Source organism: Paenarthrobacter sp. NPDC090522 (assembly GCF_044769225.1).
In the GTDB taxonomy this organism is placed as follows: Bacteria; Actinomycetota; Actinomycetes; order Actinomycetales; family Micrococcaceae; genus Arthrobacter.
The window spans coordinates 1-115343 of the sequence record NZ_JBIVXL010000014.1; the positions used below are offsets into that span (position 1 = coordinate 1).

Consider the following 115343-nt stretch of genomic DNA (forward strand, 5'->3'; position numbering starts at 1 on the left):
GGGTTGGCTGAGGTGATGGGTGGTTCTCCGGGGCAGGTGGAGAACGCGGCGGAGATCGCGATGGAACATAACCTGGGGCTCACGTGTGATCCGATCGGGGGGTTGGTGCAGATTCCGTGTATTGAGCGGAACGCGATCGCGGCGGCGAAGGCGATCAACGCGGCGAAGATGGCCTTGTGGGGGGATGGGACGCACCGGGTGTCGTTGGATGAAGTGATCGTCACGATGCGTGAGACGGGCAAGGACATGTCCCATAAGTACAAGGAAACCGCGATGGGCGGCCTGGCCGTCAACGTCGTCGAATGCTGAGTCTGTTCGCTGTCAGTCCCTAGTGCCATGCTGTATCCATGAGCGGGGGATATGACCGGGATTTCTTGCGGGCACGCCTGGAGCTGCCCAGTCCGTCGGCGACGACGATTCTGTTGGACTACACGCATTTCTCTGTGCGATTCCGGACGGCCCGGAAACTCGCGGCGATCGTGGGAGTCAACATCAGCGGCAGTGAACTGAACCCGTTGGCACGCGAAGGCACCTGGCATTTCGATGAGCGGGTTCCGAAGGAACAGCAAGCAGGCCCGGACGTCTACAAGAACAACGCCTTTGACAGAGGCCATTTGGTCCGGCGCCTGGATCCCGTGTGGGGTGACCAAGCGACAGCCAAGAAAGCCAACCAGGACACGTTTTCCTTCACCAATGCCGCGCCGCAAGTGGACGACTTCAACCAGGGCAAGGAGCTTTGGGTGGGGCTGGAAGACCACGTATTGGAGCACGCGGATACGTTTGACGCCAAGCTCAGCGTGTTCACCGGACCCGTCCTGCTCGACGACGATCCTCCGTACCGGGGCGTGCATGTGCCCAGGAAATTCTGGAAGATTGCCGCTTGGACCAATGACGCCAAGCTGGGCGCAGCGGGGTTCATCCTGGACCAGTCACCGTTGCTGGGAAAGGTGGAGTTGAAGAAGGCCATCACCGAGCGGCTCCTCGAGGGCGAACCTCCGCCCCTCGGACCCTTCAGGACGTTCCAGGTTCCTATCGGGGAAATCGCAGACCTCACCGGGCTCAGCCTTAGCCGCCTGACGAACGCCGACCGTCTGGCCAGGGGCCAACGCGAGCTGGGCAAAGCGCCGAAAGCAATACAACTGGAGAGTATGGACCAGATCAAGTTGTGAGGAAGCCCCCGTGCCCTGTTGAATTGTTTGCGCGCTGCCTTTCGTTCTACTTCACCATGCCCGTGGGCTGTCCTGTTGAGAATTCGAAGATGCCGATTTCGGTGGCTCCGTCGATATCGTAGACAGGTACCGTCACCGGAAGGCTGTCCCTGTTTTCCTGCCATTTCAATGCTTCCTCGGGCGACTTGAAGATCGAGGGGTCACCCGTCGCGACTTTCCGTTCGCTGTTCTTCATGTAGCCCTGCGTCCCGTTGGTGGCATAAGCACGGATCAGATCCGGTTCGGCGATCTGTTCGTTGACTTCGCCTGGAATTCCGTATGTTTGACCAGTTTCGTTCCTTTCAAGACTGGCGTCGCCGTCGAAATGAGCGCGCTCTTGGATTTCCGTCGTTGGTGTCACTGGACGTTGTGCCGTAGCGTGGGCCACGCCCATGCCCATAGCACTGAGCATTGCCGCGGCCAAGAACGCTTGAAGAACCCTGGGCTTGGATGTCTTGTAGTTCTTTTTCAGTCCTAATGCTCGACTTACGGATTCTGGGCCTTGCCGGGAATGGGCGTAGCGTCGGCATTGAGGGTACGTCGCTTTCGCTGACGGGTACCGACCAGACGATTAGAGTAGACAACCCCCTAAGTAAGTGGACGGAGCGATCTGATCGTGACGCGGCAATAGGAATGTTTCTTCTGGATCGTCCATATTTCACCAAAATGTACTGATCTGTGGTTCCTGTGTTGATTCACCCACCATCCGACCGCTATTTTCGAGCCTACTGGGGGCAGCGACCAACGTCTCTTCTATTTGACGTTGGAGGTATGTCATCACCAGACTCCACTCGATAGAGGAACGGTGAAATGAAAAGAATGCTAAGCATTGCGGCGGCCACCGTAGTCGCAATACCCATCATGGTTGGTGCCAATGCTGGCGCCGCCAATGCTTGGGCGGACCAAACATGTGGAAACGGCCAAGTCTGCTTGTTCCAAAGCTCCGTGTGGAACGGGACCAAGTACTCAAACAACTATGCAACGTCTTGGGTCGGTAGTGGCGCTAATGATCCAACGTCGAACATTGTTGGATACACCACCAACCCGTCCTACAGATACGTGACATTCTTTGAACATCTGAACTTTGGGGGAAACTCCTTCTACATGAAGGAGGGGCAGGCGATCAGCTACCTTGCGGACATCGCTTATCCCGGGGGCGGAAATTGGGATAACCGAATTTCCAGCCACGATGAATCCTACTGATTCCCCAGGTCCCTGAAAAGTGTCGAAAGGTGACGATGACCCGGCGTCTGCTTCTACCAGTAATGCTGCTCTTCGTGTTGCCAGGATGCGCTACGAGCCAAACTGGACCACAGGCGGACGCCAGGCCCCTGCCCTCCATCAATCGTTCAGCTTATTCGGGGGTCCACGCACAACTGGACCAGGCTAATGTCGAAGTCCGCATGCCAATGGATAGATACGAGGCAAGCGCCGATGAATCCATGGTCATCACTGCAGCGAACATGTACATAATCGAGGGTTGCATGAAGAAGGCCGGAGTTCGCATGCCGGAAAAACACGGCGATCTTGAGGTGAAGGCGGATCAGTCTTACGGCGTTTGGGTACCGGCGTTCGCGGCAAAGTTTGGGTATGAAAGACCAATAGTCAGGACTATACCTGGAATCTACGATTCGGGAACACGGGAATCGCCACAACCTGCCGTCAAGAAGTACTTCGAGTGCGACAACTCGACCGTCGGTGAACAAATTCCTCCGTTTCGAAGCAGGATTGCAGGCCAGGATTCGCTGCTGACCAGCATCGTCAATGATTCCAATGCTCTGGCTGAGCGTGATCCGGATTGGAAGAACTTGCGAGGGGCATGGGTCAAGTGCCTTGGGGATTCAGGCATCAACATGCGTCAGGACTCGCCCGATGCGTGGGTGCCAGCCTACCCGGCAGACAAACAGGGCGAAATACGTACAGCACTTCAAGATGCAGAATGCAAAAGCAAAACAAACATGATGCAGGGTTTGATGGATATACGTGCCCAATACCAGGCTGCTCTCATAGAGGCTCATCAAGCGGCATTGAACACCCTGGCCGATGAGAAAGCCGCCGCATTGGCCAGAGCGAAGGATATTCTGAGGCAACACGGACATAGTGGGCTGTAGTGATCGTGGACGAAACACCCGTCGTGAAGCTTCCGCGGGTTCCACGAATCAGGCGGGTTGTTGCTTTCTTGTGCGTTGTTCTGGCTTGCACAGCCGGTTCGTTCTTGCTTGGAAGTCAAATGCGAACGCCCGAATCTTCTGCCATCGATTCCAGTGACACCAAAGTTGAAGTGAACGCTGCTGTGGAAAGGAGATCACTGGCTGCCTCCGTGATCATTTCAGCAGCCATGTCCGCCGGACCCTCAGTGCCGTTGCGGGCATCCGTTCCAAAGGGAGCCGACCGGGCGGTGGTGACGGCCGTGTATGCCCACGCTGGCGACACCGTCGCTCCGGGGTCGCTGATCGCTGCGGTTTCAGGGCGTCCAGTTCTGGTCATGTCTTCGGACGTGCCTCTGTACCGGGACCTTGTTGAGGGTGACCGAGGCCCGGATGTGTTGGCGTTGCAAAAGTGGCTTCAAGGCCTGGGATATTGGGCTGGTGCCACCGGAGTCTTCGACTCGGGGACGGAGAATGCCCTCAAAAACCTCTACCGCGATCTTCAACTTACGGCCCCGGCATCTGAAGATAAGAAGGTTGTCTTTAATTGGCGGGAGTTCGTACAGATTCCCGGGGATACGGGAAAGATCACGAGCCTGTTGAGGCCCGGGGACGTGTTGGAAGGGGACTTGAACCTGGGGACCGTCCAGACGGCTCCGGACGTGGTAGTTGGCCGTGCCACTATAGACCAGGCCGAGGCGCTCGTTGTTGGCCAGGAGGTCGACCTCGAAGCTGGGGGGTATTCGGCGAAAGGAACAATCCAAAGCATTGGTCCTTTCAGTGAAGGCGACCCGGAGAAGGGCATAGTTCCGGGCATGGACGTCGTGTCTTCTGTTCCGGTGGAGGGAACGCAACCAAAGCCCGGTCAGTCGGTTTCGATCAAGGTCCACCAAGCGGCAGTGGAAACTCTGGCCGTACCTCTGACCGCTGTAAAGCAGGATGACCGCGGTACCTATGTGACCTTGCCGGGTTCCGAAGGTCATAGAGATGGTGGCTCAGCCCCTAAACGGGTGGACATCACGGTAATGGAGCAGCGTGATGGGTGGGCAGCCATCGAGGAGACTTCACTGCTGCAGCCCGGAACATTGGTCATCGTCTCGTGACAGGGGACCTTACCGCCAGGGATGCCATACCTCTCTTGACGCTGAAGGGTGTGGGACGAACCTACAACGTAGGAGATTCTGAGACCCGGGTCCTGCGGGACGTAGATCTGGAAATACACGAAGGCGATTTTCTCGCCATCCTCGGGCCGTCAGGATCAGGAAAGTCCACGCTGTTGAATCTCCTTGCTCTCTTGGACCGACCGACGGTCGGCATGTATCACGTCAATGGAGACGATGTGACAGGGTTGGGGGAGAGGCAGCGGGATGCCTTGAGGTCCGATATGTTCGGTTTTGTCTTTCAAGCATCGCATGTGATGACTGAAGAGTCGTCTGCCAGGAATGTTGCCCTCGGACTTCGGATTCAAGGGCTGGGGCATCGGGAACGGGAAAAGCGCGTCCGCCCTGCCCTCGAGCGAGTTGGACTCATTCACCGAACGGACGCGCCGGGTAAGAATCTGTCCGGAGGGGAACGCCAGAGATTGGCATTGGCGCGCGCCCTCGCAACCAATCCCAAAGTTCTATTTGCCGACGAACCGACCGGAAACCTGGACGTGGCCAACACGAAACGAGTCATCGACGAACTCAGGAGTCTCAATGCCCAGGGAATGACGGTTGTCGTCATTACGCACGATCCGGCTGTTGCTGCTGCAGCTCGATCCCAGGTGACGATCGTCGACGGCGTCCTGGTTCAGTCAACCGAAAAACGGGCGTCAAGTTCATGGAACTCGCACGCTATTAAGCCGGACGTGGCTGATCCTACGGCTTCGGTGCCTTCTGGAAGGAAGCCGGGACATTGGCAGGGTGTGGTCGACGACGTATACGACGCCCTGACGGCGCTGACGTCACGGACAGGACGGACAATACTCCTCATCATCGCATTCATGCTGGGGTCGGGAGGGCTTGTTTTGTCGGTGGGACTCAGCCAAACTGCTTCCGCCCAGGTTTCGGAACGTCTTGCCCGGGCAGCGCTTGATGAACTTCAAGTGTCATTGAGTGCCTCGGGCTCACAGGCATATGACTCCTCTGGGACGACGCCGTCGGACCAGAGGAACAGGATTGAGGGATTGGATGGTGTTGTTGACGTTGGTTTGCGTTACGACATGGCTTCGAAAGATCTGAAGCCTTCCCGTTTTCAGCCCGGCCTTGCAGTGCATGAGCCCACGTTTGCAGGTTCCTTATTAGCTGTGGACTCGCACTACCTTGAACTGAACGATGTCGTCGTCGAGCCCGCTTCGGCGCTGTCGCTCCTGGATGAGTCCTTCGGGAAACCTGTAGCGCTTGTTGGACGCGAAACCGCCGTCCGCTGGGGTATTTCAGCCGCCGGGCCGGATCAAAAGATTTGGGTCGCAGGGCAGCCTGTGCCTGTCGTGGGCGTCATCGAAAGCCCTGGTCGGAACCAGTTGCTCTCCGACAGCATAGTTATGGGTATAGGAGACTTCCGTCAACCTGTGTTGACGGATCCAATGTTCATTGTGCGTACTGTTCCCGGATTCCCCGCCCCGCTGAGCGAGGCAGTTCCTCTTGCCCTGGACGCAGCTCATCCCGAGTACTTCAAAGTGAGCACTGTGGCGGATCTCCGGTCACTCAGACGAGGCGTAAACACGGATTTGAGTGTGTTCATCGGGGTTCTGTCCTGGGTCTTGCTGGCGCTGGCGTGTCTTAGTTCTGCGACCTCCATGTACCTGACGGTCCAGACGCGAAGGTCGGAGATCGCGCTTCGCCGGGCGATCGGAACCAGCCGCGCGAGCATCCGCCGGATGTTTGTCTTTGAGGGCCTGCTGGTCGGAACCGGCGGTGGGCTGGCCGGAGGGGCAGCCGGCATGGCCGCACTCCTGGTGTTTTGCCTCCAGCAAGGGTGGACGCCGGTATTGGGTTTGGAAGCTGTTGCGATGGGAGTCTTGGCGGGGGCGGTAACTGGAGTCCTGGCCGCAATGTATCCTGCAATATCGGCTTCGCGAGCTGACCCAGCACAGGCCATACGGGGCTGATCGCAGACCGCTCCGTCGTTGTCTGAGAGCCAGGCTGCTGCGCTCGCCCTCGCCGGGTCTGGGATTTAAGTGGTCACTGATGAGTTCCGGAGCGCCGCTTCGGGCCGGTCCTGGAATCGCCAATCATGCTCTCACCGATAGACTGGAGCCTGCATGTCCGCATGCGCCCCGCATTTTGAACACCGCTTTGAACACTGCACTGAACCCTGAGATTGGACACGGCCACCTTGCGAGAATTTACCGCCCGCTTTGCCACCGCCGAGGAAATCGATAACTGGGACAAGCACGTCACGGCCAACCCGAACGGCGGCAACATGCTGCAGTCGGAAGCCTACGCCGCGGTCAAGGACGGCAACGGTTGGCTGGTCCGGAGGCTCGTCATCGAGACTGCCGAGTACTCCAGCTACAACCTGCTGCTGGAGAAGAGATTCCCGGTGCTGGGCCGGCTTTGGTACCTCATCAAGGGACCGGACGCTGCCGCCGTCGAAGACATCAAGCCAATGCTCACCGCCGTCGCCAGGCTGGCCCGCGAACAGAAGATGAACGTCTTCACCATCAAGATCGAACCGGACATTATCGAGTCCGAGGAAACCAAGCGGCAACTCAAAGCAGCAGGCCTCGTCAAGGCCCCCAACATCCAGTCGAACGACTCCACAGCGATCCTGGACACCAGCAAGCCCAGCAACGAGGTCCTCCGCAGCATCTCCTCCCGGGCTCGAAATGCGGTACGGCGGGCTGAGCGCGAAGGCTGTGAAGTCCGCCAGGAGGAAGCCGGCGAACAAAACTACAGGAAGCTCTACGCCCTCATGCAGAACACGGTGAACGCCAAGGGCGCGATGCCGTTGCGGAGCTACGACTACTACGCAAAGTTCTGGAACGAATTCAGCAGCCGGGGCCAAGGCCACTTCTTCTTCGTCTACGAGGACGGCCAGCCCAGCGTGGGCGCGTTCGTGATCAACTACGGAGCCAAGGCGACGTACAAGGACGGCGGCTCCACTCAGAACCGGAAACAATACGGCGATTCGCACTTGACCCAGTGGGCTGCCATTCAGCGCATGCAGGAACTTGGCTGCGTTGAGTACGATTTCTGCGGCACTCCAAGTGCGGCAAGAATCAAGGACAAGACCCACCCCTTGTACGGCATGGGTCTGTTCAAAACGAGCTTCACCAAGACAGTTACGGATTTCGTCGGCTGCTACGACCTCGTCCTCAGCCCGCTACGGTACAAGCTCTGGCTCAAGGGTGGAGAGAAGGTCTTCCGTCGGCTGGAAACCATGCGTACCGGCGGCCAGTTCTACTAAGAACACGCCAGACAAAAAGGCCCGCCCCGGCCACCAACGGGTGCACATCCAACAAGATGAGGTAATTTTCTTTGACTCCGATCGAGGCTGGAACAGACATGGAATTTGTGATTCTCAGTGACGCTGACTTCGAGACCTTCGCCAAGGGACACCCGCAGGGGAGTTTCATCCAGTCCATGGAACTTACCCGTTTCCAGCGGGCCCGCGGGCAGGAAGTGGAACTTTTCGGCATCAACCGCGGTGGCAGCCTGATCGCCGCCGGTAAGATCGTCTACACCTCCAACCGCGTTGGCTACAAGGTGGCGGACTGCGCCAAGGGGCCACTGATGGACTACAGCGACGCCGCAGCGGTGAGGCCCGTCGTCGAGCTCTTGAAGAAGCACGCCGCTTCGAAGAAGGCAGCGGAGCTGCGCATTTCCCCGAACGTGAAGTACATCGCCCGCGACGAAGACGGCGCCGAGCACCCGGAGATCGAAGACAACCGGCCGCTTCTCAAGGAACTGGAGGGCCTCGGATTCAAGCACCAGGGCTTCGACATGAACTTCGCCAACATCAACTGGATGTTCATCAAGACCCTTGACGGAGTCGCCGACTCCGAAGAGCTCATCATGGGCATGAACTACCGCACTCGTAAGGCCATCCGGAAGGCCGAGAAGAACGGCGTGTACCTGGAACAGGCCACGTTGGAGACGCTGGACGATTTCTACGACGCCCTCAAGACCGCGGGCGACGAGAAGGGCTTCACATACCGGGAACGCGAGTACTACGAGCAATTGCTCCGCAACACCTCGGATGAGTTCACCAAGCTCATGATGGCCAAGATCAACATCCCCGAGTACCGTGCTTCCATCACGGAGCGACTCGAAGCCGAATCCAGGACGCTGGCGGACCTGAAGCGCGAAGTCGAGGAGACCGGCAGCAAGAAGAAAGCCAACCGGGTCAAGGTTGTCCAGGATTTGGTGGACAGCTACGAACGAAGCCTCAAGGACATCGAACGCTTCCCGGACTCCGTGGGTGTGGCCACGGTGGCCGCGATCCACTTCGCCTGCTCGGGTGACGAACTGACCTGCGTCATCGGCGGAACCGTCCAGGATTACATCTACTTCAACGGCGCAACGTCCCTCTACTGGGGCATGATGCTGCACGCCCTTAACAACGGCTACTCCAAGTACAACTTCTACGGCACGTTCGGCATCCAGGGCCAGGATGAGACCGGCCACGGCGGGTACGAGTTCAAGAAGGGATTCGGCGGCGAGGTAGTCCAGTTGTTGGGAGACTTCGTGGCACCTGTCAGCCCCGTCAAGTACGCCGCCTACCGCGCGGTCAGGAAGCTCGCAGGAGCCGCCCAGACGGTTTTGGGAAACTTGCGAAACCCCGGACAATTGCCGGTCATAGGAAAACTCCTCAAGAGAAACTAAGCCAAAGGAGGATTGCTGCATGACTGAACGCCCGGAGGGCACCGGCGGCAGGCCTCACACGGACGGCTTGCCGAAGACCCAGCCGCTGCGGCCGTCGCAGGTGCGACAGAACGCCAACGCCAAACGCATGCTGATGCGGTTGGTCCAAGGCGACAGTCCACCTACGGCGCCCATGAGCATCGTGGACCGCCTGGCTGGTAGCCCCTACGCCAACCCCACCATCCAGGTGGCCGGTGTAGACGCTTCAGCCCGCAAAACCATCGACTTCGCCCTGCACCTTGCCGAGGCCATGTTCCGTTACGGCGCAGGCGCGTTGGAGGTGGAGACCAGCATGATTGCGGTCACCGCTGCGCTTGGGTTGAAGAACGTCGAGGTTGATATCACCAACCAGTCGGTGGCCATCAACTATGCGCCGAAGGACCAAACGCCCATCACGCTCCTCCGCGTGGTGCGATCGTGGACCAATAACTACGCCGGGCTCGCGCAGGTGCACCAGCTGGTTTCGGACATCGTGGCCGGGGGAGTGGGACGCGACGAGGCCGTTCGGCGGTTGACTGAGATTACCCGGAGCGCCAAGCCCTTCCCACGCTGGATGGTCACTGTTGCTTTCGGCGTGTTCGCCGCGGTCTTCGTGGGGGTACTCGGCGGGGGTCCTGGGGCTTCCGCCCTCGCCTTCGCGTCCAACATGCTGATCAGCTTGCTGGCGCGCCAGTTGATCCGTTGGCGGACTCCGGACTTCTTTGTCACCATGGCGAGTTCCTTCGTGGTCACCTTCGTTGCCCTGATGCTGCGCTGGGCAGGCGCGGACATCGCTCCGTCCATTGTGGTGGCCGGCGGTATCCTGCTGCTCCTGCCCACGGGTCGGCTGGTTTCTTCCGTGCAGGATGCGATCAACGGCTTCCCGGTCACTGCGGCCGGCCGGTTCCTCTCCACCTTGCTCACTTTCGGGGCCATCGTGGCAGGTATAGGCGTCGCCGTGGTGGTGGGCACCCTCATGGGCAGCCAGGTCCTCGACGTCACCAATACGTTCCCGCCCGCCTACCCCTTGTGGGGGCAAGCAATCCTGATCGCGATCGCCGTGGTGGCCATCGGCGTCACCGAACAGACAAGAATGCGTCTGTTACTCCCGACGGCGGCGGTCGGCTTGGTGGGCTTCTTCGTTTTGTGGGGGGTTGGCGAACTCGGTCTTGGCGACCGCTTGTCGCCCGCCATTTCGGCAGTGGTCATCGGTCTGTTGGGTCGTGTGGTTGCCCTGAAGCTTGGCGCTCCGCAGTTGGTGGTCGCTGTTCCTGCAGCCTTGATCCTGCTGCCCGGCCTGACGATCTTCCGGTCGATGTATGCACTGACTGTGGAAGGGGGCGACATCCTGGCGGGTGCGGGCGGGATGCTCAACGCCGGAGCGATCGTCCTCGGTGTGGCCGCAGGAGTCGTGCTCGGCGACAACCTTGCCAGGCCGCTGACGAAGGGCCTGTCCAGCAACGAGCGGCGGAGGGTTCGGCGCCGCTAGATCTTCCTGGATCTTGCTAGATCTTCCCGACGGGGAGCTTTTTCTCGGCCTGGAACACTTCCTCCACTCGGCCCTGTGCCCAGTATCCGGACAGGGACACCTGGGAGCGTTCCAGGCCGTGCTGCACGAAGAAGATCTCACGGAGGCCCTTCATATAGCCGCGCTCTCCGTGTGCGAAGACATCCACTCGTCCGGGCAGCCATTCGAGGTTGCGGAGGGCGTCGAGAAGGATCTCGCTGGATCCCGCCGGCACTCCGTTGCGCTGCAGCCAGTGCACTTCCACCCCGGAAGGAGCAGCGATGGGCAGGATGTCCTCGGCGCTGTCCACTTCCAGGAACGCGAAGCCGCGGGCGTCCGGCCCCAGGGCCTCGATGCTTGCCGCAATTGCCGGGATAGCGGCGTCGTCACCGGCGAAGAGGTACCAGTCGGCGTCGGGCGACGGGTTATAGGCGCCACCGGGGCCGGTGAAGACCAGGCTGTCGCCGGGTTCCGCTGCGGCTGCCCACGGACCCGCGAGCCCTTCGTCGCCGTGGACCACAAAGTCAATGGCCAGTTCTCTGGCTTCCAGGTCCACCCAGCGGATGGTGTAGGTCCGGGTGTGCGGCCACTGCTCCCGGGGCATGGTCTCCCGGATGGCCCAGAGATCCAGTGGAAGCTCGTAGTGCACGCCAGGCTGTGGGAAGACGATCTTCACGTAGCGGTCCACGAATTCGTTGTTCGCATAGTCGCTGAAGCCGGGGCCGCCCGCCACGATCCGCACCATGTGCGGCGACAGGCGTTCCTTGCGCAGCACCACCAGGTTGATCTGGGGGCGTGTTTGGCGGGTTGCGGACGACGTCACAGGAAGAGCAGCAGGCATGAAGGTAAGCCTAAGCTAATTGGCTGCGCGTGGCCTGTGTATGAGTCGAACGTTACACCCCAACCCTCTCTCACCTAATGCCCGTTTCTGGCGGACCCTCTCTCACGTAATGCCCGTTTCTGGCGGACCCTCTCTCACCGAACGCCCGTTTCTGACGGACCCTCTCTCACCGACTCCCGCCGGGCACTAGCCGGTGAGAGAGGGACGGTGTTTGGGGGGTGGTTTGGTGAGAGAGGGGCGGTGTTTGGGGGGGGGTGGTTTGGTGAGAGAGGGGCGGTGTTTGGGGGGGTGGTTTGGTGAGAGAGGGGCGGTGTTTGGGGGGGTGGTTTGGTGAGTGAGGGCTCGTGGAAAGGGGTGGTTTGGTGAGAGAGGGTCCGGGGTGGGTGGGGGCTAGAGAACGGGGAGTTCCCAATCGACCGGCCCGGCACCCTGCCCCGCGAGCAGCTCGTTGGTTCGGCTGAATGGCTTGGAACCGAAGAACCCCCGGGACGCGGACAGTGGACTCGGATGGACAGACACGATCGACGGCGCGCCGTTCAACAGCGGCCCCACGGATTCCGCGTCCTTCCCCCACAGGATCGCGACGAGTGGCTTCTACTTTCCATCGGCGTCGGTGCGGTTCGCGACGGCGGTGACAGCCGCCGTCGTGATGGCCTCCCACCCCTTGCCGCGGTGTGAGCCGGCATTCCCTGCCGCGACGCTCAGCACGCGGTTGAGCAGCAGGACACCCTGGTCCGACCACGCCGTGAGGTCGCCGTGTATGCGCGGCGGCAGCCCCAGATCATCGTGGAGTTCGCGGTAGATGTTGGCCAGGCTTCGGGGGATGGGCCGGGTTTCGCGGGACACCGAGAAGGAAAGCCCGACGGCGTGTCCCGGCGTTGGGTACGGGTCCTGGCCGAGCAAGAGCACCTTGACGTCGGCAAGTGGCCGTTGGAAGGCCCGCAGGAGGTTGGAGGCAGCCGGAAGGACCTGTGTCCCCTGCCCGGCCTGCTTGGCCACGAAGGCCAACGCCTCGTGGAGTTCCCTTTCAACAGGCCGAAGGGCGCTTGCCCAGTCGGGAGCCATGAGTTCCTCGAGGGGTCTGTCGAGCAGCGCGCCGAAGTCCTGGTCGGTGGTGTTGTTGGGTTCAAGGTCAAAGAGTGCATCCTCGCCAGTCACCCGGCCATTGTCCCTTGCCGGGGCTGCGCGTGCGAATGACAGGCTTGTTATTCGCCCGTAACATAGGGGTAGGACATTTTCCCCAACAAGCGTCGAAGGAGTGTGCCGTGGCCGAACCAGCACCGGAACCGATGGCGCCGCAGGCAACGGGTTTTGCCCTTGAAGACCTTGCGGCCGGCGTCCGCAGCGACTCGCCGTTGAGCGAGCGGGACCAACAGATGCTGGCCTTGGAACGGCAGTGGTGGAAGTACGCGGGGGCCAAAGAACAGGCTATCCGGGAACTCTTCGATCTCTCAGCCACCCACTACTACCAGATCCTCAACGCCCTCATCGACACCGAGGACGCAATGGCCCACGATCCCATGCTGGTCAAGAGACTGCGTAGACTACGTACGTCCCGCCAACGCGCGCGGACAGCGCGGCGCTTGGGGTCGGACGCGTAAATCGGCAGGCTGATCTGTCAGCAGCAACCAGCAAGGAAAACGCTTCACCATGACCAAATTTGCCAAGGATGAATTCGACCGGGTCCCGCAGAACGCGTCCCGGCAGGGCGTGCACCGCGACGCCACGGAGACAGCCCGCCCCACCTTGTGGCCTGTCCTGACCGTTGGAGTCGTCGCCTTGGTGCTCGGCCTGATTGCTTTCCTGATCCTGCCGCGTCTTGGATTCGTGGCTCCTGTTGCCTCGTCCAGCACTTCCGCGCCGGCCTCGCAGCACAGCGAGGCGGCGCCGTCCGCAACCCCGTCCGAGACGGGCAGCGCCCCCATCGCCTCGGGTGAACCCACGCCTTCCGAGTCAGCGTCGGCTACCCCGTCCGCGGCCCCGGTGGACAAGACCACTGCGGTGGCCGTCTACAACGGCACCGCGACGGCGGGCCTCGCCAGCCGCGTGGCCGGACTCGTTCAGGGCGATGGCTGGGCACTCGGCACGGTGGGGAACTGGGGCGGGCTGCCGCAGCAGACTTCGGTGGTGTTCTACAACGCCCCGGCCCAAAAGGCGAACGCCGAGGCAGTTGCCGCCCTCTTGCGCATCACCTCGGTAGTGGAGTCACCGGAAGTCCAGCAGCCGCTGGTAGTTGTTGTGGGACCCGGCTACCAGTAAACAGCGCGCTCCAGCCATCCCGGTTAAGCCTCAATAACAAAAACGCTGCCCTGCCTTCGGGCGGCAGCGCGGGCGCCGTGACTGTGGTTACAGTGGATTGATTCCGGTACGGAGATCCCGTCAACCGGTCTTGGCAACTGTGAAAGTGTGGGCATCATGGCTTTGGGAACCGTCAAATGGTTCAACGCCGAAAAAGGGTACGGCTTCATTACTGTGGACGATTCCGGCGATGACGTCTTTGTGCATTGGTCGGCCATCCAGATGGACGGTTTCCGCGCGCTCGAAGAGGGCCAGCGCGTTGAGTTCGAACTCGGCGAAGGCCTGAAGGGCCCTCAGGCCGAGAGTGTCCGCGTCGCCTGACCCGGAGTCCGGTTCTCCGCTGTCGGCTGAAACTGCCCGGATGTATGGCGCAAGGTGGCGCCCCTGCTTGCACTCTCAACGGTCGAGTGCTAATTATTGATTTAGCACTCCCACGCATCGACTGCTAATTCCGGCCCGTTCGCGGCGCCTCGGGGATGGTGATCGGTGCCGGGAGGATCAAGAAACACCCTGGTGGGGTGAGGTCCGGAGCGCGCGGCATACAGAGGTCGCAGGCAAAGGATCGTCCGTCGCGGGCATCCCACCTGACAGGTACCTTCTTAACGACTGTCCCGAAAGGACTACCGCCGTTATGGCCAAGATCATTGCATTTGATGAAGAGGCACGCCGCGGCCTCGAGCGGGGCCTGAACACCCTTGCTGACGCCGTCAAGGTCACCCTCGGCCCGCGTGGACGCAACGTCGTCCTCGAAAAGAAGTGGGGCGCCCCCACGATCACCAACGATGGTGTTTCCATCGCCAAGGAGATCGAGCTGGACGATCCTTACGAGAAGATCGGCGCCGAGCTGGTCAAGGAAGTTGCCAAGAAGACGGACGACGTCGCCGGTGACGGTACCACCACCGCTACGGTCCTCGCCCAGGCACTGGTCAAGGAAGGCCTGCGCAACGTTGCCGCCGGCGCCGACCCGCTGTCCCTCAAGCGCGGCATCGAGAAGGCCGTTGACGCCGTCATCAGCGAACTGCTGGCCTCCGCCAAGGAAATCGAAACCAAGGAAGAGATTGCCGCTACGGCTTCCATCTCCGCCGGCGACCAGGAAATCGGCGCACTGATCGCTGAAGCCCTGGACAAGGTGGGCAAGGAAGGCGTCATCACGGTCGAGGAATCCAACACCTTCGGCCTGGAGCTCGAGCTCACCGAAGGCATGCGCTTCGACAAGGGCTACATCTCCGCTTACTTCGTCACCGACGCTGAGCGCCAGGAAACGGTCCTCGAAGACCCGTACATCCTGATCGTCAACTCCAAGATCTCCAACGTGAAGGAACTCGTTGCGGTCCTGGAGAAGGTCATGCAGTCCAACAAGCCGCTGCTGATCATCGCTGAAGACATCGAGGGTGAAGCCCTTGCCACGCTGATCGTCAACAAGATCCGTGGCACCTTCAAGTCCGTTGCCGTCAAGGCTCCGGGCTTCGGTGACCGTCGCAAGGCACAGCTCGCCGACATCGCCATCCTCACCGGCGGCCAGGTCATCTCGGAAGAGGTTGGCCTCAAGCTGGAGAACGCTGGACTGGAACTCCTCGGCACCGCCCGCAAGGTTGTTGTCACCAAGGACGAGACCACCATCGTCGAAGGTGCAGGCGACGCCGAGCAGATCGCAGGCCGTGTTGCCCAGATCCGTTCCGAGATCGAGAACTCCGACTCCGACTACGACCGCGAGAAGCTGCAGGAGCGCCTGGCCAAGCTGGCCGGCGGTGTTGCAGTCATCAAGGCCGGTGCCGCAACCGAAGTTGAGCTCAAGGAACGCAAGCACCGCATTGAGGACGCTGTCCGCAACGCAAAGGCTGCCGTTGAAGAAGGCATCGTCGCCGGTGGTGGCGTTGCCCTCATCCAGGCCGGTGCCAAGGCCTTCGCCAACTTGAACCTCGAGAACGACGAAGCAACGGGCGCCAACATCGTCAAGGTTGCCATCGACGCTCCGCTGAAGCAGATTGCTTTCAACGCCGGCCTCGAGCCGGGCGTTGTCGCCGACAAGGTCCGCGGCCTGCCTTCCGGCCACGGCCTGAACGCCGCCACGGGTGTTTACGAAGACCTGCTGGCTGCAGGCGTCAACGACCCCGTCAAGGTCACCCGTTCGGCCCTCCAGAACGCTGCTTCCATCGCTGGTCTGTTCCTGACCACCGAGGCTGTAGTAGCCGACAAGCCTGAGAAGAACGCTCCGGCTCCGGGCGGCGACGAGATGGGCGGCATGGGCGGCTTCTAAGCCTCCTGTACTGCAGCGTCACGCTCAGAACGTACGACGGCGGTCCTCACCTTTGGTGGGGGCCGCCGTCGGCGTTTCACCGCTGGGGGATGGGCCGCCGATTGCGTGGGAACCCGGCCACTTCGCAGGGAGAGTTGCGGCGTTATGGCACGCTTCCCGCATCCTCGCGGGTTCCCGGGGGCCGCAAAAAGTGTCGGTGCAGTCTGGCAGGATTAAAGGCATGACGATTATTGCTGCCGCCGATGGCTCTGCCCTCGGCAATCCTGGGCCGGCCGGTTGGGCCTGGTTTGTTGACGATTCCTGTTGGCGCGCAGGAGGTTGGCCGCACGGCACCAACAACATGGGCGAGCTCATGGCTGTCCTTGACCTGTTCCGTTCAACGGCCCACATCCCCCAGGAAGAGCTGCGTATCCTCTGCGACAGCCAGTACGTCATCAACTGCGTCACCAAGTGGATGCCCGGATGGAAGCGGAAGGGTTGGCGCAAGGCCGACGGCAAACCCGTGCTCAACGTGGACCTCCTCAAAGATATCGACCAGGCGATTGTTGGTCGCAAGTACACGTTCGAGTGGGTCAAAGGCCATGCGGGCCACGATCTCAACGAAGCTGCCGATGAGCGAGCGCGTGCTGCGGCAACGGCCTACCAGCAAGGTGTGGCAGCCCCGGGTGGACCCGGCTTCTCGGGCGCCGCTGGAACTGCCGCAGAGCCCGTTCCGGCCCGTGCACGGGCTACAGCGGCCTCCGGCGGTACTCCGGCCCAGGCCGTAGCCGCAGCCCCGACAGCAGCACCAGCATCACTCGCCGTTCCATCATCAGTCTCCGGTTCGGCGCCAGCCGCGCCTGCATCCAGCCCCCTCCCGGCTTCGCGGCTGGAGCGCACACCCCGTTTGCACTCCGAGCCCACGCTCTTTGGCGAGTCGGGGATCTTTGGCCAAGCCGACCTTTTCAGTGAGCTGGAAGACGCCGCTGCAACCCCGGAGCTGTCGGCCGAGGAAGTGGTGGTGGCCCTCGAACGCGAACTGCTCCGTCCGGACGTTCGCGCGGATATCGGGAGGATCGGCGTGTTGCTGCACCCCGAGTTTGCCGAGATCGGCCAGTCCGGAAGGTTCTGGACCCGGGACGCCATGATGGTTGCCCTGGAGGAGGACCCGGGGGAGCACGTGGAACTGGAACTCCTGAACGCAGACCGCCTCAGCGAGAACACCATCCTGCTGAACTACCGGAGCTTGTCCCACGCCGGTTCGGCTCTCCGCAGCTCGGTATGGCTTCTTGACCGGGGCCAGTGGAGGCTGCGGTTCCACCAAGGAACTGCCGAAAACTAGGCTGACCTGCGGGGCGGCCGCACAGGGGGGAAGACGGCCGCCCCGCAGGAGTTTCGGAAGCCGGCCCCTAGTAGGCGAAGCGCTGCGTGTTGCCCTGCTCAACCTCGGCGTAGTTCGAAGCAGCGGTCGCCAAGGCGACGTTGATGGACGCGAGGGAGGACTCCACCTTGTTCTGGGTCAGGGTCCATTCGAGGACCAGTGACTGGAAATTGGTGGCCGCCGAGCCGCGCCACGTGGCTTGGAGTTCATCAAGTCCCTGCTTCATGGCCTGGACGTCCGTGCTGATGCGGTCAACCGTCGCTTTGACGTTGGCGGCCTTGAGTTGAAGGAGTTCGGTATCGACGGAGATAACGCTCATGGGTGATGCCTTTCGACGAGGATGTTCCGCGGTGTCGCGGTGGAAGCGTGGCCACAACATCGAGCCTAGGCACCAGCCGCAATCCGCGGAAAGGTCGATCACCGCTATGTGGATAACACCTCGGCGGGTTCCTCGTGGAAGGGCAGGCTGACCACCAACGTGGCCCCGCCGCCGTCGGTCTCTGTGACCCGGACGGTACCGCCGTGGCTTCCCACGATCGCGGCGACAATGGCCAGTCCCAAGCCGCTTCCGCCGGTTTCGCGCGTCCGCGAGGTATCTGCGCGGTAGAAGCGTTCGAAGATCTTGTTGGTTTCTTCCTGCGGAATGCCGGGGCCATGGTCCCGGATCTCGATGGCGGAGAAGGAGCCCTCCGGGGCGGTCCGGACGCCAACAGCCAGTTCGATCGGGCTGCCGTCCGGTGTGTACCGCAGGGCGTTTCCCACCAGGTTTCCGATCACCTGCCGCAGCTTGGCTTCGTCGCCTTGGACGGGTGCGGGTGCAGGAGAGGTGCCGTCCAGGCCCACAAGCCTGATGGTGCGGTCACCGGAGGCGGCACGGGTATCCACCACGGCGTCGTTCGCCAGCAACTGCAGATCCACTGGCTTCAGGTGCAGCGGGCGCTGCTCGTCCAGCCGGGCCAGCATCAGCAGGTCCTCAACCATGGACCCCATGCGCTTCGCTTCGCTCTCAATCCGGCCCATCGCCGTCGAGACGTCATCGGGGGAGGTCAGCGCGCCGTGGCGATACAGCTCGGAGAAGCCCCGGATGGTGACCAGGGGAGTGCGGAGTTCGTGGGAGGCGTCCGCGGCAAACCGCCGCATGCGGGCTTCGGACGCGGCGCGGGCGGCAAAAGAGGATTCAATGTGCGCCAGCATGGCATTGAGTGAGCCGCCCAGGCGTCCCACCTCGGTGTGCGGATTGTCGATCTCGACGCGGCGGGAGAGATCCCCTGCGGCGATGGCGGCGGCGGTCTTCTCCACACGGGCCAACGGCCGGAAGGACCGCGCCACGGTCCAGGTGGCTATGAAGAACGCCAGGACCAGCGTCAGGAGTCCCACCCCGACAACCACCAGGACGGCGTGCTCCATGACCTTGTCCACGGGCGTCAGCGGCAGGCCGATGATCACTACGCCGTTTTGGCCGTTGGCCACTACTCCCACGGCCACTACGCGCCAGTTGGTTCCCGCGGTTCCGCTGACCTGGAAGGGAGCACTGCCGCGTGCCTTGGCTTCGGCCGGGGTGATGTTGGCGATCGCCGGGCGGTCGTTTGCGTTCCCGCCGAACGGGTACGGCGAAAGGCCGGAGACATAGAGTGTCAGCGAGTAATCCGTAGGCACGGCCGGGTTGTACTCGGACAATTTGTCGAATGACTGCTGGTCCTGTGCAAGGGCAACTGCGGCCTTGAGCTTGTCGTCCACCTGGCCCTGGAGGTAGCTCTTGACGAGGGTCAGCGTACCGGCCCCGGTCGCAGCCAGGGCCAAGAGGAGCAGCCCCATGATGATTGCAACGAGTTGCGACCTCAGGGACGCCGATTTCCAGCGTTGCAGCAAGGTCAGCGCTTCTCTGCCGTCCGCAAGACGTAGCCCACGCCCCGCTTTGTCTGGATCAGGGCGGCAGCATCGGGGTCGATGTCCACCTTCCTGCGCAGGTAGGAGATGTACGACTCAACGATGGAGGCGTCGCCGTTGAAGTCGTATTCCCACACGTGGTCCAGGATCTGGGCCTTGGACAGCACGCGGTTGGGGTTCAGCATGAGGTAGCGAAGCAGCTTGAATTCGGTGGGGGACAGTTCGATCACGGTCCCGCCACGGCGAACCTCGTGGGCGTCGTCATCGAGTTCCAGATCGTCCACACGGATCACGGCGTCGTCGTCTTCCAGCGGCTGGGTGCGGCGCAGGACGGCACGGATGCGGGCAACGACTTCGTCCAGGCTGAAGGGCTTGGTGACGTAGTCATCGCCACCAACGGTCAGGCCGGTGACCTTGTCCTCGGTATCGTCCTTGGCCGTCAGGAACAATACGGGGAAGTGCTTGCCGGCAGCACGGAGGCGCCGTGTCACCGTGAAGCCGTCCATGTCCGGAAGCATGACGTCCAGGACGGCAAGATCGGGGGCGTGGGTGTCTGCGGCTGCGAGGGCTTCGCGGCCATTCGATGCGGCTACGACCTCGAAACCTGCAAAGCGCAGTGACGTGGAGAGAAGCTCGCGGATGTTGGGTTCGTCGTCGACGACAAGGAGCTTGGCTTCGGGGCCGTTCTTTTTCATGACACCCATGATGCTCCCAGATTCTGGGAGTTATCTGGACGCTCTATGGGAGGGCGCTGCGTGCCGCGACGGTACCAGGTCCTTACGCGACGCCCAGTGCCAGCCCTATCCCCAGGGCGGTCATGGTCACGGCGATGCCACCATCCAGGAACCGCCATGCCAAGGGCTTGGCGAAGAATCCGCGGAGGAACCTCGCCCCGAAGCCGAGCGCCGAAAACCATAGGACGCTGCCAACCATTGCACCTATGCCGAACCACCACTGCAACTGTGTTCCCTGGGCGCTGGCGATCGATCCGAGCAAGGCAATATCCAGGTAAACGTGCGGGTTCAGCCACGTCAGGGCCAGCATGGTGGTGACGGCGGCGGCAAGCCCCCGCTTGCCTGGGTAGCTGGATCCATCGCCCGCCAGGAGCGCCTGGGGCCGCAGTGCACGGCGGGCCGCCATTGCGCCGTAGGTCACCAGGAACGCTGCGCCCACAAAGCGGAGAATCACGACGGCGGCAGGCGCCGCCGCGATCAGCGCACCGATGCCCAGGACTCCTGCTGCGATGAGGACAGCGTCTGACAGGGCGCAGACTGCGACGATGGGGCCAATGTGTTCACCGCGGATTCCTTGCCGGAGCACGAAGGCGTTCTGTGCCCCGATGGCGACGATGAGGGCGAGTCCGGTGGCCAGGCCAAGCCCGGCAGTATTGAAGATGTCAGCAGTGTTCACCCTTCAAAACTATGAATCGGATGTTTTTTAGACCAGCTAAAGATTCTGAAGCTGCCTAAGATATTCTTATGACCCAATTTCCCTCCGAGCAATTGCTGACGTTCGCCGCGGTCCTCTCCGAAGGGACGTTGGACGCAGCAGCACGGCAGCTTCACATCACGCCCTCAGCCGTGTCACAGCGACTCAAGGCCCTGGAGCAATCGGCGGGCAGGGTCCTGCTGCAGCGCAGCAATCCGGCCCAGGCCACGGAAGCCGGCGAGGTAGTGCTGCGCCTGGCACGGCAAGTGGCGCAACTCGAAGCTGACGCAGGGACGGAACTCGGGTTGGGCTCCGACGGGCCGCGGCTGGCCATCCCCATAGTGGTCAACGCCGATTCCTTGTCCATGTGGTTCCTCCAAGCCCTGGCCCGTCTTCCCAAGGAATTGAACGTCACTTTCGACCTCCACCGGGACGACGAGCAGCATTCTGCGTCCTTCCTTCGCTCCGGCAAGGTGATGGCCGCCGTGACCGCGACTCCGGATCCCGTACAGGGTTGCCGGGTGGAGCCGCTGGGCGTCATGAGGTACCGGGCGGTGGCGGAACCTGCCTTCGCCCGGCGTTGGTTTGCCGACGGCGTGGACCAGGCGAAGCTTAATTCTGCGCCTACCGTCGATTTCGACCGGAAGGACACGTATCAGTGGGCCTTCGTCAGGACGTGGCCGGGGAAACCGCCGGCAACTCCTGAACGGAAAGGACCACGCCACTATGTTCCTGCGTCCCATGACTTCGGAGACGCGATCAGGCTGGGATTGGGGTGGGGCCTGATTCCCGAGGTCCAGTGTGGGCCGGACATCGCAGATGGCCGGCTGATCGAGCTCGCGCCGGACCGGCCCTTCGACGTCCCCTTGTACTGGCAGCGTTGGAAGACGGCATCCACGGTGTTGGATGTGGTGAGCGATACGGTCAGGGAGGCTGCGGCGGAGTTCCTGCGCAAGCCATAGCTGAAACGGATGTGGAACACGCCCGCCGATGCTTCCAAATATGTCAGTGCCCCATCCCACACTGGAAACATGGCAAAGAAAACAGCACCAACCAGCAGCACGTCCCCATCGGCCGACGTCGAATACGAGTACCACGTGAGCTACTCCGTCTCCCAGACTGGCCCGGTTCAGATTGAAGAATTCGATGACCTTGCTGCCGCTGAGCGCTTTGTGGCATTGCAGCTCCGCACGGAAGATTCCTGGGCGATAGTGGAACGCGTGGAGATCCACGCCCACCTCCGCCTGGTGGCCTAGACGCACATCGCGCCGGAGGTTACTCCGGCTTGTTGTGCGCGTGGCCTCCGTGCACGAACGGCGACGAGACGCCCTGGTACTGCAGCAACATCATCATGCCCTCGGCGGCGTGGTCCAGGTTGTGGCAGTGGTCCATCCAGATTCCTGGATTGTCGGCGGTCAGCTGCACTTGCCAGACTTCCCCTGGTTGGATGTCCACGGTGTCCAGCAGCAGCGGAGAACCTGTAGGCGCCGTTCCGTTGCGGCTCAGGACCAGGACGTGGTGGCCGTGGGGATGCATCGGATGGGGTTCGGCGGTCCTGTTCACGATCGTCACGTTCAGGACATCCCCTTCGGCTACCTCCATGGATGGCACCAAGGGGTACGCAGCGCCGTTGACGGTGAAGGCGTAGCGCGGGATTCCGTCCACGAAGCGGAATTGCCGGTCCAGCACTACCACTTCTTCGCGAGTCGCCGCCGGAACGGACGGTTGCCCGGATACGGGCTTGCCATAGCCCAGAAGATCCAGGACCGGAGTGCTCGCATAAACGCCTGCCGCGGGTTTCGCGGGAGTCCCGGAGGTCCAGCCCGGCGGCGAGATGACCACCACCGCCTCCGCTGCCGCATCGGAGTGGACGGTCACTGGTGCAGCCGGCATGGTGAACGTGAGGTCGTTCCGGCCGCCCGCCCCTATCCGGAGCAGCTTTCCTTCGACCTCTCCGGGTTCGTTCACGGCGGTCCCGTCAACGGCAGCTACCTTGAAGGCCGTCCCGGACACCAGGTAGCGCTGGGGCAGCGAATCGGTATTGACGAGACGCACGCGGACGGTGGATCCCGGCGTGGCCGTGTAGGCGCTGCTACGGTCTGAGGAGCCCAGCAACCCCAGACCGCTGAGGTCGTGTCCGGCTACCGCGATGTCCGGATCAGGACTGACATCGGTGGTGCCGTGCACGACGAATACGCCGTAGAGTCCCTTCCGGACTCCCTCGGCAGAATCCTGGTGCGTGTGGTACCAATACGTACCCACTTGTGCGGCTGTGAAACGGTAGGTCATGGATTGCCCGGGCATCACGGCATCCTGCGTTGCGCCGGCAACCCCGTCCATGGCGTTGGGGACGTCGTAACCATGCCAATGGAGCGTGACCCCGGCCGCGACATCCCGGTTGTTCAGCACCACCTCCATTACCTCGCCCTGCTGTGCCTCCAAGGTGGGTCCCGGCAAGCTCCCGAACGTCCAAGCCTGGACAGATTGCCCGGAAGGCAGCGTCACCTGTTCCACGCGGGCGGTGAGTTCATAGTGGCGAACCACGGCATGTGCGGGGGAGCTGCCCAACAGCGTGGTCACTGGAACCGGCGTTGCCACCGGAACCGTTGCACCGCCGTCGTGGTGTCCCACCGCGGTGGCAATTCCGGTGCCGTCGGCCGCGCGGCTGCCGAGCCAGGCGAAGACTCCCGAACCCAAAGCGGTACAGGCCAGGAGCCCGGCGACCGCAGTGACCGCCGTCGTGCGCCTTCCCAGTGTCACGGACCCTCCGCGGACCGGTGGAAACAGGGCGAGTTTGGCCGCCAGGACGGTGCCGCCCACGAGGAACAGCAGGATCACCAGGGACCACACGGCCGGGAACGGCCCCAGGATGAATGCCAGCCCGAGCGATCCCACAGCCGCAGCCCCGGCGGCCACGAGTGACAGCACGGCCCACTGACGTCCGCGCCCCGCAGGGACGGGGGCAGATTGTGAGCCGGTGTTCCGCTTCCTCAGCAAATACGGAACACCGGCCATCGCGGCCCCAACCGCGGGAATGGCGGTCAACGGCAGGCTGATGGTTATGCGCTCATGGGCAAACCACCAGCTGCTTGCCGCCAAGGCAGGAAGCAGTGCGTAGCGGCCGGCCGTTGCCAGGACGGCAACGCCCAGGGACAGCAAGGCCGCGTCTACCCCATGACGCCGTACCTTTCGGGATGATGTCAGCCAGGCTGCCGCGATCCAGGCGCCGGCGGCAAGGACCGCCAGCACCAGGTCCACGGCCATCAGCTGTGAGGAGTTCACAGCTGATGGGGGTCAGGCCGTGGCGGAAGCTGAAGCATCCGTGGACGAGGCTTTGGGTGGCAGCGGCTGTGGATTCAGTGCCACGGCCCGTGCCCGGTTGAACAACCAGTAGGACATGAAGATGATCATCAAGCCGGTGATGGGATGGATTGACGCCACCCAGGACCCGGAGGGAGTGATGAAGTCCTCCGAAGAACCGGTCAGCATACCTCCGATGATGAAGATGAACAGTTGGACCCAGGTCATCAGGAAAATGCCGGCAGCGAGCCAGATGGTCCGGGAACCCGCCCGGGCGATCGCGGCCACGATGACGGCAAGCAGGGCAGCGTACCGCAGCACGAACTGGCCGTTCATGACGTGGTACACGCCTGCCTCGCGCTGGGCTTCGATGGTGTTTTGGAAGTGGAAGTATCCGGCGAAAAACAGTTGGGCGAGTGATGAGAGCAGGATGATGGCCGCAAGGACCAGGAGGGTCTTACGCATGGGGAATCCTCGGACAAGACTTCACGGATTCGTTTAGGCCTTCTAATCGCCGGCTCCCTGGCTGCGGGCTGCCCCCACTGCCGACGACTGGCCGCCAGGTTGCCTGGACCAGGGGCAACCCATCAGGGCGGAGAGCTTCACTTGGAATCGTAAAATTGCTGGAGATAAATAGCAAGGGGACTGCGGTTAATCACCGCCCAAGCATGCTCAGGCCTGTTCGGTGCCCACGTCTTTTCCGATGTCCTTGGCATCCATGATGCGGTAGGCGTAACCCTGTTCGGCAAGGAATCTCTGGCGTTTCGCCGCGAAGTCCTGGTCCAGGGTGTCCCGGGCAACCAGCGAGTAGAACCGCGCTGCCCGTCCGTCCTGCTTGGGCCGCAGCAGGCGTCCCAGCCGCTGCGCTTCCTCCTGGCGGGAGCCGAACGAGCCCGAGACCTGGATGGCAACGGACGCTTCAGGGAGGTCGATGGAGAAGTTGGCCACCTTGGAAACCACCAAAGTGTGGATCTCACCCTTGCGGAAGGCATCGAAGAGTTTCTGCCGTGCCTTGACGCTCGTCTCGCCCTTGATCACCGGCGCGTCCAGGCGTTCCGCGATCTCGTCGAGTTGGTCGATGTATTGTCCGATCACCAGCAGCTGTTCGCCCCTGTGGGCCTCCACCAGCTGTTCCACCAGGGCAGTCTTGGTCTCCGAGGTGGCGCACAGACGATACTTGTCCGCGTCGTCGGCCATGGCGTAGGCCACCCGTTCGTCGCGGGGGAGGTCCACCCGGACCTCCACGCAGTCAGCGGGGGCAATATAGCCTTGGGCTTCGATGTCCTTCCACGGGGCGTCGTACCGCTTGGGTCCGATCAGGCTGAAGACTTCGCCTTCGCGGCCGTCCTCGCGGACCAACGTGGCGGTCAGGCCCAGCCGCCGCCTGGCCTGCAGGTCCGCCGTCATCCGGAAGATCGGTGCGGGCAGCAGATGGACTTCGTCGTAGATGATGAGGCCCCAGTCGTGGCCGTCCACGAGTTCCAGGTGGGGATACAGTCCGCCGCGCTTGGTGGTGAGCACTTGGTAGGTGGCGATGGTGACGGGCCGGACTTCCTTGACCGCACCCGAGTACTCGCCGATCTCGTCCTCGGTGAGCGAGGTCCGCTTGAGCAGTTCGTCCCGCCACTGCCGGGCCGAGACCGTGTTGGTCACCAGGATCAGCGTGGTGGTGGAGGAGGTGGCCATCGCGGCGGCACCCACCAGGGTTTTCCCGGCACCGCACGGAAGGACGACGACGCCGCTGCCGCCGGCCCAGAAGTTCTCCGTGGCCACCTTTTGGTATGGGCGCAGCTCCCAACCGGTTTCGTCGAGCATGATCAGGTGCGGCTGGCCATCAACGTAACCGGCCAGGTCTTCCGCGGGCCACCCGAGTTTGAGCAGCAACTGCTTCAACTGCCCGCGCTGGGATGAATGGACCACCACGGTTTCCCCATCGATCCGTGGCCCCAGCAGCGGGGCGATCTTCTTGGCGCGGATGACCTCCTCCAGGACGGGGTAGTCGTCCGTCCGCATCACCAGGCCATGCTGTGGATCCTTCTCCAAGCGGAGCCGGCCGTACCGGGACATGGTTTCTTCGATGTCGATCAGCAGGGCGTGCGGCACGGGGAAACGCGAGTACTTCAACAGCGTGTCCAGCACCTGTTCCGCGTCCAGCCCGGCGGCCCGCGCATTCCACAGTCCCAGGGGAGTGAGGCGGTAGCTGTGCATGTGCTCCGGAGCGCGCTCCAGCTCCGCGAACGCCGCGATGGCATGCCGGGCCTCCGTGGCAAGCTCATGGTCGACTTCCAGCAGGATGGTTTTATCGCTTTGAACGATCAGGGGACCGTCGGACACTCTTGAATCCTCACGTCTGCATCACTCACTTGTGCCGGTCTCCGGCGGGTTCAACGTCAATGATCCGGTGGATGGACAACACCCGTTCGGTGTCCTTGCCGGGATCGAACACCCTCACCCGGCCGCCGGAGACAGAAACCGGGACCACCGTTTCGGTGTTCGAGTTGCCCAGGCTGTCCACCACGTTCATGGTCACGGCTTGTTTCAGCCGGATGGCCTTCTGCAGGGTTTCCAGGCCCAGCTGCGCCGAAGCCTCCCCCGTACCGTCGGCCGGGACACTGCGATGCTGGCGCAGGATGGAAAGCTGCGCCTCGACGTCGTCGTCCGGCGGAGCCGTCCGAGGCGCCGTGTAGACGGGACGCGCACTGCCGGCCACGGCCGTGGTCCGCTTGAAACGCACGACGGCGGGCTCCACCTCCTGCACTGCGGGCGAGAGTCCCAGCTCGCGCAGGACCCGCGCGGTTTCGCGGGGGCTGGCGGCCGATGTCAGGACCGTCGGGGCGATGCGGACCAGGCTCAGTACGGACGTCCGGGCTTCCTGCAGGAGCTCGGCGATGGCTGACTCGTCATCGCTCTGGATAAAGCTGGCACTGGTGCTGACACGCAAGCGGCCGTGCCGTGATGCGGTGTCCTGCACCAGATAGGCAAGGGGCTGGGGCACATCCGTTGCCGAATGTTCGCGCAAGAATGCCAACAGCGATTCCGCATCCTGTCCGGCGTCGAGCGCCCTGCGGATGGTCGCGGCGGAAAAACGGTAGATCGACGCCGGTCCCTGCCCCTCGGCGTCGGCCATGAGCAACAGCGTTTCGCTGAGTTCCGGGGCAAGGTAGCCCGGTGCCACCGCCGTCAGGTCAGCCTGGAGGAGGATGTGGTTGACCGCCGCAGGCAAGTGCTCGCCAAGAATGGCCATGGCTTCATCCGGCTGGCCAACGGCGAGGGCGGACCCCAGCTGCGTGAAAGCCCCGGAACCCATGAGTCCCAAGAGCGTGGCCTCCTCAAGGATGCCCTTGACCAGCGAACTGAAGCGCCGCGACATCCGGGGCTGGGTCCATTCCGCACGCTGCAGCACCGCACGGGCATCCAGGACGGGAGCCTTGCCATCGGGGGCCGCCGCCTCCACGGTGAGTTCGTTGAGGATCTCCAGGATCCTCCGGCGGACCACCGGGGCGTCAGGCCGTTGCGCTTCCGCGGACAAGGCATTGATGGTGGTTCCGGCAGTTCCTGGATGCGCCGCCGGGGTGCTGCCGGCAAGGGGCTGGCCCACCAACGACGGCGCGCGCTCGCTGGCCAGCCAGGCTTTGACCAGCCACAGCCATTGTTCCTGCCGCGGCAAGGTCAGCCACTCCAACGACGGCGGCTGGACCCAGGTGGAGCTGTCAACGTCCAGCCGCAGCAATCCGGCCAGGGCACAGGTTTCCAGCAGGATCGCCGTTTGATGGACGCCGCAGCGGATGGACTCGGCGAGCCGCCGCAATTCGCGGACCCCCACGCCGCCGCTCCGCAGGGTTGCCAAGGGTTGCTCCCGGACGGCGAACAGCAGCTCGTTGGCGAGCCGGAGGGTTTCTGCAATGGCACCCAGGGCCGCATTGCGACGCAGGGCTGCGCTGGTGTGCCCGAGCTCCGGAACCGGGGGCGCCAGGGTGAAGTCGTCAACCACGGCCCCGCCTCGCAACGCAATGCCGACGCTGTGCGGCAATTCCACGTGGCCGGCGTCCAGGGGGACCAGCAGTCCGCGGGCCAGGAGCCAGTCGATAGGCCCGACGTCGGCACTTTCGTGGGTGACCGAGGCGCGCCTTTGCGCTTGGGGCACGGCACCCATGGCCCAGCTTCCGAACTTGTCCAGGAGGCCGATGGTCCGTTCCGGTGCGTTGGCCAGGATGTCGCGGACGCCCTCGGGGGTCGACGTCCAGCGCTGGAGCGAGAGGGCTGCGTCCATGGGGGTGCTGGCCGGGTGGATACCGAGTCCGCTGTGGTGGAGTTCGCCCACCAACTGGACTACCCGCTGGGCGAAGGCGGGTTGGAGCCGGACCAACTCGGTGTAGCTGCGCCCCAGCCCGGCGGGGTAGATCCCGATGACGTCCTTCAGGCTGCCCACGGGAAGGTAGAACTTCTGCCGCGAACTTGCCGGAGGGTGGGTGGCCGGTGGCGCCTCGGCCCGGTGGATCAAAGCCAGTTCCTGCAGCTTGGCGAGGATGGGTTCCAGGGCTGAGAGGGTGGACCCGGCAATGGCCTTTTTCAGTCCTGCCGCCGAAACACTGTGGCCCGTATCCGCGTTGGTACAGAGATGCAGTGTTTCCAGGACCTGCATCTCGGGTTTGGTGAGGCGTTCCAAGGCCCGCTGCACACTGACCCGTGCGCTGGCCCGCGCCGCCAGGGCCGCGAAATCGGGGGCCATGGGCGAGATCAGGTCCGGTCGCGCGGCAAAAAGAGCCCGCAGCGAGGCGTCGCTGCGCGTTTCAAGTTCCTTGCTGAGCGCGCGAATGAGGGACATCACTTCAAATTTACCGTTGCTGGGCCTGCTCTGCGCGCTTGGCTCGTTTTTTGCCACGCAAAGCGGGACCCGCAACTGCAGGTCAGCTAGTGGCGGCGACGCTGGCGGACGGCGTCCACCACGGGAACAACGGCCAGGATGAAGGCCAAGGGCAGCCCATAGAGCGCCGTCGACGTGATCCACACGGGTGCAATTCCGCCGTTGAAGGCGATGGCCATGACAGCCGCGACGGCGGCCAGGGAAATGATGGCAACGATCGCGGCGGCAATCGTCAGGGGGCGGCGGTAACCCGTGGAAGTCATGCCTCAACGCTAGCTGTTTGCTCGCGGTCGCCGCTACGCGGGACGGTGCGAAGCATGATTAGGGTGCCCGGCAGGATAACCTTGAAGGAACAGACCCACACGGAGCGGGCTGTCACCCTCGATCCCGCAGGACTCTGTGGATGCGGTGGCGGCCCGACGTGTTTCCACGCAAGAACGAAGAAGGTTGATTACGTGCCCACCGGCAAGGTCAAGTGGTATGACAAGGAAAAGGGCTTCGGATTCCTCGCGGCCGAAGACGGCCAGGAAGTTTTCCTGCCCAAGACGTCCCTGCCTGCAGGGGTCACCGAGCTGAAGGCCGGTACGCGCGTGGAGTTCGGCGTTGCCGACGGCCGCCGCGGTGCCCAGGCACTGGGCCTGCGCGTCCTGGACAAGACCCCCTCCATCGCAAAGGCCAAGCGCATGAACGCCCGCGACCTGGCACCGCTGGTCCAGGACCTGGTCACCGTCCTGGACAATCTGTCCGGTACGTTGTCCTCGGGAAAGTATCCGGAAGGCAACAAGGCCAAGGCGATCGGAATGGCGCTGCGCAAGGTTGCCGACGAGCTGGAAGCCTAGGAACGCCATGACATCGGAATCCGCACGGGATATAGAGGCAGGGGAAGGCGCGCAGGAAACCCCTGCCCTCCCCGTTGCCGAGGCTCCTGCAAACGGGGACGCCCCTGCCACCAGGGAAGTTCCCGGGCGGAAGCCCGCTGAAGCCAAGGCCGCAGCCCCGAAGCCGCGCGCCGGCGTTCCTGTATGGCGCACCGGCAAGCCGGACTCCTACCTGGCTGCCGCCGTCGACGTCGCCCGCCAGGCCGTGGAAGGCATTGCCAACCGTGGGGAAGTAGGTGCGCACCTCGGAGCCAAATCGGAAGGCGACCGGGTGGTGACCCACCTGTTCGAATCGAAGCTGGCAGGTTACGGCGGCTGGCAGTGGTACGCCGTGGTGACCCGTAACTCGCGGTCCAAAATCGTCACCGTCAGCGAGCTGGGGCTCCTGCCGTCCGAGGACTCCATCCTTGCGCCGGAATGGGTGCCGTGGGCCAAACGGGTCCGCCCGGAGGACGAGAAGCCGTTGGTTGAAGAGACCGAGGAAGACGTCGCCGAGGAAACGGTCAAGGCGGGCGAAGACGATGCCCAGGTTGATGACGACGCGGATGACGATTCGGACGAGACCGGGGACGCCGTCGAAGACGCGGACCACTCCGGCCAGCAATAACTGAAGACACAAAAAAGGCGCCTGCCGGGAAGAATCCTTCCCGGCAGGCGCCCTTTAACGTTCCGGCCGTGCGGCCGCTGATGGTGTTTACTTCTTCAGTTCGCCAACCACGTAGTCGATGCTGGCGAGCAGTGCCGAAACGTCATCCGGTTCGATGGCCACGAACGTGGCGATCCGGAGCTGGTTGCGCCCAAGCTTCCGGTAGGGCTCGGTGTCCACCACTCCGTTGGCGCGCAGCACCTTGGCGATGGCCGCTGCGTCGATCGAATCATCGAAGTCGATGGTGGCGATGACGTTGGAGCGTTCCTCGGCGTTGGCCACGAAGGGCGTGGCGTACTCGGAGGCCTCGGCCCAGGAGTACACGCGGCTGGCGGAGTCCGCCGTGCGCTTGCTGGCGAAATCCAGGCCACCGTTGCTGTTGAGCCACTGCACCTGGGCGTCCAGCGTGACCAGCGTGGACAACGACGGCGTGTTGTAGGTCTGGTTCAGCTTGGAGTTGTCGATCGCTGTCTGGAGGTCCAGGAAGTCGGGGATCCAGCGGCCGCTGGCCTTCACCCGGGCAGCGCGCTCCAGCGCGGCGGGGGAGAAGAGGCCCAGCCACAGGCCGCCGTCGGAAGCGAAATTCTTTTGCGGCGCGAAGTAGTACACGTCGGACTCCGCGACGTCCACGTCCAGGCCACCGGCGGCAGAGGTTGCGTCCACCACGATCAGCGAGCCTTCGTCTGCGCCGTCAACGCGCTTGACCGGAGCTGAGACGCCCGTGGACGTCTCGTTCTGTGGCCAGGCGTAGACATCCACCCCGGCCTCGGCCTGCGGCGACGGACGGGTGCCCGGCTCGGACTTGATGATGGAGGAAGCGTCCAGGAAGGGAGCCTTGTTGGTGGCCGCCGCGAACTTGGAACCGAACTCGCCGAAGGAGAGGTGCTGGGCCTTCTTCTCCACCAGGCCGAACGCTGCGACATCCCAGAACGCCGTGGAACCGCCGACGCCGAGGACAACCTCGTAGCCCTCCGGGGCGCGGAAGAAAGTGCTGAGGCCTTCGCGGACGGACCCCACGAGGTTCTTCACCGGTGCCTGGCGGTGGGACGTGCCAAGGATGGTGGTGGCTGCGGCGGACAGGGCTTCGACCTGCTCCGGGCGGACCTTGGACGGTCCTGCGCCGAAGCGTCCGTCCTTGGGCAGCAGGTCGGCGGGAATGGTGATGCTGTTGTCGCTCACGGGTGGCTCCAATGGGTATCGGTCAAAGATGGGTCGTGGCAGGTGGCATCAACTGCTCCTTCGACACCCCAATTCTGCCTGACACGGCGCGCGGGCAGGAACCTGCGGTTGTCATAGTCCGCCACGTGGAACGGTGCAGTCCGGGAGCGCGGGAACGCGAAGGAGGATTATTCAGAGTAATTCCAAATAAGCTAAGCTGGAGGAGGCGTCATGGGGCGGCGCCGCGGGACCGACCGCCTCGTCTGGACGCGGTACGGTGGACACTACGCGAGAACTGCGTTCGAGGAGAGCTGAGCTGGATGACGGATCTGATCGATACCACTGAGATGTATCTTCGGACCATTTTGGAGCTTGAGGAAGAGAACATCGTTGCTCTTCGGGCCCGCATTGCCGAGCGCCTGCGCCATTCCGGTCCCACTGTTTCCCAGACCATCGGCCGCATGGAGCGCGACGGCCTGGTGGTCGTGTCCAATGACCGCCACCTGGAGTTGACCGAGGTTGGCCGGAAGCGGGCCACCGAAGTGATGCGCAAGCACCGCCTGGCCGAGCGCCTCCTGGCCGATGTCATCGGCCTGGACTGGGCCTATGTGCATGACGAGGCTTGCCGCTGGGAGCACGTGATGAGTGAGCGGGTTGAACGCCGGCTGTACGAGTTGCTTGAGCACCCCACCGAGTCGCCGTACGGAAACCCGATCCCGGGCTTGGAAGCACTCGGTGGACGGGCCAGCCAGATCTCCCTCAAGGGCGACGTCAACCTCATCCAGGCAATGGACGGCTACGCCACGGACTCACGGGTTGTGGTGAGCAGGTTGGCCGAACCCATCCAGGTCGAGCCTGAACTCCTGACCCAACTCGATGAAGGCGGGATCCGCCCGGGCGCGGCAGTTTCGTTGGCGCAGGTAGGGGAGTACATCTCCGTCCGCGTCCCCGGCATCGAGGGCGCCCTGGAACTGCCCCCCGAAGTTGCAGCCCACGTCTTCGTGGCGGTTGGCTGAACGTAGGACTTCCGAGGCACCTCTCCCGAAAAGGATGGGTGCCTCACTTGTGTCCCGGCCGGAGTGTCTGATCTCACTACCAGAGTCGGGTAGAACGGCGTGACCTGCAGTTTCCGCCGAAAGGTGCTAAAGGCCCACCCCGGAAAGCGGCGCCGCGGAAGATAACGAATTTATTACCGAAGGCTTTAATCCCCTATAGTTATCTACTAGCGCCGATACCAAAGCGTTACCTGATCTGGAGCCGAGCTCTGCCAGCAGATCAGGGGTGTTATCCACTACTGGCAGAGGCGGGGGAACCACCATTGGCTGCCTGAAGAAGCAGCCTTGGGGTGAAGTCCGCAGCAGCAGTGCCTACTTACGCAATTTCCTCCGGGATACCTGTGTGCCGTATGCGCTGCGTGCGGGCCGGGTCTTTGCACTCTCTGATCCGAATCCGACAGCTAACTTCGCAGGCTTTCTAGAGAGGAACAGAGTTTGACATCGCAGAACGTCAGGGGCCGCCGACGCGCGTCCGGCCCCGCTGCTGAGCTGCGGCCAGCCCGCGTCGTAACGGAGATCCGGCCGCGCGACACCCAGCGTCAGGTGCGCCGCCGTAAGAGCCCGTTGCGCCAGGTTGCCGATTTCGCCGCAGCCAGTGGCGTAGGGCAGAAAGCCGGGGTGGCCCTGGCCGCCACAGGCCTCGCCCTCACTGTCGGTCTGCCGGCCACAAGCCCCGTCATGGCCACCTCCGAGTCGGGCCAAACAGAAGCTGCCCTTGCCGTATCCGGCGGCAGCCAGCCTGAGGTTTCCGCGGAAGCATCGGCAAAAATCGACTTCAGCCGTGCGGCGGTGGCCACCAAGGCCGATCCCGACGGCAAGCTAAAGCAGCTGCTCAGCGCCCAGTCCGTTGGCAGCATCCAGGCCAGTTCCTCCAAGGGCACCCTTGGAAGTCCGCTGGACACGCTGACAACCGCTTCTCCGTTCGGATACCGCGTCAGCCCGCTGACCGGTGGCACCGGCGACTTCCACCGCGGCCAGGACTTCGTTGCCCAGTGTGGCACCCAGGTCCACGCTGCCGCCGCCGGGAAGGTCACGTTTGCCGGGTGGCACGAGTACGGCGGAGGCAACCGCGTTGTGGTGGATCACGGCAATGGCCTTGAGACCACGTACAACCACCTGTCGTCCTTCAACGTCAAGGTTGGCCAGACTGTCAGCCGCGGTGACGTTGTAGCCCTGAGCGGCACCACGGGCGCCTCCACGGGCTGCCACCTGCACTTCGAGGTCCAGGTCAACGGCGAAGTTGTTGACCCCATGGGCTGGCTCTAAGCAAAGTCGATGGTCGTCTCTCGCATTCGCGACACACCCCGTGACCTGAATGTGACATTCGCTTTCAACTGTTGTACCGTCTAAAGCGCATCGGCTTTTTAGGGGGCCGATGCACTTGAGTGGATTGCCTAGCTCTGCCACCACTCAGGATCCGTTCGCAAAATTCGTCTGGCAGGGGCGGGGGAACCACTTTTGGTCTTCGAGAGAAGGCCTTGGGGTTAAGTCACAAAGCTTCTCGAAGCGCGTGGCCGGATGACTCCCATCCGAATCCGACAGCTCACCTCGCAGGCATTGGGAGAGGCTACCTACGTGTCATCACGCACTACCCCTGCGCGCCACCGCGCCGAGACGGTTCACCCGTTGAACACTCTTTCGAAGGCTGTTTCAGCGAATGCCGGAACCGTTGGCCGCCAGGCCGCAGTTCTCGCCGCAGCCTCCGGCCTCGTCCTCAGCGTCGGCCTCCCGGCCCAGGCAGCGGACACCGATGTTTCCAAGGCCGAGACGAGCACGCAGCAGCTCCTCACCACCGAGGTTGTCACTGCAGAGCCCACGGCCACTGTTTCCTTCGAGAGCCCCGTCGTGGCCACCAAGGAAGCCCCGAAGGTCCAGCGCGCGTCGCAGACCACCCAGCGCTCCCAGACAGCTGGTAACCAGACCACTGGCAGCCAGGCTGCAGGCTCGCTCACCGCACAGTCTTCCGACGCCAAGGAAACGGCCTCCAGCGCCGCAGCCTCCGGCCTCGCCGCGATCGCCTACACGGGCATCGGCCACCCCTACGTTTGGGGCGGCACCACTCCCAACGGCTGGGACTGCTCCGGCTTCACCCAGTGGGTCTACGCCCAGGCCGGCATCAGCATTCCCCGCGTCAACGCCTGGACTGCCATGAAGGCCACCAGCACGCCGCAGCCGGGTGACCTGGTCATGCAGAACGGCGGCGCACACGTAGGCATCTACGTCGGCAACGGCATGATGATCAGCGCTCTCAACCCGAGCCAGGGAACCTTGCTCCACTCGGTGGCTTCCACCGGCACGTCTTCATTCTTCACCCTCCGCTAAAACCCCGTTCGGGGTACGCCAGCATGCCCCCCAAGTGCTGGCTTGCCCGCAAACCGCGCGTGCCCCAACCGCGTGCGGAAACGAAAAGAGATTAAAAAATGACCAGTGCACACAAGGTTGCACGGCACCGAGCTGAGGCCCCCAAGACCAGCTCCCTTGCCGTGATCGCGAAGGCTGTCAGCAACAACGCCGGTGGCGTCGGCCGCCAGGCAGTCGTTATCGCTGCCGCTTCAGGACTGGTCTTGACCAGTGGCGTTGCTGCGAACGCCGCCGATACCAACGTCCAGCGTGAATCCACGGCCACCACAGCCCTTGATGTCCAGGCAGTCACGCAGTCCACCATCGCTGCCGACTCCACCGTGGCCATCTCCTACGAGAGCCCGGTTGTGACCACGGTGGAAGCTCCGGCTCCCGTCGTCGAGAAGCCCGCAGCGAAAGCCGCATCCGGCTCCACGGCTACCGGCGCGACCGCCACATTGGCAGTGGACAACTCAGCAACGGCGGCCGCCAAGGCTCCTGCAGCTTCCAGTGGCCTCGGGGCAGCCATCGCCGCTGCAGCCTACGCCCAGCTGGGAGTGACCCAGGACTGCACCATGTTGGTCACCAATTCGCTGGCGGCCGTGGGTATCAACTTCCACGATTGGCCGGCGGGCTACCTCTCCTTGGGCCGCACCGTCAGCGCCGCCGAAGCCCAGCCGGGCGACCTCGCGTACTACGCCAACGGTGGTTACGGCGGAATGGCACACATCGCCGTCTACGTCGGTAACGGCATGGCAGTACACGGTGGATGGAACGGGTCCACCACTGCACTCTTCAGTGTGAACGTCGGCTCCGGCCCGGTCTTCATCCGTGTGAACGGCTGATACAGATTCTTTGAACACCCCGCAGGAATACCTGCGGGGTGTTCCGCTTTAAGCCCCGCGCGGAGGGCCGTGCAAGGTGTCCCGCACATGAACATTCGCCGACACTGCACGGGAACAGGCCCGAAAATTCGTTGATACGGCATATAAGTGCTTACCCTTATGGTGTCGATCCACAGCCCGTACATGCAGAGGGCAGCCGGCCCTCGTGCCCCTGACGGGTGCGGCCGTGAAGAGGTACGTGCATGCGCACACTCGTTCTGAATGCTGGATATGAACCGCTGGCGGTAGTCACCTTCCGCCGGGCGCTGGTCCTTGTGCTGACTGGAAAAGCTAGCGTAGTGGCCGAAGGCGGCGAACCTGTCGTCGGGCCACAGGAGATTCTGGGACGTCCGTCCGTGATTCTCCTCAACCGCTACATCCGTCCCCGGTACAACAGGATCACCGCTGTGAGCCGCCGCGGGGTGCTCCGCCGCGACGGCCACCGCTGCGCCTATTGCGGCAAGACAGCGCACACCATAGACCATGTCCACCCCAAATCCAGGGGCGGCGCGGATTCCTGGGAAAACCTGGTTGCGGCGTGCTTGAAATGCAATAACGCCAAGAGCAACCAGACGCTCGCCGAGATGGGCTGGAAGCTTCGCTTCACACCCGGCGTGCCCACGGGAACCATGTGGCAGATCAAAGAACTCGAGAAACCTGCGCCGGACTGGGACCCGTTCCTCTTGCCGGAATCCGCCGCCTGATCGATTTCTGTTGTGCTCCGGCCGTACGGGTAATCTGGGCGGATGGAGTTCAACGCCGTGATCCTGGCGGGTGGCAGGGCCACCCGCCTCGGTGGCGTGCCCAAGCCGGGTTTAAGGTACGACGGCGCGAGCCTCCTTTCGCATGCCCTGGACTCCGTCCGGGGTGCTTCGCGGATTGTGGTGGTGGGGCCGCGCCAGGACGGCCTTCCGGACGGGGTACTGTCCGCGCGCGAGGAGCCCGCCTACGCAGGACCGGCGGCGGCCATTGCCGCGGGACTTGCCGTTCTTGGGGCCACTGATCCGGCACCGTGGACCTTGGTGCTGGCCTGCGATATGCCGCATGCCTCACGGGGAGTGGCTGCCATCCTTGAGGAAGTTGCGGGGCACCATGGCACCGAGGGAGCCATGGCTGTGTCTTCCGATGGCAGGCAACAGCCCCTCCTTGGCATCTACAGCACACAGGCCCTGGAACGCGAAGTCGCTGCAGCCCGGTCGTTAACGAACGCATCTGTCTTCAAGCTGCTTGCTAGGCTGAACGTGCTGGCTGTTGCCGTTCCCGATGGCTCCACGGACGACGTGGATACGTGGGAGGACGCAGCGGCCCTGGGCATTGACAACGACTTGGAGGCGGACGTGAAAAGCCAGGACGAGACACTCGAGGAATGGTGCCGCACACTGCTGCAGGCGTTTGAGCTTGAGGGCGTAGACGTGGACGTCAACGAAATCCTTGCAGTCGCCGGCGTGGCCGCGCACTCCGTGGTGCGTCCCGCGGCGCCTTTGACCACATTCATCGCGGGGTACGCGGCTGGAATGGCACGCGGCATCGGCCAGGCCAACGACGACGCCGCCATGGCCGCCGCCCTCGACCTTGCCCGCCAAGTAGCCAAGCAGTATGCGGAGCCCGGGGCCGAAACCGAATGACGGAGGCCCCCGAACAGGGCCACCATGCGGCGCATACCTGGCACGAAGCCAGGCAGCGTGCGTTCGACGTCGCCACTCCCATCCCCGCAAGCCCGGTTCCGCTGCGCGCGGCGTTGGGGCGGACCCTCGCCCAGGACGTACTTGCCCTGCAGGACATGCCGCACTACGCGTCGTCGGCCATGGATGGGTGGGCCGTCAACGGCAGTGGTCCGTGGATCCTCAGCGAACCCGGCCAGCGGCTGGCACCACACCAGGCCAGCCCGATCGTCACCGGCGGGCTGATTCCACCCGGTGCCAAAGCGGTTCTTCGCAGCGAAAGCGGCATCATCGCCATGGACGACGACGGCCTGCCGGTTTTGGCGCTCGGCGGCTCCGCGAAGCCGGGGGAGCCGCGCAACGGTCAACACATCCGCAAGGCGGCAGAGGAAGCCGCTGAGGGCGAGGTCCTCCTGACGAAGGCTACGGTGCTGAACCCTGCGCACCTGGCCGTCGCGGCCCTGGCCGGCCTGGACGAACTCCCTGTCCTGGGCAAACCCTTGGTGAGGTTCCTCCTGACCGGGTCCGAGGTGGTTGAACAGGGCGTCCCTGCTCCTGGACAGGTCAGGGATACCTTCGGGCCGCAGCTGGGGTCGGTGGTGGAGCTCCTTGGCGGGATCGACGGCGGCTTGGTCCGTGTGGGCGATAACTACGGGGAGTGGCTTGCGGCGCTGCAGGACGCGGAGCCGGGCACCCTGGAAGCGGACACGACGGAACTGGACGCTGGCGCAGAGCCGCCGGCCGACGTCGTTATTACTACTGGCGGGACCGGACGCTCGGGAACCGACCATTTCCGTAAGGCCGTAGCGGAGCTGGGCGGAACCTTGCTGATTGACGGGATCGCCATGCGTCCCGGACACCCGGCGGTACTTGCTGAGCTGCCTGACGGACGCTTCGTGCTGGGGCTGCCGGGGAACCCCCTCGCGGCCATGATGGCCCTTTTTACCGTGGGCGGACCGCTGCTGGCAGCCCTGGGCCACGGACGCCTCGGCGACGTGGGCGAAGTACCGTGCGGTTCCATGATCGATGCCGATCCGGGCCGCACCCGATTGATGCCGTTCAAGCTGGTTTACGGGCTGGCTTCGCCGTCCCGGCATGCCGGACCCGGAATGATGCGCGGGTTGGCAGGAGCGGACGGTGTCATGGTGGTGCCTCCCCACGGGGTCCAGATGGGCGAACCGGTACCGGCTTTCCCGTTGCCGTGGGGAAAGCCTCTGCCCGCTCCCCAAGCTGCCGAGCACAAACCGCGCAAGGCCCCCGTTCGCACCGCAAAGAAGCCACCGGCGGGACCGGTGGACTGGAGCGCGCTGGACGCCTGACGCTGTCCGTGGACGCAGGTGGCGGCTTTGCCGCCGGACTTGTAATGATGGACACATGAACAGGCATGCCCCAGAACAGGACATCAACGAAGATGACCTGCAGATCCACCCGCCCAAACGAGCCGCTGCCGGCCTGAAGGCCGTGAGCGTCGCCCTCGAACGGGGCTATTCCCAGGCTGGTGTGGCCCGTACGGTCCGATCCATGCTCCGGGTCAACCAGCACGATGGTTTCGACTGCCCGGGCTGCGCCTGGCCGGAGTCCATCACGGGCCGCCGAAGCCCTGCGGAGTTCTGCGAGAACGGCGCCAAGGCCATCGCCGAGGAAAGCACCACCCGCACGGTGGGCGGTGGATTCTGGGCCAAGCACTCCATTGCCGACCTCGAAGACAAGACCGAGTACTGGCTGGGCAGCCAGGGCCGCATTGCTGAACCAGTGGTGATCAGGCCGGGTGACACCCACTATTCGCCCATCAGCTGGACCGACGCGTTTGCCTTGATCGGCGAGCACATCAACGCCTCCACTCCGGATCGTTGCGTGTTCTACACCTCGGGCCGCACGGCCAACGAAACAGCGTTCATGTACCAGCTGTTCGCGAGGAGCCTGGGCACCAACAACCTGCCGGACTGTTCCAACATGTGCCATGAATCTTCAGGCAGCGCGCTCAATCCGACCATCGGCATCGGCAAGGGCACGGTGTCCTTGGAGGACCTCCACCAGGCCGAGCTGGTCCTGGTGGTGGGACAGAACCCGGGCACCAACCATCCCCGCATGTTGTCCGCCTTGAGTGACTGCAAGCGCAACGGAGGCAAGGTTGTTGCCGTCAACCCGCTTCCCGAAGCGGGCCTGCTGAACTTCAAGGATCCCCAGTCCTTGAACGGCGTCATTGGCGGCGGCACCACCATCGCGGACGAGTTCCTGCAGATCAAGGTGGGCGGCGACCTCGCCCTGTTCCAGGCCTTGGGCCACTTGCTCCTGGAAGAGGAGAAACGCAATCCCGGCACGGTGGTGGACAAGTCCTTCATCGGTAAGCAGACGGAGGGCTTCGAGAACTACGCCAGGGCCCGCTCCGTGCTGGACTGGGAAGAGACGGAGCGGGCCACCGGCCTGTCCCGCGAGGAGATCATCAAGGTTGCGGGCATGATGGCTGCCTCCAAGGGCACCATTATTTGCTGGGCACTGGGACTGACCCAGCAGCCGCACTCGGTGGACACCCTCAAGGAGATCATCAACCTGCTCCTGCTGCAGGGGAACTTCGGCAAGCCCGGCGCCGGTGCCTGCCCCGTGCGCGGCCACTCCAACGTGCAGGGCGACCGGACCATGGGCATTTGGGAAAAGCCCAAGGAACCGTTCCTGGAGGCTTTGGACAAGGAATTCGGTTTCCGGATGCCCCGGGACCACGGCTACGACTCGGTGGAAACCCAGCACGCACTGGAAAAGGGCGAAGTTGACGTGTTCGTCTCCATGGGCGGGAACTTCGCGGCTGCCGGTTCCGATACCAACGCACTCGAGGCCGGGCTCAAGACTGCGGGCCTCACGGTCCACATTTCCACCAAACCCAACCGTGCCCACGTGGTGCACGGCCGGACGTCACTGATCCTGCCCACGCTGGGCCGCACGGACACCGATGACAAACACCCCAAAGGCCGGCAGTTCCTCTCCGTGGAGGACTCCATGTCCGTCATCCACAAGACCCAGGGACGGCTGGAACCTGATTCCGAACACTTGCTGAGTGAGCCGGTCATTGTTGCCCGGATGGCCCAGGCCACCTTCGGTGACGACCACGAGGTGGACTGGCGCGCAATGGCCGAGGATTACGACGTGATCCGGGACCACATCTCGCGCGTCATCCCCGGCTTCGAGGACTTCAACGCCCGGGTCCGCACCAAGAACGGTTTTGTCCTGCCCAACCCGCCACGCGATACCAGGACCTTCGCCACGGACATCGGCAAGGCGCGGTTCTCGGTGAGTCCGCTGGAGTACCTCGAAGCCCCTGCCGGGCACCTGATCCTGCAGACCGTCCGTAGCCATGACCAGTACAACACCACGTTCTACGGCTTGGATGACCGCTACCGCGGGGTATCCGAGGCCCGCCGGGTGATCCTGGTCCATGAGGACGACATCAAGGAACTCGGCTTCCAGGACCGGGACCTGGTGGATGTCATCTCCACGTTCGCCGGGACGGAACGCCGGGCCAACAAGTTCCGCCTCATCGCGTATCCGACTGCCAAGGGCTGCGCGGCCGCCTACTTCCCGGAGGCCAACGCTCTGGTCCACCGGGAGTTGGTGGCGCGGGAGTCCAATACGCCGGGCTACAAGGCCATGACCGTGCGGTTCGTCCGGCATGCAGAGGAAGAAGCCTGACATGGGACGCGTCACCCAGCGCCGCAAACTGCACAAGTTCGTCCTGGACGGATCGCCCCAGGCCATGGAGCATCCCGTCCGGTACAAGGAGGACGTCCTTGCCGTGGAAGAGCCGCTGGAAATCCGGCTGGGGGAGATGTCCTTCTCGGTGACCATGCGCACGCCGGGCGACGACTTCGATCTAGTTGCCGGTTTCCTGGTCTCCGAGGGCGTTATCTGGGAGCCTGGGCAGTTGGTCTCGGAACGCTTCTGCGCGGGGGAGGACGAGGACGGGGTCCAGACCTTCAACGTCGTCGACGCCCAGCTGCGTCCCGACGTCGTGCGTCCGGAAACGGGCCGCAACGTCTACACCTCAAGTTCGTGCGGCATCTGCGGCACCGATTCGATTGAAGCCGTGCGTAAGTCTTCGCACCACAGCCCCAAGGAAGATCCCGTCACGGTGCCGGTGCGGGCTCTGGCGGCCCTCCCTGACAGGCTCCGGGAAGCGCAGGCGGTTTTCGCCAAGACCGGCGGCGTGCATGCTGCCGGACTCTTCCGGGTGGACGACGACGGCACCTCCGAGCTGCTCTGCCTGCGGGAGGATGTGGGTCGCCACAACGCGGTGGACAAGGTGATCGGCTGGGCGTTGCGGGCCGGTCACCTGCCGCTCAAGGGAACGGTGCTCCAAGTGTCCGGGCGTGCGTCCTTCGAGCTCGTGCAGAAGGCAGCCATGGCCGGCATCCCCGTGCTGTCCGCTGTCAGCGCCCCCTCCAGCCTCGCCGTGGAACTGGCCGCCGAAACGGGTGTGACGTTGGCCGGGTTCAGCCGCGGCCACAGCATCAACGTGTATGCCGGCGTCGAGCGGATCCTGCAGGAGATCCCGGTCTCCGCGGACCTGGCGGGCCAGGGATAGTTCCCCATCACTTGGCTATTGTGCTGGAACAACGTAGATTTTATCCATCGAATGGAATCGCCGGAGTGCCCGGAACGCCACCTCTTTGAGGAGCACCGTCCACCCGCCTGCCAGTCCCGCCGCCCAGCTCACGCCAAAGGGGATTTAATTGCACGACGACCGTCGGATCACAGAACAGCGTCTCGATCGATTCGTTCGGGAACGCCTTCTTCCGGCCATATACGGCAGGTCCGTTCCCCTTGAACTGAGCAGTTGGGAGGCGCCGGGTGAGCCGGTCCCCGCTGCCGAAGCAATGCGGCAGCTGTTCACTCCGCAGGAGGCCGGTGCCGCCTGGGGCAAGGCGTGGAGCACCAAGTGGCTCCGGCTCCAAGGCGAGGTCCCCGAAGGCTGGGGTGCCTCGGAAGACACCACGGTGGAAATCATCGTTGACCTCGGCTTCAACAGCGATGTCCCCGGATTCCAGTGCGAGGGTACGGCCTGGCGTGCCGAAGGCAGCATCATCAAGGCGATCTCGCCGCGGAACTACCACGTACCGCTGAAACTGCTGGGTGGCGGTCTTTCCGTGGATTTCTACGTCGAAGCGGCCGCCAACCCGGACGTAGCCCAGGGCTGGTCCTTTGCGCCCACACCGCTGGGGGACAAAGCCACGTCCGGTGACGAACCCCGCTACCGGTTGGGGCGCATCGCCATCGCCGAACTCAACGAGACCGTGTGGGAGCTCAACCAGGACGTGTGGACCTTGACCGGGCTGATGCACGAGCTCCCCATGGAGTTGCCCCGCCGGCACGAGATCCTGCGGGCGCTGGAACGCATGCTGGACATCATGGATCCGGACGACGTTGCCGGGACTGCGGCGGCCGGCCGCGCCGCGCTGGCAGGGGTGCTGAGCCGGCCCGCCTACGCCTCGGCCCACGAACTGCTTGCCACCGGCCACGCCCACATTGATTCGGCATGGCTCTGGCCCGTCCGGGAAACCATCCGCAAGTGCGCCCGGACCTTCTCCAACGTCGTTGCGCTCATGGATGACGACCCCGATTTTGTGTTCTCCTGCTCCTCCGCCCAGCAACTGGCCTGGATCAAGGAGTACTTCCCGGAGCTCTTTGTCCGCATCCGCGAGAAGGTCAAGGCCGGCCAATTCGTCCCTGTCGGCGGCATGTGGGTGGAATCGGACACCAACATGCCCGGCGGCGAAGCCATGGCCCGCCAGTTCGTGGAGGGCAAGAGCTTCTTCCAACGCGAGTTCGACGTTGAGTGCCAGGAAGCCTGGCTGCCCGATTCCTTTGGCTACTCCGGTGCCCTCCCGCAGATCGTCAAGTCCGCCGGGTCCCGGTGGTTCCTGACCCAGAAGATTTCCTGGAACAAGGTCAACCGCATGCCGCATCATACCTTCACCTGGGAAGGCATTGACGGGACGCGCCTGTTCACCCACTTCCCGCCAGTGGACACCTACAACGCCGAGTTGCACGGACGCGAACTGGCCCACGCCCAGCGGAACTACCGCGACCACGGCCGGGGAACCATGTCCTTGGTCCCGTTTGGCTATGGCGACGGCGGTGGCGGACCCACGCGCGAGATGGTGGCCGCGGCGCACCGCACGGCAGACCTGGAGGGCTCACCCAAGGTCCGCATGGGGACGGCCAGGGACTTCTTCCTCAAGGCCGAGGCGGAGTACGCCACCCCGCCGGTCTGGGTGGGCGAAATGTACCTGGAGATGCACCGTGGCACCTACACCAGCCAGGCCAAGACCAAACGGGGCAACCGCCGCAGCGAGCACTTGCTCCGCGAGGCGGAGCTCTGGTGCTCCACGGCCGCCGTCCGTGTGGGCTTCCCGTATCCGGCGGCGGAGCTCAAGCGGCTCTGGCAACTGGTGTTGCTCCAGCAGTTCCATGACATCCTGCCCGGCAGCTCCATCGCCTGGGTCCATCAGGACGCCGAACGAAATTATGCGGCGATCGCCCGCGACCTTGAGGCCATCATCGCGGAGGCCGCGCAGGCTCTGGTCGGCCAGGGGGACACGCGGTTCCTCCTCAATGCCGCGCCGCACAAGCGGAATGGCGTGCAGGCACTGGGCGTCGCCGAAGCCGCCACGACCGACGCTTCCGTGGAGGTGTTGGAAGAGGCCGGCGGCTATGTGGTGGACAACGGCATCATCCGGGCAGTCCTGGACAGCAATGGCCTCCTGACTTCGCTCGTCGACCATGCGAGCGGCCGCGACGCCATCGCTCTCGGCCAGGCCGGGAACCTGCTGGAGCTCTTCCGCGACACCCCGAACGAATGGGACGCCTGGGACATCGAGGAGTTCTACCGCCACAACGTCACCCCGCTGACCGGCGTCGAAGGTACCGCCCTGGAGCGGACCGCGACGGGCGCCGTCGTCGTCGTTAAGCGTTCGGTGGGCGGGTCCACCATCACGCAACGGATCACGCTCGACGCCGGCGCGGAGTCTCTGGCGATAGCCACCACAGTGGACTGGCAGGAACGCGAGAAGATGCTGAAGATCGCCTTCCCGCTGGATGTGCGGGCCGACCAATCGGCCTCGGAAACACAGTTCGGCCACGTGTTCCGGCCAACCCACACCAATACGTCCTGGGATGCCGCCAAGTTCGAGATCTGCGCGCACCGCTGGATCCATGTAGGGGAACCGGGATATGGCGTGGCGGTCAGCAACTCGTCCAGTTACGGGCACGACGTTACCCGGGCGGTCCGCCAGGATGGTGGAACCACGACGACGGTGCGCACCTCGCTGCTGCGGTCGGCGAAGTTCCCGGACCCCGAGGCAGACCGTGGCGAGCACACGCTGGAGGTGTCCATCAGGCCCGGAGCGGGCATCGCCGACGCCGTGGAAGAGGGCTACCGGACCAACCTCAAGCCCCGCTACGTCACGGGAACCAACCCGGTGGAGCCACTGGTTTCGGTGTCCAACCCCGCTATAGTGGTGGAAGCGGTAAAGCTCGCGGAGGACGGCAGCGGGGACGTCATTGTGCGGCTCTACGAATCCCTTGGACAGCGGTCGAAGGGCACGGTGATGGCCAACTTTGAATCTTCCGGTGTGGTGGCGACGGACTTGCTTGAACGGACCGTTGAGGCCGCGGGTGTGGTCTGCGCAGGTTCGGCAGCGGAGCTGGTTCTCCGGCCGTTCCAGTTGGTCACGCTGCGCTTTTCCAGGTAGTCGGTGCGGGCCTGCATCCTTGGATGCAGGCCCGCATCCGGCTACTCGGTCAGTTCGACGTCCACGACGCCTTTCAGGACCTGTTCGCGCAGGGGGATGACAGTGCTGAAGTGTTTGATGTCGTCCGCCACCCCTTTGGTGAACACTTCCTCAACCAGGGAAGGCATTTCCTTGACCCCGGCCAGGTAGCGCTCCGCGGCGAAGTCGAAGTCCGACCTGTTGTACCGGATCTTGGCGTTGAGCGCTTTGGCGTCGTCGGCGATCTTCTGGACTTCTTCGGCCGGGGCGTTGCGCGCCTCGGCATCGTCTGCTTTCTTGACGAAGTCGTCCTTGAGCCGGACGAACTCCGCGTAGGACTCTTCACCCTTGGCTGTCACCTCGGCGTTGGCCTCAAGGGCAGCTACCCGGCTGTCGAAAGTGCGGGCAAATTCCACATAGGCAGTGTTGTTGGACTGCTTCAGTTCCTCCGCAGCTTTCCGGCACGGAGTGGCAGCCTTGGCCAGCAGGGTTTGGCGTTCCCGCAGGTTGGCTGCTTTGGAACCCACGAACAGGCCGTTGCACCCGGCTGCGTCGTCCTTGCGGAAGAGGCCTTCGAACTGCGGGTAGGAGTTCACGAGTCCCTCCATGTAGCCGAAGTACCCTTCATGGGACTCCACCAACTGCTGCAGCGCGACTCCCACGGCGTCGTCGCTGGAACCATGCGTGGCCTTCAGGCTGTCCAAAGCGGCCCGGGCAGACTCCGTGGCCTGCTGGAAGTCATCCTTCTCTTTCTGGCTGTTCCGTGCTGCCTCGTCCCGGGAAGCGGGGGCGTTCCGTGCTTTCTTGTAGGCAGCCAAATAGGCGTTGACTGCCGGCTGGATCTTGCCCCTGGCATCGCTGAGGGCACTCATCCGGTCTTCCTTCAGTAAGGACAGGCCTTCTTTTCGCTGTTGTGCAGCCAAGTTGTTCATGGCCACCAGCGTTCCGGCGGCAATGACCAGCACAACGAGGAGAATACCAATCACCAGGAGTACTGGGCGGCGATTGCGGCGGACGGGGACGGCAGTGGTTTCCGGAATGTCGTTGCTCATGGCCTACTTCCCCTCTTGGCCGGCGGCATCAAAGCGTTCCAACCGCTCTTTCAGGATCCGCTCGAGGTTGGCGTTTGATTCGTTCGCTTCGTTGACCACCGTGGTGGACGCTTTTTTCACTGCGTTCTCATATTCCGTGCGGGGCTTGTCCAGGGAATCATTGATGTCGAGCAGCGCGATGGCCGCCAAGGTACGCTTTGCAGCCCGCTCAAAGTCATCCTTGGCGTCCAGGACTTCCTGCTGCTTGTCCCGCTGCCCGCGAATGACGCCCTCGAAGGCACCCAGGAGCGTGCTTGTCTCTGCATCGGACCCGTTCTTGGCATCCGACAGGGCGGCCAAGCACGCATCGGCGGTGGAAACGTAGTCCTTGGCGTACGTTTCGCTGCCGATGTTCAGGTCGCGGTGCAAAGGTGCACAGGCTCCGCCAACTGACTGGGTGATGTTTGCCGTGTTGGTCAAGCGCTGGTCGTTGTAGGCCACCACTGCGCCGTACTTGTCCTTGAACTGCCCCACGGCATCCTTGACCTCGGACTCCTGCAGCGCCGGCGAGCCAGCCATGGCTTCCAAGCGGTTCTTGTTCGTGGCGGATTCCCGTCCCAGGACATCTCGCTGCTGTTGCAGTACCTGGCCCACCTCATCTTCATCCGCATCAGTGGAGACCGCGCTGGTGTACCGGGCCGTGAATTCCTGCACCAAGGGGTCGTAGATATTCATGGAGTTGTCCACGATGGCCCGTTGCTTGTCCAGGCGAAGCACGTCCGCACGCTGGACACCCGCGGGGCGTGACAGCGCGTACCACGTGCCAAGCCCTCCGGCCACCAAAGCCAGCGCCACTACTGCCACGATGATGGGTGTTCGCCGACTCTTCTTCTGCGCCGGCTGTTCTGTCTCTTCCACAGTCCGTCTTACCCCCCGATTTTTTGACGCGCGCCCGGCTACGGGCACTCGAAGCCTCATAAGGTTCCTTTTGAGCAGGAACCTTATGAGGATACGCCAGCCGGGCTAGACGTCGTGCTGGAGGCGCTTGACGAAGAGCTTGGTGCGTTCCTGCTTGGGAGCACGGAGGACCTCGGTGGCGGGGCCGCGCTCAACCACCACTCCGCCGTCCATGAAGATGACCTCGTCCGCTACGTGCTGGGCGAAGGCGAGCTCGTGGGTCACGATCACCATGGTCCAGCCTTCTTCGGCAAGCTCCTTGATGACGCCGAGGACGTCACCAACCAGTTCCGGATCCAGGGCCGACGTGGGCTCGTCGAAGAGCAGCAGCTGCGGTTTGAGCGCCAGGGCACGGACAATGCCCACACGCTGCTGCTGGCCCCCGGAGAGTTCAAAGGGGTACGCATCGCGCTTGTCGGCCAAACCAACCCGTTCCAGGAGCCGCTCGGCGTCTGCTATGGCATCGGCCCTGGGCCTTTTCTGGACCTGGACGGGGCCCTCGATGATGTTCTTCAGCACAGTCATGTGCGGAAACAGGTTGTAGTGCTGGAATACCATCGCGCTGCGATCCCGCAAGGCGGCGATGTCCTTTTTGCCCACCTTGGTGCCGAAATCGATGGAGAGACCAGTTTCGGTTCCGTCGTCCCCGAAGGCGACCGTGCCGGCGTCGGGAATTTCCAGCCCGTTGAGCGAGCGCAGGACGGTGGTCTTGCCCGAACCGGACGGGCCGATCAGTGCGACCACCTGGCCCCGGCGGATGTCGATATCGATGTCGCGCAGCACGACGTTGCTGCCAAAGGCCTTGGCGAGGTTGCGGGCCTTCAGGACCGGTGCCGGGCGGGGCTGCGGTGAGTCAGTGGGCGACATAGCGGTCCAATCTCCGTTCCACGGCTGACTGCGCCGTGGACAGGACAAGGCAGATCACCCAGTAGACCAAGGCTGCCTGCAGGTACAGGACCATGAATTCCTGGCTGAACGCGGCGATCTGCTGGGCATTGCGGAACAGTTCGGTGACCAGGATCAGCGAAGCGAGCGAGGTGTCCTTCACCAGGGAAATGAAGGTGTTGGACAGCGGTGGGACCGACACCCGGGCCGCCTGGGGGAGGATGATCCGGACCAGGGTTTGCCGGGTGGACATGCCGATGGTGTGCCCGGCCTCCCACTGGCCTTTGGGTACGGACAGGATGGCAGCGCGGATGATCTCGGCCGCGTAGCCACCCACGTTCAGCGAGAACGCGATGATGGCGCTGGGCCACGGATCCAGCTTCACGCCCAGGTTGGGCAGGCCGTAGAAGATCACGAACAACTGGACCAGGAGGGGAGTTCCGCGGATCACCGACACATAGAAGCGCCCGATGCCCGAGAGCAGCCAGTTGGGACTGAGCCGCATCAAGGCCACCAGGAGCGCCAGGACCAGCCCGAACGCGAAAGACAGCAGCGTGAGCGGAATGGTCCCCGTCACGGCACCTGTGGCGAGCGGCCCGAAGGAACTCCAGACGAGGTCCCAGTTCATTTACTTGGAGACGTCCGCGCCGAAGTACTTGTCCGAGATCTTTGCCAGGGTGCCGTCAGCCTGCAGGTCGGCGAGGGCCTTGTTCACGGCGTTGGCCAGTTCCGTGGAGCCCTTGCGGAACACCATGGCGCTTTCGGTCTTGTCCGGGGCTTCTGCCGCCACCTTGAGGCCGGAATCCGGGGTGGTCTTGGCGTAATCCAGGTACGTGAGCTTGTCGTTGACAGTGGCGTCCACCCGGCCCTGCTGAACCAGCGTTGCCGCCTGGGCCCAGCCTTCCACGGCCTGGACGTTGGCTCCTGCGTCCACGGCCATCTTGTAGAAGTTGCTGGTGAGGGACTGCGCCGTGGTCTTGCCCTTGAGGTCGGCGAAGCTGTTGATGCCGGAATTGTCGGACTTGGTCACCACCACGCCCGTGGAGACCGTGTAGGGCGTGGAGAAGTCGTATTTGGCCTTGCGGTCTTCGTTGATGGAGATCTGATTGGCGATCGTATCGAAGCGTTTGGCGTCGAGTCCCGCGAAGATGCCATCGAACTGGGTCTCCTGGAACGTTGCCTTCACGCCCAGTTTGTCCGCCACTGCCTTGGCGATCTCCACGTCGTAGCCTGTCAGCTCGCCGGCACCGTTGGCGTGGAAGCTGAAGGGGCGGTAGGTTCCCTCGGTGGCGATGACCAGTTCACCCTTGGACTTCACATCGGAAAGGGACGTATCGCCACCGGACTGCGACTGGGTGGACCCACCACCGCCGCATGCCGAGAGGGCAAGGGCCACAGAGGCCAAGGTAGCTGCCAGGACAGAGCGGCGGGTACGAAGACTGGTCATGGAAGCCATCTTAGCCACGGCCCCCGTCAGGCCCGCTGCGCCGACGCGGCCAGCCCCCGCGAAATGGCCGTTAAAAAGGCTGAGTGGGGGCGGTCCCCAACAGCCCGCCACCACTCATCCCCCCAATTGTGATCATGAGGGCGCCACATCCACCGGAAACCCGTTCTCTGATTCCGCTGTCAGGCTGCAAGCCTCATTCACACATTCATGATTGTGCCACGATCTAATGCTTTTGTGAAAGTCTTACGCTGTGCGTCGTCTTTTCCGCCTCGCGTAGGCCTTGGAAAACCAGATTCCGGCCAGGCCAATGGCGGTCGCCAGCACGGCCGAGTAATTGATCAGTGAGCGCAGCCACAGATGTACCAGGGGAATCAGGGGGAAGAGCTGGGACACCAGCAGCAGCGTCAGGCCGACGAACAACAAGGCCGATGCGCCGCGCAACAGAGCCGGGAAACGACCGGTCACCGTGCGCCAGATCGCCGGGAGCAGGCATGCCGAAACGAAGCCCGGGTAGAACCGGCCAAGGGCAGCGTAGGCCTCCATGGATGGGCCCCACGTCAGGCCCGTCATGCCCACGGTGGAGCCCCGGGTATCGGTGATGAGAAAGAAGTAGGCCGTTAACGCCGCAGTGATGGCCAGGACGGTCAGGCCCCACGGGCCCCGGATGGCCCGGACCGCTGATTTGGAGTCGAAGCCCGTGGCGATCTTGATGCCCATCAGCAGGAAGGTTCCATACAGCAGGAACCGCAGGATGAGGTTGGTCAGGTTCATGCCCCCGAGGACGGCGTCGATGGCCAGGTAGGGTCCTTCGATACTGAGCAGGATGTCCATGGTCATCAAGGCAAAGATGTAGAAGACCACGCGGTTCTCTCCGCGCAGCGCACTGGGGATGCGCGCCACGGTAATGGCCAGGCAAATAACAAGCGTTGCCCAGGGCAGGACAGCCGTCATCCGAGGTTCTCCCAAATTCGTTCAGTTCGTTCGTGGTCTTGTTCTTGGCGGCGAAGGTTCTTGCCCAGGGCCTGGAGGCGTTCGCCGGACAGTGTCACCAGTTCGCCCAATGTCATCCTGTCCAAGGCGTCCCGGCGCCCGTGGGGTGTCCAGCCGGCCTCGCTTTCGGTGATCAACCCGCCGGCGACCAGCCCACCTGCCGGTCCAACCCCGGCGGCCCGTGAGGTGGCAATGGCCAGTTCGGGAGGGAGCCGGTTGGCCGTCAGGTGGGCGGAAAAGTTTTGGGGCGCGATCCCGGTGGCCTCGCTGACCCGGTGCCGCAACTCGCCGTCGTCGATCGCGTCCACCCAGTTCCGCACGGCGGTGGGGTGCGGTGTTGCGGTCAGTCCGGTGGCGGGGACGCTGCCCGGTTCGGTACGTTCCACCACGGCCCGCAGCAGGTCGATCGTGGCGATCTGGCTGACCAACTCGGCGGGAGTGGGCGGAACGGGCTCGCCCCGAAGCTGTGCGTAGAGGTCGAACGTGGCCAATTCCTGGACCGGGTTGAGGTCGTAGGCGCGGCTGATGCTCACCAGCGTGGATTCGGCTACCTTGCCGCGAACCAACTGCTGGGCCAGCGTGGTCCGTTTGATTCCGGAGACCCTGCAGACATCGGCGATGCTGGCGTCCGGCGCAACGCCGTGGAGCCAGCGCTGGAACGCCTTGGACTGTAAGGGCATGGAGGACTCTCTGGAAAGTTTGCTGTAAGTGGTAGTACGAATCGATTTTACGCGGACGCCACATTGAATTATGCTTGATTCTTGAACCCGCTGGTCCGTACACCCCCCAAGTCCGGACCCGCGGGTTTTTCCATGCCTGCAGAAAATGGGCAGGCAGCGAGAGGATTGAACTCATGACTGCAACCTTGGTAGCCAAGGACCTTGCCGGTGGCCATGGCCATCGCACGCTCTTTTCGAAGCTGTCCCTGACGGTGGCTCCCGGCGATGTGGTGGGTGTGGTGGGCGCTAATGGTGCGGGCAAATCGACGCTGCTGCGCATCCTCGCCGGCGTTGACCAGCCGCAGGAAGGCACGGTGAGCCTGGCGCCGTCCGATGCGTTCGTTGGCTGGTTGCCGCAGGAACACGAACGGACTCCGGGCGAAACCATCGCCGCCTACATTGCGCGCCGTACGGGTTGTGCCCAGGCGACGGCAGAAATGGAAGCCACGGCCGAGGCGCTCGGCTCAGGTGCACCCGGCGCTGACGATGCCTACTCCGTGGCCTTCGACCGCTGGATGGCCTCCGGTGCCGCGGACCTCGAAGAGCGAATCCCGGCCGTGCTGGCGGACCTTGGCCTGGAGCTCGGAGCCGAAGCCCTCATGACCGGCCTCTCCGGCGGGCAAGCTGCGCGCGTGGCGCTCGCCGCCTTGTTGCTGAGCCGGTTCGACGTCGTCCTCCTCGACGAACCCACCAACGACCTGGACCTGGATGGACTCGCCCGGTTGGAAGCGTTCGTGCAGGGTCTGCGCGGCGGCGTGGTGCTGGTGTCCCACGACCGCGAGTTCCTGGCCCGCTGCGTCACCACGGTGGTGGAGCTGGACCTCGCCCAGAACTCCGTGGCCGTGTACGACGGCGGTTACGAGTCCTTCCTCGATGAACGGGCCGTCGCCAAGCGCCACGCCCGGGAACGCTACGAAGAGTACGCCTCCACCAAAGCCGACCTCGTGGCGCGTGCACGGACGCAGCGGGAATGGAGTTCGCAGGGCGTCCGGAATGCGATGAAGAAGAACCCGGACAATGACAAGATCCGCCGGGCCGCCAGCACGGAGTCCTCCGAGAAGCAGGCGCAGAAGGTCCGCCAAATGGAGTCGCGCATCGCCCGGCTCACCGAGGTGGAGGAACCCCGGAAGGAATGGCAGCTGCAGTTCAGCATTGGCCAGGCGCCGCGGTCCAGCGCCGTCGTCGCTACCTTGCGGGACGCCGTCGTACGCCAGGGCGACTTCACGCTGGGACCGGTCAACCTGCAGCTCAACGGCGGTGAGCGCATCGGCATCACCGGCCCGAACGGGGCCGGCAAGTCCACCCTCCTGAGGCTGCTGCTCGGCACCCGGACACCGGACGACGGCGACGCGTCCATGGGTGCCTCCGTGGCGGTTGGCGAAATAGACCAGGCCCGCGGGATGCTCGACGGCGGCAAACCGCTCGGTGCCGCCGTGGAGGCCGTGCTGGTTGACTGGAACAGCGCCGATGTCCGCACACTCCTGGCCAAGTTTGGACTCAAGGCCGACCACACATCCCGCACGGTGGATTCCTTGTCCCCAGGAGAACGGACCCGTGCCGCCCTGGCGCTCCTGCAGGCGCGCGGTGTCAACCTGCTCGTGTTGGACGAACCCACCAACCACCTTGACCTTCCCGCGATCGAACAGCTTGAAGAAGCCCTGGAAAGCTATGAGGGTGCCCTGCTGTTGGTCACTCACGACCGCAGGCTGCTGGAGAACGTCCGGCTCGATTCACGATGGCACCTGGAAAATGGCCGTGTCCAGGAGTTGCACCACATACCGGGCCAGGAGAAGTAACCATGAGCATGGATGGCGTGGCCTGGAGCTCGCTCTACAAGATCACCCGGGCGCAGAGCGGTTCGCAGCCGTTCTCCAAGGAGACCCTGAAACGCGTCCTTGGCTTCGCTGCCCCGCACAAGGGCAAGCTCATCGCGTTCGTGATCGCCTCGATCGCCGGTGCCGTGCTGGCCGTGGCCACGCCGGTGCTGGCCGGCCAGGTTGTTGATGCCATCATCGGCAAATCCGGTGCCGGAACCATCATCTGGCTTGCCGTGCTGATCGCGCTGGTGGCGGTGGGCGAGGCCGGCGTGGGGCTCCTGACCCGGTGGTTGTCGTCGACCATCGGCGAGGGGGTCATCGTGGACCTTCGCACGCGGGTGTTCGACCACGTGCAGCGCATGCCGATCGCCTTCTTCACCCGCACGCGGACCGGTGCGTTGGTGAGCCGCCTGAACAATGATGTGATCGGGGCCCAGTCCGCCTTTGCCGGGACGTTGTCCGGTGTGGTCAGCAACGTCGTGGCCTTGGCCCTGACCTTGGCCGTCATGCTCAACACCTCGTGGCTGGTGACCGTGCTGGCCATGGTGCTGCTCCCGATCTTCCTGATCCCTGCACGGCGGATGGGGTCAAAGCTGGCGGACCTGCGCCGCGAAGCCGCAGCGCACAACGCCGCCATGGGCACCCAAATGACCGAACGGTTCTCCGCGCCCGGCGCCACGCTGGTGAAGCTCTTCGGACGGCCGGATGAGGAGTCCCTCGAGTTCGCTGCCCGTGCAGGCCGGGTCCGCGACATCGGCATCCGGACCGCCATGCTGCAGTTCACCTTCGTGACCGCCTTGACCCTGGTCTCCGCGCTGGCCCTGGCGCTGGTGTACGGGCTCGGCGGCTGGCTGGCCATCGGGGGACAGTTGGCACCGGGTGACGTTGTGGTGCTGGCCCTCCTGCTCACCCGCCTCTACGCCCCGCTGACTGCACTGTCCAACGCCCGCGTGGAAGTCATGAGCGCACTTGTCAGCTTCGAGCGCGTCTTCGAAATCCTGGACCTCAAGCCGCTCATCACCGAGAAGCCGGACGCTGTGGCGGTTCCGGCGGGACCTGTGGCGGTCGAATTCGACGACGTCCGCTTCTCCTACCCCTCGGCTGACAAGGTCTCCCTGGCCTCCCTCGAAGACGTGGCCACGCTGGACACGCGTGGCGGCGAGGAAGTCCTGCATGGGGTCAGTTTCCGGGTGGAGCCTGGCCAGACTGTGGCGTTGGTGGGGTCATCCGGTGCCGGCAAGTCCACTGTGGCCCAGTTGCTGTCCAGACTGTACGACGTCGACTCCGGAGCGGTGCGCCTGGGCGGCCACGGGGTTGGAACCGGAACGGATGTGCGCGACCTCCGCTTCGATGCCCTCCGCGAAACACTGGGCATGGTGACCCAGGATGGCCACCTGTTCCACGAGACCATCGCGTCCAACCTGCGCCTGGCCCGGCCTGATGCCACCGAGGAGCAGATGTGGGACGTGCTGCGGCGCGCCCGCCTGGAAGCGATGATCCGCTCTTTGCCTGACGGACTCGAAACGGTGGTGGGGGAGCGCGGCTACCGGCTCTCCGGTGGCGAACGCCAGCGCCTCACCATCGCCCGGCTCCTCATCAAGCAGCCCAGGGTCGTCATCCTGGACGAGGCCACCGCCGCGCTGGATTCCACCAACGAAGCCGCCGTCCAGGCAGCCCTGGGCGAAGCGCTCGAGGGTCGTACCGCCGTCGTGATTGCCCACCGGCTGTCCACCATCCGAGCTGCCGACGCGATCCTGGTGGTGGAAGACGGCCGGATCGTGGAGCGGGGAACGCACAGCGAGCTGCTCGCGGCGGATGGCCGTTACGCGGAGCTGTACCGGACGCAGTTCGCGGAAGCCGCAGCGGTGGCCCAGGAAGCGGTCCCGGAGCTTTGATGCCGGTGTACCCAACTGGGTCGCATTTGTGCGCGTTTTGATCGCGGAAAACGCGCACAAATGCGACCTACTTGGGGGCGGCGAGGGCCGGGAGGACGTGGTCCGTGAGCAGCGGGGCGAGGTCGTCCGGCAGCGGCGCGTGCAGGTCCAGCCAGCGGATCTCCGCGATCTCGGCCGAGGGGTGCGCGTCCCACGTACCCGGTGCCGTGAACACCGTGGCTTCGATGGTGGTCGCTTCCTCATTGGCGGCAACGGCATGCCACACGCCCATGGGCTCAAGCTGGTCCGGAGCCACGCTGATGCCGACTTCCTCGGCCAGTTCCCGGGACGCCGCCTGGGCAGCGGTTTCGCCGGGCTCCGGCTTGCCGCCGGGGTGCATGAACTTGTCCGTCCCGCGCTTGCGGACGGTGAGGAGCTGGCCCGCCCCGTTGTAGACGCATACGGCGCTGACCACAATCACGTTCATGTGTTCCTCCTCAGATGCGACTCCAGCAGCAGGTCCTTCGCCGGCCCGTGGACGTCCCACGTAAAACTGAAAGCGTCAGGACCCTCCAAGGTGTAGTTGACGTAGTAGTCGTCGGGATCGCACCAGTGCTTGTCCTGGTTGGCGTCCGCGGCAAAGCTCATCACGTGGAAGGGCCGGCCATCGGGGAAGAACACGTCCATACTGTGCTCGGTAGCACCTGGTTTGAGGACGTATTCGCGGAAGGCCGGGCCTGAGTGGGTGGGCCAGTGCATGGTTCCGTCTTCGCGGTAGTCCAGGCCGCCGTCGCGGTTCTGGACGTAACGTACGACGCCGGAAAAGGTTCCGCGGGTGCCGGTGGCGCGGTCAAGGAGGGTCCGCTCCACGTTCCATTCGCCGGCCAGGTAGGCCCGCAAGTCCATCCGTGGCTGCTGGTCATTCAAGTGCCCTCGATTGGAATCGAACCAACGACACCGGCTTTAGGAGAGCCGTGCTCTATCCACTGAGCTACGAGGGCGCATGTCCATGGGCTGTGAAGGTCCCTTGGCGGGAGCCTTCCGGCCCGAACACGACTATAAGCATACAAGCTGCAAGGGCGCTGCCCGAACACGGTTAGGCTGGCGGACATGAGTGGCCACGCGACAGTACCGGCATCGGCTGGCACGTTCCTTCCCAACGTCCGCAGCATCCGTGCGGCCATCGGCGGCTGGGCCCAGCTGAGCGTGGTGCAGTATTTCGTGGCCGAGGCTGCCGTGATCGACGCGTGGGCGGGACCCGAACCGTACAGCCGCGCCACCGGCTACATCAGCGACCTTGGCGCAATATCCTGCGGAATCTACGAGGACCGCTCTGTGTGCTCTCCGCTGCACGTGCTGATGAATGCCTCGTTTGTTGTCCAAGGGCTCGCTTTGATCCTTGGTGCCGTGTTCCTGACGGCCGGTTTGTTGTGTGTCGCAGCGAGGCCGGGGGTACCGGCCCGGCGGTTCCACGGCCAGGCGCCGCGGGTGATTGCCCAGCACTGGATCCTTGCGGTGGCCATTCGCATCCTGACCGGGGTTGCCGGCGTGGGCACGGTCCTTGTGGGCCTGGTGCCGGAGGACCTTGGCTCGCCGTGGCATTTTGCGGGCGCCCTGATGTTCTTCATTGGTGGCGGCTTCGCCCTGATCCTGTTGGGAATCCTTTGGCTGCGGCAGACCCCTGTGAGCTGGTTCCTCGCAGCGAGCGGGGCGCTGTGCATCGGCGCGCTCGTGGTCGGCGGCCTCACCCGCATGGACGTGCCCGAGCCGGGGATCCTTGAACGGCTCATGGGGTACCCCGTGACGATCGGCCTGGCGGCCGCAGGCCTGGTGATTGCACAGCGCGTGCACCGCGAACGGCGTTTCCGGACCCGGTAGTGGCCCCGGGGTAGCGGCGGCGGCCAAGAGTGGTGTGTGCTGGCCTGGTCGCACCCGTTTGCGCCGTGGGCTCCCGTAAGAACGGGTGCGCTGGGCGGGAAGGGTAGCAGGGCGGGTTCGGAACGGGTGCGCTGGGCGGGAAGGGTAGCGGGGCGGGCCAACGAAGGGTGCGTCCGGCGTGAACGGTAGCGTCGCCGGCCAAGAGTGGTGTGTGCTGGCCTGGTCGCACCCGTTTGCGCCGTGGGCTCCCGTAAGAACGGGTGCGTCCGGCGGGAAGGGTAGCGGCGGCGGCCAACGAAGGGCGCGCTGGGCGGGATCGGTAGCGGGGCGGGTTCGCAAGGGGTGCGCTGGGCGGGATCGGTAGCGGCGCCGGCCAAGAGTGGTGTGTGCTGGCCTGGTCGCGCCCGTTTGCGCCGTGGGCTCCCGTAAGAACGGGTGCGTCCGGCGGGAAGGGTAGCGGCGGCGGCCAACGAATGGCGCGTCCGGCGTGAACGGTAGCGGCGCGGGTTCAAACAAGGGCTGCGCTGCCTGCTGCGGCGGGTCTATTCTGGCGCTATGACGACGGCGGCTGGTCCGCGTGGCGGGGACCGCGGGCTTCTGCCTGACCTCGCAGGGCGACGCGAACTTGTTGGGGGTTGGGCTGCGATCACGCTGATCCACTACTTCGTGGTGGAAGCCATTGCCATGGCGGCGTGGCGCGGCGATCCGCCCTATGACCGCCGGGAGCACGTGATCAGCGATCTCGGTGCCGCGCACTGTGGACCTTTCAATGGCTACGACGTGTGTTCGCCGTTGAATTGGCTGATGAACGCCTCGTTCGTTCTCCAGGGCGTGGCCATGGTCATGGGTGCAGTGCTGGTCAGCTCCGCCGTGCTGTCCGTGGCGGCAGAGCCGGGCCAACGCGGAATCCGGCCGAGCATGGCATCGAGATCCGCGGAGGCTTTTCCGTGGATCGCAGCGGGTGCGGTTCGGGCGCTCATCCTGGTTGCGGGGATCGGGCAGGCCATGGTGGGGCTGGTACCTGAAGACACGGAGCTGGCACTGCATCTGACGGGCGCCGGAATGTACTTCATCGCCGGACCCATCGCCCTGGTGGTCCTGGGCCTGGTGTGGCGCGGACACACGCAAATGTCGTGGATGGTGCTGCTGTTTGGGGTGGTCTCGTTGGGGACCACCATCTACGTCCTCGCGGTGCAACTGCGCGTGGAAGAAGCCGGTGCGATTGAACGGACCATGGCGTATCCCATCATCCTGGGCCTGTCCCTGGTGGGCCTCATCGTGGCCCACCGGGTCACCAGGGAACGGAAAGCGGTCAGGACGTTGGGTCAGCGTCCTTCCGTGCAGTAGCGTCCTTCCGCCCAAGGAACACAGCCACCAGTCCGCACAACAAACTGAGCAGGAACAGCACCCACGACGCGACCGTCACGGCCGAGGCCAACGCAACCGAACCGGCGTCGGGCGTTTCAGAAGCCAGCACCGAATCAATGGCGACGTTCGACCACAAGTGGGCTACGGCAAACAGCAACGGCGCCGCCCACATGGCCCAGCGCCACGATTTGCGGGCCACGTTGGTCCCAATGAGAAGCAGCCAGCTGAAGCCAAAGATCAAGGGAAACAGGGTGCCGGCGGTCTTGTGGACGTAATTTAGCTGACCTCGGGCGGCGTCGTCCATGGCGTTACGGAGCTGGGCGATGTAGTCCGTGGAGAAACCGCCAATGAGGGAGTCCGGCATGGCCAGGCCGCCGGACAACTGGGTCATCTGGTTGAGGGTCAGCAGGTGCAGGTACCAGAACAGGAAGACGCTGGCCACCACGCCGGCAATCACAATGAGCCTGGAGTTGCTCTGTGCCTTCTGCGGGGTGCGCTGGGTGGTGGGATTGATCACGGGCGGCAGCGAGTGTTCAGGGACTGCCGCCTTGGCTCCGTGCTTCTTGATGCGCTGCGCTGGGGTCTTGGCCATGTGATTCATTATCCCGCCACATAAGCTGGACCCATGACCATCGGCAGGCACACAGCAACTGAACTGGACCCATCACTCGACGATTACCAACTGGCCAGCGCCCTGGTCCGTGAGGCGGGTCAGTTGGCCCTGCTTATGCGGATGGGGGGCCTGCAGGGGGAGCGGAAGACCTCGGTGTCGGACGTGGTGACGGCCGCCGACCGTGCCGCCGAGGCCTACGTCCTTGAACAGTTGCGCCGCTGCCGCCCCGAGGATGGCATCCTGGGCGAAGAAGGTGCCTCCGTTGCCGGAACGAGCGGCCGGACCTGGGTGATCGACCCCGTGGATGGCACCTACAACTTCCTGCATGGCTCCACCTACTGGTGCTCGGCCATCGCCCTGAAACGCGACGACTCGGACCGCGGCGGCAACCCGGTAGCGGATCCCTCCGTGGTGCTTGGTGCCATCTACCAGCCGGAAACGGACAAGCTGTGGCTCGGCGGCGAAGGACGTCCCGCAACGCTCAACGGGGAACGGATCTCCGGTTCGGGGGATGTGGCAGTGGGCCAACTGAGTGCCGCGACCTACATCCACCCGACCTGGCTGGCGGATCCGCGCGCGGCCATGCCGTGGCACGCCGCGGCAATCACCGCGGCATCCTTGCGGATGTTCGGTTCCGGCTCGTGCGACCTCGGCCGGGTGGCTGACGGCGAACTGGGGTGCTGGTTCCAGCACAGTTGCCCCGAATGGGATTGGCTCCCCGGCAAGGCGATCGTCCGCGCTGCCGGTGGGGACACCGCCGTCGTACAGGTCAACGGACTCAACTGGTTCGTCGCAGGAGGCACGACGGCGGTCCGCGAGTTGAGTGCTGCCCTCACCTCCGTGCCCCAGTTCGCTTAGTCCTGGGCCGGCTTCAGCGGGCACGTGGTCCGCATCCCGGGCACTGGTCGAAGGAGTGTCAGACCCACCGCCTAGACTGGTAGGCACCATGGATATGTTGTTTGACCCCTATGCAGACGGACCCTTCAAGGCAGGCTCACGGGCCGCAGTCAAGGCTGCGCCGGAGCTTTCACACAGCGGCGGTGGTGCTGCTCCTGCCCGGACAGGCGAGGATGATGGGGCTCCCGGTTCGGGCGGCTGGGGTCACCAGGGGTCGCATGGCTTGCCGTCCGCTGATGCCTTGCTGCAGGGCCTCAACCCGCAACAGGAAGAGGCCGTCAAGCACTCCGGCAGCCCGCTGCTCATTGTCGCCGGCGCCGGCTCGGGCAAGACCCGTGTACTCAGTAACCGGATCGCGTACTTGATCGCCACCAAGCGGGCGCATCACGGTGAGATCCTGGCCATCACGTTCACCAACAAAGCTGCGGCGGAAATGCGGGAACGCATCGAAGCGCTGGTTGGTGGACGTGCCAAGGCCATGTGGATCTCCACCTTCCACTCGTCCTGCGTGCGCATCCTTCGCCGCGAGGCGTCCAACGTGGGACTGAACTCCAACTTCTCCATCTATGACTCCGCGGACTCGCTGCGCCTCATCACGCTCGTGGCGAAGAACCTGGACCTGGACCCCAAAAAGTTCCCGCCCAAGGCCATCCAGCACAAGATTTCCGCGCTGAAGAACGAGCTCATCGACGACGATTCCTTTGCGTCTTCGGCCAATTACAACGAGCCTTTCGAAACCGCTGTGGCTGAGGTCTTCAAGGGCTACACGCAGCGTCTGCGCCAGGCCAACGCCATGGACTTCGACGACCTCATTGCGCAGACCGTCTACATGTTCCGGGCTTTCCCGGCGCTCGCAGAATCGTACCGACGCCGTTTCCGGCACGTCCTGGTGGACGAATACCAGGACACCAACCATGCCCAGTACGCCCTGGTCAGGGAAATCGTAGGCCTGGGTAATGACACCGAGGTCCAGCCGAGCGAACTGACAGTGGTTGGCGACTCGGACCAGTCAATCTACGCCTTCCGCGGCGCGGACATCCGCAACATCGTGGAGTTCGAGCACGACTACCCGAACGCGCGGACCATCAAGCTGGAGCAGAACTACCGCTCCACGCAGAACATCCTCAGCGCTGCCAACTCCGTGATTTCCCGGAACCCCAACCGGCAGGAAAAGCGCCTGTGGACCGCCGAGGGCGATGGCGAGAAGATCGTGGGCTACGTCGGCGAAAATGAGCACGACGAAGCCCAGTTCATCGCCAAGGAAATCGACCGGCTACAGGACGAGGAGGGGCTGCGTCCCGGCGACGTTGCCATCTTCTACCGGACCAACGCCCAGTCGCGGTCCATTGAAGACGTACTGGTCCGCGTTGGCCTGCCGTACAAGGTGGTTGGCGGTACCCGGTTCTACGAACGCAAGGAAATCAAGGACGCACTGGCTTACCTGCGCGTCCTGGTGAACCCGGACGACGACGTCAACCTCCGCCGTGTGTTGAATGAGCCCAAGCGGGGCATTGGAGACCGCGCTGAGGGTGCTGTTGCTGCCTTGGCCGAGCGGGACCGGACCTCCTTCATGGACGCAGCCCGCCGCGCCGATCAAGCCCCTGCCATGGCAACGCGTTCGGTCAACGCCGTCTTGGGCTTCGTGAAATTGCTGGATGACCTCGCCGAAGTAGCTTCCGGATCCGGGGCGTCCGCGGCCTTGGAAGCCGTCTTGGAGCAGACCGGCTATCTTGCCGGACTCCGCGCGAGCAATGACCCCCAGGACGAATCCCGCGTGGAAAACCTGGCGGAACTCGTGGCTGTGGTCCGTGAATATGAGCGTGACAACCCCGACGGTTCGTTGGGCGAGTTCCTGGAGCAGGTCTCCCTGGTAGCCGACGCCGACCAGATCCCGGACGCGCCGGGCGCCGACATCGACGCCGCAGTTGCCGAAGCAAAGCGCTTGGGCGTGGTCACGCTGATGACGCTGCACACGGCGAAGGGCCTGGAGTTCCCCGTGGTGTTCCTGACCGGCATGGAGCACGGGATCTTCCCGCACCAACGCTCCGCCACGGATCCCAAGGAGCTCGCCGAGGAACGCCGACTGGCCTACGTGGGCCTCACGCGTGCCCGCAAGCGGCTCTATGTGACCCGCTCCGAGGTCCGCAGCATGTGGGGCCAGAGCCAGTACAACCCGGCCAGCCAGTTCCTGCAGGAAATCCCCTCGGAACTGGTGGACTGGAAACGCGAGGGTACATCCCGCCAGGCCGCAGGCGGCTGGGGCGGTGCACCCATCGGCTCCAACCGCTATGGCGGATCCTTCTGGGGAGCCGGCACCTCCCGCGGAGTTGCCGCGAGCCCAACCGCCGGGTTCGACGCCGATGTCCCTGCAGCCGTGGCCAGGACCCGGGTTCAGCCGCAGAAGGAAGTCATCGCCGTGTCGGTGGGGGACAAGGTCAACCACACCAGCTTCGGCAACGGGGTGGTGCTGGGCGTCGAAGGAGCCGGCGACAAGACAGTGGCCAAGGTGAAGTTCGACGTCGGCGAGAAGCGCCTGCTGTTGCGATACGCACCGCTGACCAAACTGGATGCCTGAGGCGCTTTGATTCGATAGTTTTCTGTCGGTATACACTCTTGCTTGGATTAATCATTTCGATTGATTAATAAGAATCCTTACTGAATCATTGGGGACAAGCAATGACGTTTGACATCGATGTGGCCAAGTCTCTGGGTGTGGTCGCTGCAGCGAAGGCGCATTGCAGCGAACTTGAGCCGATACGCGCAGCCGTGCGGCATACCGTTGATGACGTGGGCGGGTCCTTGCGTGCGGGGCCGGTCTTCGGTGCCCTCCAGTTCTACGGCGACGACGTGCTGCTGCTGGACCTCCTCGCGCTGTCACAGCGGATAGCCAACGTGTTTGGCGGGACCCAAGCTGCGGTTGCTGCTTATGTGGCCGGTGACGAGCAGTTGGCCGCAGATGTGCTCAGGAACGCTCGAAGCATTGTGGATGCCCCCACGTTCAGCTTCCGCCTGGACAAGTTCCGCGCTAGGCCGATGGGGTAGGGCCGCGTGAACGAGTACCAGATTGATACGTCAGGCTTGTTCGCTCTCCCTGATCCGGATGCCCTGGAAACCGCTGTGTCTCCGCTGGTGCGGCATGCGCAGGGGATGATCAATGCAGTGCAGGCTGCGTCATCGGAATGGTCCGCTTTGGCTGATGCCTACGTAGCTCCTGAGGCGCCGGTGGTCTTGGCGTTGTTCAAGCCCGTGACCCAGACGAGTGACAATATTCGGTCCGGCATGGTCACAGTGTTCTCCGCGTTGATGCGTTACGCCGAAACCGTCCGGGAGTTGCGACGGAAGCGTCAGCTCCTCTTGGACGACATCGCCGATTTCCACCGGAGGATGGAGATCCATCTGGGGCAAACCCCTAGTTGGGATCCCCACTCCAGCCAAGAAAGTTTCGGCAGTCAGCACACTGGACAGGCTCCGCTTATGGAACATTCCGACCTACTGCGCAGGGTTTCGGTGTTGGTGTCGGAACACGAGGAAGCTCAGCGTTTGTGCGAGTTCGCTGTCCGTGGGGTGCACCGCTGGGAGTCAACGGTTCCTCCGTATTACCCGGGTGGGACCGCCACGGATCCGGCGCTGGACCATGCTCGTGCGGAATTGCGCCGCATGGAGTCCGGGGGAGGGGATCCCCTGGCAATGTTGGCGTTGTGGAAGACCCTGACGCCGGGGCAACTGCTCGATTACGGGATGGCCGAGTCTGACTACCTTCGATCGGGATTCCGTTCGCCGCCACCGGTCGCGCAGGTGAAGGCGTGGTGGGCTGGTCTAACCACCGACCAACAGGCGGCCCTCGTGGTGGCGGCACCAGGAGTCATCGGAAACCTGAACGGGATTCCGTACGCCGCGCGTGCCAAGGCCAACAAAGCAAACGTGGATGCCGTGTACAAGGATCCGCGGACCACTGCTGAGCACAAGGCTGTGTTGTAGGAAATATACGACGCGCTGGAGCCCCGAAAAGACAACGATGAAGACCCTGCCGCTCCCCGGAGCATCGTCTCATTCACCCCGGACGAGAATGGAAAACCTCTCGTGGCTGTTGCGATTGGTGACTTAGACACGGCTTCGAATGTGACATGGAACGTCCCGGGCATGAAAACCACCGTGGCCGACGGGCTGGAGTCATGGACGAAGTCGGCGCAGGATTTGTATAAGGTCCAAGAATTTGCCGGGCTTAAAAGCGGCGACATCCGCACTCTTGCCGTGGTTTCCTGGGTGGGTTACGACAGCCCTGAGGCTCCGCCCAGCAGTGAGGTGTTATCGACTGAACAGGCCAAGGCTGGCGGGGCCAAGCTAGCCATGGCCTTGGATGGGTTTTCGGAGTTGCGTACGAGCGGATCCGACGGAATTGACCAACCTCATCTGAACGTAGTTGCCCACTCCTACGGCACCACCACCGCATCGTATGCGCTGATTTCCACCACCCACTCCGTCGATACAGTCACGTTCTTCGGCTCTGCCGGAATTGCCTGGCGGGACGTGGGCTCGGCAATGGACCTGCACGTGGCAAAGGACGCGGACGGCAGGCCCGACGTCTTTGTGACGGCGTCCAGCGAGGACCATGTTGCTCCATTCGGAATTATTGGCAGCGGACTGCGTGGTCGTGAGGGTCGGCTAGATCCCCTGAATTCTTGGTTTGGCGGGAAGAACTTCTCTTCCGAGGGTGGCTACGATCCGGACACTGGTGAGGTCTATTGGAGGACCACGGGCCACGACGCCAACGGTTGGGCAGTAAAGGGTAGCGGCAATACCCTGTTTGCTGCGACGCGTGATCATGGCTACCTCGACCCCAGCACCGAGTCCGCCCATAACATCGCACTGGCGTCCACGGGCAAGGGAGACCAGATTAAGAAGCTGATTCCGCTCCGACGCGAGTTGGTGGAAATTCGCGGTGAGATGGCTCCGCTGGGACGCTCCGTAGAGCGCAACCTTACACCGCTAGAACTAAGAGAAGAACTTGGCAAATGATGATGCTAAAGCCTGCATACAGGGTGTGGTTGGTCTCGATGATGATGGGAAGTTTACTGATGACCGGATGCGGTGTAGATCCAACAAAGGATAGGCAGCTTGACGAGCCAGGACCTGGCGAGCGGAGTGCATCGGAGGTGTTCACAGACTTCTTGGATGCCGTGGAAGACACCGTCCAACATTCCGGCACCACATGGCCAGGATGGGACCGCCAGGATACGGCGGACTACGTCTCAGAGCCATGTGGTGTGAACGCACGCGCTGACGGTCGCTCATACGAGCGACAGATCAAGGGAGGTCCTATAGACGATCCGCAGGCCGCAATAGAGAACATGAAAGCGCACTGGGTGGAGAAGGGTTACAAGATCGGAAACACCTTCGATAACGGAGACCCCGCGACGGGTGGCCAGATAAACGCTTACACAAGCCGAGGAATGCTACTTCAATTCTCGCCAACGCCCCGGGGAAGCTTGATCAACGTAATTGGAGAGTGCACCCTCGATCCCGCTGCCAGGCAGAAAACCACATAGACATGACCAAAGAGTCGCACCACGCAAGGACATCCCGTGGCGGAAAGCTTGGTATCCGGTGGCTGTGTTTGCCAATCACCATCGCGTTTTCTGTCGTGATTGCCGGTTGTGGTGTGACTTCAGCGGGTGGATCGAGCACTGAGCCGGGGCCAGGCCAACGCAGCGCCTCCGAAGTGTTCACCGACTTCTTGGATGCCATGGAGGACACGGTTCAACATTCCGGCACCACCTGGCCAGGTTGGGACCGTCAGGACACCGTGGACTACGTCTCCGAACCCTGTGGCATACATGCACGCGCCGACGGCAGGCTGTACCAACGCCAAATCACGGGCGGCCCGGTGGTCGACCCCCACGCGGCCGTCGAATGGATGAAGTCTCACCTTGAGTCGAAGGGTTACACAATTGGGAATATCTTCGACGACATGGGTGGCAATACGACTGCGATACAGCTCAATGCCGAAAGTCCAAGAGGGCTGCTTGTGCAGTTCACACCTTCCCAGGAAACGAGCTTCATCATGGTGGAAGGCGAATGCACTTTGGACCCTGCCGCGCGGAAGAAGACCACGTAGCCTTGGCCGGTCCTGATGGTAGCGCGTAATGCGCTCGAACCAGACCCGGCGCATCGATGGTGCCCAGAGACGACCGGTCTGCCCGTTGTCAGGAGCCTTAGCGCGTCTTAGACTGGCCGGGCGTGCGCGCTTGGGGTCCGCATGATTCGGTAGGGCGCTGCGCTTCGGGGGTTTCGCATTCTTGTGGGGGAGGACGCGCATGGGCGCCATGCAGAGGGAACGCGGTTTTGCCGTTAAAGCTTGGGGGACGATTCTGGCCGCTGCCTTGGCTGGTGGACTGTCGTTGCAGCTGGCACCTCCCGGTCTCGCTGCAGGCGAGCCCGTGCCGAGCGCTGCGGCTACAGCACCAACCCAGCCTCCCGCCGTCGAGCCGGCGCCGGAACCGGTGTCCACCGCGCCGGCCACCGCGCCGCTCCCTTCGTCCACAGCAACACCCACAGCCACTGCCACGGCGACTCCAGCGCCACAACCAACAGGCACCGTGTCGGTCCCGGCCACTGAACCTGCGGTTCCGGAAGCGGTGGTGCCCACAGGGTCGACGAGTGGGCCTGACCAAACTCTCGCCGCGGACCCTGAGCCCTTGGCTGTGCAGGGGTACGTGGAGAACGGCTTCGTGGGAAAGCCCTTCGACGAGCCGTTCGTGGTCTCGGGAGGTACTGCCCCGTATTCCGTGACTGTGACCGACCTGCCGCCAGGGCTGGCGTTCAATGAGGCTGGCCTGAAGGTCACGGGGACGCCCAGCCAAGCTGGTTACTACCAGATGACCGTGGTCGTAACGGACTCCTCGGAACCTGCCCAGACCGTGTCACGAAAAGTCTCGGCGAGCATCAGCGAATACCACCCGCCAAAAATTGAGTTGCATACCTACACCGGTCAGTACCCGGACGCCGTTGTTGGCCTTCCGTATGAGCAAAGCATCGACGTGTTTACCGCCGGAGTCATACCGTTCACCACATCGATCGTTGAAGGGCAACTCCCGCCCGGAATGTCCTGGAGCAATAAGTCAGCCAGCGGAACCCCCACGACTGTCGGCACGTACGCCTTCACCGTCCGGGCGACGGACCAGTTCGGTTCCAGCGAAGCCTCGTTCAGGATCACTGTGCGGGCAAGTGCACCGTACGCTGTGGGCTATGTAGTGCCGCCCGCCGTCCTGGGGGAGCCCTACTCGGCCAAGATCGCTTCGGTGACCGGCGGCGTCGGCCCCTACTCCATGTGGTGGGGAACGCCGCAGCACATGGCCGGCAGCCTGCATTGGCACGATCCCGGTCCGGACGGGCTCGTTATTGATGGCAACGGATTCCTCAATGGCACGCCCACCAGGGCGGGATCGTTCCGGATTTACGTGAAATTCCGTGACGCGGGCCTCGTTGAGCGGGAGATCTTCTGGACCACCGTCACCGTCCTCGAAACCCGGCCACCCGCCGTCGAACCGCCGCCTGCAGCACAACCACCAGCCGCGGCTGAAGTACCTCCAACAACGGTGCTGCCGGCAGGCGCGGTAGAGCCGGCGTCGTCCGCTGAACTGGCGGCTACGGGGCTGCAGTCCGGAACCCTCAACGCAATGCTGTGGGCCGCCGGAGGTCTTTTGACGTTCGGCACACTGATGGCAGTCGCAGCGCATCAAAGCCGGAGGCGTGGCGGGACCGGCTGAGCAGCCACGGCATAATTGGAGCCATGCGACGGACTGTATTGGGGATTCTTGCCGCCTTGCTCTTGCTGGCCAGCACGGCGTGTTCCTTCTCCACCAAGGACCCCAACTACGTTCCTCCGGAGCCGCTGCCTCCCCTGGAACAGCTCAAGCAGGTGCCGGTGACGCAACAGACAACGCTCGCCGCGGGCGACGACGTCATTGCGTTCGTCACCCCGGACCACAACATCGTTTGCGCCATGACGTCCTCGCGGGGCGGCCATCTTAACCTGCCCTATGAGCCCAACACGTACTCGGACGCTGCCAACAACAAATTCGCCGTGGTGCCCGTGGTGCAGTGCGAATTGGCGGCCTACGCCAAACCTGAAGCGGAAGACATTTCCGACGATTGCGGCGCTACCGGCTTGGGCTACTTGGGTGGGACCGTGCTGCTCTCGCCGGACAAGGCCATGTACGGCTCGTGTCGCTCCGGCGTAACACAAATGGAGTCGGAGTACGGTCCCAAGGGAACGCGGAACGGCACCATTTCCAAGCTCCGTGAGTTGGCTGACGGGCAGAACATCGAACGTAACGGCCTGCGGTGCTCCGCGTACAACGACGGCGTTGCCTGCGGAAACGTCTCGGGTGGCGTAGCGTTCTTCGTCAGCCGCGAGGGTTACCAGCTGATTTCCGACGGCGGCAAGACGGTCCGCGGGAACCTGAAGGAAGATTCCTGACCACTGCGGAGCGTACGTGTGAGCCCAAAAACCGCGCCATCACGCGGATTTTCTACGCTCGATAGAAGTGTAAGCTTACTCACTTAACCGGTACTGTGGGAGTGGCGGGACGCCTCAAAGGGCTAAAGTTCCGAGAGGACCTTACGCAATGTGACCGGGCATGATTCCTGGTTATGACCGCGTACTTTCCGCAGCTGGCTAATCGCGGTCATCGCGGTTCCGGCTGGACAGAAACTACTTCGACGTAGAAGGACACTAAACCGTGGACCTGTTTGAATATCAGGCGCGCGATATGTTCGAAGCGCACGGTGTACCCGTGCTCGCCGGCATCGTGGCGCACACTCCTGAAGAAGCGAAGGCAGCTGCTGAGAAGATCGGCGGCGTTACTGTCGTAAAGGCACAGGTTAAGGTTGGTGGCCGCGGCAAGGCTGGCGGCGTCAAGGTTGCCAAGTCTGCCGACGAGGCGCTTGAGCACTCCACCAACATCCTGGGCATGGACATCAAGGGCCACACCGTCAACAAGGTGATGATTGCCCAGGGCGCTGACATCGCCGAAGAATTCTACTTCTCGGTCCTCCTGGACCGTGCCAACCGCAACTACCTGGCCATGTGCTCGGTTGAAGGCGGCATGGAGATCGAGCAGCTTGCTGTAGAGCGCCCCGAGGCACTCGCCAAGATCGCCATCGATCCTGCTGTTGGAATCGACCAGGCCAAGGCTGACGAGATCGTCGCAGCTGCCGGCTTCGCTGAAGAACTGCGCGGCAAAGTCGCCGACGTCATTCTGAAGCTGTGGGATGTCTTCAAGAAGGAAGACGCAACCCTGGTTGAGGTCAACCCGCTGGTCCGCACCGGCGCAGGCGACATCGTTGCCCTCGATGGCAAGGTTTCCCTGGACGAGAACGCCGACTTCCGCCACGTGCACCACGGTGAGCTGGAAGACAAGGACGCGGCCGACCCGCTCGAGGCCAAGGCCAAGGCCCAGGACCTCAACTACGTCAAGCTGGACGGCGAAGTTGGCATCATCGGCAATGGCGCCGGTCTTGTGATGTCCACCCTCGACGTCGTCGCTTACGCCGGCGAGAACCACGGCAACGTGAAGCCCGCCAACTTCCTTGACATCGGTGGTGGAGCGTCCGCCGAGGTCATGGCCAACGGCCTGGACGTCATCCTGGGCGACTCCCAGGTCAAGAGCGTCTTCGTGAACGTCTTCGGTGGCATCACCGCTTGTGACGCCGTCGCCAAGGGCATCGTCGGTGCACTGGCAGAGCTCGGTTCCTCGGCGAACAAGCCGCTGGTTGTTCGCCTCGACGGCAACAACGTCGAAGAGGGCCGCCGCATCCTGACCGAGGCCAACCACCCGCTGGTTACCCTGGCCGCCACCATGGACGAGGGCGCCGACAAGGCCGCCGAGCTCGCCAACGCAGCTAAGTAAAGGGACGCGACAATGTCTATCTACCTCAACAAGGACTCCAAGGTCATCGTCCAGGGCATCACCGGCGGCGAGGGCACCAAGCACACCGCCCTGATGCTCAAGGCCGGCACCAACATTGTTGGTGGCGTCAACGCCCGCAAGGCCGGCACCACGGTCCTGCACGGCGACAAGGAAATCAACGTCTTCGGCACCGTCAAGGAAGCCATCGCCGAAACCGGCGCGGACGTTTCGATCGTCTTCGTTCCGCCGGCATTCACCAAGGACGCAGTGGTTGAAGCCATCGAAGCCGGGATCGGCCTCGTTGTAGTCATCACCGAAGGTGTGCCGGTTCAGGACTCCGCCGAGTTCGGGGCACTCGCCCAGTCCAAGGTGGACGCTGACGGCAAGCAGATCACCCGCATCATCGGACCGAACTGCCCCGGCATCATCACCCCGGGTGAGGCCCTGGTTGGCATCACCCCGGCAAACATCACGGGCAAGGGCCCCATCGGACTGGTTTCCAAGTCCGGTACCTTGACCTACCAGATGATGTACGAACTCCGCGACCTCGGTTTCTCCACCGCGATCGGAATTGGTGGCGACCCCATCATCGGCACCACCCACATCGACGCCCTGGCTGCGTTCGAAGCCGACCCGGAGACCAAGGCGATCGTCATGATCGGTGAAATCGGTGGCGACGCTGAAGAGCGCGCAGCCGACTTCATCAAGGCCAACGTCACCAAGCCGGTTGTCGGCTATGTGGCAGGCTTCACGGCTCCCGAGGGCAAGACCATGGGCCACGCCGGCGCCATCGTGTCCGGCTCCGCTGGTACCGCACGGGCAAAGAAGGAAGCCCTCGAGGCAGCAGGCGTGAAGGTCGGCAAGACGCCGTCCGAGACCGCTACCCTGCTCCGCGAGGTCTTCGCAGCACTCTAGGCTTACAACAGCCTTACGACGGCGGCCCGTCACCTTTCGAACGGAAAGGTGACGGGCCGCCGTCGTGCTTTAGGCGCCCGTTGTGAGGCCTGCTCAGCGCGCTATTCCTCAGCAGGGCCCGCACCACCCGGGTTCCCTGGCCGAGCTTGCGAGGTTGGGGGGGTAGGGATGTAGAGCGGCCTCGCAAGGCTGGGTATTTGGTCCGTCCAGGTATTGGGCGGGCCATTGCTGTATCCGGAATCGGGATAGTTTGTTAGTATGTTAGGACAAACTTTTCGAAGGGATCTGCAATGCCTCTTGTTCGTATCGACGTCAACCAGGGCCGCTCGCCCGAGGATCTGGCCGCCATCAGCCGGGCCATTCACGATGCCATCCTGACTGAGTATGGAATTCCCGAGCGGGACTACTTCCACATCCTCACAGAGCATCCACAAGGCCAGATCGTCGCCCAGGACGCCGGGCTCGGTTTCGAGCGCAGTTTCGGCGTTGTCATGATCCAAATCTTCACCCAGTGTGGTCGCAGCCAGATGGCGAAGAGTTCGCTCTTCGAGGCCATTGCCTCCGGGCTCGCGGGGGTGGGGATAGCCGGCGAGGACGTGTTTGTGGGCTATGTGGAGAACACTGCCGGGGACTGGTCGTTCGGCTTTGGGCGCAGTCAGTATGTCACCGGAGAATTGGCGGTTCCCCGCAAGTAGGCGCGCTGCGTGTCATGTTGTAAATATGTCAGTACAAACCTTTGACAGGACATTAAATCTGGTGCAAAGTAGTCATGTGGCCCCGCTCACTGAGGGGTAGCAAGGCATTGGGGCCCAGCGCTCAAAGGTTCAGAGTTCACAAGAGAAAGGTCCACGAGTACCGTGACCCACGAACTGCTCACGATCGGGCGCATCAGCGTTGATATCTACCCGAACGATATTGGAGTTGGGCTGGAGGACGTGTCGTCTTTCGGCAAGTACTTGGGAGGCTCGCCCTCCAACGTGGCTGTTGCCGCTGCCCGCCATGGCCGCCGCACGGGTGTGATTACCCGGACCGGTGATGATCCTTTTGGCAGCTTCCTGCACCGCGAGCTGCGTAAGTTCAACGTGGATGATTCCTTCGTCACCCCTGCAGCCGGACAGACGCCGGCCACGTTCTGTGCGATCAAGCCGGCCACGGATGAGTTCCCGCTGTACTTCTACGGCCGGTTCCCCACGGCGCCGGATCTGCAGATCAAGGCTGAAGAGCTGGATCTGGACGCGATCCGGGACGCCATGATTTTCTGGTCCACGGTGACGGGCCTGTGCCAGGAGCCCTCACGCTCCGCGCATATTGCGGCGCATGAGGCCCGTCCGCGGACCGGTTTGAAGGATGGCCAGTTCACCATTCTGGACCTGGATTACCGTCCGATGTTCTGGGCTTCCGAGGAGGAGGCCCGTGCTGAGGTGGCCAAGATCCTTCCGCATGTGACGGTCGCGATCGGCAATGACAAGGAATGTGCCGTGGCTGTGGGGGAGGGGACTCCTGATGAGCAGGCGGACCGCCTCCTGGCTGCCGGTGTGGAGATCGCCGTGGTGAAGTTGGGCCCGGAAGGTGTGATGGCGAAGACCCGCACGGAGCGTGTGGTGTCGGCCCCGGTTCCGGTGGAGACGGTGAACGGTCTGGGTGCGGGGGATTCCTTCGGTGGAGCATTTGTGCACGGATTGCTCTCCGGTTGGCCTTTGTCCGAGGTGCTGGATTACGCGAACGCCGCTGGTGCGATTGTCGCCTCGCGTCTGTCGTGCGCGGATGCGATGCCGACGCCGGATGAGGTCATCTCGTTGCTGGCTGAACGCGGCCGTCCGGTCCCCGGCGCGTCCGCCGCCGTTACAGAAGGAGCAGTGCGTTGAGCATCAACGATGACCCCCGCCGCTACGAGCACTTGAGCCGGATCCGGCTGGAGGATCCGGAGGCCGTGGCCCGCGCTGCTGCGACCCGCCGTCGTCATCCTGGCCTGAAACATGGCGTGCAGAACTTCATTGTCGCCGCCGACCACCCGGCCCGTGGCGCCCTGTCTGTTGGTTCGGAGCCGATGGCCATGGCCGACCGCCGCGATTTGCTGGACCGTTTGCAGATTGCCTTGGCGAACCCGGCTGTGGACGGCATCTTGGCTTCGCCGGACATCATGGATGACCTCCTGCTCCTTGGAGCATTGGAAGGCAAGCTCGTGTTCGGTTCCATGAACCGCGGCGGGCTGGCCGGCTTGGTGAATGAGTTCGATGACCGCTTCACCGGCCACACCGCAGCCGCCTTGGAGGCTTTGGGCGCGGACGGCGGGAAGATGCTCACCCGGATCTGCCTGGGCGACCCGGACACGGTCGCCACCCTGGAGGCGACCGCGAAGGCGATCGATTCCCTGGCCGAGCGGAAGCTCATCGCCATGGTAGAGCCCTTCCTCTCCGTTCGTGACGCCAACGGCAAGGTCCGCAACGACCTCCGCGCCGATGCCGTGATCAAGTCCGTCGGGATCGCCGAGGGCCTGGGGTCCACCAGCGCCTACACGTGGATGAAGTTGCCCGTGGTGGCCGAGATGGAACGCGTCATGGCCTCCACCACGCTGCCTACCGTGCTGCTGGGCGGTGACCCGGACGGGTCCCAGGACGAGGTGTTCGCTTCCTGGCAGGCGGCGCTGGCTTTGCCCGGTGTGCAGGGCCTCACCGTGGGGCGGACGCTGTTGTACCCGCACGACGGCGATGTGGCAGGTGCCGTCGCGACGGCGGCCTCGCTGCTGAACACCACTGCGCCCGCTGCCGCCGCTGCCGCGGGGTTCGCTTCGTCAGACCGTATCCCCGTGAAAGTATCGGAGTAGTTACCCATGGGATCTGTAACCCGTCGGATGACCGTGGCCCAGGCCGTGGTCGAGTTCTTGTCCAAGCAGTACACGGTTGACTCTGTTGCTGGTGTGGAGTTCCGTGAGCGCCTGATTCCGGGCACGTTCGGTATTTTCGGGCACGGCAACGTCGCTGGTGTGGGCCAGGCGTTGAAGCAGTACCAGGCCGCTGACCCCTCGATCATGCCGTATTACCAGGGCCGCAATGAGCAGGCCCAGGCGCACCAGGCCGTGGGGTATGCCCGGCACACCCGCCGCCGGCAGACGTTCGCGATCAGCACCTCGATCGGTCCGGGGTCCTCGAACCTGCTCACCGGGGCCGCGCTGGCCACCACCAACCGGCTGCCGGTGCTGTTGCTCCCGTCGGATACGTTCGCGACCCGCGCCGCTGATCCGGTGTTGCAGCAGCTTGAGCTGCCGTATGCGTATGACATCACGGTCAATGACGCGTTCCGGCCGTTGTCCAAGTTCTTCGACCGGGTGAACCGCCCGGAGCAGTTGTTCTCCGCGTTCCACCACGGCCTGCGGGTGCTGACGGACCCGGCCGAGACCGGCGCGGTGACCATTTCGCTGCCGCAGGACGTCCAGGCCGAGGCGTTCGATGTGCCCGAGGAGTTCCTGGCCGAGCGGGAATGGCGGATCCGCCGGCCCGAGGCCGAAGATGAGGACATCCGCCGTGCCGTCGAAGCGATCCGCGCAGCGAAGCGGCCGCTGATCATCGCCGGCGGTGGCGTCCTCTACGCCTACGCCAATGACGAGCTGGCGAAGTTCGCCGAACTCACGGGCATCCCCGTGGGCAACACCCAGGCCGGTGTCGGCGTCCTGCCGTGGGACCACAAGCACTCCCTCGGAGCCATTGGTTCAACCGGTACGACGGCGGCCAACGCCATCGCCGCGGAGGCGGACCTGATCATCGGGATCGGCACCCGGTACGAGGACTTCACTACCGCGTCCCGCACGGCGTTCCAGAACCCGGACGTGCGCTTCGTGAACATCAACGTCGCCGCGATCGATGCGTACAAGCACGGCACCACGCTGCCGATCGTCGCCGATGCCCGCAAGGCGTTGGTGAAGCTCAACCAGGCCCTGGGCGGTTACCGCGTGGGCGCTGACCTGGAGCTGAAGGTGGCCGCGGAGAAGGCCCGGTGGGACGGAATCGTGGATGAGGCGTTCGAGACCCGGTTCACGCCGTTGCCGGCGCAGAACGAGATCATCGGTGCCACGAACAAGGCCATGGACGCCCAGGACGTGGTGATCTGCGCTGCGGGTTCGCTGCCGGGTGACCTGCACAAGATGTGGCGGGTCCGGGACGCGTTCGGGTACCACGTGGAATACGCGTACTCCTGCATGGGGTACGAAATCCCCGGAGGCCTGGGCGTCAAGCGCGCAGCCCTGGCCGAAGCCGCCGCGGGCGGGCCGGAGCGCGATGTGGTGGTCATGGTGGGGGACGGCTCGTACCTGATGATGCACACCGAACTGGTCACCGCCGTCGCCGAACGCATCAAACTGATCGTGGTCCTGATCCAGAACCACGGCTATGCCTCCATCGGCTCCCTCTCGGAGATGCTGGGTTCGCAGCGTTTCGGAACCCAATACCGGGTCCTGAACAAGGAACAGCACTCCTTCGACGCCGGCGAGAACCTGCCCATCGACCTCGCCACGAACGCCGAGTCGTTGGGCGCGAAGGTCATCCGGATCGAACCGGGTGAGAAGGTCATCGCCGAACTCGAACAAGCCATCCGCGACGCCAAGGCAGCCCCGGAGGAGACCGGCCCGATCGTGATCCACGTCGAATCCGACCCGCTCCTGGACGCGCCATCCTCCGAGTCCTGGTGGGACGTGCCCGTCTCGGCCGTGTCCGAACTCGAATCCACCCAACAGGCCTACAAAACCTACACCGACCACAAGAACCGCCAGCGCAAACTACTCGGCTGAGTTCCCCAGCCACTACCCGCGCACCACAGACAAGGAAGTCCACACACATGTCGACGACGACCACATTGACCACCATCAACCACTTCATCAACGGTGCTGAAACCTCCGGTGAAGGCGACCGCACCCAGCCCGTCTACAACCCGGCCACCGGCCAGGTCACCGCGGAGCTGCGCCTGGCGAACGAGAACGATTTGAATGCCACGGTTGCTGCTGCCCGCAAGGCCGCTGATTCCTGGGGTGATATTTCCCTGGCCAAGCGCACCGCGGTGTTGTTCAAGTTCCGTGAGCTCGTCGCCGCGCACGTGGACGAACTCGCCGAGCTGATTACGGCCGAGCACGGCAAGGTCCTCTCCGACGCCAAGGGCGAGATCGGCCGCGGCCTGGAAGTCATCGAGTTCGCCTGCGGCATCCCGTCGCTGCTCAAGGGTGACTACTCGGACCAGGTTTCCACCGGCATCGATGTCTTCTCCTTCCGCGAGCCCCTCGGCGTGGTGGCGGGTATTACCCCGTTCAACTTCCCCGTCATGGTGCCGCTGTGGATGGCCCCGATGGCCATCGCGACCGGTAACGCGTTCATCCTCAAACCCTCCGAGCGGGACCCGTCCCCGTCGCTGCTGCTCGCCAAGCTCTGGAAGGACGCCGGCCTGCCCGACGGCGTGTTCCAGGTCCTGCACGGCGGCAAGGAAACCGTCGACGGCCTGCTGACCCACCCCGACGTGGACGGCATCTCCTTCGTCGGGTCCACCCCGATCGCCCAATACGTCCACGAAACCGCCACCAAACACGGCAAGCGTGTCCAGGCGTTGGGTGGAGCGAAGAACCACGCGATCGTGCTCCCCGACGCTGACCTGGACAACGCCGCCGACCACCTCGCCGCCGCAGCATTCGGTTCCGCAGGAGAGCGGTGCATGGCGATTTCCGTGGCCGTCGCCGTCGGGGACGCCGCCGACCTGCTGGTGAAGAAGGTCGAAGAACGTGCCCTGGCCGTGAAGGTGGACAACGGCACCGAACCCGGAGCCGAAATGGGCCCGGTCATCACCCCGGCATCGAAGGAACGCATCGTCAAGATCGTCACCGAAGCAGAAACCGCCGGTGCCGCGATGGTAGTAGACGGGCGCGACCTCGTGATCCCGGGCCACGAAGACGGCTTCTGGGTGGGTCCCACCGTGATCGACCACGTCAAGACCGAAATGAGCGCCTACACCGAGGAGATCTTCGGACCCGTTCTCGTCGTGGTCCGCGTGGACACCCTCGAAGACGGCATCAAGCTCATCAACTCCAACCCCTACGGCAACGGCACCGCGATCTTCACCTCCTCCGGCGCCGCAGCACGGAAGTTCCAGCGTTCGGTGACCGTGGGCATGATCGGCATCAACGTGCCCCTGCCCGTCCCGGTGGCATACCACTCCTTCGGCGGCTGGAAAGCCTCCCTATTCGGTGACAAGCACATCTACGGCCCCGAAGGCGTCTCCTTCTACACCCGCGGCAAAGTCATCACCTCCCGCTGGCCCGAAACCCACCACGCCTCCGGCGCCTCCTACAACTTCCCCTCCAACTAGTTCCATCCGTCCTGCTCCGGCCAATCGGCCGGAGCATGACGGACCCTCGAAAGAAAGACACCGTGGTCATGACCGACGTCGAGAACAAGCTCATCATTGGCACCGCCCCCGACTCCTGGGGTGTCTGGTTTCCGGATGACCCCCAGCAGACCCCGTGGGAACGGTTCCTGGATGAGGTTGCCGAATCCGGTTACAAGTGGATCGAACTGGGCCCCTACGGCTACCTGCCGAACGACCCCACCCGGCTCGCAGAAGAACTGAAGCAGCGCCACCTGCAGGTCACCGCCGGTACGGTTTTCACGGCATTCCACCGCGGTGCCAAGCAGTACGACGAAGCTTGGGAACCGGCCCGCAAGGTGGCCGAACTGACGGCGGCCATGGGCGGCGAGCACATCGTGGTTATCCCGGCCATGTGGCGGGACGACGTCACGGGTGAGGCCGTGGAGAACGGCGAACTCACGGACGAACAGTGGGCGGATCTCTTCGCCGGCCACAACCGGATGGGCAAGGTCCTCCTGGAGGACTTCGGCCTGCACCAGCAGTTCCACTCCCACGCCGACTCCCATGTTGGAGCGCAGAAGGATATCGAAACCCTCCTGGCAGCCACGGACCCGCAGTACTTGAACCTGTGCCTGGACACCGGCCACGCCGAATACTGCGGCGCTTCGAGCCTGGAACTCATCAAGAACTACCCGGACCGCATCGGCTACCTGCACTTGAAGCAGATCAACCCCGAGGTCCTGGCGGAAGTCAACGAGAAGAACATGACCTGGGCTGCCGCGAACCTGGCCGGCGTCATGACCGAGCCGCCGAACGGCCTCCCGGATCTCCGTGCCGTCATCGAAGCAGTCGAGGGCCTGAACCGGCCGATCTTCGGCATCGTGGAGCAGGACATGTACCCGGTAGCGTTCGACGTACCGATGCCCATTGCCAAGCGAACCCGCAATTACCTCCTGTCCTGCGGATCCCGTACACGGGTCCAGTAGCCAACCAAACCTCACGAAGGATAAGAAAGTGACAAAGTCTCTCCGCGTTGCCGTCATCGGCGCAGGCCGCATGGGTGCGGACCACATCAAGCGCCTCAGCACCCGCATCCACGGCGCCGAAGTGGCCGCCGTCGTCGATGTCGACCTGGCCCGTGCGCAAGCCGCCATCGAAGGCATTGACGGGGCGGTTGCCCTGGCCAGCGCCGACGAGGCGCTCAACAATGGCGACGTCAACGCCGTGCTGATCGCCACCCCGGGCTTCCTGCACGAGGAAATCCTGTACAAGGCCTTGGAGAAGGACTTCCCGATCCTGTGCGAGAAGCCGCTGACCCCGGACGCAGAGAGCGCCTGGAAGGTTGTGCAGGCCGAGCAGGCTTTGGGGCACAAGCGCATCCAGGTTGGCTTCATGCGCCGCTTCGACGCAGAATACTCGGCGTTGGGTTCCATCATCCGCAACAGCGAATTGGGGGAGCTGTTGATGCTGCACCACCAGCACCGGAACCCCACCACGCCCGAGGGCTTCACCAACGAAATGCTGATCAACGACTCCGTTGTCCACGAATTCGACGCGATCCGCTTCTTCACGGGTGAGGAAATCACGTCCGTGCAGGTTCGCTTGGGCAAGCCCACGCGCAACGCACCCAGCGGCCAGCACGATCCCCAGCATGTCCTGATTGAAACCGAATCCGGTGTACTGGCCGACGTCGAAATCTATGTCAATGCCAAGTTCGGCTACCAGGTGGCCACGCAGGCGTCCTTCGAGGACGGCATCGTGAGCATCGGTGGCGACAGCGGCCCGTACGTCCAGACGGCCGGCAAGTGGGGCGGCAACGTCACCCCTGGTTTCGAGGACCGTTTTGGTGCCGCTTACGACGTCGAGGTCCAGGGCTGGGTGGACGCGGCACTTCGCGGCGAAATCGGCGGCCCCACGGCTTGGGACGGTTATGCCACGGCAGCGTGCTGCGAGGCCGGCGTCGAGGCCCAGAAGTCCGGCGAGAAGGTCAAGGTGCAGCTCAACACCAAGCCGGACCTGTACAACTAACGCAGCCCCACCATCGCAGCGGTGGCTGGCCGGCAGTACCGCGGCCGGCCACCGTTTTCTTTCCCCAGAGACCACAAAGGAGTGCCCAGTGAAGATCGCCCTCGATCCCACACCGTTCCACCACAGCCACAGCCTGCTTGAGTTCCCCCGCATCGCTGCGGACCTTGGCTACAAGTACCTGCAGATGACTCCGCACGCGGACCTCATCCCGTTCTACAACCACCCCAAGGCAGACGATGAGCTGGTTGGCAAGCTGAAGGCATCCTGCAAGGACGCCGGAGTCGAGATTGCCTCGATCCTTCCCGTCCTGCGCTGGTCCGGCCCGGACGAAGACGCCCGTGAAGCGGCAGTCCGTTACTGGAAGCGTGCCATCCAGATCGCCGTGGACCTTGGTGTGCAGACCATGAACACTGAGTTCAGCGGCCGCCCGGAGAAGGCCGAGGAATCAGAGAGGGCCTTCTACCGTTCCATGGAGGAACTGGTGCCGATCATCGAGCGCGAGGGCCTGGACGTCCTGATCGATCCCCACCCGGACGACTTCGTGGAGGACGGCCTGGCCGCCCTGCGCGTGATCCGCGGCATCAACTCCCCGAACATCGGAATGGTCTACGTTGCCTCGCACACGTTCCACATGGGCAATAAGCCGCTGGAGATCATGCGCGCCGCCGGTGACAAGCTGCGCCTGGTGCACATTTCAGACACCATGAACCACCACGCCTCCCACGGCCTGCGCTACATCACCAACCCGCCCGGCAACGCCGTCCGCGTCCACCAGCACCTGAAGATCGGTGACGGCGACGTGAACTGGAACGAGTTCTTCGGCGGCCTGAAGGAAATCGGCTTCCTGGACAAGGCGAACACCGTCATGGTCTCCAGCGTCTTCGCCGAGGACGAGAACGCCGAGGACGTTTCCCGCTACCAGCTCAAGACGATGACGGACTACATCGCCCAAGCGAAGTAGCGCCCAAACGCAAAGAAAGCCCCTGTGACTCGTCGAGTCACAGGGGCTTTCTGGGTTTTCAGGATCAGGCCGAGAACGGGAGCCTCGGGTCTACGTCTTGGCCATCCCAGGTTTGGCGGATCCAGCCGTGGTGGGGGTCGTCGCTGATGAGCCAGTCGCGGACACGTCCAGGGCCGGCCATGACGTTGAGGTAGTAGAGGTCGTAGCCGGGGGCTGCCATGGCGGGGCCGTGCCAGCCGTAGGGGACCAGGACAACATCGCCGGTACGGACTTCCGCGGAGACGTCGATGGGACGCTCGTCCGAGGCGTACACGCGGGCATGGCCGAACGCATCGGCGTCTTCCGGGGCGGGGGAGCCGGGAGCCACGCGGGTTTCGAAGTAGTAGATCTCCTCGAGGCTGGTTTCGCCGTCCTTCTCCTCGTCGTGCTTGTGCGGCGGGTAGGAGGACCAGTTGCCGGCGGGGGTGATGACTTCGCAGACGATGAAACGGTCGGCTTCGAGTGCGGCCGGTGTGCCGAAGTTGTGCACCTGGCGGGAGCAGTTGCCCGCGCCGCGCAGTTCCACGGGGGTTTCGGCGGCGGTGATCAGGCGCGTGGGGTACCCGGCCTTTGCCGGTGCGGTTGCGACGGCGACGCGGCCGCCGTCGTTCGTGCTGATGGTGAGGGCCTTATCGATACCCGTGTAGAGGACGTCGCTTGGCCCGTGGAAAACCGACTGCCGGCCAGCGAGACTGTACGACGCGCCGTCGACCGTCACCGTGAAGGAGCCGCTCAGCGGCACCACGATGCGCTCTTCGGCAGCGGCGGAAAGTTCGACGGCGGCACCCGCGGCGAGCGTCGCAACCTTCAGTCCCGTATGGGCCCAGCCGTCGACGGCGAGGCTGGAATCGGAGGTGCCGAGGGAAACGTCCCACTTGCCGTCGGTAGCGGTTCCCAGAGGGTATACCCAGTTGGCCATAAGTTAAGTCCTTGCGTTAGCGCTGTACGAGGGTCATTTCAAAGCTGTAGGAATCAGCGCGGTACACGTGGTGGCCGGTTTCGACCATGCGTCCGGTGTCGTCCACCGCGGTGCGTTCCATGGTGACCAGGGCCGAACCCACTTCTGCTTCGAGGAGGGGAGCCTGGTAGTCGTTGGCGATCATGGCGCCGATGCGTTGTGACGCGAGGCGGAAGTTCACGCCGCCACGGCGCAGGATGGCGTAGAGGCCTTCGCTGGAGAGCTGGGCTTCATCCATGCTGGTGATGTCGTCGCGGACCCAGTTCTCCATGAGGGCCAAGGGCTTGCCACCTACTTTGCGGAGTCGCGTGAAGTGGTACACCTTGGATCCGGCAGGCAACTGCAGGGCCGTGAGTGTCGCGGCATCGGCCTCCACATGCGAGAAGCTCAGTACATCCGTGGTGGGTTTCTTGCCGTTGTTGCTGAGATCGTCGAACAGGCTGGAGAGTTCCAGAGGCCGCCGGACCTGGCTGGCGACCACCTGGGTGCCCACGCCCCGCTTGCGGACCAAGAGGCCGGCCCGGACCAGTTCGTCCATGGCTTTGCGCATGGTGGGGCGGGAGAGATTCAGTTGCGCCGCGAGATCGATTTCGTTGTCCAGGCGGCTGCCCGGTTCCAGGAGTCCGCTGTGGATCGCGGCTTCGATGCCTTGCACCACCTGGTGGTAGAGCGGCACCGGGGACGAACGGTCGATGCTGAGGCTGAGTTGGTTCGTCACTGTTTCCTCCTGGACGGCTCGAAAAGCCGGCCGGGGAGCAGGGTCACGGCTCCTCTGCCGGATGGATGAGTTTGTCCGCTCATGTTCGCTTGATAGGACATACTGCCTTTTTCTGATCATAGCAGCCGCTGTTGGGCCGTCAAGGAATTGGTCTCGCCCGGAAGTATGGCGCCGTCATAGAGAAGGGTTTACGTAAAAACATCCTAATGTCAGGACAAACTCTTGACAAAGTGTGAGGTCAGTCACCATGATCTGAGTAGTGGCTGATCCGGATACGAGTCTCCGGACACCCCAAGCTGAAATCAAAGGAGATAACGGTGGCAAGATTCTCGTGGCGCAAAGCGGCACTCGCCGCAGCAGTGGTTCCCCTGATAGCACTGAGCGCCTGTTCGAGCCAGGGCGGAAAGCCCGCAGACAACGGCGGTGGTGCTGCGGCAGGCCAGGCAGCTTCCACTGACCGCATCAAGGTCGCCCTGATCACCCACGCCGCAGCCGGCGACACGTTCTGGGACATCGTCCGGAAGGGTGCGGAGGAAGCTTCCTCCAAGGACAATGTTGAACTCCTTTACACGAGCGACCCCGAAGCCGGGCGCCAGGCGCAGTTGGTCCAGCAGGCCATCGACCAGAAAGTGGATGGCATTGCCGTCACAATTGCCACACCCGACGCCCTGAAGGACGTCCTCAAGAAGGCAACCGATGCAGGTATTCCCGTCGTCAGCCTCAACGCCGGAGAATCCGTCTCGGCAAAGCTCGGCGCCTTCACCCACTTCGGTTCCAACGAGCAGCTCGCTGGCGAAGCAGTGGGAACCAGGCTCGCTGCGGAGGGCTACAAGCACCCCGTGTGCGTCATTCAGCAGCAGGGCCACGTGGGCCTCGAAGCCCGGTGTGCAGGCGTGAAGGCCAAAGTCCCCGCAACAGAGATTCTCTACGTTGACGGCAAGGACATGACCGCCGTGCAGTCCACCGCAACGGCCAAGCTCCAGGCTTCGAAGGACGCTGACGTCATCATCGGCCTTGGCGCCCCCATCACCCTGACGCTCCTCAAGTCCGTTACTGATGCGGGCAGCTCGGCCAAGGTGGCCAGCTTCGACCTCAACGCCGAACTCGCCCAGAAGATCGTGGACGGCAACGTGATCTTTACGGTCGACCAGCAGCCGTGGCTCCAGGGCTACATGTCCGTTGACGCCCTGTGGCAGGCCAAGCGCGGCGGCTTCAAGATCGGTGGCGGCCAGCCCGTCCTGACCGGACCCACCATCGTGGACAAGTCCAACGCTTCCGACGTCCTCAAGTTCGCCCAGCAGGGCGTCCGCTAGATCCAGGAATCCGGCTGCGCGGCGATTCGCCCGCCGCGCAGCCTGACCAACAAGGAGTCATTCCTATGGCAAACACAGCAACCCTGCCGCCGGCGACATCGCCCGGTGACGAGCGGGTCGGGCGCCGGAACCCGTTCCAGAAATTCCTCGCACGGCCCGAGGTTGGCGCACTCGTTGGTGCCGTTGTCCTCTTCATCTTCTTCGCATCCGTCTCGCAGACCTTTACCCAGCCGAATGCGCTGGCTACCGTGCTCTACGGTTCCTCCACCATCGGGATCATGGCAGTGGGAGTGTCCCTCCTGATGATCGGTGGTGAGTTCGACCTCTCCACGGGTGTGGCCGTCATCTCCTCGGCCCTGACCGCATCGCTGTTTAGCTGGTACTTCTCCATGAACGCCTGGGTTGGCGTCCTCCTGGCGCTGGTGGTTTCCCTGGGCATCGGCTTCATCAATGGGTGGATCCTGGTCAAGACCAAGCTGCCCAGCTTCATCGTCACCCTGGCCACCTTCCTCATGCTGACCGGCCTGAACCTGGCACTGACCCGCCTGATCGGCGGTTCCGTTTCTTCCCCTTCGATTTCCAAGCTGGACGGCTTCGATTCCGCCCGCGCCGTCTTCGCCTCCTCCATCAGCATCGGCGGCGTGGAAGTGAAGATCACCGTGTTCTTCTGGATCGTTCTAGTGCTGATTGCTTCCTGGATCCTCCTAAGGACCCGCGTCGGCAACTGGATCTTCGCCGTCGGCGGCGACGCGAATGCCGCCCGCGCCGTGGGTGTTCCGGTGACCAAGACCAAGATCGGACTGTTCATGGCAGTCGGTTTCTGCGGCTGGATCCTGGGCATGCACAACCTGTTCGCCTTCGACGCCGTGCAATCCGGTGAAGGCGTGGGCAACGAGTTCCTCTACATCATCGCCGCAGTGATCGGTGGCTGCCTCCTCACCGGTGGCTACGGCTCGGCCGTGGGCGGCGCGATCGGTGCATTCATCTTTGGCATGGCCAACAAGGGCATTGTCTACGCACAATGGAATCCGGACTGGTTCAAGTTCTTCCTGGGCTTGATGCTGCTGCTGGCCACCATCGTCAACCTCATCGTCAAACGCCGGGCAGAACTGAAGTAAGGGGCCGGACCAATGAATGCACACCAGATCGACCAGCAGACCCTGCTGAAAGACGAGAAGGACCCCTTGACCCACACGCCCGTGCACCTGCTCTCCCTCGAAGCCGTGGGCAAGCACTACGGCAACATCATCGCCCTCCGGGACGTGACCATGGCCGTGGACAACGGCCGCGTCACGTGCGTCCTGGGCGACAACGGTGCCGGTAAGTCCACGCTGATCAAGATCATCGCAGGCCTGCACCAGCACGACGAAGGCAGCTTCAAGATCATGGGCGAGGACCGCAAGCTCGGTTCACCCCGTGAAGCGCTCGACGCCGGCATCGCAGCGGTGTACCAGGACCTCGCCGTGGTGTCCCTCATGCCGATTTGGCGGAACTTCTTCCTGGGCTCCGAACTGACCACCGGCGTGGGCCCGTTCCGCCGCATGGATGTCCAGAAGATGAAGGACATCACCAAGAAGGAACTCGCGGACATGGGCATCGACCTGCGCGACGTGGAACAGCCCATCGGCCAGCTCTCCGGCGGTGAGCGCCAATGTGTGGCGATCGCCCGGGCCGTGTATTTCGGCGCCAAGGTCCTGATCCTCGACGAACCCACCGCCGCGCTGGGAGTCAAGCAGTCCGGCGTCGTGCTCCGCTACATCCTTCAGGCCCGCGACCGCGGCCTGGGGGTCATCTTCATCACCCACAACCCGCACCACGCCTTCCCCGTGGGCGACCGGTTCCTCCTGCTCAAGCGCGGCAAGTCCATCGGCTACTACGAGAAGAAGGACATCACCCTCGAAGAGCTGACCGCCCAAATGGCCGGTGGTGCCGAACTCGCCGAGCTGGCGCACGAACTCGAACAACTCGGCGGACACTCGGACGCCCTGGAAGAAGTCAAAGCCGAAGTAGCCGACGTCGCCGATGCCGCGCCCGAAAGCACCAGCAAACGGCACTAGTTCGCCCGCGTAAGGGCCCCGGCTGATGCACGTCCGCCGGGGCCCTTCCGTGGTTTCCCTGGATTATCCGGCGAATGTCCGGAAAGGAAGTGAGACAGCATGAAAGAAGTAACCCTCGGCCTGGTGGGCGTGGGCAGGATCGGCGTGATGCACGCCAGGAATATCGTCGCGCTGAACGAGGTCCTTAACCCTGAGGGGACTCACGTGCGGCTCAAGCTGACCGACGTCGCGCACAAACACGCCAGGTCCGTTGCCGCGGACTTCGGGGCGGAGTTCCTGCCCTCGGTGGAGGAGCTGATCGCGTCCGGCATTGACGGTTTGGTGATCGCCACCGGTACGGCCACCCACCCGGACCTCATCCGGGCGGGCGTGGACGCCGGCATCCCGGTCTTCTGCGAGAAACCCGTGGCCGTCAACGTTGCCGAATCCCTCCCGGTGCTGGACTACATCCGTGAGAAGGGCGGCACCGTCCAGATCGGACACCAGCGACGCTTCGACGCAGGTTACCTGGAGGCCAAACGGGCCTACGACGCCGGTGAACTCGGCTGGATTCACTCCGTCCGCGCCGTCACCTGCGATATGACGCCGCCACCTGTTGAGTTCCTTGCCAGCTCCGGCGGTCTTTTCCGGGACTGCTCGGTCCACGACTTCGACATCCTGCGCTGGCTCACGGGCCGGGAGATCGTGGAGGTCTACGCCAAGGGCTCCAACAACGGCGACCCCGCGATCGGTGAGGTGGGCGACGTCGATACCGCCCTGGCCGTGGTGACGTTCGACGACGGCACGGTGGGAACGGTCTCGGCCAGCCGCTACAACGGGGCTGGCCATGACGTCCGGTTGGAATTGCAGGGTTCTGACGGTTCAATCCTGGTGGGGATGGACCACCAGATGGCGGTACGTTCAGCCGAGTTGGGGATCGCGTTCCCGGCCGGCGAAGCCCACAAGACTTTCGCCGAGCGTTTCCACCAGGCCTACCGCTCGGAGATGGCAGCGTTCGTTGAAGTGATCCTTGGCGAGCGCAAGAACCCCTGCACGCCGGAGGACGCTGTGGCCGCCTCCCGCGTGGCCGACGCAGCCCAGGAGTCACTCGAAACCGGCGTCCCCGTCAAGGTGCGCCCCTAAACGCTCTCTCACCGAATCCCCCTTTTGACCGATCCCTCTCTCACCGAATGCCCCTTTTGACCGGTCCCTCTCTCACCGAATGCCCCCTTTTGACCGGTCCCTCTCTCACCCAATGCCCCTATCGACCGAACGGTCTCTCATCGGCCGCAGGAGGGCCCGACGTCGGCACTCGGGTGAGTGCCGCCGTCGGGCCTTCCTGCGGTTGGCTTTCTTGAGGCAAGTGAGAGGGCGTTGGTGGGAGGGGGCGGTTTGGTGAGAGAGCGTCGCCCGGAGAGGGCGGTTTGGTGAGAGAGCGTCGCCCGGAGAGGGCGGTTTGGTGAGAGAGGGTCGGTGGCGGAGGGTGATTCGGTGAGAGAGGGTCGGTGGGAGAGGGCGGTTCGGTGAGAGAGGGTCGGACGTGGCTGACGCGGGCCGGAAGAGTCTGGGGGAAAACTCCGACCCGCGCCAGGTTCAGTGGGGGTTGTTCAGGCGATGACCTTCATCCCCTGCCAACCCGCGCCCAGGCTGATCGGCGGCACATTTCCCAGAGTTCCGCCTCCCGATCCGGGGTAGAGCCACAAGTTGTCTCCAATGCGGCCCAGGACGTCGTTCTTGCCGTCGCCACTTAGGTCCCGGGGGCCGGCGAGTGCAGTGCGCGTATTCCAGCCCGTAGCGATCTGGTTCCACTGCAGCCAACCTCCGGAGCCATTGCCCGGATACAGCCATAATGCTCCCGTATCCGTTCGGCGCGCCAGTACATCGGCTTTGCCGTCTCCGTTGAAATCGCCGGTGCTGAAGATGGCGTTCATGATGCCCCAGCCGGTGCCGACTGTGTACGGGGTGCGCTGGCCACCGTTTCCGTTGCCCTCGTACAGCCGGAGCTCACCGTTGCTGCGCCGGCCCATGAAGTCAGGGATTCCGTCGCCGCTGAAGTCGCCGGGGGAGAAGAGCTGGGTCATGGTGCTCCAGCCCGTGCTCACCTGGGTCCTTGCGCCGAAGCTGCCTGCACCGTCACCGGGGTAGAAGTACAGGATGTCCCCGGCACGGGCCAGGAGATCGTTCTTGCCGTCCCTGTTGAAGTCGCCGGGAGTGATGGTGTCCGTGATCGAGGACCACGCAGGGGCGGGCAGGGCCACCTGCCGGGGGAGGAGCCCGCCGGAACCGTCGCCCGGATACAGGTAGAGGTTGCCGGCAGTGTCCGCAGCCAGGACGTCCGCGCGCCCGTCGCCGTTGAAGTCATGGGCCGACGGCGGTCCGGCTGCGGGCACGGTGTAGGTCTGGGTTCCCGCTGCCGAGGTATTCCCGGCCGTGTCCACGCCGATGTACTTGAGCGTCAGCGTGGAGCTGCCCATGACGATCGGGGCCGTGTACTTGAGGTTGGTCGCCGATTCGGTAGCCGTGGGGGTACTTCCATTGGTGGTGTAGTAGATCGTGGCCGGCTCATTGGCGCCGAGGCTGATGGTTGCCCCACTGGCCAAAGCCCTGCCGGTGGGATTGGCAGTGATCACCGGTGCCGTGGTGTCCGGGGGCACTGTGTACGTCTGGGTAGCGACGTCGGAGGTGTTCCCTGCCGTGTCCTTGGCGTAGTACTTCAACGTCAGGGGGCCGGGGCCGTTGAAGGTGATGGGTGCGCTGTACACAAGTCCTGCTGTCAGCGGATCCGTGCCGTCCGTGGTGTATCGGATCTCGGCCGGCTCGTTGGCGGTCAGCGCGATCTTGGTTCCCGCCGCGTAGGCTCCACTGGCCGGGTTGGCCGTCACCACGGGCTTGGTGACGTCAGGGCCGGTTGAGTACGTCTGCGTGGCGACGGCGGAGGAGTTGTTCGCTGCATCCACGGCAAAGTACTTCAGGGTCATCGCACCGTTGAGGGTGATCGGGGCCGAGTACTTGGGACTGGACGTGGTGGGTGTACTTCCGTCCACGGTGTAGTAGATGGTGGCGGTCTCGTTGGTTGCCAGGGTGATGGCCTGGCCGGCGGCGTAGGTTCCGCCCGGCGGAGTGGCCGTGACGACGGGTGCAACGGTGTCTGCCGTGACGTACGCTTCAAACTCGGAAAGGCCGGCGTTGGTGGTGCCCGCACTGACGGAGGTGATGTTGAAACGTACCCAGCTCGCGGTCCGCGCCGGGAAGTTGACTGTCAGGGCTGAGCCGTTGTTTGGCAAGGCCGGGACCGCCACGGTGCTGCCGTCGGAGAAGGTAAGGTTGCCGCCGGTCACTTGGTCAGTGAGGACAGGCCTGTCCGAGAGCGTCACCGCGTTGATGGTCCGCGTGGGCGAGAAGTTGTACTGGATCCAGCTGCCGGTTTTTTCGGCGGCGGTGACCCACTCCCGGGTAGCGTCCATCGGCGCGCCCCAGAAGTACCCGTCGCGTGCCTTTTCGGGGCTCTGGGCCGCAGCTTTCTGGGACGAAGCCGTGACGGTGGTGCCCGCCAGCTTGGCTGCGTTTCCTACCCACTCGATGGCCGTGACATATTGCCGTTTGAGCCATTCGTCGTAGGGAGAGTCCGGGCAGCCCTCGCCGGGGCTGCTGCAGATGTACATGTCGAAGTCGGCGAACCGCACGAAGGTATCCACTTTGGCCGTGAGATCAGCACCCGTCACGTTCTGCGGATACTCGTCGATCACGTACGCGTCGTAGGCGATGGAGGTGTGCGGACCGGTGTAGCTCCGGGTAGCCAGTTGGGCGAACTTTGCCGTGGCCCAGTGGTCGCTGTGGTCGTAGGGGTTGTTGAAGTTCCCGGTCCAGTCCTGCGTGCGGAACGTGGTGGGCTGGAAGTTGGCCACCAGACGGTTGAGGGCGTTCTGGAACTGCGTCTTGGTGAACGTTGCTGCGTTGTCCACGGGCCGGATGGAAGAGAGGCGTCCGTCCCAGAGTTTCAGGATGCTTTGGTCGTTGTACGCGGCGCTGCCATCGCCATCGGGGAATCCGTCGGGGAGCCGCATGAACACCACGGAAATGTTGGGTGCCCCGTTGAGCGTCTGCATGGTCAGCGGCCTGTTGGGGACACCGGCGTCCGAGGTGGTCCACGAGTCGGCGACTCCGGCCATCTTGGAGTAGCTCGCACGGATGCCTGCTTCGAGGCCGCGCCAGTATGAGGCGCCTTCTCCGGCTTCTCCGGCGGTGGTGAAGACCGTCTGCACACAGCGTTTGGCCTGGATATCCCGCATGAAGTCGGGGCTGAGGAACAACAGGTCGTCGTCGGTGTGGGCCACGATCTGCATGGCCCCGCCGGTTCCGGCGCAGGGTGGGACTGCGGCGGCTGCCGGCGCGGCGCCGCCTAGGACAAGCCCGCCGAAAGCCAGAGCGGAAGTCAGCAGGATGCCAAGGAGGGAAGCGGGAGTCTTCGGATGACGGTGTGGATTGGCGGGTTTTGAACGGACCACAACAATGCTCCTTTGAGCAGACGTTGGGCCCCCCAGCCGGCGAACTTAAGACGCCCTTGCGACGTCATTCGAATGAAATTGTGCGCTCCAGGTCCCCAGAAAGTAAGGGAACTGATGCAGTGAGCGTTACTGTACTCCTCCGGGCCGGTCCTGGGTAGCTTTCCGGCACACTTTTACGAAGGCGCTGAAAGGCAGGAGACGCTCGGCGGAAGGAAGCTGGGCTGCTTCTGGGTGCCACTGCACGGACGTCACCCACCGGGCGGGATCTTCCAGTGCTTCGATGGTGCCGTCGTCGGCAATGGCTGTGACTGCCAGGCCCTCGCCGACGGTAGCCACGGCCTGGTGGTGGCCCGAAGCGATCTTGACCGTGGTGCCGTCCGTGGAGCCGTAGAGGGCAGCGGTCCGGGAGCCGGGGGCCAGTACCACGTCATGCCACGCCCACTCGCTCGCGGCGGCATCATCCGGATCCAGGCCGCTGTGCACCACGGTGGACGGAAGCATGTCCTGGATGAGGGTTCCCCCATAGAGGACATTGAGGAGCTGGTGTCCTCGGCAAATGCCAAGGAGCGGCAGACCGGCGTCGAGCGTTGCGCGCGCAACGGCCAGGTCCAGCGTGTCCTGTTCGGGGTTGACGTCGTAGACGGCTTCCACCGGTTCCTGTCCGTACAGCCTGGGGTCAAGGTCGCCGCCGCCCGGCAGGAGCACCCCGTCCAGCGCGCCCAGTTCTGTTTCCAACACGGATTCCGGGGTCAGCAGCACCGGCTCGGCACCGGCCTCGCGGAGCAACTCCACAATGAACACGAACAGTTCGTTGGCCTCGCCCACCCGGGCGTCCGGGGCGTCGGAGCTGCTGAGGCGGATGGGGACGCCGATGCGCGTGGGAGCGCCGGAAGTGTTGGTCATGCTTCATGATGCATGGGCGGTGTCCCGGGCCCCAAACGGCGGTGTAACCTTCCGGCGCACTACGCTGAAACCATGAATCCCTCCGGCGCCTTGAACCCCAGCCCCCGGACGCTCGACGTCGAAAGCGTGGTTCACTTCGACCGTTTGGTGGGGGCCGGAGCTGCTTCCATGCACGGCTGGCACGCGCAGTCCCTGGACCTCCGCGGGCGCTCACGGGAACTGCTTTCCCTTAGCCCGCAGGGTGCCATCTTCCTCGGATGCACCTTCGACGACGGCGTGGAAGAGACCCTCCGGGGCCGCGGCGCTTTGATCTTCCCCAAGCTGCGCGGAGTGCCGTTCAACCCTTACCGCGGCAGCCTCTACACCGCACAGGAACTCTACGAAGACATCTCCGCCACTGAGTACGAGGACACGCTGGATGCCAAGGTCTACCAGTGGAGCATCCTTCCGGGCCAGCGCTCAAGCCTCGATGCGACGCTCGCCGCTGCACTCCATGACCACGCGATCGGCGACGCCCTGGATGAGGCGCTCCAGAACGGGGCCTTCCCGGGTTCCACACTGGTGGGAGTCATGGGCGGCCATGCTGCCCAACGCGGCACCCGGGAGTTCGCTGATGCTGCCCGACTGGGACGCCTCCTCGCGCAGGCCGGTCTCACGGTCGCCACGGGCGGCGGTCCCGGTGCCATGGAAGCGGCCAACATGGGTGCGTACTTGAGCGAAACGCACGACGACGACTTCCGCGCGGCGCTGCAGGCGCTCGCCGGCGTTCCGGGGTTCAGGCCGTCGGTGACGGCTTGGGCGCGCGAGGCCGCCGCCGTCGTCGAACATCATCCGGAAGGCACGGCCACGCTGGGCATTCCCACCTGGTTTTACGGTCATGAGCCACCCAACCTGTTTGCGACGCACATCGCCAAGTACTTCGCGAACGCCATCAGGGAGGCCATCCTTTTGGAACTGTGCAACGGCGGAATCGTGTTCCTCCCGGGCTCGGCCGGGACCGTGCAGGAGATCTTCCAGGACGCGTGCGAGAACTACTACGGTGCGCCGGAAACCGTCACGCCCATGGTGCTGGTGGGACGCGAGCACTGGGAACGGAGCTTCCCCGCGTGGCCCATGCTGCAAAGCCTGGCCGCGGGAAGGCCCATGGCTGAACGGATCTTCCTGGTGGACACCGTGGAGGAAGCGGTGGACATCGTGGCCGGACGGGCCGGGCGTCCTGTAAAGGAGCGCTAGAAGTCCTTGCTGCACGGACCGGAGCCGAGCTTGGCCAGGCCCGTCAGGTCGCCGGCCGCGTATTGGCGCACCCATGAGGCTTGGTCGTACATGAGCTGGCGGGGATCATCCACGTGGTCGAGGCCCAGGACGTGTCCCAACTCGTGCATGATCACTGCCACGCCGATCTCCCTGCCCTGGGAGGACCCCATGATGCCGGCGAACTGCGGCGCATCCAGGGACACCGTGCCGGTGACATAGGCCTTGTAGCCGTTACTGAGTCCGATCGACGAACTGCCACCCAGCCCGACGGTCTGGCCCGTGAGCCGCGGGACCTGCTCCGGGGTGGTCCAGGCAATCAGGACGGGAGCCCAGCGGTCGCCGTACATCTCAGGCTGGTAGCCGGCCCTGTTGCTGGTGGGCTGCTCCGAGCTGGGGCCGTCGTAAACGAAGTGGAGTCCCGTCGCCAGGCTGGCCTGCCGCACAGCCTCCTCGACCAAGGACTGCCAGGACGCGGGAGCCAGAGTCGAGTTCACCACGTAATGGATGGGGCGGCAGGGGGAGTAGGCCACGGGTGTTCCGTCCGTCTTGACCGCCAGGAAGTTGTAGGCCGTACTGCTCCGCTGCAAGGGCGCGGGCGTGCCCAGGGGAGCGTCGGCCTCCTCCCGCCCCGGAACCGGGTCTTCCCGTTGGCCGAACGGCAGCACCCCCGGGCGCGGGGACTGGCTTTGCGGGGCGGACGAACCCCACAGCGGCTGCAGGTCTCCGCCGAAATAGGCACCTGCGCAGACCAATCCCAGGACCCCGAAAAAGAAGAAGACCGCGGCCACGGTGCGGTGCCTGATCTGTGGAGTGGGTTGCTGCAGCGGTCCTTGCGCAGGAGGGAGATGACGCGGCGGGGGATAGGGGTCTGGCCCTTGTGGCGACCCATCAGGTTCCATCGAACCCCCTGACGCGACGGCCCGGAACCGCGGTTGGGGCGCCGCCGTCGGCCGTTGGGGACAGCATAGGACCGCGCCCGCCGGGAAGTCCATGGTCCGGCTCCGGCCAAGAGCGGGCCTAGATGTCCTTGCGGCAGGGGGCAGACGCCAACAGGTGCAGGCCGGTCAGGTCTCCGTCAGCCAAACCATCGGGTGCGCCGATCTCCGGATACATCAACTGCACCGGGTCATCCACGTGGTCCAACCCCGTCACATGGCTCAGTTCGTGCTGCATGACGGCCAGGACGTAATCCGAGCCGCCTTCCTCGGCGAGGAGCTCGGAGATCTGTGGCGTATCGAGTTCCAAGCTGCCCGTGATGTAACTCTTGGGTCCCTTGTTCAGCGAATACATGGTGCTGCCACCGGTGCCAATGACCTTGTCCTCCAGTGCGGGTGCGGCCTCCGGCGTGGTCCAGGAAATCAGCAGCGGTGCCCAGCGCTCGCCGTACTTCGCCGGTTGGTAGGGCTCCCGCTTCGCAGTGGGCAGCTCGTCCGTGGTGCCGTCATTGACGAACTGGATGCCCGTCGCGGCGGAGACGTTGGCCAACGCAGTCTGGAGCAGCCCATCCGTTCCCGCGGGCGCCGAGGCGTCATTGACCACGTAGTGCAGCGGCCGGCACGGCGAATAGCCAACCGGTGTGCCGTCGTCGTTCGTCGCCAGGAACTTGTATGAATCGCTCGTGAAGGCCGGCGCGGGAGGTGACGCCAGCGGGGCATCGGCCTCTTCAAGCCCGGGCGGGGGAGCGTTGAGGGCGCGCGCCGGGTTGTGCGTGCCTGGTCCGCCTTGTTGGGCGTTGGGCAGGGCGGCGCCCGGGACCAGGGCCGTAATGCGTGGATCGCCGTGCAGGAAACCGCTGACCAGGACGGCGACTACAGCCGCAACCACCGCCATGACCAGGCCGAGGAGCAAACGCAGCGCCTTGCCGGCACGGCGGGGTTCTTGCGCATGCGACTCCCCATGCTCGGTGTCCACGGTTCTCCATTCCTCAGGCCCCGTTCACGCAGGCAGCGCAGAGGACGAACCAACATTACGGGACCGGGGTGGTCCCGTCTATTCATGCCGGCGAGGCCTAGACGATCACCGCTCCGAAGAGGAGGCCCAGTCCGTAGGTGGCAGCTGCGGCGCCCAAGCCGATGGCCAGCTGGCGGAGGCCACGGCTCAGCGGGGACGTTCCGGAGAGCAGCCCGACGACGGCGCCCGTCGCCAGAAGTGCAATGCCCACCAGCGCTCCGGCCAGGATCAGCGCGTTCCAGCCGACCATGCCGAAGACGAATGGCAGGATGGGGACGATGGCGCCCGAGGCGAAGAAGCAGAAACTCGACATGGCAGCGCCCCATGCGGAACCGACGGTCTCGTGCTCGTCCGCCACTTCTTCCTTCTCTGGCTGGAGCGAAAGGCTGGGATCGCAGTCGCAGCTGAAGAGCCCCAGGCGCTCTGCGGCGCGGTGTTCAGCAGCTTCCCTGGTCATGCCGCGCGCCAGGTACACCAGGACGAGTTCGTTGTGCTCCACGTCCAAGGACGGCGCTGCGGCCAACGTGGCCTGGGTGGGAAGGGTGGCGTTGAGCAGTTCCCGTTGCGACCGGACGGAGACGTACTCGCCGGCACCCATGGACAGCGCACCCGCCAGCAGGCCGGCAACGCCACTCATCAGCACGACGGCACTGGAAACGCCCGTCGCGGCCATGCCCATCACCAGGGAAAGGTTGCTGACCAGGCCGTCGTTGGCGCCGAAAACCGCTGCGCGGAACGTGCCGGACAACCTGTTGCGGCCGCGGGTTGCGAGGCCGCGGACAACTTCCTCGTGGATTTGCTCGTCGGCCACCATGGCGGGGGTGGCGTACGGGTCGGTGCCATAGGGGGAGCGCCCCTCAGCACGTTGGGCCAACGCGAGGACGAAGACGGATCCGAAGTGCCGCGCCAGGAAACCGAGGAGCCGGCTGCGTGCGGACGCCGCCTTGGGCATGCCGGCGTGTTCCCCGAGCAGCTTGAGCCAGTGGGCCTCGTGCCGGCCTTCCGCCTCTGCCAGGGCCAGGAGGATCTGCCGTTCCTCGCCGTCACGGCGTTGGGCGAGTTCGCGGTAGACGGCGGCCTCGGCCCGTTCGTCTGCCAGGTACTGCCGCCAGCGCCGGATATCCGACTGCGTGGGTGTTCGCGGGGCTTCGTCTGCGGGGTGGGGGGCCGGAGCGGGGCTCGACGGACCGTGGGATTCCTGGTGCTGTTGCACTGTTTCTCCTGGGCTTGATGGGACGGTTACGGCCCCTTTGCACCGCCCACTGTACCGCTTATTTCCGGGGATTTTTGGCTGGTATTCCTTAGCGGGAATGTTCGGCATGCCTTAATTCCGTACCCTGCTGCAGCGGCGCTGCGGCCGTCGGCAGCCCTCCCTTGACCCCTTCCTGAGGCGGTGCTCAGATGGTTAGACAGGGGCGGGGCACTCCCCGCACATCGGTCAGTGGACCGCCTGGTGCGGCCCATCGGACGGAGGTTGCAGCATGAGCACCGAATCACATCCCCACCACCCGGAACGGGCAACCATCGAATCGGATCCGGCCTACGACTACAACGAGGACCAGGAAGTGGACGAGGCCTGGGCAGAGGAAGGCGAGGTGGCGGACGACGACGAGCGCATTGTGCCGCTCGATGAGGCCGAGGAAGAATTCCGCGGCGACGGCGACGAATCCTAGGCAGCCGGCACCAGGTTGAAGAGCCGCTCGCGCCCGGCGGCACGTCCGACGGCGGTAACGGTCACCGTCAGCGTCTGCGACGCGGAACACCAACGTGCGGCGCGGACGGAACGTGCCAATGCCGCGGCCAGCAGCCGGGGATCAGGGTGGTGAAATCGTTCGGCGCGGCCGCGCGCTGCAATGACCACCGTGCCTTGGACGAGGTTGACGACGGGAATCACCCGGACTGCGGGGGCGGCGCTTTCGATGGGGCTGGTGTTGACCAGGGCCGCTTGGGATGCGCCTGCTCGGTGTGCGGGATCTTGGATCGTGCTGGTTTCAGCCTGGTACGGCAAGGACTGCTCCTTGGTGGGAGTGCTCTTGCCCGCTCGGTTGTCTCTGGTCCGGGGCGGGCCGCTTCCTCATCCGAACCACCCGTGAACATGGGGTTGGTGTGCGGCCAGTCGGAGCTTGGCGCCACATCTCTTGAAGCTGCGTCCTATCCTAATGCCTCCCCGCAATGGGGGTGGGTGTGCTTGTGGATGCCGGGGACGACGCAAACGGCGACGCCACCCCGCGAAGGGTGGCGCCGCCGTCGTGAATTGCTTGGTTTACCGCAGTGAAGCGAGCCTGTCAGGCCTTGTGGCTGGTGACCGGGTGGGCGTCCAGCGGGAGCTCATCCGAGATGGCTCCAGCAACCCGCTTGTCCCACGCCGCGCGGACGGCGGCATCGGTGGGCGGAGTGAGCAGTGAGATCACCACGAACGTCACGAACGAAGCGCCGAGGCCCCAGTAGATGGGATCGTTCGCGTAGACGCCGTCGGCGCTCTCGATCACACCCGTTGCGAAGAGGATCAGCAGGACCAGGGTAAGGACCGAGCCCACGGCCATGGACCAGGCTGCGGCGATGCCGGTTCCGCGCTTCCATACAAGGCCGCCGAGGATGGCGACGAGGAGGCCGCCTACCAGGATGTCGTAGGCGATGGTGAGGGCCACGACCACGTCCTGGGCCGCCATGGAGATCAGGACCGCCAGGACGCCGAGGCCGAGGACCCAGTAGCGGTTCGCCTTGACGTCGTGCTCGGGGTTTTCCGTGTCGTCGGTGTTGATGGTCTTGCCGAACCAGCTGGCGACGAAGGGGACTACGTCTGCGCGGGCCACTGTGGCCGCGGCAATGAGTGCGCCGGAGGCGGTGGACATCATCGCGGCAACGGCAGCTGCCATGACCAGGCCGCCAATGCCGATGGGCAGGATGTGCGTTGCCACCTCGGCGTAGACAACGTCCTTGCCGAGGTTTGCCACGTCGATGTCCGGCAAGGCCACGCGTGCGGCGAGGCCGATCAGGGCGCCGGCTACACCGTAGAGGATGCAGTAGACGCCGGCGGTTGCGCCGCCCCAGCGTGCAACCGTGGGGGTCTTTGCCGTGAAGACGCGCTGCCAGATGTCCTGGCCGATCAGGAGGCCAAGCGTGTACACCACGAAGTACGTGATGATGGTCTGCAGGCCGATGCCGTCGATCTGGAAGAAGCTTGCATCAACGCGCTGGCGGATGCCGTCCAGGCCGCCGGCTGCGTTCATGACGAACGGCAGCATCAGCAGGAAGATGCCCACGGTCTTGATGATGAACTGGACCTGGTCAGCAAGGGTGATGGACCACATGCCACCGATGGTGGAGTAAACCAGCACGATCGCGCCGCCCACGGCGATGGCCAGCCAGCGTTCCCAGTCGAAAAGGACCACGAAGATGGTGGCGTAGGCGCCGGTGGAGGTTGCGCAGAGCATGAGGGTGTAGGCCAGCATGACGATGCCGGAGGTCTGGGTGGCCTTGCTTCCATAGCGGAGGCTCAGCATCTGCGAGACCGTGTAGATCTTCAGGCGCTGGATGGTGCCGGCGAACAGCAGGCTCAGCAAGAGGACGCCGGCGCCGATGGCCACCACCAGCCACATGCCGGAGATGCCGAACTTGTAGCCCAGGCCAACGCCGCCAACGGTGGATGCGCCACCCAGGACAACCGCGGCCATGGTGCCGGTGTAGAGGAACGGTCCCAGGCGGCGACCGGCCACCAGGAAGTCGCTGTTGTTCTTGGTGCGGGACTTGCCCCACCAACCGAACGCCAGCATGGCAAGCAAATACACCACCACAATGGCGATGTTGATGAACGAAGAGTCCATGAGTGGCTCCTTGGAGCTGATGCACGGAGGTTGGGGTATTCGACGATACTCCTGCAGGGCGTCGAAGTCTCTGTGCTGACGAACGGAGTTGGACGTGTGTTGTGTGCCTCACAGACAACACTTGTTGCCTATGAGGATATGTTGTGATGGGAGTAACAGTCAAGGTGGTTTGGTCATGGTTCCGCGGATTCTGGGTCTTTGCCGTGGCTGTCCGGCTACTATTGGCTCCAATGACAGGGCCTCCCGGACGGGCCTGAAAGGTTTTGTGAATGAAGGCTCTACCCGTTGAACCCAGCAATGTTCCCGTTGCCATCGGTTCCAGAATCCGTGCAGCCCGGCAGGCGCAGCGGCTCACCATCGAGCAGGTTGCAGACGCGACGGGACTGACCAAAGGCTTCCTCAGCAGGGTGGAGCGGGACCTCACCTCACCGTCAGTGGCCTCCCTGGTGACGCTGTGCCAGGTGCTGTCCGTGTCTGTTGGCGACTTGTTCGCAGCGCCCGAAACGCATCTGACGCGACGCGACGATGGACCGCGCATTTCCCTGGGTGGCCAGGGCATTGTGGAGCGGCTGCTGACGGCGCGTTCCGAGCGCAGGCTCCAGATCCTGCAGGCAACCATCGAGCCGCGGGGGCGTGGCGAAAACGAACTCTATGCCGTGGACTGCGATGTTGACGTGCTGCACGTCGTCAAAGGCAGGATCAAGCTGATCCTGACCAACGAGGAATATGACCTCGAAGAGGGGGATACCCTTTCCTTCCCGGGCCGCGAGCCCCACACCTGGATCAACCCCACGGATGAGACGGTGGAGGTGCTCTGGGTCCTGGTGCCCGCGGCCAGCAGGTAGGACTGGGGGCTTAGCCCACGTGGACCCAGGGGCGGCGGGTGATGTCCGGCTCGGCTTCCCTCAGCACTTCCCGGGTGACCGGTGCGATCTCGCCCTCGCCGAAGAAGAGGAACTTGCTGAGGTTGGAGATCGGGTTGCCCTCCGTCCAGCGGAAGTAGATGTGCGGCATGAAGCCCGTGACGTCCCGGATGTGGAGGAGTACGGCAGCCAAGGTATTGGGCACGTTGTTGCTGTGGACTTCCAGGATCTTGAAGCCGTGGCGTTCCTTGCCCACTACCTGGAGTTCCTGCTCGAAGTCCGAGCTGTCGTCCACGATGATCTCGATGAAAAGTGCGCCGCAGTCCTTGGGCAGGTGGTTGGCCTGCTGGGCGTGTTCCAGCTTCTCCTGGTACCGGTCCGCGCTGAGGTGCTTGGGCTCGTGGGCAATGATCCGGACGGGACCATCACTGTTGTTCGCGGTGAACTCGAGGGCCTTCTCGTCCATTTTGATATGGGTGGCCCGCAACTCGAAGGCGCGGCGGATCCGGGAAATGAAGCTCACCACCATGATGCCCAGGATGAACAGGGCAGCAATCTTGAGTCCGTCCGGGCGCTCGATCGAATTGACCACCGTGGTGTAAATGAAGACGAGCGAGACGATGCCGAAGCCGATGAACTGGGCCCGCTGCTTCTTGCGCCGTGCGGATAGCGTCACGGCAATGGATGCCGACGTAATGAGCACCAGCACGCCCGTGGCATAGGCGCCGCCCTGGGCGTTCACGTCTGCCTGGAAAATGATGGTCACGGCGAAGGCGATGACCGTGAACACCAGAACCAAGGGACGGAGTGCCCGGGCCCACGCGGGAGCCATACCGTAGCGCGGCAAGTAGCGGGGGACCAGGTTCAGCAGGCCGGCCATGGCAGAAGCGCCGGCAAACCACAGGATGGCTATGGTGCTGATGTCGTACACGGTGCCGAAGCCATCGCCGAGGAACTTGTGGGCAAGGTAGGCCAGGGCGCGCCCCTCGGCCTTGCCGCCGGATTCGAACTCGGCGGCGGGGATCAGCATGACCGTGGTGAAGCTTGAGGTGATCAGGAAGGAACTCATGATGATCGCTGCCGTTGTCAGCAGGCGGTGGGCACCCTTGATCCGGCCTGCGGGGTTGGCGTCGGTGTCCGTGGCGCGCCCCTTGATCTGCGGCATCACGGCCACGCCGGTTTCGAACCCGGAGAGGCCCAAGGCCAGGCGCGGGAAGACCAGCAGGGCAAGCCCGATCATCATCAACGGATCGCCATGTGACGTGGTCAGTGCACGCCACCAGTCGGTGATCACGTGGGATTCGGTAAACAGGTGGCTGATGGCCACGAAGACCACCACAAGGTTCAGTGCCAGGAAGGCCGCGACGAGCACCACGGCAACGTTGATGGCTTCCCGGAATCCCCGGAGGAAGACGATGCCCAGCCCGGCGATCAGCGCCAAGGTGATCACCACGTGCTGCCCCTCCAGGAATTCCGGAGCGAACGGGTTCTCGATGAGGTGTGCTGTTGCGTCAGCGGCGGACAACGTAATGGTGATCATGAAGTCCGTTGCCGCAAAGCCGAGGAGCGCAAGGACAAAGAGCTTGCCTCCCCAGCGGGGGAGCAGGCGTTCCAGCATGGCGATGGAGCCTTCGCCGCGGGGGCTTTCCTTGGCCACGCGGCGGTAGACGGGCAGGGCTCCGGCCAGCGTGGCGAAAACCAGGAGCAGGGTAGCCAGCGGCGAGAGCAGGCCCGCGGCAAGGGCGGCGATGGCCGGTTGGTAACCGAGGGTGGAGAAGTAGTCCAGGCCCGTGAGGCACATGACCTTCCACCAGGCTTGCGGCTTGTGCGACTCGGACGGCTTCCCGTGCGGTCCTTGCCGTTTGCCCGACGTGTCCGGCATGCCTTCCAGCAGCCACGCCTTGAGATTGAAGGCTTCCTTGCGCCGGTCGGCAGGGTCGGCCGGAGGCCTGGTCAGCGTGGTCACGTCGTCCTTTCGCGCAGCACGGTGCTGCTCCCGGAATGGAGCGTATTGCTGGGAATTGCCTGGTAATACCGGTTTTTATGGAATCTTTACGCCTCATGTGACCGGCATCTCATATGGTCGACCCGACAAAGCTGACTTGTAAACAGGTGATGCTTATTAGACAACTTTGAGTGTATGATGGGTGTCACAGCAGCCATCTACTTAAGGAGTTGCGCAACTTTGGAAGAGCTCCGTATCGAGGCCAACGGCAACCTCGGCCCCATCGATTCCTCCCGCATCCCGCGCTACGCCGGTGCAGCCACCTACGCCCGCCTGCCCCGCCTGGACCAGGTGTCCAAGGCCGACGTCACCGTTGTCGGCGTGCCATTCGACTCCGGCGTTTCCTACCGTCCCGGCGCGCGCTTCGGCGCCAACCACGTGCGCGAGGCCAGCCGCTTGCTGCGCCCGTACAACCCCGCGTGGGACGTCAGCCCGTTCGAGAACATCCAGGTTGCCGACGCCGGCGACATGGCCGTGAACCCGTTCAACATCAACGAGGCCATCGAAACCATCCAGCAAAACGCCCTGGACCTTACCGCCACGGGCAGCAAGCTTGTCACTCTCGGCGGCGACCACACCATTGCCCTCCCACTGCTGAGGGCGGCGGCTGAACGTGCCGGCGAGCCCATCGCCATGCTGCACTTCGATGCCCACCTGGACACCTGGGACACCTACTTCGGTGCGGAATACACGCACGGTACCCCGTTCCGGCGTGCCGTCGAAGAAGGCATCCTGGACACCGAGGCCATCAGCCACGTTGGAACCCGCGGTCCGCTGTACGGCAAGAAGGACCTCGACGACGACCACCGCTTTGGCTTCGGCATCGTCACCTCGGCAGACGTCTACTACCAGGGCGTTGCCGAGACGGTGGCCAAGATCCGGGACCGGATCGGCAACCGCCCGCTGTACATCTCCGTGGACATCGACGTCCTGGATCCGGCCCATGCGCCGGGAACGGGTACGCCGGAAGCCGGCGGCATCACCAGCCGTGAACTCCTGGAGATCATCCGCGGCTTCCGTGGCATGAACCTCGTGGGAGCCGATGTTGTGGAAGTTGCTCCGGCTTACGACCACGCGGAAATTACGGGTGTGGCCGGCAGCCACGTTGCCTACGAACTGGTGACCCTCATGGCGGACAACGCTGTGGAGGGCGACCGGCACGGCGCTCCGAACGGCTACGCCCAGCAGGCCCTGGGTGCACGCATCGAAGAACTCGCGAAAGCTACCCGGCGATGATCGACTTTGATCCGGGCACGGCGGCTCCCACCAAGGAGACAGGCCAGCGCAACGGTGGGGACCTCGTTGTCGAGACCCTTGAAGCGCTCGGTGCGAAGACGGTCTTTGGCATTCCCGGCCAGCACGCCCTGGGTTTGTTCGATGCCATGGGCCGCGGCAACCTGCACTTTGTGTCCTCCCGGGTGGAGAACAACTCCGCGTTCGCCGCTGACGGGTACTCCCGCGCTACCGGCGAGGTGGGTGTGTTGTTCCTGTCCACGGGGCCGGGCGCGTTGACGTCCCTGGCTGGTTTGCAGGAGGCCTACGCCACCGGTGTTCCGATGGTGGTCGTCGCGAGCCAGATCCCCTTGGAGGGGTTGGGTGCCCGCCGCAAGGGCATGCTCCACCAGCTTGATGACCAAAAGGCGTCGGCCGCGAATGTCACCAAGAGCCAGCGGCTGATCCAGCACGCTTCGGGTATCCCGTCTGCCATCCAGGACGCCTGGACGGAAGCGATTTCGTCCCCGCAGGGCCCTGTGTGGATCGAGATTCCGCAGAACGTGCTGCTGGATCCGATCGTGGTCCCGCCGGTGGAAGATGCCTTGGCTGAGGCTTTCGACAACCCGCCGCGTGTGGAGTTGGTCCGTGAGGCCGTGAAGTGGCTTACGACGGCGGAACGTCCGGCGATCATCGCCGGCGGCGGTACGCGCCGTGGCCGGGCCGAAAAGTCGTTGCTCTCCATTGCCGAGCAGTTGCGGTCCCCGGTGATCTGCACCCCTGGGGGCAATGGCGCGTTCCCGTGGAACCACGAGCTGTCCCTGCAGTCCTGGATCGAGGACCGGTACATGACCGACGTCCTTGAGGACGCGGACGTACTGATCGTCATCGGTTCGTCCCTGGGCGAGGTGACGTCGAACTACTTCACGTTCGCCCCCCGCGGCCGGATCATCCAGATCGATGCCGAACCCCGTGTCCTGGAATCCAACCGTCCCGGCCTGGGCATCCGTGCCGACGCCGGGCAGGCCCTCGCAGCACTCGATGAGGCGCTTGCTGAAGCTGGCGCCGCGGATGCAACCCGACGCGACTGGCACGGTACCAGCCCGGAGGATGTGGTCAAGGACGCCTTGGCCAAGGTCAAAGCCCGTCTGGAATCGCAGGACCTGGCCAAGGAACTGAAGTTCATGGCCGATATCCGCGAAGCCGTTCCGGCGGACATGCAGACCTTCTGGGACATGACCATTTCCGCGTACTGGGGCTGGTCCTGCTGGGATTCCCGCGAAGGCCAGTTCCATTCCGCGCAAGGCGCAGGCGGCCTCGGGTACGGGTTCCCGGCAGCCATCGGCGGGGCCGTGGGCTTGGAAACTACCGGAAAACCAAGCAGGGTACTCGCAGTGTCCGGCGACGGTTCGTCCATGTACTCCATCTCGGAACTCGCCACTGCGAAGCAGCACAACATTCCGGTCACGTGGTTGATCGTAGACGACGGCGGCTACGGCATCCTGCGCGAATACATGGTGGGTGCCTTCGGCAAGGCCACGGCCACCGAACTCGCCCGCCCCGACTTCGTCAAACTGGCCGAGTCCTTCGGCGTCCCCGCGCGCCGGGTATCCCCGGAGGAAGTGGGGGATGCGCTCAAGGCGTCCTTTGCCGCAGACGGACCCAACGTCGTCGTGGTTGAAACGCTGCTGAAGATGTTCGGCCCCACCCACCTGGACGACTAGCAGCACGAAAAACCCCCGCGCAGAAGCGCGGGGGTTTTTCTGCGTTGCAGGGCGGAACCCACAAGCTAGTCGAGGTCGCGCCGCGTGCCCTCCGGTGTGGCCTTGACCGCGATCGCCGAGGCCAGCATGGCCACGATCCAGAACACTGCGATCAGCCAGATACCGCCTCCGGCAGCGAGGCTCAGGCCCGCGACGATCATCGGTGTGAAACCTGCACCGATCATGGAAGCGCCTTGGTACGCCAAGGATGCGCCCGTGTAACGATTGCGGGTGGGGAACTGTTCGGCCACGTAGGCTGCGATGGGTCCGTAAAGGAACCCTTGGACCAGACCGTTGCCCAGGATGATCGCCACCGCAAAACCCCACAACTCGCCGTTGGTCAGCAGCATCAGGATGGGGTACACCAGCACCGCGCCCAGGAGGGACGCGCCGATGAGCACCCGACGGCGGCCCACACGGTCGCTGAGGCGGGCAGAGTAGAAGCAGATCACCAGGGTCAGGAGAGCGGCAAATGCCTTGATGTTCAGGACGCCGTTCTTGTCCGCGCCGCTGTCAACAGCTACGGAAACGCCCCAAACGGTGGTCATCGACTGGCACACGTAGAACGAGGTGGTGGCGAGCAAGCCCAGGACCACGGCCCGGGGGTTGTTCTTGAGGACATCCAGCAGGGGAACCCGGCGCTTTTCGCCGGCTGCCTCTAGGCGCTGGAACGCCGGAGTCTCGGCCACCTTCAGGCGGATCACCAGGCCCACCACAATCAGCAGGGCGCTCAGCAGGAATGGAACGCGCCAACCCCACACCAGGAAATCCGTGCCGGACACTGCGGCGAACAGGGACAACGCAAGCGTGCCGAGGATGGCCCCGGCCGGCCCGCCTGCATTGGCAAACGCTGCCGCGAAACCACGGTGTTCCTTGGGCGCATGTTCGATCGCCATCAGTGCAGCTCCGCCCCACTCGCCACCCACGGCCACACCCTGGACCAGCCGGAGGATCACCAGGGCCAACGGTGCGGCCATGCCGATCTGTGCAGTGGTGGGAAGAAGGCCGATGGCCGTGGTGCCAAGGCCCATGATCAACATGGACAGCACCAGCATTTGCTTGCGGCCCAGGCGGTCGCCGAAGTGCCCGAAGATCAGGCCACCCAACGGGCGGGCGATGTAGCCCACTGCAAGGGTCACGAAGGAGGCGAACAGGTCGAAGCCCGGGCCGAGGTTGGCGAAGAAGACCTTGTTGAAGACCAGGCTCGCTGCCGTCGCATACAGGACAAAGTCGTAGTATTCGATCGCGCTGCCAATAAAGCTGGAGGCCAGGATGCGGCGCATGTCCTTGGAATTCATGGACGATTCCGTGGTGGTGACAGCTCCGGTTTCCGGGGCTGTTGGGGCTGAGCTCATGGGGTTTCCTCTGGTGTTTCGGGCCGCGTCAGCGCTGACGGGCGAACGGGATGGTGTCGAGGTCGTTCGGGACAGTGAAGGTCCCGGTGAAGTGCTCTCCCGCTTCCTGCCAGACTGACTCCGGGGCGGAACCGGGGACGAGGTGGTGCAGGGCCAGGTGGCCGGCGCCGGCAATTTCTGCCAGTTTGGCGGCCTCGCGGACGCTGGTGTGGGACTTGTAGTGGTGGTCGCGGGAAGCCCGGCTGGACTCGTCCGTCTTGTCCGCGTAGAGGGACTCCACCCACGCGAAATCGATGGCTTCGTGCAGCAGCAGATCCGTGTCCTGGGCGAGGGTGATCATGTTCTGCGTGTACGCGGTGTCGCCGGAGATGGTCACCGAACCCTCGGCGGTGTCGAAACGGAACGCGAATGCCGGAGCCACCGGCGGGTGCTCCACCAGGATGGCCGTCACCGTGACCAGTTCGTCGCGGTATACCTCGAAGGGTTCCATGTCCGGCGTCGGGTTGTTGTTGGGGTGGTAGCCGCTTTCGGCCGGAATCCGGATGTCTTCGGCGTGGAAGATGTCCAGGGGGCTGGGCCGGAGGCTGTCCAGGATGCGGTCGTTGAGGTCCGTTGCGTGGGCCTTCATGAGCTGTTCGAACATTTGGCGGGTGCCCGGCGTCGGATTCTCCGGAGCCAGCGGTTCAGGAGCGACGACGGCGCGCGGCGACACCGCGGGAAGCTCGCCACGGTTGCCGGGTCCAATGATGCGGACCGGGTTCTCCGTGCGCTCGGTGAGGGCGTAGAGCCCGAAGATACCGAGCCCGGCGAGGTCGTAGACGTGGTCCGAGTGGAGGTGCGTGATGAACAGGGCACGCAGGTCCTTCAGTTGCAGTCCGGACTGGCTGAGCCGTCGTCCCGCGCCTTGCCCGAAATCCACCAGGTAGAAGGCATCCCCAACCACCACGGCCGTGGCGATTCCCGTGCGCTCTCCGGAATCGGCTGCGGCCCACCACCGTGGCCCACCGGCTGTTCCGAGGGTGACGATGTGTGGTTTGAGGGATGACGTCGGCGTCATGGTTCTCCTTGGTCGGAAGGTCTTTCTTCCAGTGTGGTCCGCACCACGTCACTTGTATAATCAATCAATTCTAAGAAGTTCATAAGGAGAACTGATGGGTGAGTTTACGCTGCGGCAGCTGGAGTACTTCGTGGCCGTCCTGGACCACGGCTCGCTGACCAAGGCCGCCAGCGAATCCAACATTTCCCAGGCTGCGGCCTCCATGGCCATCGCCCAGTTGGAGAAGAGCCTGGGGTTGGACCTGCTGATCCGTACGCGCGCCAAGCGGGTGGAACCCACGCCGGCGGGGATGGAGCTGGGTGTCCGTGCGCGACGCATCCTGCGGGAAACCGCGGAACTCCATGGCGCGCTTCACGGATCCCATGAGGACATGCGCGGCCGTGTGTCGATTGGTTGCATGATCGCGATCTCGCCACGGTTGATTCCGGAACTGATCCGTGTCTTCGCCGCGCGGTGGCCGGACGTGGAACTCGACTTCGTGGAGGGCAATGCCGAAGAACTCCAACGGGCTGTGGGGGAGGGGGAGCTGGACGTGGCGTTCATCTATTCGCTCCAGGCGGTTCCCGGCGTCGAAATCCTCACGGTGGCAGCATCCCGCCCGCAGTTCATGCTGGCGGCGGACCACCCTCTGGCGCAGCGGAGATCGCTCAGCTTCGCCGATCTGGCGGAGGAGGACGTAGTCCTCTTTGACGTACCACCCAGCGCGGAGCGCGTCATTGCCATGTTCCATTCGGCGGGGATCGAGCCCAAGGTGCGGTGGCGGAGCGTGGTGGCTCAGACCATCCGCGGGATCGTGGCCAGTGGCAGGGCGTATTCGGTGACGAACGTGTGGCCCGGGATCGAGTCCCTCTATACAGGCGCCCGGGTGGCGTTGGTTCCCATTGAGGACAAGCTGCCGGAGAACAAGCTCGTGGCCGTGGTCCCGCCGGGTGTGCACCGGCCCAGACGCGTTGAGGAAGTCATTTCCGTGGCGCGGGAGCTGACCGAGGACGCCTCCTGATCCTTCTTTAGTTTCCCAAAGCAATCATTCTTATGTATAGTTGCTTTAGGCAAACAAAAAAGGGGTGTTTTCCATGTCCGTCGGTTCAGCCACGGCAACCGATCTTGTGCATCAAATCTTCGACCTGCAGCGGACTCTGCGCTGTGTGGTGACCGCCCACCTGGCCCGCGTTCCCGACGTCGGAATGGCCGTCCAAGGTGTCATGCGGTTCATTGGCGAGGGTGAGACCCGTGCCACCCACCTGGCGGCCAAACTGGGCGTCAGCGCGCCCGTCCTGAGCCGCCACATAGCTGAGCTGGAGGACCTGGGCTTCGTCATGAGGCGGCCTGATCCGGCAGACGGCAGGGCGCAGCTACTCGCGCTGACGGAGAGCGGCACAGCCAAACTCCGCGAATTCGAAGAGCAGCGGAGCGTCCGGTTGCGGGACTACCTCGCGGACTGGAGCGAAGCAGATGCGCTTGAAGCATCCAGGGTGCTGGAGAAGCTCAGCACGTCCCTCAAAGACTCAATCCGGGCAACGGCGGCCGGTTCCACAACGACGAAACTCACAGTTTAGGAGCCACGCATGGCCAAACCAGCAGTCCAAACCGCAGCGCCAGGGCACGTGGGCGCCGCAGCGCCCATGACCCACCGCCAGATCATGGAGGCTTTGACGGGCCTCCTTGCAGCGTTCTTTACCGCGATCCTGAGCAGCACCATCGTGGCGAACGCCCTCCCCACCATCATGTCCGAGCTCAAGGGCACGCAGACCGACTTCGCCTGGGTCATCACCGCGGCCCTGCTCGCCAACGCGGCCACCACGCCCATCTGGGGCAAGCTCGCAGACCTCTTTAACAAGAAGCTCCTGGTGCAGCTCAGCATCATCATCTTCGTTGCGGGCTCGGTCATGGCAGGTTTGTCAGAGACAATTCCGCTGTTGCTGACCGCCCGCGTGGTCCAGGGCGTGGCCATGGGTGGCCTCACGGCACTGGCCCAGGCCATCATCGGCTCCATGATTCCGCCGCGGGACCGCGGAAAATACTCGGGCTACATGGGTGCTGTCATGGCTGTTGGCACCGCCGGTGGCCCGCTGCTTGGTGGCTTCATCGTGGACAGCCCCCTCGGCTGGCGCTGGACATTCTTCGTTTGCGTTCCGCTGGCAGTGATTGCGCTCATCCTGCTCCAGATCACGCTGAAGATCGAGCACATCAAGCGTCCGGCGAAGATCGACTGGCTGGGTGCCATCCTGCTGACCACCGGCGTGAGCCTCCTCCTCATCTGGGTTTCCTTCGCCGGCAACCCGGAGTACTACGACTGGGTGTCCTGGCAGTCCGCCCTGATGGTGGGCGGCGGTGTGGCCCTCCTGGCGCTCCTGGTGTTCGTTGAGACCAAGGTGTCCCAGCCGATCATTCCCCTGAAGATCATCTCGGAGCGCACCACGGCCCTGGCCATCCTGGCTTCCGTTGCCGTTGGCATCGCGATGTTCGGTTCATCCACGTTCCTTGGCCAGTACTTCCAGGTTTCCCGTGGCGCCACGCCTACGGAGGCCGGTCTCTTGACGCTCCCGATGATCGCCGGAAACCTCGTGGGCTCGGTGGCCTCGGGTATCCTGATCAGCCGCTTCGGCAAGTGGAAGAGGTTCCTCATCGCCGGTAGCGTCCTGCTGATCGGCGGGCTCGCTTTCGCCGGCACCATGGACCACACCACTGAACTGTGGATCGTTGCGATCTACACCGGCGTGTTCGGCCTTGGCCTGGGCATGCTCATGCAGAACCTGGTGCTTGCCGTGCAGAACACCGTGCAGGCCAGGGACATTGGAACGGCCAGTGCTTCCGTGGCATTCTTCCGCTCGGTGGGTGGCGCGATCGGTGTCTCCGTCCTGGGCGCAATCATGTCCAACCACGTGAAGGACCTGGCGGTCGAGGGACTGGCCGCCGCCGGAATCCCCGTGCAGGGTGGTTCCTCCGGTGCCAGCATGGACCTGGCCGACATGCCCGCCCCGATCCGCGACATCATGCGTGCCGCCTACGGTGACGCCACTGCCCAGATCTTCATGATCTCTGCCGTCATCAGCGTGGTTGCCCTCCTGGCCGTTCTCCTGATCAAGGAACGCCCCCTCCGCCGGACCGTCGACGCGGCCCCGGAAAAGGAACTCATCGCCACCGCGTCCGGTGAGGCAGCGATGTCCTTGGACACGACGTCCCTGGACGCAGTGCCGTCCGGCGCTGGTGAATCGCACGACGCCGGCACCCGCCTCGATGCCGAACGGCACCTTGCTTCCGGCTCGGTTCAGGATTCCGGTCCCCGGCAGGGCGGGTCCGGGGAAAGCGCGCGGCGTTCGGCACCGGGGGACCGCTCGTCGGAGGACCTCGACCTTGAGTTCGCCAGGATCCTGACCCAGGAACGGCCCCATGCGGCGACCGACGTGAAGGAACTCCAGGAGCAACTGTCACGGACCCAGTACGTCCTGGCGGAACAACAGCTCCAGCTCAGCCGGGCGAACGTGGAACTCCAGGCCCGGCTCCGCGAGCAGCAGGGCGTCGCCGAGCAGCAAGCCAGGACCGCCGATGAGCTGAGGGCCCTGCGCAAGGAACTCAAGCGCGAACGCCGGCAGCAGGAACGCATGGCCCTGATGCTCCTGCAGGGCGTCGAAGCCAAAGCCGACCACGGCAAGCACGCAGGCTAAGTCTGCCAACCTGCCTTTCCTGCTCGCTTTCCCCACCTCGCTGAGACGGGAATTGAACAAGGGCGCGACAAAAGGCGCTGGCCGGGATTCCTGCCAGTGCCTTTTGTCTTTGGGTCGCAGCCGTCGGTCGCTGTGGTCACCAGAAGATATTCGTAATACGATTCTTTGCATGGAACGCAAAATGCGCGGACGGGAAGTCTCGGAGTCTGAGATCGACGAATGGGTGGAGGAGGCCGAAGCTGGCTACGACCTTGAGGAGTTGAAGGCGCGGATGGGGCGCCCTGCCCGGGGGGCGGAGGCATCTCAGGTCATTCCGGTACGCCTGACGGTGGACGAGTTGGCAGCTGTGATGGCAAGAGCCGAGCGCGAACACCTCAACCGATCCGAAGCCATCCGTGCCGCCCTGGCCGCCTGGTCGCACGCGGCGTGAATGTCCGCCGTTCCGCACGCAAGCACGGTATCAGCTCCGCTGACGCGATCGAGGCGGCGACTTGGCCGCTGGTGTCAGTCCCTTTGGATGATGAGGACCCACGCAGGTTCCTTCGCCTCGGCTTTGATACGCACGGGCGACTGCTGGAACTCGTAGTACTGGTCTGGGACGACGGTAGTGAAGAGCTGATCCATGCGATGAAATGCCGCCCGAAGTACCTCGGGATGCTTGGCTAGCGCCATCTACACCAGAGTGTCGCTGCTGGTACTCCGCTGGGATGATCTTTTCCGGAGGTTGTTTCGCATAGGCAACCGACCTCGTAGAGTGGGGAGGCTAATACTGTCAGCGCCTGCTGCTAGAACTTACTTAACTCATTCACGCACTCTCTCCTTAAGGATCCGTGGGCATGCTTGTCACCCTTATACGGCGCTACTCCAAGCCGTATTTGCCGCAAATCGTGGCCGTCCTCATCTTCCAGTTGGCGTCCACCATCGCAACGCTCTACCTTCCCAGCCTCAACGCCAAAATCATTGACGAGGGAGTTTCCCGCGGCGATACCGACTTCATCTGGCGGACCGGCGCGCTGATGCTCGCTGTCGCCCTCGCCCAGGTACTCACTGCCATCGCGGCCGTCTACTTCGGAGCCCGGACGGCCATGGCCATAGGCCGCGACCTCCGCCGGGGCGTTTTCCGCCAAGTCAGCAGCTTTTCCGCCCAGGACGTCAACAAGTTTGGCGCTCCAACCCTGATCACCCGCGGCACCAACGACGTCCAGCAAGTCCAGATGCTGGTCCTCATGGGCCTGAACTTCATGGTCTCCACGCCCATCATGTGCGTGGGCGGCATCATCATGGCCGTCCAGGAAGACGTCAGCCTGTCATGGCTCGTGTGGGTCTCCGTGCCCGTCCTCGTGGCGGTGGTCGGTTACCTGGTGGTTCGCCTGATGCCGCTCTTCCGGTCCATGCAGGCCAAGATCGACGCCATCAACGGCGTGCTGCGCGAGCAGATCATCGGTATCCGCGTGGTCCGGGCTTTCGTTCGGGAGCCGTATGAGGCAAAGCGCTTCGGCGAGGCCAACCAGGACCTCACGGCCGTGTCCGTGAAGATCGGCAACCTGTTCGTCCTCATGTTCCCGGCCATCGGCATGATCCTCCACCTCTCAACCGCCGCCGTGCTCTGGTTTGGTGGCCAGCGCGTCGATTCCGGAGACATGCAGGTGGGAGCCTTGACCGCGTTCCTCCAGTACCTGCTGCAGATCCTGATCGCCGTCATGATGGGTACCTTCATGGCCATGATGATTCCCCGCGCTTCGGTGTGTGCGGACCGCATCGGCGAGGTACTCGACGTCGAGCCTTCCATCCATAACCCCACCACCCCGGTGGTGCCGGCCGAAAAAGCCGGTCGCGTGGAGTTCCGCGACGTTACCTTCAAGTACCCGGGCGCCGAGGCTCCCGTGCTGAGCAACATCTCCTTCAAAGCCGAACCCGGCAAGACACTGGCCATTATTGGGTCCACCGGCGCAGGCAAGACCACCCTGGTTTCGCTGCTGCCGCGGCTTTACGACGTCGCCTCCGGTGAAGTTCTGCTCGACGGCGTCCCTGTCACCCAACTGGATGCGTCGGAGATCAGCAGCCGTGTGGCCGCCGTTCCCCAGAAGCCGTACTTGTTTTCCGGCACCATCGAGCACAACCTCCGTTTCGGCAAGACCGAGGCCACGGACGAGGAACTCTGGGAGGCACTCGAAACCGCGCAGGCCAAAGGCTTCGTGGAGGAGAAATCGGCAGGCCTCAACCGCCGTATCGCGCAGGGCGGCACCAACGTCTCCGGTGGCCAGCGGCAGCGCCTCTGCATCGCACGCGCCTTGGTGACCAAGCCCAACGTTTATGTCTTCGATGACTCGTTCTCGGCACTGGACGTCGCTACCGACGCCCGGCTGCGCAAGGCGCTGAAGGCCAAGACCCGCGACTCCACGGTGATCATCGTCGCCCAGCGCGTCTCCACCATCCGCGACGCCGACGAGATCCTCGTCCTCGACAACGGGCGGATCGTTGACAGGGGTACCCACGACGAACTCCTGGAAACCTCACCCACCTACCAGGAAATCGTTGAATCCCAGCTGAGCGTGGAGGAAGTGGCATGACCGAGCAGAACCAGCAAAAGAAGCGTGGCTGGGCTGCCAAGGCCGAAGCCGCCAAAGCCGCCAAGGCCGAGGCTGCCGCTGATGTAGCCACAGAGGCCCTTCAAGATGAGGACTTCGTAGAGGAAGAGTACGTCCCCACAGAGGCCGACGGCGGAATGTTCGGCGATGTGCCGGCCAAGAAGGCCAAGGCTTTCTGGCCTTCCGCCAAGCGTCTCATGGGCCTGCTCAAGCCCGAACGGGTTGGTGTGTTGATCGTCATCGGACTCGTGGTGGTTTCCGTGGTCCTCAACGTCATCGCTCCCAAGGTCCTCGGCAGCGCCATGGACGTCATCTTCGGTGGCGTCATTGGCAAGCAGATACCGCCAGGTGTGACCCCGGAGCAGTTCGCGGACCTCATGCGCCAGCAGGGCCAGGACAACTTCGCGGACATGGTCTCCAAAATGACCCTGACCAACGGCATCGATTTCCCGAAGCTGACGTTCCTGATTTCGATCGTCCTGCTCATGTACTTCGTGGCCAACATCTTCCTGTGGGCCCAGGGATGGCTGCTGAACCGGATCGTCATGCGGGTCATCAGGAACCTCCGCGACGAAGTCCAGGCCAAGCTCAACCGGCTCCCGCTGAACTACTTCGACACCCGCCAGCGGGGCGACATCCTGTCCCGCGTCACCAATGATGTGGACAACGTCCAGCAGGGCCTCCAGCAGGCATTCGCGCAGCTGGTCAGTTCGGTACTGACCGTGCTGGGCATCATCGTGATGATGTTCATTGTGTCCTGGGAGCTTGCGCTGATCGCCTTGATCGCGCTGCCGCTCTCCGGAGTCATGGCCGGCGTGATCGGTGCCAGGAGCCAGAAGCTCTTCGCAGCGCAGTGGAAGAACACGGGTGCCTTGAACGGCCAGATCGAGGAGTCGTTCTCCGGCCATGACCTGGTGAAGGTCTTCGGCCGCGATGCAGACATGCTGGTCCGCTTCGATGAAAAGAACGAGGAACTGTACAAGGCCTCGTTCGGTGCACAGTTCGTTTCCGGCATCATCTTCCCGGCCATGAACTTCGTCTCGTACCTGTCCTACGTGGGCATCGCCGTCGTCGGTGGCCTGCGCGTCGCCTCAGGTTCCATGAGCCTCGGCGATGCCACGGCCTTCATCCAGTACTCGCGCGAATTCACCCAGCCGCTGGGCCAAATCGCGGGCATGGCCAACATGCTGCAGTCGGGCGTGGCTTCGGCAGAGCGTGTCTTCGAATTCCTGGATGCCGAGGAGGAAGTCCAGGAAACCGGCACCAAGCACTTGCCGGCCAAGACAGACGGACACGTGGAATTCGAGAAGGTGTACTTCAGCTACGTCGAGGACAAGCCGCTGATCGAAGACCTCTCCTTCAGCGCTGAGCCGGGTCACACGGTGGCAATCGTGGGACCGACCGGGGCTGGCAAGACCACCTTGGTCAACCTGGTGATGCGTTTCTACGAGCTCAACGCAGGGCGGATCACCTTGGATGGCGTGGACGTCAAGGATCTCAGCCGGGCCGAGCTCCGCTCCAAGGTGGGCATGGTGCTGCAGGATGCGTGGCTCTTCGGGGGCACCATCTACGACAACATCAAGTACGGCAACCTGGATGCGACAGAGGAACAGGTCATGGAGGCGGCAAAGGCCACCTACGTGGACCGCTTTGTCCGTGCGCTTCCGGACGGGTACCAGACCATCATCGACGAAGAGGGCAACAACGTCAGCGCCGGTGAGAAGCAGCTCATCACCATCGCACGTGCGTTCGTTTCCGATCCATCCTTGTTGATCCTCGACGAAGCGACGAGCTCCGTTGACACCCGTACCGAACTGTTGCTGCAGAAGGCCATGGCTGCCCTCCGCACGGACCGCACCAGCTTCGTGATCGCCCACCGCCTTTCCACCATTCGCGATGCCGACACCATCCTGGTGATGGAGAACGGCCAGATCGTGGAGCAGGGCAACCACAGCCAGTTGCTGGCACTGCAGGGCGCGTACTACCGCCTCTACATGTCCCAGTTTGCTGGTGAGGATGCGGGCGAAACCACTGTGGACGATTCGACGGCGGTGCACAGCTGAGCACGCAAACGGCACCCGCGTCCGCGGAATCGTCGGTGGCACCCCAGCGCATCGAGGTCTTGGTGCCCATGCGCTGGGGTGACATGGATGCCTACGGCCACATCAACAACGTGCAGATCGTACGCATGCTGGAGGAAGCCCGCATCGCGGCTTTCGGTCCGCCCGCGGGTGCCGGTTTGCCGGGCACGGAGCCGCCCGCCGCCTTGTTCAACGATGTTGGCGAAGGCGTCATGACCCTCGTCGTCGAGCACAAGGTCCGCTACGTCCGAACCTTGGAGTACCGCAACATCCCGGCAGTCGTGGAAATCTGGGTGGGCGCCGTTAAGGGAGCCAGTTTCGATCTCCACTACGTCATCAAGGATCCCGTAACCCGCGAGGAGTGCGTCAAAGCGAGCACGCACCTGGCTTTCGTGGCTGAAGAGAACGGACGGGTCTTGAGGCTCACGCCCGAGCAAAAGGAGAAGCTCGCGGCCTACCAGGCCTGAGCCACCGTGTTTTGCACCTAAGGCCTCTGGGAGATGCTTCTCAGGGGCCTTTGGTGTGCCCAAACCCGGGTCCACGTAGAGTTTCACCATGAAACTTGAGATCGCCGTGACAAGCGCTGCGGGCGCAGGAACGTCAGCCGCGGAAGGCGCCGACAGGATCGAACTGTGCAGCGGCCTGGAACTCGGTGGCCTTACTCCAAGCCAGGGCCTCCTGGAGTCAAGCATGGAACATGTGGACGGTCGCCTGGGAATCCATGCCCTGGTCCGGTGCCGGCCCGGCGATTTCCACTATTCCGCCTCGGAGGTGGACACCATGGTTCACGAAGTCAGGCACCTGCTGGCCCTGGGAGCTGACGGCGTTGTGGTGGGGGCGCTGACCCGCGACGACGAAGTGGACGTTCCCGTTACGGCCAGGCTGGTGGACGTGGCCCGGCAGACCAACCCGGAGGCCGGGATAACCTACCACCGTGCCATCGATCAATCCCGGGATCCTCTCCGTGCCCTGGAGCAACTCCTGGAGCTCGGGTTCACCCGCGTCCTCACGTCCGGACACGAGCCAACGGCCGGGGAGGGCCTGCCCACCCTGGCTCAACTGGTTGAACGTTCCGCTGGGGCCATCGAGATCATGGCCGGGGGAGGGCTCAAGCTCTCGGACATCCCCGCCATGCATGCGGCAGGCCTCTCCGCGGTGCACTTGTCCGCCAAGAGGACTGTGTCCACGCTCGCCGACTCCGCCATTTCCCTCGGGAGCCAGGACGGCGCGGATCCCACAGCCTATTCCGTGACAGACCGCGAGACAGTGCGCGCAGCGAGGGCCGCGGTGAATGCCGTCAATCTGCAGCCGCGGGCG

The 115343-nt window shown here is 63.8% G+C and carries 103 protein-coding genes, 1 tRNA gene, 1 pseudogene and 3 riboswitches (1 of these 108 running past the window's edge); of the genes and pseudogenes, 68 read left to right on the top strand and 37 right to left on the bottom strand.

The genetic code is table 11. The features are described from left to right. Both ACIQT2_RS17120 and ACIQT2_RS17125 read left to right on the top strand, forming a co-directional pair. Nucleotides 1–309, top strand: a 309-nt coding sequence (locus ACIQT2_RS17120; RefSeq protein ID WP_402948735.1) for an L-serine ammonia-lyase, iron-sulfur-dependent, subunit alpha, incomplete at its 5' end; no start/stop codon positions are given. Nucleotides 310–347: 38 nt separating this feature from the next. Further along, on the top strand, nt 348–1169 hold the full coding sequence (locus ACIQT2_RS17125; RefSeq protein ID WP_402948738.1) for a DNA/RNA non-specific endonuclease: 822 nt from the start codon (nt 348–350) through the stop codon (nt 1167–1169). Nucleotides 1170–1215: 46 nt separating this feature from the next. On the opposite strand, the gene ACIQT2_RS17130 is transcribed toward ACIQT2_RS17125, so the two are convergent. Next, nucleotides 1216–1608, bottom strand: a complete 393-nt coding sequence (locus ACIQT2_RS17130) for a hypothetical protein (protein WP_402948741.1) — start codon at nt 1606–1608, stop codon at nt 1216–1218. 410 nt (nt 1609–2018) lie between these two features. On the opposite strand from ACIQT2_RS17130, the gene ACIQT2_RS17135 reads away from it, so the two are divergent. The 7 genes from ACIQT2_RS17135 (at nt 2019) to ACIQT2_RS17165 (ending at nt 10672) form a co-directional block, all read left to right on the top strand. Beyond that, complete coding sequence (locus ACIQT2_RS17135; RefSeq protein WP_402948743.1) at nt 2019–2411, top strand: hypothetical protein; 393 nt, start codon at nt 2019–2021, stop codon at nt 2409–2411. A gap of 239 nt (nt 2412–2650) precedes the next feature. After that, a complete protein-coding gene (locus ACIQT2_RS17140) occupies nt 2651–3319 on the top strand; it encodes a hypothetical protein (protein ID WP_402948746.1) in 669 nt (222 codons plus the stop codon). Nucleotides 3320–3438: 119 nt separating this feature from the next. Continuing rightward, a complete protein-coding gene (locus tag ACIQT2_RS17145; protein WP_402948749.1) occupies nt 3439–4458 on the top strand; it encodes a peptidoglycan-binding protein in 1020 nt (339 codons plus the stop codon). Next, nucleotides 4455–6446, top strand: a complete 1992-nt coding sequence (locus tag ACIQT2_RS17150; protein WP_402948752.1) for an ATP-binding cassette domain-containing protein — start codon at nt 4455–4457, stop codon at nt 6444–6446. The genes ACIQT2_RS17145 and ACIQT2_RS17150 overlap by 4 nt, the downstream gene beginning before the upstream one ends. A gap of 212 nt (nt 6447–6658) precedes the next feature. After that, on the top strand, nt 6659–7747 hold the full coding sequence (locus tag ACIQT2_RS17155; protein WP_402948755.1) for a lipid II:glycine glycyltransferase FemX: 1089 nt from the start codon (nt 6659–6661) through the stop codon (nt 7745–7747). A gap of 98 nt (nt 7748–7845) precedes the next feature. After that, nucleotides 7846–9165, top strand: coding sequence for a peptidoglycan bridge formation glycyltransferase FemA/FemB family protein (locus tag ACIQT2_RS17160; protein WP_402948758.1), 1320 nt, complete (start codon nt 7846–7848; stop codon nt 9163–9165). A 19-nt stretch (nt 9166–9184) separates the two neighbouring features. Continuing rightward, nucleotides 9185–10672 carry a threonine/serine exporter ThrE family protein gene (locus ACIQT2_RS17165; protein WP_400334022.1) on the top strand — a complete coding sequence of 496 codons (1488 nt, stop codon included), beginning with the start codon at nt 9185–9187 and terminating at the stop codon, nt 10670–10672. A 16-nt stretch (nt 10673–10688) separates the two neighbouring features. Here the strand turns inward: ACIQT2_RS17165 and ACIQT2_RS17170 are convergent, their stop codons facing one another. Further along, a complete protein-coding gene (locus tag ACIQT2_RS17170; protein ID WP_402948760.1) occupies nt 10689–11531 on the bottom strand; it encodes a siderophore-interacting protein in 843 nt (280 codons plus the stop codon). Nucleotides 11532–11921: 390 nt separating this feature from the next. Then, a pseudogene (locus ACIQT2_RS17175) lies at nt 11922–12689 on the bottom strand (uracil-DNA glycosylase). A gap of 107 nt (nt 12690–12796) precedes the next feature. Between ACIQT2_RS17175 and ACIQT2_RS17180 the strand changes: the two are divergent. From ACIQT2_RS17180 to ACIQT2_RS17200, 5 genes are all read left to right on the top strand, one after another. Then, entirely contained in the window at nt 12797–13132 is a 336-nt protein-coding gene (locus tag ACIQT2_RS17180) for a DUF3263 domain-containing protein (RefSeq protein WP_402948763.1), read from the top strand. Nucleotides 13133–13181: 49 nt separating this feature from the next. Next, complete coding sequence (locus ACIQT2_RS17185; RefSeq protein ID WP_402948765.1) at nt 13182–13790, top strand: LytR C-terminal domain-containing protein; 609 nt, start codon at nt 13182–13184, stop codon at nt 13788–13790. A gap of 156 nt (nt 13791–13946) precedes the next feature. Further along, a complete protein-coding gene (locus tag ACIQT2_RS17190) occupies nt 13947–14150 on the top strand; it encodes a cold-shock protein (RefSeq protein ID WP_217376272.1) in 204 nt (67 codons plus the stop codon). A gap of 310 nt (nt 14151–14460) precedes the next feature. Further along, nucleotides 14461–16086, top strand: coding sequence for a chaperonin GroEL (gene groL / locus ACIQT2_RS17195; protein WP_397323158.1), 1626 nt, complete (start codon nt 14461–14463; stop codon nt 16084–16086). Between the two features lie 220 nt (nt 16087–16306). Beyond that, nucleotides 16307–17407, top strand: coding sequence for an RNase H family protein (locus tag ACIQT2_RS17200; RefSeq protein WP_402948769.1), 1101 nt, complete (start codon nt 16307–16309; stop codon nt 17405–17407). Between the two features lie 67 nt (nt 17408–17474). Here the strand turns inward: ACIQT2_RS17200 and ACIQT2_RS17205 are convergent, their stop codons facing one another. The 4 genes from ACIQT2_RS17205 to ACIQT2_RS17220 form a co-directional block, all read right to left on the bottom strand. Then, nucleotides 17475–17765, bottom strand: coding sequence for a WXG100 family type VII secretion target (locus tag ACIQT2_RS17205; protein WP_397323156.1), 291 nt, complete (start codon nt 17763–17765; stop codon nt 17475–17477). 104 nt (nt 17766–17869) lie between these two features. Continuing rightward, nucleotides 17870–19315, bottom strand: a complete 1446-nt coding sequence (locus tag ACIQT2_RS17210) for an ATP-binding protein (protein WP_402948772.1) — start codon at nt 19313–19315, stop codon at nt 17870–17872. 2 nt (nt 19316–19317) lie between these two features. Further along, nucleotides 19318–20028, bottom strand: coding sequence for a response regulator transcription factor (locus ACIQT2_RS17215; protein WP_347109954.1), 711 nt, complete (start codon nt 20026–20028; stop codon nt 19318–19320). Nucleotides 20029–20110: 82 nt separating this feature from the next. Continuing rightward, nucleotides 20111–20743: a LysE/ArgO family amino acid transporter gene (locus ACIQT2_RS17220; RefSeq protein WP_402948775.1), complete on the bottom strand. Its 633-nt coding sequence runs from the start codon at nt 20741–20743 to the stop codon at nt 20111–20113. Nucleotides 20744–20811: 68 nt separating this feature from the next. Between ACIQT2_RS17220 and ACIQT2_RS17225 the strand changes: the two genes are divergently transcribed. Next, the gene (locus ACIQT2_RS17225) at nt 20812–21723 is read left to right on the top strand and encodes a LysR family transcriptional regulator ArgP (RefSeq protein WP_402948778.1); all 912 of its coding nucleotides are present in this window, start codon (nt 20812–20814) and stop codon (nt 21721–21723) included. Nucleotides 21724–21792: 69 nt separating this feature from the next. Beyond that, nucleotides 21793–22017 carry a hypothetical protein gene (locus ACIQT2_RS17230; protein ID WP_402948780.1) on the top strand — a complete coding sequence of 75 codons (225 nt, stop codon included), beginning with the start codon at nt 21793–21795 and terminating at the stop codon, nt 22015–22017. Nucleotides 22018–22036: 19 nt separating this feature from the next. Here ACIQT2_RS17230 and ACIQT2_RS17235 read toward each other — a convergent pair whose 3' ends face one another. The 5 genes from ACIQT2_RS17235 to ACIQT2_RS17255 form a co-directional block, all read right to left on the bottom strand. Beyond that, nucleotides 22037–24043, bottom strand: a complete 2007-nt coding sequence (locus tag ACIQT2_RS17235; RefSeq protein ID WP_402948783.1) for a multicopper oxidase family protein — start codon at nt 24041–24043, stop codon at nt 22037–22039. 12 nt (nt 24044–24055) lie between these two features. Next, entirely contained in the window at nt 24056–24526 is a 471-nt protein-coding gene (locus tag ACIQT2_RS17240) for a hypothetical protein (RefSeq protein WP_400334050.1), read from the bottom strand. 207 nt (nt 24527–24733) lie between these two features. Next, a complete protein-coding gene (locus ACIQT2_RS17245; protein ID WP_402948785.1) occupies nt 24734–26395 on the bottom strand; it encodes a DNA repair helicase XPB in 1662 nt (553 codons plus the stop codon). A 25-nt stretch (nt 26396–26420) separates the two neighbouring features. Continuing rightward, complete coding sequence (locus ACIQT2_RS17250; protein WP_402948788.1) at nt 26421–28886, bottom strand: helicase-associated domain-containing protein; 2466 nt, start codon at nt 28884–28886, stop codon at nt 26421–26423. An 86-nt stretch (nt 28887–28972) separates the two neighbouring features. Next, nucleotides 28973–29188, bottom strand: a complete 216-nt coding sequence (locus ACIQT2_RS17255; RefSeq protein ID WP_400334059.1) for a hypothetical protein — start codon at nt 29186–29188, stop codon at nt 28973–28975. Nucleotides 29189–29380: 192 nt separating this feature from the next. Here ACIQT2_RS17255 and ACIQT2_RS17260 point away from each other — a divergent pair, with 192 nt between their 5' ends. Then, the gene (locus ACIQT2_RS17260) at nt 29381–29764 is read left to right on the top strand and encodes a cold-shock protein (RefSeq protein ID WP_397323143.1); all 384 of its coding nucleotides are present in this window, start codon (nt 29381–29383) and stop codon (nt 29762–29764) included. A gap of 7 nt (nt 29765–29771) precedes the next feature. Next, on the top strand, nt 29772–30410 hold the full coding sequence (locus ACIQT2_RS17265; RefSeq protein ID WP_402948791.1) for a DUF3027 domain-containing protein: 639 nt from the start codon (nt 29772–29774) through the stop codon (nt 30408–30410). Nucleotides 30411–30497: 87 nt separating this feature from the next. On the opposite strand, the gene serC is transcribed toward ACIQT2_RS17265, so the two are convergent. Next, on the bottom strand, nt 30498–31628 hold the full coding sequence (gene serC, locus ACIQT2_RS17270; protein WP_402948793.1) for a phosphoserine transaminase: 1131 nt from the start codon (nt 31626–31628) through the stop codon (nt 30498–30500). Between the two features lie 299 nt (nt 31629–31927). Between serC and ACIQT2_RS17275 the strand changes: the two genes are divergently transcribed. The 10 genes from ACIQT2_RS17275 (at nt 31928) to ACIQT2_RS17320 (ending at nt 45289) form a co-directional block, all read left to right on the top strand. After that, on the top strand, nt 31928–32623 hold the full coding sequence (locus ACIQT2_RS17275; protein ID WP_402948796.1) for a metal-dependent transcriptional regulator: 696 nt from the start codon (nt 31928–31930) through the stop codon (nt 32621–32623). A 229-nt stretch (nt 32624–32852) separates the two neighbouring features. Beyond that, nucleotides 32853–33093: riboswitch (cyclic di-AMP (ydaO/yuaA leader) on the top strand. A gap of 4 nt (nt 33094–33097) precedes the next feature. Then, nucleotides 33098–33928, top strand: a complete 831-nt coding sequence (locus ACIQT2_RS17280; RefSeq protein WP_402948798.1) for a M23 family metallopeptidase — start codon at nt 33098–33100, stop codon at nt 33926–33928. Between the two features lie 146 nt (nt 33929–34074). Next, a riboswitch (cyclic di-AMP (ydaO/yuaA leader) is annotated at nt 34075–34233 on the top strand. 4 nt (nt 34234–34237) lie between these two features. Beyond that, entirely contained in the window at nt 34238–34984 is a 747-nt protein-coding gene (locus ACIQT2_RS17285; protein ID WP_397323135.1) for a C40 family peptidase, read from the top strand. Nucleotides 34985–35082: 98 nt separating this feature from the next. Beyond that, nucleotides 35083–35847, top strand: coding sequence for an NlpC/P60 family protein (locus tag ACIQT2_RS17290; protein WP_402948801.1), 765 nt, complete (start codon nt 35083–35085; stop codon nt 35845–35847). Nucleotides 35848–36089: 242 nt separating this feature from the next. Next, on the top strand, nt 36090–36590 hold the full coding sequence (locus ACIQT2_RS17295; RefSeq protein ID WP_400271457.1) for an HNH endonuclease: 501 nt from the start codon (nt 36090–36092) through the stop codon (nt 36588–36590). Nucleotides 36591–36632: 42 nt separating this feature from the next. Further along, entirely contained in the window at nt 36633–37511 is an 879-nt protein-coding gene (locus ACIQT2_RS17300) for an NTP transferase domain-containing protein (RefSeq protein WP_400334076.1), read from the top strand. Beyond that, nucleotides 37508–38866, top strand: coding sequence for a molybdopterin molybdotransferase MoeA (locus ACIQT2_RS17305; RefSeq protein WP_402948805.1), 1359 nt, complete (start codon nt 37508–37510; stop codon nt 38864–38866). The genes ACIQT2_RS17300 and ACIQT2_RS17305 overlap by 4 nt, the downstream gene beginning before the upstream one ends. Before the next feature lie 55 nt (nt 38867–38921). Next, nucleotides 38922–41228 (top strand): FdhF/YdeP family oxidoreductase, encoded by a 2307-nt coding sequence (locus ACIQT2_RS17310; protein WP_402948809.1) that lies wholly within the window; start codon nt 38922–38924, stop codon nt 41226–41228. A gap of 1 nt (nt 41229) precedes the next feature. Next, on the top strand, nt 41230–42120 hold the full coding sequence (gene fdhD, locus ACIQT2_RS17315; RefSeq protein ID WP_400334084.1) for a formate dehydrogenase accessory sulfurtransferase FdhD: 891 nt from the start codon (nt 41230–41232) through the stop codon (nt 42118–42120). A gap of 148 nt (nt 42121–42268) precedes the next feature. Next, nucleotides 42269–45289, top strand: a complete 3021-nt coding sequence (locus tag ACIQT2_RS17320; RefSeq protein WP_402948812.1) for an alpha-mannosidase — start codon at nt 42269–42271, stop codon at nt 45287–45289. A 41-nt stretch (nt 45290–45330) separates the two neighbouring features. Here the strand turns inward: ACIQT2_RS17320 and ACIQT2_RS17325 are convergent, their stop codons facing one another. From ACIQT2_RS17325 to ACIQT2_RS17355, 7 genes are all read right to left on the bottom strand, one after another. Further along, nucleotides 45331–46359 (bottom strand): hypothetical protein, encoded by a 1029-nt coding sequence (locus ACIQT2_RS17325; RefSeq protein WP_402948815.1) that lies wholly within the window; start codon nt 46357–46359, stop codon nt 45331–45333. A 3-nt stretch (nt 46360–46362) separates the two neighbouring features. Further along, on the bottom strand, nt 46363–47256 hold the full coding sequence (locus ACIQT2_RS17330) for a hypothetical protein (RefSeq protein WP_402948818.1): 894 nt from the start codon (nt 47254–47256) through the stop codon (nt 46363–46365). Nucleotides 47257–47361: 105 nt separating this feature from the next. Beyond that, nucleotides 47362–48162: an amino acid ABC transporter ATP-binding protein gene (locus ACIQT2_RS17335; protein WP_400334098.1), complete on the bottom strand. Its 801-nt coding sequence runs from the start codon at nt 48160–48162 to the stop codon at nt 47362–47364. Continuing rightward, entirely contained in the window at nt 48149–48808 is a 660-nt protein-coding gene (locus ACIQT2_RS17340; protein ID WP_402948821.1) for an amino acid ABC transporter permease, read from the bottom strand. The genes ACIQT2_RS17335 and ACIQT2_RS17340 overlap by 14 nt, the downstream gene beginning before the upstream one ends. Next, entirely contained in the window at nt 48809–49627 is an 819-nt protein-coding gene (locus tag ACIQT2_RS17345; protein ID WP_400334104.1) for an amino acid ABC transporter substrate-binding protein, read from the bottom strand. It abuts the gene before it with no gap. A gap of 243 nt (nt 49628–49870) precedes the next feature. Next, nucleotides 49871–50578 (bottom strand): hypothetical protein, encoded by a 708-nt coding sequence (locus tag ACIQT2_RS17350; RefSeq protein WP_402948823.1) that lies wholly within the window; start codon nt 50576–50578, stop codon nt 49871–49873. After that, the gene (locus ACIQT2_RS17355; protein ID WP_400334110.1) at nt 50575–51297 is read right to left on the bottom strand and encodes a hypothetical protein; all 723 of its coding nucleotides are present in this window, start codon (nt 51295–51297) and stop codon (nt 50575–50577) included. The genes ACIQT2_RS17350 and ACIQT2_RS17355 overlap by 4 nt, the downstream gene beginning before the upstream one ends. Nucleotides 51298–51470: 173 nt before the next feature. On the opposite strand from ACIQT2_RS17355, the gene ACIQT2_RS17360 reads away from it, so the two are divergent. Beyond that, a complete protein-coding gene (locus ACIQT2_RS17360) occupies nt 51471–53132 on the top strand; it encodes an ABC-F family ATP-binding cassette domain-containing protein (protein ID WP_402948826.1) in 1662 nt (553 codons plus the stop codon). A gap of 2 nt (nt 53133–53134) precedes the next feature. Beyond that, a complete protein-coding gene (locus ACIQT2_RS17365) occupies nt 53135–55048 on the top strand; it encodes an ABC transporter ATP-binding protein (RefSeq protein ID WP_402948829.1) in 1914 nt (637 codons plus the stop codon). Nucleotides 55049–55115: 67 nt separating this feature from the next. Here the strand turns inward: ACIQT2_RS17365 and ACIQT2_RS17370 are convergent, their stop codons facing one another. The 3 genes from ACIQT2_RS17370 to ACIQT2_RS17380 form a co-directional block, all read right to left on the bottom strand. Continuing rightward, the gene (locus ACIQT2_RS17370; protein ID WP_400334119.1) at nt 55116–55514 is read right to left on the bottom strand and encodes an NUDIX domain-containing protein; all 399 of its coding nucleotides are present in this window, start codon (nt 55512–55514) and stop codon (nt 55116–55118) included. Continuing rightward, on the bottom strand, nt 55511–55954 hold the full coding sequence (locus ACIQT2_RS17375) for a DUF6314 family protein (protein WP_402948831.1): 444 nt from the start codon (nt 55952–55954) through the stop codon (nt 55511–55513). The genes ACIQT2_RS17370 and ACIQT2_RS17375 overlap by 4 nt, the downstream gene beginning before the upstream one ends. A gap of 1 nt (nt 55955) precedes the next feature. Further along, nucleotides 55956–56028 (bottom strand) — tRNA-Arg (locus ACIQT2_RS17380). Nucleotides 56029–56137: 109 nt separating this feature from the next. On the opposite strand from ACIQT2_RS17380, the gene ACIQT2_RS17385 reads away from it, so the two are divergent. Together ACIQT2_RS17385 and ACIQT2_RS17390 are read left to right on the top strand one after the other, a co-directional pair. Beyond that, nucleotides 56138–56905: a DUF998 domain-containing protein gene (locus tag ACIQT2_RS17385; RefSeq protein WP_402948834.1), complete on the top strand. Its 768-nt coding sequence runs from the start codon at nt 56138–56140 to the stop codon at nt 56903–56905. A gap of 555 nt (nt 56906–57460) precedes the next feature. Further along, a complete protein-coding gene (locus ACIQT2_RS17390) occupies nt 57461–58252 on the top strand; it encodes a DUF998 domain-containing protein (protein WP_402948836.1) in 792 nt (263 codons plus the stop codon). Here ACIQT2_RS17390 and ACIQT2_RS17395 read toward each other — a convergent pair. Continuing rightward, a complete protein-coding gene (locus tag ACIQT2_RS17395; protein ID WP_402948838.1) occupies nt 58218–58865 on the bottom strand; it encodes a hypothetical protein in 648 nt (215 codons plus the stop codon). The two genes, ACIQT2_RS17390 and ACIQT2_RS17395, sit on opposite strands and share 35 nt — an antisense overlap. Before the next feature lie 33 nt (nt 58866–58898). Here ACIQT2_RS17395 and ACIQT2_RS17400 point away from each other — a divergent pair, with 33 nt between their 5' ends. The 19 genes from ACIQT2_RS17400 to ACIQT2_RS17490 all read left to right on the top strand — a co-directional run bounded on the left by ACIQT2_RS17400 (nt 58899) and on the right by ACIQT2_RS17490 (nt 79937). Beyond that, nucleotides 58899–59744, top strand: a complete 846-nt coding sequence (locus ACIQT2_RS17400) for an inositol monophosphatase family protein (RefSeq protein WP_402948841.1) — start codon at nt 58899–58901, stop codon at nt 59742–59744. Between the two features lie 88 nt (nt 59745–59832). Continuing rightward, nucleotides 59833–62358: a DNA helicase PcrA gene (gene pcrA, locus ACIQT2_RS17405; RefSeq protein WP_402948844.1), complete on the top strand. Its 2526-nt coding sequence runs from the start codon at nt 59833–59835 to the stop codon at nt 62356–62358. Between the two features lie 101 nt (nt 62359–62459). Beyond that, the gene (locus tag ACIQT2_RS17410) at nt 62460–62825 is read left to right on the top strand and encodes a DUF6507 family protein (RefSeq protein WP_402948846.1); all 366 of its coding nucleotides are present in this window, start codon (nt 62460–62462) and stop codon (nt 62823–62825) included. 6 nt (nt 62826–62831) lie between these two features. Then, on the top strand, nt 62832–63761 hold the full coding sequence (locus ACIQT2_RS17415; RefSeq protein ID WP_402948848.1) for a hypothetical protein: 930 nt from the start codon (nt 62832–62834) through the stop codon (nt 63759–63761). 63 nt (nt 63762–63824) lie between these two features. Beyond that, a complete protein-coding gene (locus ACIQT2_RS17420) occupies nt 63825–64799 on the top strand; it encodes an alpha/beta hydrolase (protein WP_402948983.1) in 975 nt (324 codons plus the stop codon). After that, nucleotides 64796–65329 carry a hypothetical protein gene (locus ACIQT2_RS17425; protein ID WP_402948851.1) on the top strand — a complete coding sequence of 178 codons (534 nt, stop codon included), beginning with the start codon at nt 64796–64798 and terminating at the stop codon, nt 65327–65329. The genes ACIQT2_RS17420 and ACIQT2_RS17425 overlap by 4 nt, the downstream gene beginning before the upstream one ends. Before the next feature lie 68 nt (nt 65330–65397). After that, entirely contained in the window at nt 65398–65898 is a 501-nt protein-coding gene (locus ACIQT2_RS17430) for a hypothetical protein (RefSeq protein ID WP_402948853.1), read from the top strand. A gap of 199 nt (nt 65899–66097) precedes the next feature. Then, on the top strand, nt 66098–67549 hold the full coding sequence (locus tag ACIQT2_RS17435; protein ID WP_402948856.1) for an Ig domain-containing protein: 1452 nt from the start codon (nt 66098–66100) through the stop codon (nt 67547–67549). A gap of 23 nt (nt 67550–67572) precedes the next feature. Then, complete coding sequence (locus tag ACIQT2_RS17440; protein WP_402948858.1) at nt 67573–68262, top strand: hypothetical protein; 690 nt, start codon at nt 67573–67575, stop codon at nt 68260–68262. Between the two features lie 262 nt (nt 68263–68524). Beyond that, the gene (gene sucC / locus ACIQT2_RS17445) at nt 68525–69694 is read left to right on the top strand and encodes an ADP-forming succinate--CoA ligase subunit beta (protein WP_397323104.1); all 1170 of its coding nucleotides are present in this window, start codon (nt 68525–68527) and stop codon (nt 69692–69694) included. A 12-nt stretch (nt 69695–69706) separates the two neighbouring features. Beyond that, nucleotides 69707–70609 carry a succinate--CoA ligase subunit alpha gene (sucD, locus tag ACIQT2_RS17450; RefSeq protein WP_402948862.1) on the top strand — a complete coding sequence of 301 codons (903 nt, stop codon included), beginning with the start codon at nt 69707–69709 and terminating at the stop codon, nt 70607–70609. Between the two features lie 290 nt (nt 70610–70899). Next, nucleotides 70900–71304, top strand: coding sequence for a tautomerase family protein (locus tag ACIQT2_RS17455; RefSeq protein WP_402948864.1), 405 nt, complete (start codon nt 70900–70902; stop codon nt 71302–71304). Between the two features lie 162 nt (nt 71305–71466). Further along, nucleotides 71467–72474: a 5-dehydro-2-deoxygluconokinase gene (gene iolC / locus ACIQT2_RS17460; RefSeq protein WP_402948867.1), complete on the top strand. Its 1008-nt coding sequence runs from the start codon at nt 71467–71469 to the stop codon at nt 72472–72474. Next, nucleotides 72471–73433, top strand: a complete 963-nt coding sequence (locus ACIQT2_RS17465; RefSeq protein WP_402948869.1) for a deoxyribose-phosphate aldolase — start codon at nt 72471–72473, stop codon at nt 73431–73433. The genes iolC and ACIQT2_RS17465 overlap by 4 nt, the downstream gene beginning before the upstream one ends. A 6-nt stretch (nt 73434–73439) precedes the next feature. Next, on the top strand, nt 73440–75389 hold the full coding sequence (gene iolD, locus ACIQT2_RS17470) for a 3D-(3,5/4)-trihydroxycyclohexane-1,2-dione acylhydrolase (decyclizing) (protein WP_402948872.1): 1950 nt from the start codon (nt 73440–73442) through the stop codon (nt 75387–75389). 47 nt (nt 75390–75436) lie between these two features. Next, a complete protein-coding gene (locus tag ACIQT2_RS17475; protein ID WP_402948874.1) occupies nt 75437–76948 on the top strand; it encodes a CoA-acylating methylmalonate-semialdehyde dehydrogenase in 1512 nt (503 codons plus the stop codon). 68 nt (nt 76949–77016) lie between these two features. Next, complete coding sequence (locus ACIQT2_RS17480; RefSeq protein ID WP_402948985.1) at nt 77017–77934, top strand: sugar phosphate isomerase/epimerase family protein; 918 nt, start codon at nt 77017–77019, stop codon at nt 77932–77934. Nucleotides 77935–77962: 28 nt separating this feature from the next. Next, nucleotides 77963–78976 carry a Gfo/Idh/MocA family protein gene (locus ACIQT2_RS17485; protein ID WP_402948876.1) on the top strand — a complete coding sequence of 338 codons (1014 nt, stop codon included), beginning with the start codon at nt 77963–77965 and terminating at the stop codon, nt 78974–78976. Nucleotides 78977–79064: 88 nt separating this feature from the next. Continuing rightward, nucleotides 79065–79937 (top strand): sugar phosphate isomerase/epimerase family protein, encoded by an 873-nt coding sequence (locus ACIQT2_RS17490; RefSeq protein WP_402948879.1) that lies wholly within the window; start codon nt 79065–79067, stop codon nt 79935–79937. Nucleotides 79938–80001: 64 nt separating this feature from the next. On the opposite strand, the gene iolB is transcribed toward ACIQT2_RS17490, so the two are convergent. Both iolB and ACIQT2_RS17500 read right to left on the bottom strand, forming a co-directional pair. Beyond that, nucleotides 80002–80895, bottom strand: a complete 894-nt coding sequence (gene iolB / locus ACIQT2_RS17495) for a 5-deoxy-glucuronate isomerase (protein ID WP_402948883.1) — start codon at nt 80893–80895, stop codon at nt 80002–80004. 16 nt (nt 80896–80911) lie between these two features. Beyond that, entirely contained in the window at nt 80912–81652 is a 741-nt protein-coding gene (locus ACIQT2_RS17500; protein WP_402948890.1) for a GntR family transcriptional regulator, read from the bottom strand. A gap of 317 nt (nt 81653–81969) precedes the next feature. Between ACIQT2_RS17500 and ACIQT2_RS17505 the strand changes: the two genes are divergently transcribed. From ACIQT2_RS17505 to ACIQT2_RS17520, 4 genes are all read left to right on the top strand, one after another. Next, the gene (locus ACIQT2_RS17505) at nt 81970–82965 is read left to right on the top strand and encodes a substrate-binding domain-containing protein (RefSeq protein WP_402948893.1); all 996 of its coding nucleotides are present in this window, start codon (nt 81970–81972) and stop codon (nt 82963–82965) included. A 65-nt stretch (nt 82966–83030) separates the two neighbouring features. Continuing rightward, complete coding sequence (locus tag ACIQT2_RS17510) at nt 83031–84083, top strand: ABC transporter permease (RefSeq protein WP_402948896.1); 1053 nt, start codon at nt 83031–83033, stop codon at nt 84081–84083. A 12-nt stretch (nt 84084–84095) separates the two neighbouring features. Continuing rightward, nucleotides 84096–85022, top strand: coding sequence for an ATP-binding cassette domain-containing protein (locus ACIQT2_RS17515; RefSeq protein WP_402948897.1), 927 nt, complete (start codon nt 84096–84098; stop codon nt 85020–85022). A gap of 99 nt (nt 85023–85121) precedes the next feature. Further along, complete coding sequence (locus ACIQT2_RS17520) at nt 85122–86144, top strand: Gfo/Idh/MocA family oxidoreductase (RefSeq protein ID WP_402948899.1); 1023 nt, start codon at nt 85122–85124, stop codon at nt 86142–86144. A gap of 464 nt (nt 86145–86608) precedes the next feature. Here ACIQT2_RS17520 and ACIQT2_RS17525 read toward each other — a convergent pair whose 3' ends face one another. Together ACIQT2_RS17525 and ACIQT2_RS17530 are read right to left on the bottom strand one after the other, a co-directional pair. Then, the gene (locus tag ACIQT2_RS17525) at nt 86609–89506 is read right to left on the bottom strand and encodes a chitobiase/beta-hexosaminidase C-terminal domain-containing protein (RefSeq protein WP_402948902.1); all 2898 of its coding nucleotides are present in this window, start codon (nt 89504–89506) and stop codon (nt 86609–86611) included. A 126-nt stretch (nt 89507–89632) separates the two neighbouring features. Beyond that, nucleotides 89633–90409, bottom strand: a complete 777-nt coding sequence (locus ACIQT2_RS17530; protein ID WP_402948905.1) for a gamma-glutamyl-gamma-aminobutyrate hydrolase family protein — start codon at nt 90407–90409, stop codon at nt 89633–89635. 72 nt (nt 90410–90481) lie between these two features. Here ACIQT2_RS17530 and ACIQT2_RS17535 point away from each other — a divergent pair, with 72 nt between their 5' ends. Further along, the gene (locus tag ACIQT2_RS17535; protein WP_402948907.1) at nt 90482–91642 is read left to right on the top strand and encodes an LOG family protein; all 1161 of its coding nucleotides are present in this window, start codon (nt 90482–90484) and stop codon (nt 91640–91642) included. On the opposite strand, the gene ACIQT2_RS17540 is transcribed toward ACIQT2_RS17535, so the two are convergent. The 3 genes from ACIQT2_RS17540 to ACIQT2_RS17550 form a co-directional block, all read right to left on the bottom strand. Then, entirely contained in the window at nt 91639–92451 is an 813-nt protein-coding gene (locus ACIQT2_RS17540) for a matrixin family metalloprotease (protein ID WP_402948910.1), read from the bottom strand. The two genes, ACIQT2_RS17535 and ACIQT2_RS17540, sit on opposite strands and share 4 nt — an antisense overlap. Before the next feature lie 229 nt (nt 92452–92680). Continuing rightward, the gene (locus ACIQT2_RS17545; RefSeq protein ID WP_402948987.1) at nt 92681–93517 is read right to left on the bottom strand and encodes a peptidase M10A and M12B matrixin and adamalysin; all 837 of its coding nucleotides are present in this window, start codon (nt 93515–93517) and stop codon (nt 92681–92683) included. Nucleotides 93518–93671: 154 nt separating this feature from the next. Beyond that, nucleotides 93672–94826, bottom strand: coding sequence for a VIT1/CCC1 transporter family protein (locus tag ACIQT2_RS17550; RefSeq protein WP_400334204.1), 1155 nt, complete (start codon nt 94824–94826; stop codon nt 93672–93674). Between the two features lie 268 nt (nt 94827–95094). Between ACIQT2_RS17550 and ACIQT2_RS17555 the strand changes: the two genes are divergently transcribed. Continuing rightward, on the top strand, nt 95095–95286 hold the full coding sequence (locus tag ACIQT2_RS17555; protein WP_397323078.1) for a hypothetical protein: 192 nt from the start codon (nt 95095–95097) through the stop codon (nt 95284–95286). On the opposite strand, the gene ACIQT2_RS17560 is transcribed toward ACIQT2_RS17555, so the two are convergent. Further along, a complete protein-coding gene (locus tag ACIQT2_RS17560; RefSeq protein ID WP_402948914.1) occupies nt 95283–95621 on the bottom strand; it encodes a hypothetical protein in 339 nt (112 codons plus the stop codon). The two genes, ACIQT2_RS17555 and ACIQT2_RS17560, sit on opposite strands and share 4 nt — an antisense overlap. Before the next feature lie 16 nt (nt 95622–95637). After that, nucleotides 95638–95757: riboswitch (SAM riboswitch) on the bottom strand. A 141-nt stretch (nt 95758–95898) separates the two neighbouring features. Then, nucleotides 95899–97437 carry a sodium:solute symporter gene (locus tag ACIQT2_RS17565; protein ID WP_400334211.1) on the bottom strand — a complete coding sequence of 513 codons (1539 nt, stop codon included), beginning with the start codon at nt 97435–97437 and terminating at the stop codon, nt 95899–95901. A 269-nt stretch (nt 97438–97706) separates the two neighbouring features. On the opposite strand from ACIQT2_RS17565, the gene ACIQT2_RS17570 reads away from it, so the two are divergent. Further along, on the top strand, nt 97707–98282 hold the full coding sequence (locus tag ACIQT2_RS17570) for a helix-turn-helix domain-containing protein (protein ID WP_018777077.1): 576 nt from the start codon (nt 97707–97709) through the stop codon (nt 98280–98282). A 10-nt stretch (nt 98283–98292) separates the two neighbouring features. Here the strand turns inward: ACIQT2_RS17570 and ACIQT2_RS17575 are convergent, their stop codons facing one another. Continuing rightward, a complete protein-coding gene (locus ACIQT2_RS17575) occupies nt 98293–100266 on the bottom strand; it encodes an APC family permease (RefSeq protein ID WP_402948918.1) in 1974 nt (657 codons plus the stop codon). 219 nt (nt 100267–100485) lie between these two features. On the opposite strand from ACIQT2_RS17575, the gene speB reads away from it, so the two are divergent. Together speB and ACIQT2_RS17585 are read left to right on the top strand one after the other, a co-directional pair. Next, on the top strand, nt 100486–101541 hold the full coding sequence (speB, locus tag ACIQT2_RS17580; protein WP_397323073.1) for an agmatinase: 1056 nt from the start codon (nt 100486–100488) through the stop codon (nt 101539–101541). Beyond that, nucleotides 101538–103241, top strand: a complete 1704-nt coding sequence (locus ACIQT2_RS17585; protein WP_402948920.1) for a thiamine pyrophosphate-binding protein — start codon at nt 101538–101540, stop codon at nt 103239–103241. Before speB ends, ACIQT2_RS17585 begins: the two co-directional genes overlap by 4 nt. Nucleotides 103242–103306: 65 nt before the next feature. Here ACIQT2_RS17585 and ACIQT2_RS17590 read toward each other — a convergent pair whose 3' ends face one another. Both ACIQT2_RS17590 and ACIQT2_RS17595 read right to left on the bottom strand, forming a co-directional pair. After that, nucleotides 103307–104635, bottom strand: a complete 1329-nt coding sequence (locus tag ACIQT2_RS17590; RefSeq protein WP_402948923.1) for an MFS transporter — start codon at nt 104633–104635, stop codon at nt 103307–103309. Between the two features lie 28 nt (nt 104636–104663). Continuing rightward, complete coding sequence (locus ACIQT2_RS17595) at nt 104664–105692, bottom strand: MBL fold metallo-hydrolase (RefSeq protein WP_402948926.1); 1029 nt, start codon at nt 105690–105692, stop codon at nt 104664–104666. Nucleotides 105693–105786: 94 nt separating this feature from the next. Here ACIQT2_RS17595 and ACIQT2_RS17600 point away from each other — a divergent pair, with 94 nt between their 5' ends. The 4 genes from ACIQT2_RS17600 to ACIQT2_RS17615 all read left to right on the top strand — a co-directional run bounded on the left by ACIQT2_RS17600 (nt 105787) and on the right by ACIQT2_RS17615 (nt 109787). Next, a complete protein-coding gene (locus ACIQT2_RS17600; protein WP_400334224.1) occupies nt 105787–106692 on the top strand; it encodes a LysR family transcriptional regulator in 906 nt (301 codons plus the stop codon). A 73-nt stretch (nt 106693–106765) separates the two neighbouring features. Then, nucleotides 106766–107248 (top strand): MarR family winged helix-turn-helix transcriptional regulator, encoded by a 483-nt coding sequence (locus ACIQT2_RS17605; RefSeq protein ID WP_400334227.1) that lies wholly within the window; start codon nt 106766–106768, stop codon nt 107246–107248. A gap of 9 nt (nt 107249–107257) precedes the next feature. After that, nucleotides 107258–109357, top strand: coding sequence for an MFS transporter (locus ACIQT2_RS17610; protein ID WP_402948930.1), 2100 nt, complete (start codon nt 107258–107260; stop codon nt 109355–109357). 169 nt (nt 109358–109526) lie between these two features. After that, a complete protein-coding gene (locus tag ACIQT2_RS17615) occupies nt 109527–109787 on the top strand; it encodes a ribbon-helix-helix protein, CopG family (RefSeq protein ID WP_400334233.1) in 261 nt (86 codons plus the stop codon). 74 nt (nt 109788–109861) lie between these two features. On the opposite strand, the gene ACIQT2_RS17620 is transcribed toward ACIQT2_RS17615, so the two are convergent. Further along, entirely contained in the window at nt 109862–110029 is a 168-nt protein-coding gene (locus ACIQT2_RS17620; RefSeq protein WP_402948933.1) for a hypothetical protein, read from the bottom strand. 164 nt (nt 110030–110193) lie between these two features. Between ACIQT2_RS17620 and ACIQT2_RS17625 the strand changes: the two genes are divergently transcribed. The 4 genes from ACIQT2_RS17625 to ACIQT2_RS17640 form a co-directional block, all read left to right on the top strand. Continuing rightward, the gene (locus ACIQT2_RS17625) at nt 110194–111927 is read left to right on the top strand and encodes an ABC transporter ATP-binding protein (RefSeq protein WP_400334236.1); all 1734 of its coding nucleotides are present in this window, start codon (nt 110194–110196) and stop codon (nt 111925–111927) included. Beyond that, nucleotides 111924–114008 (top strand): ABC transporter ATP-binding protein, encoded by a 2085-nt coding sequence (locus ACIQT2_RS17630; protein WP_402948937.1) that lies wholly within the window; start codon nt 111924–111926, stop codon nt 114006–114008. Before ACIQT2_RS17625 ends, ACIQT2_RS17630 begins: the two co-directional genes overlap by 4 nt. A gap of 68 nt (nt 114009–114076) precedes the next feature. Beyond that, the gene (locus tag ACIQT2_RS17635) at nt 114077–114493 is read left to right on the top strand and encodes an acyl-CoA thioesterase (RefSeq protein ID WP_402948990.1); all 417 of its coding nucleotides are present in this window, start codon (nt 114077–114079) and stop codon (nt 114491–114493) included. A gap of 88 nt (nt 114494–114581) precedes the next feature. Further along, a protein-coding gene (locus ACIQT2_RS17640) for a copper homeostasis protein CutC (RefSeq protein ID WP_402948940.1) crosses the window boundary here: on the top strand, nt 114582–115343 show its 5' portion. Its footprint extends 3 nt past the window's final position; 762 of the gene's 765 nt are visible here — the first part of the coding sequence; the start codon lies at nt 114582–114584; its stop codon lies off the right edge, out of view.

Bases quoted from the DNA above. Each gene is read 5' to 3' on its own strand.
- ACIQT2_RS17125 (WP_402948738.1), top strand. From the start codon at position 348: ATGAGCGGGGGATATGACCGGGATTTCTTGCGGGCACGCCTGGAGCTG.
- ACIQT2_RS17130 (WP_402948741.1), bottom strand. From the start codon at position 1,608: ATGGGCATGGGCGTGGCCCACGCTACGGCACAACGTCCAGTGACACCA.
- ACIQT2_RS17135 (WP_402948743.1), top strand. From the start codon at position 2,019: ATGAAAAGAATGCTAAGCATTGCGGCGGCCACCGTAGTCGCAATACCC.
- ACIQT2_RS17140 (WP_402948746.1), top strand. From the start codon at position 2,651: ATGGTCATCACTGCAGCGAACATGTACATAATCGAGGGTTGCATGAAG.
- ACIQT2_RS17145 (WP_402948749.1), top strand. From the start codon at position 3,439: ATGCGAACGCCCGAATCTTCTGCCATCGATTCCAGTGACACCAAAGTT.
- ACIQT2_RS17160 (WP_402948758.1), top strand. From the start codon at position 7,846: ATGGAATTTGTGATTCTCAGTGACGCTGACTTCGAGACCTTCGCCAAG.
- ACIQT2_RS17165 (WP_400334022.1), top strand. From the start codon at position 9,185: ATGACTGAACGCCCGGAGGGCACCGGCGGCAGGCCTCACACGGACGGC.
- ACIQT2_RS17170 (WP_402948760.1), bottom strand. From the start codon at position 11,531: ATGCCTGCTGCTCTTCCTGTGACGTCGTCCGCAACCCGCCAAACACGC.
- ACIQT2_RS17185 (WP_402948765.1), top strand. From the start codon at position 13,182: ATGACCAAATTTGCCAAGGATGAATTCGACCGGGTCCCGCAGAACGCG.
- ACIQT2_RS17190 (WP_217376272.1), top strand. From the start codon at position 13,947: ATGGCTTTGGGAACCGTCAAATGGTTCAACGCCGAAAAAGGGTACGGC.
- groL (WP_397323158.1), top strand. From the start codon at position 14,461: ATGGCCAAGATCATTGCATTTGATGAAGAGGCACGCCGCGGCCTCGAG.
- ACIQT2_RS17200 (WP_402948769.1), top strand. From the start codon at position 16,307: ATGACGATTATTGCTGCCGCCGATGGCTCTGCCCTCGGCAATCCTGGG.
- ACIQT2_RS17205 (WP_397323156.1), bottom strand. From the start codon at position 17,765: ATGAGCGTTATCTCCGTCGATACCGAACTCCTTCAACTCAAGGCCGCC.
- ACIQT2_RS17215 (WP_347109954.1), bottom strand. From the start codon at position 20,028: ATGAAAAAGAACGGCCCCGAAGCCAAGCTCCTTGTCGTCGACGACGAA.
- ACIQT2_RS17225 (WP_402948778.1), top strand. From the start codon at position 20,812: ATGACCCAATTTCCCTCCGAGCAATTGCTGACGTTCGCCGCGGTCCTC.
- ACIQT2_RS17230 (WP_402948780.1), top strand. From the start codon at position 21,793: ATGGCAAAGAAAACAGCACCAACCAGCAGCACGTCCCCATCGGCCGAC.
- ACIQT2_RS17240 (WP_400334050.1), bottom strand. From the start codon at position 24,526: ATGCGTAAGACCCTCCTGGTCCTTGCGGCCATCATCCTGCTCTCATCA.
- ACIQT2_RS17250 (WP_402948788.1), bottom strand. From the start codon at position 28,886: ATGTCCCTCATTCGCGCGCTCAGCAAGGAACTTGAAACGCGCAGCGAC.
- ACIQT2_RS17255 (WP_400334059.1), bottom strand. From the start codon at position 29,188: ATGACTTCCACGGGTTACCGCCGCCCCCTGACGATTGCCGCCGCGATC.
- ACIQT2_RS17265 (WP_402948791.1), top strand. From the start codon at position 29,772: ATGACATCGGAATCCGCACGGGATATAGAGGCAGGGGAAGGCGCGCAG.
- ACIQT2_RS17275 (WP_402948796.1), top strand. From the start codon at position 31,928: ATGACGGATCTGATCGATACCACTGAGATGTATCTTCGGACCATTTTG.
- ACIQT2_RS17290 (WP_402948801.1), top strand. From the start codon at position 35,083: ATGACCAGTGCACACAAGGTTGCACGGCACCGAGCTGAGGCCCCCAAG.
- ACIQT2_RS17295 (WP_400271457.1), top strand. From the start codon at position 36,090: ATGCGCACACTCGTTCTGAATGCTGGATATGAACCGCTGGCGGTAGTC.
- ACIQT2_RS17300 (WP_400334076.1), top strand. From the start codon at position 36,633: ATGGAGTTCAACGCCGTGATCCTGGCGGGTGGCAGGGCCACCCGCCTC.
- ACIQT2_RS17305 (WP_402948805.1), top strand. From the start codon at position 37,508: ATGACGGAGGCCCCCGAACAGGGCCACCATGCGGCGCATACCTGGCAC.
- ACIQT2_RS17310 (WP_402948809.1), top strand. From the start codon at position 38,922: ATGAACAGGCATGCCCCAGAACAGGACATCAACGAAGATGACCTGCAG.
- fdhD (WP_400334084.1), top strand. From the start codon at position 41,230: ATGGGACGCGTCACCCAGCGCCGCAAACTGCACAAGTTCGTCCTGGAC.
- ACIQT2_RS17325 (WP_402948815.1), bottom strand. From the start codon at position 46,359: ATGAGCAACGACATTCCGGAAACCACTGCCGTCCCCGTCCGCCGCAAT.
- ACIQT2_RS17335 (WP_400334098.1), bottom strand. From the start codon at position 48,162: ATGTCGCCCACTGACTCACCGCAGCCCCGCCCGGCACCGGTCCTGAAG.
- ACIQT2_RS17340 (WP_402948821.1), bottom strand. From the start codon at position 48,808: ATGAACTGGGACCTCGTCTGGAGTTCCTTCGGGCCGCTCGCCACAGGT.
- ACIQT2_RS17345 (WP_400334104.1), bottom strand. From the start codon at position 49,627: ATGACCAGTCTTCGTACCCGCCGCTCTGTCCTGGCAGCTACCTTGGCC.
- ACIQT2_RS17350 (WP_402948823.1), bottom strand. From the start codon at position 50,578: ATGACGGCTGTCCTGCCCTGGGCAACGCTTGTTATTTGCCTGGCCATT.
- ACIQT2_RS17355 (WP_400334110.1), bottom strand. From the start codon at position 51,297: ATGCCCTTACAGTCCAAGGCGTTCCAGCGCTGGCTCCACGGCGTTGCG.
- ACIQT2_RS17360 (WP_402948826.1), top strand. From the start codon at position 51,471: ATGACTGCAACCTTGGTAGCCAAGGACCTTGCCGGTGGCCATGGCCAT.
- ACIQT2_RS17365 (WP_402948829.1), top strand. From the start codon at position 53,135: ATGAGCATGGATGGCGTGGCCTGGAGCTCGCTCTACAAGATCACCCGG.
- ACIQT2_RS17370 (WP_400334119.1), bottom strand. From the start codon at position 55,514: ATGAACGTGATTGTGGTCAGCGCCGTATGCGTCTACAACGGGGCGGGC.
- ACIQT2_RS17385 (WP_402948834.1), top strand. From the start codon at position 56,138: ATGAGTGGCCACGCGACAGTACCGGCATCGGCTGGCACGTTCCTTCCC.
- ACIQT2_RS17390 (WP_402948836.1), top strand. From the start codon at position 57,461: ATGACGACGGCGGCTGGTCCGCGTGGCGGGGACCGCGGGCTTCTGCCT.
- ACIQT2_RS17395 (WP_402948838.1), bottom strand. From the start codon at position 58,865: ATGGCCAAGACCCCAGCGCAGCGCATCAAGAAGCACGGAGCCAAGGCG.
- ACIQT2_RS17400 (WP_402948841.1), top strand. From the start codon at position 58,899: ATGACCATCGGCAGGCACACAGCAACTGAACTGGACCCATCACTCGAC.
- pcrA (WP_402948844.1), top strand. From the start codon at position 59,833: ATGGATATGTTGTTTGACCCCTATGCAGACGGACCCTTCAAGGCAGGC.
- ACIQT2_RS17410 (WP_402948846.1), top strand. From the start codon at position 62,460: ATGACGTTTGACATCGATGTGGCCAAGTCTCTGGGTGTGGTCGCTGCA.
- ACIQT2_RS17425 (WP_402948851.1), top strand. From the start codon at position 64,796: ATGATGATGCTAAAGCCTGCATACAGGGTGTGGTTGGTCTCGATGATG.
- ACIQT2_RS17435 (WP_402948856.1), top strand. From the start codon at position 66,098: ATGGGCGCCATGCAGAGGGAACGCGGTTTTGCCGTTAAAGCTTGGGGG.
- ACIQT2_RS17440 (WP_402948858.1), top strand. From the start codon at position 67,573: ATGCGACGGACTGTATTGGGGATTCTTGCCGCCTTGCTCTTGCTGGCC.
- sucD (WP_402948862.1), top strand. From the start codon at position 69,707: ATGTCTATCTACCTCAACAAGGACTCCAAGGTCATCGTCCAGGGCATC.
- ACIQT2_RS17455 (WP_402948864.1), top strand. From the start codon at position 70,900: ATGCCTCTTGTTCGTATCGACGTCAACCAGGGCCGCTCGCCCGAGGAT.
- iolD (WP_402948872.1), top strand. From the start codon at position 73,440: ATGGGATCTGTAACCCGTCGGATGACCGTGGCCCAGGCCGTGGTCGAG.
- ACIQT2_RS17475 (WP_402948874.1), top strand. From the start codon at position 75,437: ATGTCGACGACGACCACATTGACCACCATCAACCACTTCATCAACGGT.
- ACIQT2_RS17480 (WP_402948985.1), top strand. From the start codon at position 77,017: ATGACCGACGTCGAGAACAAGCTCATCATTGGCACCGCCCCCGACTCC.
- iolB (WP_402948883.1), bottom strand. From the start codon at position 80,895: ATGGCCAACTGGGTATACCCTCTGGGAACCGCTACCGACGGCAAGTGG.
- ACIQT2_RS17510 (WP_402948896.1), top strand. From the start codon at position 83,031: ATGGCAAACACAGCAACCCTGCCGCCGGCGACATCGCCCGGTGACGAG.
- ACIQT2_RS17515 (WP_402948897.1), top strand. From the start codon at position 84,096: ATGAATGCACACCAGATCGACCAGCAGACCCTGCTGAAAGACGAGAAG.
- ACIQT2_RS17520 (WP_402948899.1), top strand. From the start codon at position 85,122: ATGAAAGAAGTAACCCTCGGCCTGGTGGGCGTGGGCAGGATCGGCGTG.
- ACIQT2_RS17530 (WP_402948905.1), bottom strand. From the start codon at position 90,409: ATGACCAACACTTCCGGCGCTCCCACGCGCATCGGCGTCCCCATCCGC.
- ACIQT2_RS17535 (WP_402948907.1), top strand. From the start codon at position 90,482: ATGAATCCCTCCGGCGCCTTGAACCCCAGCCCCCGGACGCTCGACGTC.
- ACIQT2_RS17555 (WP_397323078.1), top strand. From the start codon at position 95,095: ATGAGCACCGAATCACATCCCCACCACCCGGAACGGGCAACCATCGAA.
- ACIQT2_RS17565 (WP_400334211.1), bottom strand. From the start codon at position 97,437: ATGGACTCTTCGTTCATCAACATCGCCATTGTGGTGGTGTATTTGCTT.
- ACIQT2_RS17570 (WP_018777077.1), top strand. From the start codon at position 97,707: ATGAAGGCTCTACCCGTTGAACCCAGCAATGTTCCCGTTGCCATCGGT.
- ACIQT2_RS17585 (WP_402948920.1), top strand. From the start codon at position 101,538: ATGATCGACTTTGATCCGGGCACGGCGGCTCCCACCAAGGAGACAGGC.
- ACIQT2_RS17590 (WP_402948923.1), bottom strand. From the start codon at position 104,635: ATGAGCTCAGCCCCAACAGCCCCGGAAACCGGAGCTGTCACCACCACG.
- ACIQT2_RS17595 (WP_402948926.1), bottom strand. From the start codon at position 105,692: ATGACGCCGACGTCATCCCTCAAACCACACATCGTCACCCTCGGAACA.
- ACIQT2_RS17600 (WP_400334224.1), top strand. From the start codon at position 105,787: ATGGGTGAGTTTACGCTGCGGCAGCTGGAGTACTTCGTGGCCGTCCTG.
- ACIQT2_RS17605 (WP_400334227.1), top strand. From the start codon at position 106,766: ATGTCCGTCGGTTCAGCCACGGCAACCGATCTTGTGCATCAAATCTTC.
- ACIQT2_RS17610 (WP_402948930.1), top strand. From the start codon at position 107,258: ATGGCCAAACCAGCAGTCCAAACCGCAGCGCCAGGGCACGTGGGCGCC.
- ACIQT2_RS17615 (WP_400334233.1), top strand. From the start codon at position 109,527: ATGGAACGCAAAATGCGCGGACGGGAAGTCTCGGAGTCTGAGATCGAC.
- ACIQT2_RS17620 (WP_402948933.1), bottom strand. From the start codon at position 110,029: ATGGCGCTAGCCAAGCATCCCGAGGTACTTCGGGCGGCATTTCATCGC.
- ACIQT2_RS17625 (WP_400334236.1), top strand. From the start codon at position 110,194: ATGCTTGTCACCCTTATACGGCGCTACTCCAAGCCGTATTTGCCGCAA.
- ACIQT2_RS17630 (WP_402948937.1), top strand. From the start codon at position 111,924: ATGACCGAGCAGAACCAGCAAAAGAAGCGTGGCTGGGCTGCCAAGGCC.
- ACIQT2_RS17635 (WP_402948990.1), top strand. From the start codon at position 114,077: ATGCGCTGGGGTGACATGGATGCCTACGGCCACATCAACAACGTGCAG.